We start from the raw sequence: 110,916 nt of genomic DNA, 5'->3' as shown, positions 1-110,916 counted from the left end.
GTTCCGGAGTCACAGTCAATGGGATTCGCCTGTGGATGGAATCGCCGCGCGACCGTTCCCCCGCCGCCGTCGCCCTGCCAGGATGCGCCGCCATGGACCGCCCCGACCTCTCCATCCTGATCGCGGCCCATCGCCTGCACGACCTCGCGCCGCGCGCCGTCGCCTCGGTGTTCGACCGCGCCGAAGGGGCCGCAGTCGAACTCGTGCTCGCCTCCGACGACGGGACCGACTACGCGCCCTTGCTGCCGCCCGACCCGCGCCTGCGCTTCGCGCCGGTGGGGCCGGTGCGCAGCGGCGCCCATGCCGCACGCAACCGCGCCCTGGCCATGGCGCGCGGCGCGCATGTGCTGATGCTCGACGCCGACGACGCGCTGGAAGGCCCGCCCGATTCGATCGCGCGCGCGCTGCACCGGGCGCGCGGCGGGGGCGCGGTCGTGGTACCGTCCATCGTGCGGGACCCGGATGGCGCGGCGCTGCGGCGCATCCCGGCCGATGGCCTGGCGCGCTTCGGCTTCATCGGCTGGGCGGAGGCCTTCGCCTCGCTGCATGTCATCGCACGGCGGGACCTGGTGCAGCCCTTCGCGCCGTTCCGCCTGATCGACGACGTTGTCTTCGACCTGCGCGCGCTGGCCGCGGCGGGCGGATGCGCGCCGGTCGCGGACGGCCTCGCGTACCGCTACCAACTGCGCCCGGGCCAGGCGACCGACGTGCCCTGGACGCGCTTCGATGCGGAATACGCGCAAGCGCTCGCCGCCATCGCGCGGGACGGCTTCGGCTTCGCCGACCACGCGCCGGCCGCCGCGCGCGTGCTGCGGCGGTGGCGTGCGATGAACCGGGCGGTCGGCAGCAGCCCGGCCCTTGGCGACTACCATCGCCGCGCGACAGCGCGCGATCGGCGCGCTACACGCCCAACTCCGCCAGGATGATCGCCTCGACCTCCGCCCCCGCCGGCAGGGCGGGTGCGAAGGGCGCGCGCATCACCAAGGCATCGGCGCGCGCGAGGGTCGCCAGCATCGACGAATCCTGCACCGGCGCCGGCGTCACCAGCATCCGCCCCTGCGCATCGACCGACAGCGCCGCGCGCAGGTGGTCGGCGCGACGGTCGTTCTGCGCCAGCGGCACCGCGGTCAGCACGCGCCGCGTCGGCGTCGGCGCCCCCTCGAGGCCCGATAGCCGGGCGATCGCCGGGATCAGGAACACCACGCCGCAGACCAGCGCGCTGACCGGATTGCCCGGCAGCCCCAGCACCGGCGTGCGCCCGAGCCGGCCCCAGATCAACGGCTTGCCCGGCCGCATCGCGATCTTCCAGAAGCCGAGTTCGAAGCCCTCGCCGCCCAGCGCCTGCTGGATCAGGTCGTGGTCGCCCACGCTGGCCCCGCCGGTGGTGACCAGCAGGTCGAAGGCATGCGCACCGGCGGCGACATCCGCGATCGCGGCCGTGTCGTCCGGCGCGATCGGCAGCACCACCGGTTCCCCGCCCGCGGCGCGCACCAGCGCCGCCAGCGCATGCGCGTTGGACGACACGATCCCGCCAGGCGGGATCGGGTCTCCGGGCAGCGCGATCTCGTCGCCCGTCGCCAGGATACCCACGCGCGGGCGCCGGTGCACCGCGAGCCACGGGTTGTTCGACGCCGCCGCCAGCCCGATGTCGCGCGCCGTGAGCTTCCGCCGCGCCGGCAACACCTGCGTGCCCTCCGCGAAGTCCAGCCCGCGCCGGCGGATCCAGCGCCCGGCCTGCACTGTCTCGTTCACCCGCACCGCGCCGTCGGACGGGCTGGCATCCTCCTGCAGCAGGATCGCATCGGCGCCGTCGGGCACGAAGCCGCCGGTGAAGATGCGCACCGCCTCGCCGGGACCGACGCGGCCCGCGAAGGGCCGCCCGGCCGGCGCCGCGCCGGCCATGCGCAGCACCGCGCCCTCCGGCGCATCCGCCGCGCGCACGGCATAGCCATCCATCGCCGAGACATCGGCCGGCGGCTGCGTCAGGCGCGCCACCACGCCCCGCGCCAACACGCGCCCCGCGCCATCGGCCAGCGCCACCGTCTCGGCGGCCGTCGGAGTCAGCGCGGCGATGATCCGCGCGCGGGCTTCCTCGACGGCGAGCAGGTCATTCGCCACGGAACTCGCCCGACTTGCCGCCGTCCTTGTGGACCAGGCGCACATCCTCGATGCGCATGCCGCGGTCAACCGCCTTCACCATGTCGTAGACCGTCAGCGCCGCGACCGTGACCGCGGTCAGCGCCTCCATCTCGACCCCCGTGCGCCCCGTGAGGCTGACGGTGGCCTCGATCGCCACCGCATCCTCACCCTCGGGCTGCAGATCCACCGCGACCTTGCTGATCATCAGCGGATGGCACAGCGGGATCAGCTCGTGCGTCTTCTTGGCCGCCATGATGCCGGCGATGCGCGCCACCCCTAGCACATCGCCCTTGCCAGCACGCCCCTCGCGGATCAGCGCGAGCGTGGCTGGCTGCATCACGATCCGCCCGCGCGCGGTGGCGGTGCGCGCCGTCTCGTCCTTGCCCGACACATCGACCATCGCCGCGCGCCCGGCGGCGTCGAAATGCGTCAGCGCCATCAGCGCGCGTCGACCAGTTCGCGCGCGGCGACGGTGACGTCCGCCTGGCGCATCAGGTGTTCGCCCACCAGGATGCAATGCGCGCCCGCCATCGCCATGCGCCGCACATCGGCCGGCGTGCGGATACCGCTTTCGGCCACTGGCAGCCGGTCGGCCGGCACCAGCGGCGCCAGGTCCTCGGTGGTGCCGATATCGGTCTGCAGCGTGCGCAGGTCGCGGTTGTTGATGCCGATCAGGCGCGTGTTCAGCCCCAGTGCGCGATCGAGCTCGGCGCGGTCATGCACCTCGGCCAGCACCGCCATGTCGAGTGAGCGTGCGAGTTCCAGCAATTCGGCCGCGCGCTCGTTCGACAGGCAGGCCATGATCAGCAGGATGCAGTCCGCCCCCATCGCGCGGGCCTCGAAGACCTGCCAGGGGTGGATCATGAAGTCCTTGCGCAGCACCGGCAGGGAACACGCCGCGCGCCCGGCCTCCAGATGCTCCCGCGCGCCCTGGAAATACGGCCCGTCGGTCAGGATCGACAGACACGCCGCCCCGCCTGCCTCGTAGGCGCGTGCCAGCGCGGCCGGGTCGAACGGGTCGCGGATCAGCCCGCCCGAGGGCGAGGCGCGCTTGATCTCGGCGATCAGCCCGGTGCGGCCTTCGCCGATGCGGTGGCACAGCGCGCCCACGAAGTCGCGCACTGGCGAGGCATGCGCGGCGGCGCGCTCGATCTCGGATTGCGAGGTCGCGGCCATGCGCTCGGCCACCTCGCGTTCCTTGTCGGCGATGATCCGAACCAGCACGTCGGGGACCGAGACGTCGCCGGCAGCGGTGGTGACAACGGTAGGCGCGTTCATGCAGCGGCGTCCTTGGGGGGGCAGAGGGCGCGGAGGCGCGTGAGTACGCCAAGGGCCGCACCGTCGTCTATGGCGCGGGCGGCGATGGCCGCCCCCTCGTGCAGGTCGTGTGCCCGGCCGGCCACGACAAGCGACGCCGCCGCATTCAGCAGCACCACGTCGCGATAGGGGCCCGGCGCGCCGCGCAGCAGGGCTTCCAGCGCGACGGCGTTCTGCGCCGGATCGCCGCCCTTCAGCGCCGAGGCCGGCGCGCGCGCCAGCCCGGCATCCTCGGGTGTGACCGTGAACTCGCGCAGCGTCCCGTCGGCCTCGAGCGAGACCACCTGGCTCTCGCCCGCGAGCGTCAGTTCATCGAGGCCCTGCCCATGCACCAGCCAGGCGCGGTCCGTGCCCAGCCGTGCCAGGGCCTCGGCCATAGGGCGCAGCCATTCCGGGGCGAAGGCGCCGGTCATTTGGCGCTTCACCCGCGCGGGGTTCGCGAGCGGACCGAGCAGGTTGAAGATGGTGCGCGTGCCCAGTTCCACCCGCGGCCCCGCGGCGTGGCGCATAGATGCGTGATGCCGCGGCGCCATCAGGAACACCATGCCGGCCTCGGCCAGCACGGCCGGCAGGCGGTCCATCGGCACGTCCAGAGAGATGCCCAGGGCCGAGATCGCATCCGCCGCGCCCGACTTTGACGACAGCGCGCGGTTGCCGTGCTTGGCCACCGGCACGCCCGCGCCCGCCACGACCATGGCGGTGGTGGTGGAAATATTCAGTGTGCCGGCCGAATCCCCGCCCGTGCCCACGATGTCCATCGCGTCCGGCGGCGCGTCGATCGCCACCATGCGCGCGCGCATCGCGCGCACCGCGCCGGTCATCTCGGCTACCGTCTCGCCGCGCACGCGCATCGCCATCAGCAGCCCGGCGATCTGCGCGGGCGTTGCCTCGCCGGCCATGATGATGCCGAAGGCTTCCTCGGCCTCGGCCTCGGTCAGCCTTTCGCCGGCGGCAAGCCGCGCCAGGATGGGCTTGAGCGACATCAGGCCGCGACGGGTGTCGGCAGCGTCGCACCCGCCAGCACGAGGAAGTTCCGCAGCAGGTCGTGCCCATGGGCGGAGGCGATGCTCTCCGGATGGAACTGCACGCCCGAAATCGGCAGGTCGCGATGCTTCAGCCCCATCGCGATGCCGTCCTCGGTCCAGGCCGTGACCTCGAGGCAATCGGGCATGGTGGCGCGCTCGACGATCAGCGAATGGTAGCGCGTGGCGGCAAACGGGGAGGGGATGCCGGCGAAGACATCCGCCCCAGCGTGATGCACCTGCCAAACCTTGCCGTGCACCGGTTCCGGCGCGCGGATCACGCGGCCGCCGAAGGCCTGCCCGATCGCCTGGTGACCGAGGCACACCCCCAGCACCGGCAGCCGCACCTCGGCCGCCAGGCTGATCAGCGGCAGGCAGATGCCGGCCTCGTTCGGCGTGCAGGGGCCGGGCGAGAGCACCACCGCCTCCGGCTGCATCGCGAGCACCCCCTGCGGGTCGATCGCGTCGTTGCGGCGCACCTCCACCTTCGCCCCCAGGTCACCCAGGAAGTGAAACAGGTTGAAGGTGAAACTGTCGTAGTTGTCGATCAGCAGGATCATGGGCGTGATGCTTGGACCGGGGCGCGGGGGGAATCAAGCGCGCAGGCGCAGCAGCCCGTGCCGGCGCGTCAGCGCGGGTCCTGGTCGTGCGCCGCGATGCCGGCTGCCAGGGCAGCGGGGTCGATCCCGGCGCGCAGCCGGAACACGCGCAGCGAGGCGGCCGCGCCCACCTCCTCCCAGGCCAGGCGCATCGGTTCGTAATGCGGCCGCTGGTCGTTGAAATCGTGCAGCATCAGGCGCGGCGGCGGGCGGTCCGGCCGTGCCAGGCATTCGCGCGCCATCGACAGGCAACAGGCGACGCGGAAGCGACCATCCACCAGCACCAGGTCGGGCCAGGCCCCGGCCGCGTCCAGCACCGGCCAGGGTGCCGCTGCATAGCCCGGCCAGCGTGCGCGCGTGCCGCGGTCGACCGGCATGCCCCATTTCCCCGTCGGCCCGATATCGGCATGCACCAGGCGCAGGCGGCCGGTTGCCTCGGCGGCGGCCACCGCCGCATCATCGCGCGCCGCCGCGATCCAGGCGCCGTCGCCCTCGACCGAGACGACCAGTCCCGCCCCCGCGCGCAGCGCCTCGGCGGTCGACCCGCCCAGCCCCCATTCCAGGTAGCAGCGGGGCGGCGGCACCAGTTGCGCGCGGTACAGACGGACCTCGACCGGGCGCATGGTCAACTGGCCGACGCCGGGCTTGGCCCGCTGGGCGGGGGCCACGGTGGGCGGGGTCTGTTCGTCGCCGGTCATGCTGCATCGCTACGCCGGCCCGGCCGCGCGCGAAAGCCCGGGCCGGCGTCCCCGGCGCCCGGACCGGTCCAGCGCGTCGTTCGACCTGACGGCATCGGCACCGGCGTGCTCGCGCACCCATGCATCCAGGTTGCTGCCGTTGGGCGGCCGGGCGCGGGCGCGGGCCGGTGCCGCCTCATCGGAAAACGCGCTAGCGTGGCGCCAAGATCAGGAGGAGGGACCACCATGCTGCGGATCATCGTTGCCGCGCTGCTGTTCGCGCTGCCGGGCGCGGCGCGCGCCGCCGACCTGCCGGACCGCCCGGTGCGGATCATCGTCCCCTTCACCCCGGGTGGCACCTCCGACATCGTCGCCCGCCTGCTGGCCGAGGCCGCAGCACCCCACCTGCCGCGCGGCGCGGTGGTGGAGAACCGCGGCGGTGCCGGCGGCAATATCGGCATGGCCGAGGCCGCGCGCGGGGCGGCCGATGGCTCCACGCTGGTCCAATGCGCGTTTGGCCCCTGCGGCGCCAACCCGGCGCTGTATGCGAACCCCGGCTACAACCTGCTGGCCGATTTCGCGCCCGTGATCCTGACCGGCGCGGTGCGCAACGTGATGACGGTGCGGCGCGAATTGCCGGCGGCGAACGTGCAGGAATTCATCGCGCTGGCGCGGCGGCAGCCGCTGTCCTTCGCGTCCTCGGGCGTCGGTGCGTCGAACCACCTCGGGCCTGAATTGCTGCGCTCGATCACGGGCATCGAGATGACGCACGTCCCCTATCGCGGATCAGGCCCGGCCATCACCGACCTCGTCGCCGGGCGCGTCGATGTGTTCTTCGACAACCTGCCCTCGATCCTGCCGCATACCCGCGCCGGGTCGGTGCGGGCGCTGGCCGCCGTTTCCGACAGCCGCATTCCGGAACTGCCGGACGTGCCGACCTTCGCCGAACAGGGCGTGCAGGGCATGGCGATCGACAGCTGGTTCGGCTTCATGACGCCGGCGCGCACGCCGCCGGCCGCCATCGCCGCGCTCAATGCCGCCTTCGCCCGCGCACTCGAGAACCCCGCCGTGCGCGCGCGCATGCTGGAACTGGGTGCCACGCCGCTGGGCGGGTCGCCCGAACAGATGGGCGCGCATGTCCGTGCCGAGGCCGCACGCTGGGCCGAGGTCGTCCGCCGCCAGGGAATCCGCGCCGAATGAGCCGCATCACGCATATCCGCACCATCCGCATCGGCGAACGCCCCAACCTGATCTGGGTCGAGGTCACCACGGATGAGGGCCTGACCGGCCTCGGCGAAGCCTTCCGCGGCGCCGCGGCGGTCGAGGCCGTCATCCACGAGAGCGTCGCCCCGCTGCTGATCGGCCGCGACGCGCGCGACATCGAGGCGGTGTCGCGCCTGCTGCTCACGCCCTATGTCGGCTTCGGCGGATCGAGCGCTGAGGTCCGCGCCGCCTCCGCCATCGATATCGCGTTGTGGGACCTGGCCGGGCAACGCCACGGCGTGCCGGTCCATGAGGCGCTCGGCGGCAAGTGCCGCGATCGGGTGCGCAGCTACAACACCTGCGCCGGCTACGACTACAACACGAAGTCCGCGCAGCGGCGCGACATCGGCGCGGCGGACGAGGCGCGCGGCCCCTATGACGACCAGGTGGCCTTCATGCGCGATGCCGGGACGCTGGCGGAAAGCCTGCTGTCCGAGGGCTTCAACGCCATGAAGATCTGGCCCTTCGACATCTACGCGCCGGCCACGCAGGGCGTGTCCATCACGCTGTCGGACCTGAAGAAGGGTATCGAGCCCTTCGCGAAGATCCGCCGCGCCGTGGGCGACCGCATGGAGATCATGGCGGAACTCCATTCCCTGTGGTCGATGCCCGCCGCCTTCCAGATCTGCAAGGCGCTGGAGGAATTCGACATCACCTGGGCGGAAGACCCGATCGGAAAGATGGACGACGTCGCCTCGCTGGCCGAACTGCGCCGCGCCGTGCGCACGCCGATCTGCGCGAGCGAGACGCTGGGCGGCAAGGTCGCCTTCCGCGACCTGCTGGTGGCGGGGGCGACGGATATCGTCATGCTCGACCTCGCCTGGTGCGGCGGCCTGACCGAGGCACGCAAGATCGCCGCGCTCGCCGAAGCCTGGTCGCGCCCCGTGGCCCCGCATGACTGCACCGGGCCGGTCACCCTGATCGCCTCGGTCCACCTGGCCATGCACGCCCCCACCGCGATGTTCCAGGAGGTGGTGCGCGCCACGCTCGCCACCTGGTATCGCGACCTGGTGACGGTGCTGCCGCGCGTCGAACAGGGCTGGGTGTTGCCGATGGAAAGCCCCGGGCTCGGGGCACGGCTGCTGCCGGAGGTGGCGGCGCGCGAGGACGCGATCGTGAGGAGCAGCGGGCGATGATGGTCGCACTGGATGTCATGCCCTGGGCGCTGCCGGCGATCCTGACGATCCTGGTCGGTGTCGGCGTGCTGCTGCGCCGCCACCATCATCCTGGCCCGGCGCGCGTCGTGCTGGGCGTCGCGCTGGTGCTGCTGGTCGCCTGGATCGGGCTGAGCCTGCTGTTGGCGGTGGGCGCCATCGCCTGACGCGGCGTCACGCCGCCGGCGGCAGGTTCCCCGTCCGCACCAGGAAGGCCGCGCGCGCCACCGCCCCGCGCCAATCCGCGCTGGCGTCCGGGCAGCGCACCAGCCGCACGGACGGGTACCAGATCGGCACGTCCTGCGCGTGCAGCCATCGCCAGTCGGCGTGCCGTCCGTGCATCAGCATCAGCGCCGGGCGCCCCAGCGCGCCGGCCAGGTGCAGCACGGCCGTGTCGACCGTCACCACCAGGTCGAGGGCTTCGATCGCCGCCGCGGTGTCGAGGAACCAGTCCCCCCCGCCATCCAATTCCGGCCCCAGCCGGTCGAGCGGGAAGGCGGCCTGCTGCTCCTCGCCCGGTCCCTTCTGCAGCGCGAACAGCTGCACGCCCGGCACCGCGGCGAGCGGCGCGAAGGCCGCCAGCGGCACCGATCGGTTCGCATCCACCGGCGCGGCCGGATTGCCCTGCCAGACAATGCCTACCCGCAAGCCGCCCGTGCCGATGCGCCCGCGTAGCCGCGCGACGCGCTCGCGCTCCGCCGCCAGGTACGGGATGCGCCCCTGATAGTGCTGCGGTGCCAGCCCCAGCGCGCGCGGCAGGTCCATCAGCGGCAGCCAGGCGCGCACACCGGGCACGGAGCCTGGCGCGCTGCTCGGGCGCAGGTCGATCCCGCCGGTCACCGGTGCCAGCAGCGCATGCAGCCGCGCATCCAGCACGGCATGCACGCGCAACCCGCGCGCCGCCAGGAGCGGCAGGTAGCGTGCGAACTGGATGGTATCCCCCAGCCCCTGTTCCCCCATCACCAGCACGGCGGCGGGCGACCCCTGGCCGCGCCAGGGGGGCAGCGGCATGGGCCCGTCCGGCCCAAGCCGCGTCACGCGGGGGAAGGCGGAGGGCAGCAAGTCGAAGCGGACTTCGTAGGCCGCCCAGGCCTCGTTCCAGAGCCCGGCCTGGAACAGCGCGCGGGCGAGGGCGGCGCGGATGCCGGGGTCCCCCGGCACCAGCGCCGCGAGCGCGCGCAGCCCGGCTGCGGCCTCCAGCGGCCGGCCGGCCTGGCGCGCGTCTTCGGCCAGGGCGAGCAGCGGGGCGATGTCGGGCGTCGCCGCGTGCGGCACGGGGCCGGGCGTTGCCGTGTGCGGCACGGGGCCGGGCGTTGCCGCGTGCGGCACGGGGTCAGGCGTTGCCGCGTGCGGCACGGGGTCAGGCGTTGCCGCGTGCGGCACAGAGGCAGGCGTTTCCGCGTGCGGCACAGAGGCAGGCGGTCCCGCGGGAGGCACAGGGTCTGGCGCTCCCGCGGGCGGCACCGCGTCAGACGTTCCCGCGCTCGCGCCGCCCGGCCGCGAAGCGCACCGCTTCCTCCGCCGCGCGGAACAGCGCCCGCGCCTTCTGGCGCGTCTCCTCGTATTCCGACTTCGGGTCGGAATCCGCGACCACGCCGGCGCCGGCCTGCACATGCATCACGCCGTCCTTCACCAGAGCGGTGCGCAGCGCGATGCAGGTGTCCATGCCGCCATCGGCACCGAAGTATCCGATGCCGCCGGCGTACAATCCGCGCCGCGAGGGCTCCAGCTCCTCGATGATCTCCATCGCGCGGATTTTCGGCGCGCCGGTCAGCGTGCCGGCCGGGAATCCCGCGCAATAGGCATCCAGCGCATCGAGCCCATCCCGCAGGCGCCCCTGCACTTCGCTCCCGATGTGCATCACCTGCGAATAGCGCTCGACCTGGAACTGCGCCGTCACCTTCACCGTGCCGATCGCCGCCACGCGCCCCACATCGTTGCGCCCGAGGTCGAGCAGCATCAGGTGCTCCGCGCGCTCCTTCGGGTCGGCCAGCAGTTCCACTTCCAGCGCGCGGTCTTCCTCGGGCGTGGCACCGCGGCGCCGCGTGCCGGCCAGCGGGCGGACGGTCACGGTGTTATCGCGGCAGCGCACCAGGATCTCCGGGCTCGCGGCCACCACCGAGAACCCGCCGAAATCCCCGAACACGAGGAAGGGCGCGGGATTGATCCGCCGCAGCGCGCGATACAGCGCAAACGGCGGCAGCGCGAAGGGCACCGAGAAGCGCTGGGACGGCACCACCTGGAAGGCGTCGCCGGCGCGGATGTATTCCTTCGCGCGCTCGACGGCGGCGATGTAGCCGGCCTCGGTGAAGTTGCTGTCGGGTTCCGACAGCCGCGGCAGGTTCGCCGGCGGTGCGGCCCGCGGCACGGGGCGATCGAGCGCCGCCTCGGCCTCGTCCAGCCGTGCCTCGGCGGCCTCGATCAGCGCGCCGGGTTCGCCGCCCGGCCAGACCGGGGCGCACAAAGTCAGCGTGTCCCGCACATGGTCGAAGACGGCCATCAGCGTCGGCCGCGTCAGCACCGCGTCGGGAATGCCCAGCACATCCGGGTTGGTCGATGGCAGCTTCTCGATCAGCCGCACCATGTCGTAGCCGAGGTACCCGAACAGCCCCGCGGCCATCGGCGGCAGGCCCGGCGGCACCGGCATGCGCGCCTCGGCGATCAGCCGCCGCAGGCTGTCCAGCGCGGGGCCGGGCTCCGGTTCGAAGGCATGCGGCGCGGTCAGCGCATGGCGGTTGACCTCGGCGCGGCCATCCTTGCAGCGCCACACCAGGTCCGGCGCCATCCCGATGCCCGAATACCGCCCGCGCGCCGCACCGCCCTCGATGCTCTCGAGCAGGAAGGCATTCGCCTGCGCGCCACCGGTCAGTTTCAGGAAGGCGCCGACCGGCGTGTCGAGGTCCGCGACGCGCTCGCGCACCAGGATCCCACCGCGCCCCGCCTCCAGCGCGGCGCGCACCGCCGCGGCATCGGTCCCGATCATCGCCCGGTCACCTGGTCCAGAAGGCTGCGGTTGATCCGCACATCGGCCCGCGCGCGCAGGGCCACCGCGAACTGCTCCTCGAGCTCGTCCTGCATCGACTGCTCGATCTCGGTGCGCACGCGCCCCAGCCCGAGCGGATCGCTGCCCGGGTTGAAGGGGATGATGTCGGTCAGCTGCGCCACCGCGAAGCCGGTGCGCGTCTCGGCCATGGTCACGTCGCCGCGCTTCGCCTCGAACAGCGGCGCCAGCAATTCGGGCGGCAGCGCACCGGCCTGCTGCGGGTTGCGCCCGAAGGCTGGGACGCGCTGCGCGGTCAGCCCGGCTTCCTCGGCCGCCTCGGCCAGCGACTTGCCGCCGCGCACGGCTGCCAGCAACGCGGCGGCCCGTTCCTCGGCGGCGCGGCGGCGTGCATCCGCCTCGAACGCGATGCGCAGCGCGGCTTCGACGCTGTCGAAGGGGCGCAGCGCCGGGGGTGTGATGGCGCGCAGCTCGACCGCCACGAAGGCGTCGCCCATCTCGGTCATGCGCGGCGCGTCGCCCTGGCGCGCGGCGAACACGGCGCGCAGCAGGTCCGGGCGCTGTGCCTCAGGCACCGGCAGCGCCACCACCGCGCCCTGCGGGTCGCGGCCCGAGGCATCGATCGTGGCCGTCACCACCTGCGCGCCGAAGCGCAGCGCCACCTCGGCCAGGCTCGCCCCGCCGGCCAGCGCATCCTCGATCCGGTTGGCGCGCTCATAGGCCATGTCGAGCGCGCGGTCGCGCGCCACCTCGGCGCGCAATTCGTCGCGCACCTCCGCCAGCGTGCGCACCGCCGCCGGCTCGATGCGGTCCACCTTCACCACGTGCCACCCGAAGGGCGACTGCACCGGGTCGGTAATGCCGCCGGCCGGCGCGGCGAAGGCGGCCTCGGCCACGTTCGGCAGCGGCAGCGTCGCGCGGTCCAGCACGCCAAGTTCTGCCGCGCTGCCATCCGCCGCGGCCGCGCGTGCCTCGATGGCGGGGAATTCGGCCCCGTCGCGCCAGGCCTGCGCGATCTCGCGCGCCGCCGCCTCGTTCGGCACCACCGCCTGCAGCAGGGCGCGGCGCTCGGGCGTGTCGTACTGCGCGCGGCGCTGCTCGTAGGCGGCGGCCAGGTCGGCATCCGGCACCTCGATCTCGGCCGCGACGGTCTCGGGCGACAGCACCGCGACAGACGCCTCCCGGAATTCCGGGGTGGAGAAGCGCGCCGCGTTGTTCTCCTGGTAGCGGCGCAGCTGCGCCTCGGTGGGCGCCTCGGGTTCCGGCATCGCGCCCGACTGCACCAGCACCACCTCGGCGGCGCGGCGTTCCATCGCCCAGGCCAGGATCGGCGCGCTCAGCGCATCCGGGCCGGAAGCGCCCGAACGCACCGCGCCGGCCAGTTGCTGGCGCAGCAGGTCGCCCGCCACCACCTGCAGGAACTGCTGCTCGGTCAGCTCGTTCTGCCGCAGGAAGCCGTCCAGCACCGGGCGGGAGAACGTGCCATCCGCCCCGCGCAGCCCGGGGATGGCGAAGACCGAATCGCGCACCGCATCGGTCGGCGCGCCGATGCCCAGGCGCCGCGCCTCGGCCCGCAGCGCGCGGTCAGAGATGAGTTGTTCCAGCGCCTGCGCGGCCACCGCGCGGCGGATATTGTCGTCCGGCTCGAACCGGTTGCCGAGCTGCCGGGCGATGCGCGCCATCTCGCGCCGTGCATTCGCCTGGGCTTCCGCCAGTTCGATCGGCTCCCCGCCCACCCGCGCGACGGCGGTATCGCGGCCGAGGTTGCGCACCACGTCCTCGATCCCCCAGACGGCGAAGGACAGGATGAGCAGGACGAAGAGGATCTTGGCGACCCAGGTGCCGGCGAGGCGGCGCAGCGCGGTAAGCATGGCGCGTGCTTACCCGCCGGGGCGGGGCGGCGGAAGGGGTGCGCTGCGGCCCTTTGCCCGATCGCGGCAAATGCGGAATGATCAGGCGTTGAACACGGGGCGTCGGACCATGTGGATGCGCGGCGCGATTGGGGCGGTGGCGATGGCCCTGCTGGGTGGCGCCCCCGCCGTCGGGCAGTCGCCCGCCACCCCCGGCCCGACCTGCGAAGTGCCGCCCTTCCGCGGCATGACGCAGCCAGGCGGGGCCGACGCGCGCATGAGCGTGTCGAATACCGGCGGGTCCTGCCGCATACGCCTATGGGCGGATGTCGAGGCGCGCCAGCCCTTCGCCAGCGTCACCCTGACGCGGCCGCCGACCCAGGGCAGCGTGACGATCCTGCCCGAGGGCGTCGCCTATCGGCCCAACCCCGGCTATCGCGGCCCCGACCTGTTCGAGGTGGCGGCCAGTGGCACGGTGCGGGGCAACCCCATCTCCGGCCGCATCCGGGTCGAGGTGACCGTGCTGCCGCCGCCCTGAGGCCAGCGCGGCTTGGAGCCGGCGCGCATTTCCGATACTCCGGCACGCCCCGATGGAGACGCGCCGATGACCCCCGGAATCCGCCCGCTGATCGCCGGCAATTGGAAGATGCACGGGCTGGCGGCCGATGGCCTGGCGCTCGCCCGGGCCGTGGCGGCCGGGGCGACGGCCGGGGCAGACCTGGTGGTCTGCCCGCCCGCCACGCTGGTCGCCGCGGTGGCCGCCGCCCTGGCCGGCACGCCGGTCGCGACCGGCGGGCAGGACTGCCACGCCGCGGCCAAGGGTGCCCATACCGGGGATATCGCGGCCGCCATGCTGGCCGATGCCGGGGCGCGCTTCGTGATCCTGGGCCATTCCGAACGCCGGGCCGCCTACCGCGAGACCGACCCCACCGTGCGCGCCAAGGCCGAGGCCGCCATCGCGGCCGGCCTCACCCCCATCGTCTGCGTGGGCGAACCCGAGGATGACCGCCTGCTCGGCCGGGCGGAGGAGGTGGTGGCCGACCAGATCGGCGGCAGCCTGCCGCCGGGCTTCGGCGCCGCCGGGGGCGTCGTGGCCTATGAACCCGTCTGGGCGATCGGCACCGGGCGCACGCCCACCGAGGCCGACATCGCTGCCATGCATGCCATGATCCGCGCCCGCCTGGTCGCCGCATTCCCGGCCGAGGGGGCGGGCCTTCGGATCCTGTATGGCGGGTCGGTGAAGCCCTCCAACGCGGCGGGCATCATGGCGCTGGCCAATGTGGACGGGGCGCTGGTGGGGGGCGCGTCCCTGGTCGCGGAGGATTTCCTGGCCATCGCCGCCGCGGCCGCCTGAGCATTCCGGCGCCGGGCGGACCGGCGTCACGCCCCGGCGACCACGGCGCTGGAGCCGCCCTGGCGCGATCATCGCGGCGAACGGGTCTAGCCCCGGGGCCCGCGCCTCGCTAGATACGGGCCGCCATGACCACCGTCCTGCTCGTCATCCACCTGTTCGTCACCCTGGCGCTGATCGGCCTCGTGCTGCTCCAGCGCAGCGAAGGTGGGGGCTTGGGCATCGGCTCCTCCGGGGGCATGGGGTCCTTCATGGGCGGGCGCGGCACGGCCAACCTGCTGACGCGCGGCACCGCCATCTTGGGGACGCTGTTCTTCGCCCTGGCGCTGACGCTGGCGCTGCTCAACCGCGGCGCGTCGCAGCAGAACCGCTCCATTCTCGATTCGCCGCCGGCGGCGACCGCGCCGGCCGCGCCGACCCTGCCTGCCGTCCCGACCAACTAGTCGCTTTTCAACCACTTGCCGCCGCACGGCCGCCCCGCCCACGGCGCGGGTGGCGCCATCGCGCGCGCGGGTCTAAGGAGAGCGCCCATGGCGCGGTTCGTCTTCATCACCGGCGGCGTGGTCTCCTCCCTCGGCAAGGGCATCGCTTCCGCCTCCCTCGGCGCGTTGCTCCAGGCACGCGGATACAAGGTCCGGCTGCGCAAGCTCGACCCCTACCTGAACTACGACCCCGGCACGATGTCGCCCTACCAGCACGGTGAGGTCTACGTGACCGACGACGGGGCCGAGACCGACCTCGACCTCGGTCATTACGAACGCTTCACCGGCGTCGCGGCCCGCAAGCCGGACAATTGGACCACCGGGCGCATCTATTCCGACGTGATCGCGGCCGAACGGCGCGGCGATTACCTCGGCGGGACCGTGCAGGTGATTCCGCACATCACCGACAAGATCAAGGAAGTCATCCAGGCCGAGACCGACCCCTACGACTTCGTCCTGGTTGAGATCGGCGGCACGGTCGGCGACATCGAATCGCTGCCCTTCCTGGAAGCCATCCGCCAATTGGCGAACGAACTGGGCCCGCAGCGCAGCCTGTTCATGCACCTGACGCTGGTGCCCTACATTCCGTCCGCCGGCGAACTCAAGACCAAGCCGACCCAGCACAGCGTCAAGGAACTGCTGGGCCTGGGCATCCAGCCGCAGATCCTGCTGTGCCGCTGCGACCGGCCGATCCCGGAGAACGAACGCCGCAAGATCGCGCTGTTCTGCAACGTGCGCCCGGAATCCGTGATCCCCGCGCTCGATGCCGGGACCATCTACGAGGTGCCGCTGAAGTACCACGAGGAAGGGCTCGACCAGGAAGTGCTGCGCCTGTTCGGCCTGTCCGCCTATGGCGAGCCCGACATGTCGCGCTGGGCGCGCATCGTGCAGTCGGTGAAGCAGCCCGAGGGCGAGGTCACCATCGCGGTGGTCGGCAAGTACACCAACCTGCTCGACGCCTATAAGTCGCTGTCCGAGGCGCTGGCCCATGGCGGCATGGCGCACAACGTGCGCGTGAACCTGGATTGGGTCGACAGCCAGATCTTCGAGAACGACGCGGAGGCGGTCGCGCGGCTCGAGAAGGTCAACGGCATCCTGGTGCCTGGCGGCTTCGGCGAGCGCGGCACCGAGGGCAAGATCGAAGCCGTGCGCTTCGCCCGCGAACGGCGCATCCCCTTCTTCGGCATCTGCTTCGGCATGCAGATGGCGGTGATCGAGGCGGCGCGGAACCTGCTCGGCATCAAGGGCGCGTCGAGCACCGAATTCGGCCCCTGCAGCGAGCCGGTGGTGGGCCTGCTGACGGAATGGCTGCGCGGCAACGAGGTCGAAAAGCGCGATGCCCGCGCCGACCTCGGCGGCACGATGCGTCTGGGCGCCTATCCCGCCGCGCTGGCCGAGGGCTCCCTGGTGCGCGAGGTCTATGCCGGTGCGCCGGTGATCGAGGAACGCCACCGCCACCGCTTCGAGGTGAACGTGGCCTACAAGGACCGGCTGGAAGGCGCGGGCCTGCGGTTCTCCGGCATGTCGCCCGACGGCGTGCTGCCCGAGATCGTGGAATACCCCGACCACCCGTGGTTCATCGGCGTGCAGTACCACCCGGAATTGAAGTCCAAGCCCTTCGAACCGCACCCGCTGTTCGCGGGCTTCGTGGGCGCGGCGGTGAAGCAGGCGCGGCTGGTGTGATGCACCGCGTCGGAGAGGGCCGCCCTCTCCGACGCGCTGCGCGGTCTACCGGACGGCCGGCGCGGACCCGTCCGCCACCGCGCGCTCGACCACCCGCGCCGCGACACGGGCCGCGATCTCCTGCCCGACGGTGACGTCGCTCGGATAGTGGATGCCGGCCCAGACGCGGGAATCGCCCGAGATCCTACCCAGACCGCGCAGCCGTTCCTCCTCGCGCGGATACAGGTGCGACAGCACCAGCGCCGAGGTCATCGAAAAGCACGAATGCGCCGCCGGGTAGGCGGGGTGGTTCGCCGTCGGGAAGACGGTGCGGAAGCTCGGATCGAGCTGGAACGGCCGGATCGTCCAGAAGGCGTACTTGGCATCCCAGCACGACACGCCGGCGTCGTAGAAGGCGACGTTCAGCAGGGCGAGCGCCCGTGCGGCGCGCGGGGCATTGCGCGCCTCGCCGTGTTCCATCAGCAGCCGGCCGGCCTCCAGGTTCCAGTATTCGTAGTTGCGCAGCCCGCCGACCGCGATGTCCCAGAACAGCGCCTGCGCATTCGTCCAGGGCGTGCGCTGGAAGTTGCGCACCACCGCCATCTCGGCCGCGCGCTCCGGCGAATCATGCGCCGGTGGGGGCGGCGGGCGGAACTCGTCGGGCGAGGCGAGCAGCCAGGGCACCCAGGTCGCCGCCTGGGGCATGATCGGGTTCGTGCCATTCCACAGCCCCGGCGTGGTCGGTACGCTGCCGGTCCAGGGCAGGTCGGATCGGTCGCGCGCGGCGCGTTCCAGCGCCGCGGCCGCAACGCGGTGGCCCAGGATCATCCCGCTCGCGACATCGCTCGGGAAGCTGACCCCGGCCACCAGCCGGCTGCGGCCTGCCTCCTCCGCCAGGCGGGCGAAGTGGTCGGCGCGCGCCGGGAACATCCGGCCGAGCAACGTGGCGGCGACGGCGCCGGCGACCGCATGTTCATCCGGGTAGGACGGGCTGGACGGCGTGGCCACCAGCGTCTCGACCGATGGGTCGACCGAGGCCGGCCGCGGCCGGTTGTAGGCGTACTTGCTGTCCCAGGCCGCCACCATCGCGTCGGCGAGCGCGGTATGCAGCACCGCCAGGTGGCGTGACGCCATGTTGGCATTGAGCCCTGCGGCGATCGCGGCCTCCACCGCGATCTGGTTCCACCGGTAGGACGGCGCGGCGGCATCCCACCAGCCGATGCGCTGCCGCATCGCGGCGTCGCGGAACGCGGCCTGGTCGCGGACCATGGCCAGTTCGGCCCGCGTGTCTGCGGTGCCGGGTGGCGGCGGCAGGCGGTAATCGCGGCCCGACCCGAGCACCCAGGTCCGCCAGGCGCCGGCATCGGGGTCCTGGCCGGGCGCGGTCTGCGCCGCGGATGGGCCCGCCGCCACCAACAGCACGCCGCCCAGCAGCATCGCGAGGGCCTTCCGGCGCACCTGGCCGCCTTTGCGCGCGGCGAGGGCCAAAGCAGTCGATGTCATCCTGTCCTCCTCGGGATCCATGAGCGCCGGCAGCGCGAACCGCGCGGAGGTCGTGCGGCAGCCATTCGGCCCTGCCAGCCGAGCAGCGCGGCCGCCGCTGGGTCACGAGCGAACGCCGAGAAATTGCCGAAAGGCGCCGCAATTCTGGCGATGCCGACGGCTGGGATGTTAGGTTCGCGCCTCCGGCAGCCGAGGGCGGCAGACATGGCCATGCGTGCGAGGGGTTCGGTCTCGGGCACGACGCCGGCGCGGGCGCGCGGCACCGTGGGTTCGCTGGCGCGGCGGCGCCTATGCCAGGGCGCCGTCGCCCTGATGTGCGGCCGGCCCGATCGCTTGCGCGCCCAGGCGATGCCGCTCGCCATCAGGGGCTACGATACCGTGGCCTATTTCACGCTCGCACGGCCGACGCCGGGGCTGCCGGCGCATGCCTTCGACTGGGACGAGCATCGCTACCAGTTCGCCACCGCCGCGCATCTCGACCTCTTTCGCGCCGAACCCGCGCGCTACGCGCCGTACTTCGCGAATTACTGCGCCATGGCGCTCACCCGCGGCGAGATCGACGAGCCGAACCCGGAATACTGGCTGGTCAGCGACGGCCGGCTCTATCTGTTCGGCAAGCCGATCGGACCCGCCCTGTTCCAGGCCGCGCTGACCGACAATGTGGAACGCGCCGAGCGCCATCGCGCCTCGCTGCGGCTGCGCTGAGACCCAGGAACCCGCCATCGGGCGCAGCCGGGCGTCCGGCCCGCGCATCGTCGGTGTCCGGCATGCTGGATGTGTCGCGGCGCCTGCGAGTATGCGGGCGCCATGCGCCGCGGGTCCTACCGGGCCGGGCGGCGCAGCCCGGCCTGGAGATGCTCGAGGTCCTCGGCACGACGCAGCTTGCTGCCGAAGACCTCGGCGTCGAAGGCCGGATAGACGCGCCGGATGGCGAGTTCGGCCTGCGCCGCGTCGGGCTCCCGCCCGGCCTGACGATAGGCCGCGGCGAGCAGGACGTGGTTGAACACGGAATCAGGCGATGAGCGGATATTCGCAACACCCTGGTCGATCGCCGCGTCGTAGCGGCGCACCAGGTAATAGGCGAGGCCCAGGGCGAAGCGGTCCATCGCGCTGAGATCGGGATCGATGCGCTGCGCGCGCTCCAGCGCCTCGATGGCGGCCTCGGGCTGGCCGAGCCACATCAACGCATTGCCGAGCCCGCCCAGGCCGTGGGCATCGCTGGGATTGCTCGCGACGGCCCGTTCCATTTCGGCGCGCGCCTGCTCGTAGCGGTCCTGCGCGAGGTGAATGCGCCCGAGCACGACACGTGCCCGCAACTCGGTGTCGTTGAGCCGCAAGGCCCGCGCGGCCAGCGCCTCCGCGCGGGCCAGTGCGGCCGCGGGCATCTCGGCCCATCCCCAGGAGACGGCGACGTAGTCGGCTTCGGCCAGCGCGGCATAGGCGGCCGGGTAGCCGGGGTCGGCCTCGGTCGCGCGCCGCAGCAGGGTGCGCGCCTCCGCCAGCCCGGCGCGCGATGGGTTCTGCAGGGCGGGCCGCGCGCGCAGGACATGGTCGTAGGCGTCGAGGCTCTCGGGTGGCTTGGCGTTCACCCTGCGCTGCTCGGCCTGGGTCACGCGGATCGCGAGCGCTCCGGCGATCTCCGTGGTGACGCGATCCTCCAGCGCGAACAATCCCGCCATGGCGTCATCGAACTGGCCCGCCCAGAGCACGCGGCCGCCCGCATTGACCAGGCGCGCGGCGATCCGTACGCGCCCGGCGGCGATCCGCACGCTGCCTTCCACCTGGTAGCGGACGCCAAGGCGCGTCGCGACGTCGGCCGGTGGGGCCGGCCGGCCGTGCCATGGCAGAACGGCGTTCCATGACATGACGGTCAGCGCCGAGAAGCGGCCCAGCGCCGCGATCAGGTCCTGGGTGATGCCGTCGCTCAGGTGGATCGGCGCGCCGTCCTCGCCCTGCCCGGTAAAGGGGAGGATCGCGACGACCGGCCGCGCCGCGTCGTGATGCGTGGTGCCGGGGGATCGGCCCGGGGACGGCGGCCATAGCGCCCAGGCCGCGGCGAAGGCGAGGCCCGCTGGAAGCGCGCCCGCCACCAGGGCGCGGCGCGACTGCCGGGGTGCTGCCTGGTCCGGAGCGGCCGCGGCGGCCTGCGAAGGCCGCGGAAAGGCCGGGGCCGCGGTGGGTGCCGGGGCCGGCCCCTCCGCGATGACATCAGCCTCGAGCCGATAGCCGCGGCGCGGAACGGTCCTGATGAGCCGCGGCCCGTCATCGCCCAGTGCGCGACGCAATTCACCCATGACCTGCACCAGCGCGTCGTCCGTGACCAGCACATCGGGCCAGGCCACGGCAAACAGTTCGTCCTTGGAGACGAGGCGGTGCGAGTGCGTGACGAGGTGACGCAGCACGGCGAAGGCCTTCGGCCGGAGCATGACCTCCGCGCTGTCGTCGACAAGGCTCCCGCGTTCCAGGTCGAGCACGAATCGGTCGAAGCGAAACCGCAGTGTGTTCCCGGGGGGAGCGAGGATGTCGTCGCTGCCCGTCATACTCTGCCTCGCGGCATGCTGGGCCGTAGTCTTGGGCCAGAACGCGCGGCCATGCGACAAGAAGTTCTCGGTGAGCGGTCCGCAAACCGGTCTGGTGCTGGCTGGTGCATGGGCCGGCCGCAGTGCCTGGCGGCACGCCCGGGCTTGCCAGCGGAGGCGCCGTAGTGATATAGGAAATATGTCTTAGATGTCGCTCCGGCCGCGCCGTTCCGCTAATCCCCGGCCCCACAGCCCTGACGTCTCAAAATCCTAAAGTCCTAAAGTGCCGAAGGTCCATCCTGCCATGCACCACGTCCCCGTCGGCCCCGTCACCTTCGGCAACGACCTGCCGCTGGTCTTCCTCTGCGGCCCCTGCCAGATCGAATCCCGCGCCCATGCGCTGGAAATGGCCGCCGCGCTGAAGGAGATCTCGACCGCCGCGGGCGTGCCGCTGGTCTACAAGTCGTCCTACGACAAGGCCAACCGCACCTCCGTCTCCGCCGCGCGCGGCATCGGCATGGCGGAAGGCCTCGACATCCTCGCGCAGGTCCGCGCCACCACCGGCCTGCCCACGCTGACCGACGTCCACGCCCCCGAGCAATGCGCCCCGGCGGCCGAGGCCGTGGACGTGCTGCAGATCCCGGCCTTCCTCTCCCGCCAGACCGACCTGCTGGTCGCGGCGGGGGAAACGGGGCGCGCAATCAACGTGAAGAAGGGCCAGTTCCTCGCGCCGTGGGACATGAAGAACGTCGCTGCCAAGATCGCCAGCACGGGCAACCGCAACATCCTGCTGTGCGAGCGTGGTGCCTCCTTCGGATACAATACGCTGGTCGCCGACATGCGCTCCCTGCCGATCATGGCGGCCACCGGCTACCCGGTCGTGATGGACGCGACCCACGCGGTGCAGCAGCCAGGCGGGCAGGGGACGTCCTCGGGTGGGCAGCGGGAATTCGCCCCGGTGCTGGCGCGCGCCGCCGTGGCCGTGGGCGTCGCCGCGGTCTTCATCGAGACCCACCCCGACCCCGACCACGCGCCGTCCGACGGGCCGAACATGATCCCGCTGCGCGACATGCCGGCGCTGATCGCGCGCCTCAAGGCCTTCGACGCGCTCGCCAAGGCCGGATAGTCACGCGGCGATTGCGCGCGCCACGGCCGCGCGAGATAGTGCGACCATGACGCTGGGCCCGACAGCCCTCCGACGACTCTGGCGGATCTGCGGTGCCGTCACTCTTGTTGGGGCTCTTTTGCTGGTGCTCGGTTTCCCGCTGCTGGTCGGCATTGGCGTGGTGACCTTGGGTGTCGTCGGCATGGTCATGGTCAAGCGGGTCGCGGTCAGCCTCGGTGTGACGCTTGCCGTCACGGATGCTGGCGATGGCGATGCCGGCGGCGGCGATGGCGGCGGTGGCAAATAGGGTGCGCGGCGCCATGTCGCTGTTCCGACGTCCGCCCGGCCTGCCGCCGGAACCGCGCCGCCCGGTCCCCGCCCTGCTGATCCTGGCGGCTCTGGCGGTCGTGCTCTGGTGGTCCATCCCCGCCGCGTTCACCGCCCTGCGCCTGTCCGACTGGCATGCCGAGACACTGGTCGTGGTGCTCGGCGCCCATGCCATGCTGCTGGGCGGCTTCGGCTGGATCGCGTGGCTGTTCTGGGCGGCGCGCCGCCCCGGCGATGGCGGCTGACGAACCCCGCGGCACCACCGCCGAGGCGCCTGCCGCAACGTGGTCCTGCCATCCATGCGCCATCACGGGCCGGGCATCGGCCATGCCAGCGCTGGGGCCGCGGCGCGTGAAGCCTTCCTTCACCCGGTCCCGGCACTCTGCGCGCCGCGCATGCGGGGGCGGGATGCGGATCACCTATTTGCAGGATGGAACGGCGGTTCCGGTCTACGAACCGGGCGACCTCGTGCGCCTGCTGCGCGACGAACCGGGTGAACTCGTCACCGCCCATGCCGGTGAATGGGGCATGGTGGTGCGCAACCGCGGCACCGGCGGGATCGACGTGCGCCTGGCCGGCCATTCCCGCCCGCGCACCGCCGAACTGCCGGTCGCCACGGGGCTGCCGCCCAGCATGCTCGCCCCCTGTGACCGGCAGGGCCTGCGTGTCGACCTGCAACGGGACCTGCGCCAGGCGCGCCGCCGGGGCTGAGTTTCGCTTGAGAATGCGCCCCGTGATGCAGTCTCGATGCCCGGCACCGGCCCGCACCCCACCCGGGCACCGTCGGGCCCTGGGCGCGTGCGTCGCGCGATACCGGTATCCTGGAGTGTGTGGATGGGTGGGGCGCGGGCCGGTGCCGGACTTGTCAAACGGGCGCTGACGCGCGCGGCTGTAGGGAAGCGCCTACCCTTGCTCGACCGAACCGGAGTCGCACGATGCGTCGAGGCTGCCTCGCCCTGCTTGCCCTGCTGCCCTTGCTTGGCTGCGCCGTGCCGCCGGGCGCCTCGTCCGGCCCCGCGGCGCAGCATGCCCGGCTGGTCGGGGCCGCCGACCTCGCCCTCGGCCAGATGATCGACCACCTCGCGGCGCGCGAGCGGATCGAACTGGATCAGGCCGCCTCCCTGCGTTTCGCCGCCGCCGCCAGCGTGACGCGCACCCTGCCTGCCCCTGCCACCCCGGCCGTTGGCGCGGTGCTCGACCCCGGCATGGACCTGGTGGTGATCGCGGCGCAGCGCCTGGCCGTGCTGGCTGGCGGCGCGCCGGCCGGCGGCGATGCCGAGGCCGCCGCCGCGCTGGCGCGGCTGGACGTGGCGCTGGGCGCCCTGCGTGGCGTGCCGGGGCGCTGGCCCTCCGATACGCTGCGCCGGCGCGGCCTCGACGGGTTCCGCACGCTCGCCGCGCCGGTGCCTGCCGGTGCCGATCCCGCCACGCTCGCCGCCGCGCGCCAGGGCGGGCTGGCCGCCGGCGTCGCCCTGCTGCAGGCCGTGATGGGCATCGATGCGCGGTCGGGCCTGCGCGGCGTGCTGGCACAGCGTCACGAGGCCTGGCGCGAGGCGCAGCGCGGCCTGCTCGCCACCGGCCAGCGCATGGACCCCGCCCAGCGCATGGCGCTGTGGAATCGCGTGCAGGCCGCACTCGCCGCCGATGGCTTCGACGTGCCGGCCGCCGAGGTGGTCAGCCTTCTGGGCGCGCTGGTGCCCGCCCAGGCCGCTGCTGGGGCGGGGGATGCCGCAGGCGTCGCGGCGTTCCAGGCGGCGGTGGACCGCTTCCAGGCGGTGCTCGGCCAGGCGCGCTGAGCGGCCCGCCGGCGCGGCGGCCGATGGCGCATGTGACGACAGGACGCGGCAGGCCTTCCGAAGTGCGTTCCGCAGGCCGCGCGCGCGGCGCGGCCCGCCAGCGCGCCACAGGTCGCGACGCGCCCACCCGTCGGACGCGGCCCGGGCGCCGCGCCCCGCGCGCGCATCGCGAAGGGGCAGCGCGCGGGCCGCACCCTCGGGGGCGAACCCGCAGTGCTGGCCCCGGCCTTCCCCCGTCGCGCCGGCTCGTGTAGCCACGCCCGCAGCATCCCCCCCTGGAGTTCCCGCATGTCCGCCATCGCCGACATCATCGCCCGCGAGGTCCTCGATTCCCGCGGCAACCCGACGGTCGAGGCCGAGGTGGTGCTCGAGACCGGCGCGCGCGGCCATGCCATCGTCCCCTCGGGTGCGTCGACCGGCGCGCATGAGGCGGTCGAACTCCGCGACGGCGACAAGAAGCGCTACGGCGGCAAGGGCGTGCTCAAGGCGGTCGCCAATGTCGAGGGCGAGATCTTCGACGCCATCTCCGGCATGGATGCGCAGGACCAGGTTCGCATCGACGAGGTGCTCATCGAACTGGACGGCACGCCCAACAAGGCGCGCCTCGGCGCGAACGCGATGCTGGCGGTGAGCCTCGCTGTGGCGAAGGCGGCGGCGGCGAACCTCGAGATCCCGCTCTACCGCCATGTCGGCGGCGTGTTTGCCCGTACGTTGCCGGTGCCGATGATGAACATCATCAATGGCGGCAAGCACGCCGACAATCCGATCGACATCCAGGAATTCATGATCATGCCGGTGGGTGCCGGCACCATCGCGGATGCGGTGCGCGTGGGCTCCGAGGTGTTCATGGCGCTGAAGAAGGCGCTGCACGACGCGGGGCATTCCACCAATGTCGGCGATGAAGGCGGCTTCGCCCCCAATATCGGCTCAGCGGACGAGGCACTCGGCTTCATTGCCAAGGCCTGCGAGGCAGCCGGTCATCGGGTGGGCGAGGACGTGGTCTTCGCGCTCGATTGCGCCGCGACCGAATTCTTCCACGACGGCGCCTACAAGCTGGAAGGCGAGGGCAAGACGCTCGACCAGGGCGGCATGGTGGATTACCTCGCCGCGCTATGTGCCAAGTGGCCGATCGTGTCGATCGAGGACGGCATGAGCGAGGATGACTGGGCCGGCTGGAAGGCGCTGACCGACCGCCTGGGTGCGAAGGTCCAGCTGGTCGGCGACGATTTGTTCGTGACCAACCCCGAACGCCTGCGCCTGGGCATCGAGCGCGCGACCGCCAATGCCATCCTGGTCAAGGTCAACCAGATCGGCACGCTCACCGAAACGCTGGAGGCGGTCGAGACCGCGCACCGCGCCGGCTATCGCGCCGTGATGTCGCACCGGTCGGGCGAGACCGAGGACGCGACCATCGCCGACCTGGCGGTCGCAACCAATTGCGGGCAGATCAAGACCGGGTCGCTGTCGCGATCGGATCGCCTGGCCAAGTACAACCAGCTGATCCGCATCGAGCAGGGGCTGGGGCCGGCGGCGCGCTATGCCGGACGCGGCGTGCTGCGGCGGTAGCTGCGGCGCCGCAGCGGATCGGCACCACGGGCGGTGCCGCGTGGCTCGAAGCTCCCTTACGCCGCGTTCACCTTTGCGCCGGTGCCGGGCATTTTGCCCGCTCCGGAGCCGGCGTGTGACCAGGGGTGAGTCTTTCTTGCCGCTGCGGGCGTGAAAAATCCCGTCGCCTGCGCGATTTCCTGGACGAAGCAGGTGACACCGAGTCGCGCGCGCGCTTAGATTCAGGCGTCGTCTCACCCCGGATCCCTCTGTTGCGGTTCATCAAGCGCGTCATCAACGCCCTGGCGCTGCCGGTCATCTTCCTGACCGTGTCGGGGTATTTCGTGTGGCACGCCATGCATGGCGAGCGTGGGCTGATCGCGCGTGAGCAGCGCATCGCCGACATCGCCGCCGCGCGCGCCGAACTCGCCCGTGCCGAGGCCGATCGCGACGCAATCGAACGCCGCGTTACCGGGCTGCGCAGCGATCGCATCGACCGCGACCAGCTCGACGAACGCGCCCGCGCGCTGCTGAACATGGCCGGGCGCGACGAGATCGTCGTGCCGTACCCGCAGGACCGTCGCCTCTACTGACGCCTGGCTCCGCCTGGCCAATCGGACACATTCTGGGACTGCCGGCGCCGGCCCGCCCCGTCACGCATGTCAGGATACGGACCGGCGGGACCGGATCGGGCGTCCCGGCCGGCGCGCGCCGCGGACAGCACCAAGGAGCACATTGCCGCATCGTCTCGTGGCGTCGTTCGGCGCTGCCGGAGCGAATGATCCGGAAAGTTCGGTGCCCCTTCCGCGCAGCATTGTGACCGTCGGTAGCGGCTTCGAAAGCGCCGACAAGCACTTAACGGAATTCAAGTTAATCGTCGTATTGCATTGCGATAAAACGCTTTTTCGTTGACCGGCTGCTTGCGTGACGACCCCGCAGCGCTTTATTTCCCGACAGCGACCCGGAGGAAACACGCCATGGCACAGGCCGCCGAGACCAGCACCAAGCGCCGCGGGCGCAGCAAGGAGCCGGCGATCAGCCGGCCCGACATGCTGCGCGCCTATCGCGACATGCTGCTGATCCGCCGCTTCGAGGAAAAGGCAGGTCAGCTTTATGGCATGGGCCTGATCGGCGGCTTCTGCCACCTGTACATCGGCCAGGAAGCGGTCGTGGTCGGCATCCAGATGTGCCTCAAGCCCGGCGACCAGGTCATCACGTCATACCGCGACCACGGGCACATGCTGGCGACCGGCATGGAGGCGCGCGGCGTCATGGCTGAACTGACCGGGCGCATCGGCGGCTATTCCAAGGGCAAGGGCGGGAGCATGCACATGTTCTCCCGCGAGAAGGGCTTCTACGGCGGGCATGGCATCGTCGGTGCGCAGGTGTCGCTTGGCGCGGGGCTCGCCTTCTCGAACTGGTATCGCGAGAGCGACAACGTCGCCGTGACCTATTTCGGCGAGGGCGCGTCGAACCAGGGCCAGGTCTTCGAGAGCCTGAACCTGGCGGCGCTGTTCAAGCTGCCCTGCATCTTCGTCATCGAGAACAACAAGTACGGCATGGGCACCAGCGTCGAGCGCGCATCCGCCTCGCGTGACCTGTCGCAGAACGGCGCGGCCTGGGGCATCCCGGGCGAGCAGGTGAACGGCATGGACGTGATCGCCGTGCGCGAGGCGGCCGAGCGTGCCGTGGCGCACTGCCGCGCCGGCAAGGGCCCCTACCTGCTGGAGATGAAGACCTACCGCTACCGCGGCCATTCCATGTCCGACCCCGCGAAGTACCGCACGCGCGAGGAAGTGCAGAAGATGCGCGAGACCTCGGACTGCATCGAGACCGCGCGCAAGCTGCTGGTCGACCAGTTCGCGGTGACCGAGGCCGAGCTGAAGGTCATCGACGACGAGGTGAAGGCGATCGTGCAGGACAGCGCCGATTTCGCGCAGCAATCGCCGGAACCGCCGGAGAGCGAGCTCTGGACCGACGTTCTCGTGGAGGCGAAGTGACATGGGCGCCGTGATCCTGATGCCGGCGCTGTCGCCCACCATGACCGAGGGCAAGCTCGCGCGCTGGCTCAAGAAGGAAGGCGACACGGTGAAGTCCGGCGACGTGATCGCCGAGATCGAGACCGACAAGGCCACGATGGAAGTCGAGGCGGTGGACGAGGGGACCATCACGTCGATCGTCGTGCCCGAGGGCACCGAGGGCGTTCAGGTCAACAGCCCGATCGCGGAGCTGGATGGCGGTGCGGGCGGCGCGGCGGCGCAGACCATGCACGGCATCACCAACAAGAACGAGCGCGAGAACGAGAAGATGATCGCCGATGCCGGCACCGCGCAGCGCGTGGACGCCTCCGTCCCCGCCGCGCCCCGCACCCCCGAAGTGCAGCCCGAGCGCGATTGGGGCCCGGTGAAGTCCATCACGGTGCGCGAGGCTTTGCGCGATGCCATGGCTGCCGAGATGCGCGCCGACAAGGATGTGTTCCTGATCGGCGAGGAGGTCGGCCAGTACCAGGGCGCCTACAAGATCAGCCAGGGCCTGCTGGACGAATTCGGCCCGAAGCGCGTGATGGACATGCCCATCACCGAGCACGGCTTCACCGGCATGGCGGTGGGCGCGGCCTTCACGGGCCTGAAGCCGATCGTCGAGTTCATGACCTTCAACTTCTCGATGCAGGCGATCGACCAGATCATCAATTCGGCCGCCAAGACGCTGTACATGTCGGGCGGGCAGCTGGGGTGCCCGATCGTGTTCCGCGGTGCCAATGGCGCGGCGTCGCGCGTGGCCGCGCAGCATTCGCAGTGCTACGCGTCCTGGTACGCGCATTGCCCGGGGTTGAAGGTTGTCGCGCCGTGGTCCGCGGCCGACGCGAAGGGGCTGCTGCGCGCAGCCATCCGCGATCCGAACCCGGTGATCTTCCTCGAGAACGAAATCCTCTACGGCCAGTCCTTCGACTGCCCGACGGACGAGAACTTCATCCTGCCGATCGGCAAGGCGAAGATCGAGCGGCCGGGCACCGACGTGACCATCGTGGCGTTCTCCATCATGGTCGGGATGGCGATGCAGGCGGCGGAGAAACTGGCCGAGCAGGGTATCAGCGCGGAGGTCATCAACCTGCGCTCGCTGCGCCCGCTGGACACCGAGACCATCGCGAATTCCGTCCGCAAGACCAACCGCCTGGTCACGCTGGAGGAAGGCTGGCCCTTCGCCGGCATCGGCGCCGAGGTCGCGATGCAGATGATGGAAGTCTGCTTCGACCACCTGGATGCGCCGCCGGTGCGCGTGCATGGGCTCGATATACCGATGCCCTATGCGGCGAACCTCGAGAAGCTCGCGCTGCCCCGCCTCGAACAGGTGGTCGATGCCGCGAAACGCGTGACCTACAAGTAAGGGGGACCAGCAGATGGCAACCAATATCCTGATGCCTGCGCTCTCCCCCACCATGACGGAGGGCAACCTCGCGCGCTGGCTGAAGAAGGAAGGCGACCGCGTGAAGGCTGGCGACGTGATCGCCGAGATCGAGACCGACAAGGCGACCATGGAAGTGGAGGCCGTGGATGAGGGAATCCTCGGTAAGATCGTCGTGCCGGATGGCACGCAGGGCGTGAAGGTGAACGACGTGATCGCGGTGCTGGTGGATGCCGGGGAGGCGGTGCCCTCGGGCGCGCCGGCTGCGGCACCCGCGCCAGCGGCTGCTGCACCCGCGGCGGCGCCTGCACCCGCCGCTGCGGCGCCGGCCGCGTTGAACCCGCAGCCGCTCCCGCCTTCGGGTGGCGATCGCGTGTTTGCCTCGCCGCTGGCGCGCCGCATGGCGCAGCAGGCCGGGGTGGACCTGGCTGGCGTGAAGGGCTCCGGCCCGAATGGCCGCATCGTGAAGGCGGATATCGAGGCGGCGCTGTCGCGTGGGCCTGCCGCCGCGCCGGCTGCCGCGGCACCCGCGCCCGCCGCCGCGCCCGCGCCGAAGCCGGCCGCGACGCCGTTCTCGACCACCGCGCCGCACACCGCCGTGCCGAACAGCACGATGCGCAAGGTGATCGCGCGCCGCCTGTCGGAATCCAAGGCGACCATCCCGCATTTCTACGTGACGATGGATATCGAGATCGACGCGCTGCTGAAGCTGCGCGGCGACCTCAATGCGCGGTCGCCCAAGGACGGGCCGGGGGCTTTCAAGCTGTCGGTCAACGACCTGGTGATCAAGGCGACGGCCGCGACGCTGCGCCGCTTTCCCGCCTGCAACGCGTCCTGGACCGAGGACGCGATCATCCAGTACCACGATGTCGATATCTCGGTGGCTGTCAGCATCCCCGAGGGGCTGATCACGCCGATCGTGCGCCACGCCGACACGAAGGGCCTGGCGGCGATCAGCGCGGAGATGAAGGACCTCGCGGCGCGGGCCAAGTCCGGCAAGCTGAAGCCGGAGGAATTCCAGGGCGGCGGCTTCTCCATCTCCAACATGGGGATGTATGGGGTCAGCGATTTCAGCGCGATCATCAACCCGCCGCAGGCCGGCATCCTGGCGGTCTCGGCCGGGCTGCAGAAGCCGGTGGTGAAGGATGGCGCGCTGGCGATCGCGACGGTGATGACCTGCACGCTGTCGGTCGACCACCGCGTGATCGATGGCGCGCTGGCGGCGGAATTCATGCAGGCGCTGAAGCGCACCATCGAGGATCCGCTGAGCCTGATGCTGTGACCTCGCTCGCGATCCGCGAGGCGGTGCCCGCCGACGTGCCGACCATCGCGCGCTTCGTGCGCGCGCTGGCCGAGTACGAGAAGCTCGCCCACGAAGCGAAGGGCACAGACGCCGACTTCCACGCCGCGATCTTCGGCACGCCGCAGCGCGCGGGGTGCCTGGTGGCGGAAGTGAACGGCGAAGCTGCCGGCATCGCGCTGTACCACTGGACCTTCTCCACCTTCCTGGCCCGCCATGGGCGTTGGCTGGAAGACCTTTGGGTGGAACCGGCCTTCCGCCGGCGCGGCATCGCCAAGGCGCTGTTTGCGCGGCTCGCGAAGGACACTCTGGCCGAGGGCGGCGGGCGCCTCGCCTGGAACGTGCTCGACTGGAACACGCCCGCCATCGCCACCTACGACGCGATGGGCGCCGAGGCGCTGAAGGAATGGATCACGCGGCGCCTGGCCGGCGACGCGCTTGCAACCCTGGCGCAGGAGGCCGCGTGATGGCCGAGACCTTTGACCTCATCGTCGTCGGCGGCGGCCCCGGCGGCTACGTCGCCGCCATCCGCGCCTCCCAGCTCAAGATGAAGGTCGCGCTGGTGGAGCGCGAGAACCTCGGCGGCATCTGCCTCAACTGGGGCTGCATCCCGACCAAGGCGCTGCTGCGCGCCAGCGAGATCAACCACCTGCTGCACAGCCTCGATGCCTATGGCTTCGCCGCCGACAATGTGCGCTTCGACTTCGCCAAGGTCGTGAAGCGAAGCCGCGGTGTCGCAAGCCAGCTCTCCGGCGGCGTGAAGCACCTGCTCAAGAAGAACAAGGTCACGGTCTTCGACGGGCACGCGAAGCTGGCGGGCCCCGGCAAGCTAAGCGTCACCAAGGACGGCAAGCCGGTCGCCGACCTGGCCGCGAAGCACATCATCCTCGCCACCGGCGCCCGCGCGCGCGTCCTGCCGGGCATGGAGCCAGACGGCAAGCTGATCTGGTCCTATCGCGAAGCCATGGTCGCGCCCGCGCTGCCCAAGCGGCTCATCGTCATCGGCTCGGGCGCGATCGGCAGCGAATTCGCGTCCTTCTACCTGAACATGGGCAGCGAGGTGACGCTGATCGAAGCCATGGACCGCATCCTCCCGGTCGAGGATGCCGAGGTCTCCGCCTTCGTCCACAAGGCCTTCGAGAAGCAGAAGATGAAGGTCATCACGGGGGCCAAGGTCCAGGGCGTGCGCAAGGAGGGCGACGGTGTCGCCGCCATCGTGGAAGTCGCCGGCAAGGTCAGCGAGATCAAGGCCGACCGCCTGATCAGCGCGGTCGGCATCGTCGGCAACGTGGAAGACCTTGGACTCGAAGGCACCAAGGTGCAGGTGGACCGCACCCATGTCGTGACCGACGCCATGGGTCGCACCGGCGAACCCGGCATCTACGCCATCGGCGACCTGACCGGCCCGCCCTGGCTCGCCCACAAGGCGTCCCACGAAGGCATCATCACGGTCGAGGCGATCGCCGGGATGCACCCGCACGCGATGGACGTGCTGAACATCCCTGGCTGCACCTATTGCCGCCCGCAGGTGGCCAGCGTCGGCCTCACCGAAGCCGCGGCCAAGGCGAAGGGCTTCGAGCTCAAGGTCGGCCGCTTCCCCTTCATCGGCAACGGCAAGGCCATCGCCATGGGCGAGCCCGAGGGCTTCGTGAAGACGGTCTTCGACGCCAAGACCGGAGCGCTGCTCGGCGCCCACATGGTCGGCCCGGAGGTCACCGAAATGATCCAGGGCTACACCATCGCCCGCACGCTCGAGACCACCGAGGCCGAGTTGATGCACACCGTCTTCCCGCACCCCACGGTGTCCGAGGCGATGCACGAATCCGTCCTCGATGCCTATGGTCGGGTGATCCACATCTGAATCACTCGCCGTAACCTCGCGGAAACGCGCGCAAGGCCCTATATGACGGGCCGGAACTTCAGCATGACCACCCGCATCGAGATCGACCACCGCGCCGTCCGCACGGGTGCCGAAAGGCACCCGGAAAAGGCGCATCGCCCGGACAACCCCATCCAGCGCAAGCCCGCCTGGATCCGGGTGAAGGCGCCCACGCACCCGGTGTATCACGAGACCCGCGCTTTGATGCGCGAGAAGAACCTGGTCACGGTCTGCGAGGAAGCGGCCTGCCCGAACATCGGCGAATGCTGGTCGCAGCGCCACGCCACCATGATGATCATGGGCGAGACCTGCACCCGCGCCTGTTCCTTCTGCAACGTCGCCACCGGCATCCCGAAGCCGCTCGACACCGACGAACCCCGCCGCGTGGGTGAGGCGGTGGCAACGCTGGGCCTGCGCCACGTGGTCATCACCAGCGTTGACCGCGACGACCTGGCCGATGGCGGCGCGGAACACTTCGCGCAGACCATCCGTGCCATCCGCGCCTGCGCGCCGGCCACCACCATCGAAATCCTGACGCCCGATTTCCTGCGCAAGGACGGCGCGCTGGAAGTCGTCGTTGCTGCGCGGCCCGACGTGTTCAACCACAACCTCGAAACCGTGCCCGGCCTGTACCCGACGATCCGGCCCGGCGCGCGCTACTACCATTCGCTACGCCTGCTCGACCGCGTGAAGCAGCTTGACCCCTCCATCTTCACCAAGTCCGGCATCATGGTCGGGCTGGGCGAGGAACGGATCGAGGTGCTGCAGGTGATGGACGATTTGCGCTCGGCGGATGTCGATTTCCTCACCATCGGGCAGTATCTGCAGCCGAGCGTGAAACACGCTGCTGTGGATCGATTCGTGACACCCGACGAATTCGACGACTACGCTAAGGCCGCGCGCGGCAAGGGCTTCCTGCTGGTCTCGGCCACGCCGCTGACGCGCAGTTCATATCACGCCGACCGCGACTTCGTTGCGCTGCGCAGCGCGCGGGAAGATGCCCTGCGCGACGCGCGCAGCGCACGGCTCGGGGTGCGCGCCTGACATGCCCACGCACGCCGAAACGCGCGTCCTGCGCTACACGCCTGAACAGATGTTCGACATGGTGGCCGATGTGCGCCGCTACCCGGAATTCCTGCCCTGGTGCGTGGGCGCGCGCATCCTCTCGCGCACGGATGGCGAACTGGTCGCCGACCTGACCATCGGCTTCAAGATGTTCCGCGAGACTTTCCGCTCCCGAGTCACGCTCGAACGCCCCGACCACATCCATGTGGCGTACGAGACCGGCCCCTTCCGCTACCTGAACAACCACTGGCGCTTCCGCCCGGTAGCCGATGGCACCGAGGTCGACTTCTTCGTCGATTTCGAATTCAGGTCGCGCATCCTGCAGATGGCGATCGGTGTGGTGTTCAACGAGGCGGTGCGCCTGATGGTGCGCGCCTTCGAACGCCGCGCCATGGTGCTGTACGGTCGCACCACGGCGCCTGTCGCGCCGGGCACGCCGGCCCCTTCCGCCAGCCGATAAGGCCGGCGCCTCAGTCGAGCGCCGCCAGCCCCTTGAGCACGCGCGCCGGCGGCAGCATCACGTGGTTGTCTTCCTGCAGAATGCCGTGCCAGCGCACCCCGATCTTGCTGCAGACACCGCGGAATATCGCCGCGTAGGCGACCTTGCCGATCGGGACGCCATTGGGGCTTGGGATCGCTTCGACCAGCGCGGCATCCTCGCGCGCCCAGATCATGTGGGCGAGGCCCGCGCCGTGCTGCCCCACCACGCGCCAGGCGCGCGAGAACAGGTACACTTGTTCGAAGAAGGGCAGCGTCTCCAGCCGCACGACCAGCACTTCGTAGCGCGCGGCGACCGCGGCGTGGATCTCGGCCATGTTGGGGATACTGCGAACCTGCGCGCCTGCGCCGCGCTTTTCCGACCGCGGCGAGGCATAGAATGGGTCCTGCGGCGCGCGGTCGACCATCAGCACCAGGCGATCCGACGCGGCCTGCGGGTGGCGCTCGGCCGCGGCCGCCAGGCGTGCGGCGAACAGTTCCGGCACCAGCGCGCGTATCCGGCGCAGCACCGCGGCATCGTAGGCCGCTGGCGCGTCGAAGCCCGGTGCGACCAGCTTCGGAAGCGCACCGAGCGACGGGTTGTTCGCCAGCACGCTGCCCAGGACCTGCCACGTCGGCAACAGGGCGATCTCAAAGCCGTCCAACTCCCGCAATAGCCTGTTCATCGGGCCGCAGTCGCGCAGCAGGAACCGCCGGTGCTCGCGCAGCGGGTGGCAGATATCGAGGAACGGCAACAGGTAGCCGAACAGGAAGTGGTAGAAGTGTTCGACCGATCCGCCGCGATTGGCGGGCACGATCATCAACGGCGCTCGCTCCACCCAGCCTTCCCCCATTCATGTCGCGCTCGCGCGTCGCCCCGCCGTCGCGGGCTGGCGCGTATCCGCGGCAGGACGATGCAGTGGGCATGCCCGGTCTGCACGGCCACGCCGCGCCGCGGCGGACGGTCAGGTCAAAACATGGGGCCGTCAACCTTCGCCGCCGCCCTGCGCGATGCCCCGGGCCTGTGCGCATCTTCCCACGCGGCGCCATGCTGCACGCTGGCGTGATCGCATCCCGACGCCGCCCCTGCACGCCACGCTTGCAACCCACGGGGCGCCCGGTCGAGACTTTCCCCGCCGCAGCGGCAGGGAGAAAGACGATGGGCGGTTTCCTCACCGACGACGACCTCGCGCAACTGCGCGCCGCGGATGAGGAGAACGCCATGTTCCCCTCGCCGATCCCGACCCAGGTCGCTTCCTCCGACGAATTCTGGCCGATGCCCCAGACCGACAAGCAGAAGCAGGTCGAGGCGCGCATCAAGCAGATGGCCGACGAGATCGGCGGCGCGCAGGGCCTGGGCCGCCGCCGCTTCCTCCAGACCGCCGCCGGCATGGCCGCCGCCTTCGTCGCCATGAACGAGGTGCACGGCCCGCTCTACGCCGTCTCCCGCGCGGAAGCCCAGACACCCGGTGCGGCGGATGCGCGCCTCGCAACCCTGCGCGACCAGTTCATCATGGACGTGCACACGCATTTCCTGCGCCCCGACACGCGCATCATGACCTTCGTGAACGCGCGCCGCGCCGTCGGCCAGGCCGGCTGGAACCCCGACCTGGTGGGCCGTGACCAGACCATCCAGGACCTGATGGAGGCCAATTGGTTCAAGGAGGTCTTCCTCGATTCCGACACCAAGGTCGCGCTGATCTCCGGCGCCCCGTCGGAGGAACCGATCGACTGGTTCCTCACCAACGACATGAAGTTCGATGCCCGCAAGCGCGTGAACGACGCCGCCGGGCGCCGCCGCGTGCTTTCCCACGCCATCTTTACCCCGGGCCAGCCCGGCTGGATGGACGAGGTCGAGCGCTGCATCGAACAACTCCGCCCGGACTCCTGGAAGGGCTACACGATCGGCGACAACACCAACAAGCACCTGGCCATCCATCCCTGGCGGATGGACGACGAACGCCTGATGTACCCTTTCTACGAACGCATCCTGCGCGCAGGCACCAACATCGTCTGCGTGCACAAGGGGCTGTTCCCGCAGCAGGTGACGCAGCAATTCCCCCACCTCCTGCCCTATGCCGGCGTGGACGATGTCGGCAAGGCCGCGAAGGACTGGCCGCAGATCAACTTCGTTATCTACCACTCCGCCTATCGCTGGACCGGCGGCGGCGGCGCCGGCATGGGCGTCGAGCAGTTCAACCGCACCGGCCGCGTCGACTGGACCACGGAACTGTCGGAGATCCCGGCGAAATACGGCGTCACCAACGTCTATGGCGACCTCGGCCAGATCTTCGCGCAGACCACGGTGATCGAACCAGGCCTCTGCGCCGCGCTGATGGGCACGCTGATCCGCGGGCTCGGTGCCGACCACGTGGTCTGGGGCACGGACGCGATCTGGACCGGCTCCCCGCAATGGCAGATCGAGGCGCTTCGGCGGCTGGAAATCCCGGAGGCGATGCAGCGCCAGCACGGCTTCGCACCGCTCGGGCCCGCGGACGGGCCGGTCAAGACAGCGATCTTCGGCGGCACCTCGGCGCGCATGTACAATTACGACTGGCGTCGCGCGGGGCTCGAGGATGACGGCGTCGCGCGCGTGAAGCGCGATTACGCCGCAACGGGCGGGGATCGCAGCAACAAGGTGTATGGGTACGTGCTGGCGGGGTAGCCAAAAGGGCAGGGGCGCTGCCCCTGCACCCCACCGGGGGGCATGCGTGCCCCCCGGACCCCGCGATCAGATTCGGGGCAGCAGGCGGCCGCCGTCACACAGCGCCATCGCCACCAGGATCTCGTCGGGGCGCGGTGCGTCGCCCAGGCTGACGGTCATCGCGTCGAAATGCCCGCGCGACCAGGCATCGTCCTTGTGGCCGAGCGGGAGATCCAGCGCCGATCCCACGGCGCCCACCTTCGCCGCAGAAGGGATCAGCGCGGCCCCACCGCCGATCGCAGCCCGCAGCGGCGCGCCCATCTTCGGATGCAGCAGCGCGTGGCCGTGCTCGATCTCCCCGGCCGCACCCACGATCGCGCCCTTGCCATAGGCCACCGCCGGCCCTGCCAGCATCCGTACCAGGTCGGATGCGACGCGCGCGGCCAGCACGCCGCCCGCCTCCACCAGTTCAGACAGGTCTGCGACGAACCGCCCGGCGAAGGGGTTCGCGATCACCACCATCGCCACCGCGCGCACCACCGGCCGCGCGCCGGCCTCGCCCATCTCGGAAAACGCTTCCTCGCGCAGCAGCGCGATCTTGCGGATTGCGACCATCACGGCACCCCCTGGCCCAATCCTCGCGCCGCGGGCATCCTGCGCGCAACTCCAGCCAGGACGACACGCCCATGGTCCATGCCCCGAACCGCCCGCCCGCCGGCGCGCCGCCGACCCGCATCAACCTGTATTCCGACACGCAGACGCGCCCCACACCCGCGATGAAGGACGCCATGATGCGCGCCGAGGTCGGCGACGAGCAGCACGGCGACGACCCCACCGTGCACGAACTGTGTGACCGCATGGCCGCGCTGATGGGCAAGGAGGCGGCGATGTACCTGCCGTCGGGCACCATGTGCAACGTCATCGCCATCCTCACCCATTGCGGCAAGGGCGACGAGGTCATCGCGCACGAGACGAGCCACATCCTGCATTCCGAGGGCGGTACCCACGCCGCGCTCACCGGCGTGCAGATCATGCCCATGAAGGGCCCGCGCGGCATGTTCACCGCCGACGACGTGCGCGCCGCGATCCGCCCCAAGACCCGCTACGCGCCCCCGCAGCGCCTGCTGGAAGTCGAGCAGACCGCCAACATCGGCGGCGGCGCCATCTGGCCGCTCGCGCAGCTGAATGCCGTGGCGGATGTCGCGCACGAACAGGGCTGGGCCACCCACATGGACGGCGCGCGGCTGATGAATGCCTGCGTCGGTGCGGGCATCGCGCCGAAGGACATGGTCGCCGGCTATGATTCCGTGTGGCTCGACTTCACCAAGGGCCTCGGCGCACCACTCGGCGCCGTGCTCTGCGGCGATTCCGAATTCATTGGTCGCGCCTGGCGTTGGAAGCAGCGCCTGGGTGGCTCCATGCGCCAGGCCGGCATCTGCGCGGCCGCCTGCATCTACGCGCTGGATCACCATGTCGATCGCCTCGCGGAGGACCACGCGAACGCCAAGGCACTCGCCCGCGGCCTGCGCCAAATCGAGGGCGTGGTGGTCGAGGAACCCGACACCAACCTGGTGTTCTTCGACATCAAGGGCACCGGCATGACGGTCGAGCAGCTGCAGGCGAAGCTGACCATGCGCGGCGTGGCGGTCAGCGGCCTCGGCGGCCGCGTGCGCGCCTGCACGCATCTCGATGTGACGGCGCCGATGATCGATGAGGCGGTGGCCGAGATCCGCCTCGCACTCGCCGCCTGAGTGCCGGTTTGACGACTCCGACCCCCAGCCGCCCCCCCAGCCCAGGATATCGATGCGGGTGGCCGGGTCGGGTGCGGGCCCGTGCCGGACCTTGAGACGGCGCCGAAGCGCGTCTTCTCAAGCGGCCCCTGATGGTGCCGGCGCGCGCCGCTATTTCTTCTTCTTCTTCTTTTCCGAGGCCTTCGCCGCCAAATCGGGGTTGGCTGCGACATAGGCCGCATGGTCCTGCTCGACCCGCTGCACCAGACGCATCGCCGCGTCTTCCAGCCAGGCCGGGTCGCCGCCCTTGCCGGCCAGCGCCGCCGCGATGGCCTCGGCGGCGCCCTCGGTGCCCGCATGGATCGCCGCAAGGTCGTGGCCCATCGCGTACAGCATGTCGGGGTGCAGCGGCCGCGGCGTCATGTGCCCGGATATCTTCTTCGGAAATTCGATCTTGCGGTTGTTCGGCGACAGGCGCCGCCGCGCAATTCCGTCCTGCACCGCGAACCAGGCATCGGGCGAACGATGTGCGCCGGCGGCCGCGGCGGCGGTGTGGTTCGCCTCCGCCGAGGCATCTGGCCGCAGCGTCCAAGCCGAGGGCACCAGCGCCTTCGCCTCGCGCAGCGCGCGCCCGCCATGGAACCGCGCCAGCGCGGCGAAGCGGGGCCGCCCCAGGCTGCCGAGCCCCGCCTCGCGCGCATAGAAGTCTTCGATCACCGCATCAGGCGGGAAAGCGCGTTCGAGTACAGTCCGAAACCGCGCTGGCGGATCCTCCGCGCGCTGCTTCGCCTCGTCCTCCTCCTCCTCCCAGAAACTCCGGTGGTCTTCCTCAGTGGTCGCGACCAGGCTGTCGGACAGGCCGCCCGTGCCGTCCAGGATCAGCGGCCGGGGAGCGGCGATCCCGTCCCGATAGCCCGCGAGCAGCAATGCGGCGAAGGATTGCCGCGGCGCCCAGGGCGCCTTCTCCCGCGCGCCCATCACGGCGCTGGCCAGCAGCCGCAGCGGGTCCTGCGGCCATGGCATCGGCGCCGCCTCATCGAAGTCGTTCACGCCGAAGACGAGGCGCCCCTCGACATCGCGCCAGGTGCCGAAATTCTCGACATGGATGTCGCCGACCGACAGCACCACCGGCGTGTCGGCCAGGCCGGGCGCGTGCTCGCACCAGCGCCAGTAGGTTGCGCGCAGGAAGTCGAAGGCGCTGCCGGCCATCTTGAGATGCTTGCGGTCGAGGTCGTCGCGCCGCGTCGCGCCGGCGAGCCGTTCATCGAGCCACGCCTCATGGGCCTGCACCGAGGCGACGATGTCATCCATGGCCGCACTCGCTCCCTGCCGCTTCCGCCGCCAATATAGCCCGTCGCCGCGTGCCAGGGCCGGCCACGACCGGATGCGTGCGAAGGCAAGGACCGGCGGCGTCGCAGCGAGGCAGGGCAGGGTAGCCCGAGCTACAGCATCCGGCTCCAGGATGCCTTGGGGCCGATATCCACATGCGTGAAGGACCCGTACCAGCCCACGCCCATGAATCCCAGGTGCTGCGAATACATCATCGCCAGGCTGCAGACATCCGCCTGCGACAAGCCCGGCACCACGATATCCGCCGCCATGCCGCGCATGTGCAGGCTGTTCGGCGCGGCGAAGGGCAATGACGCATTCGTCGCCGGCGTGCGGTAGCCCGAGATCAGCCGGATCGGCCGCGCATAGTTGAAGCGTTCCTGGATCAACGAGAGCATGTCGAGCAGCAGCGGCGGCAGCGGCCCCGCGATATTCGCCCGCAGGTCGCGGAACAGGTGCTGCAGCCGCGCCAATGCGCGGATGTCGTAGTCCTGCCCCGTGCGGTAGGCCACCGCCACTTCCTCGCGCGCCTCGTTCTGGATCCAGATCCAGCGGTGGCGGTCCTGCACCGGGGGCTGCTGTGCGAAGCTGCGCATGTCCAGCACTTGCGGGGCGACGGGTTCGGCCGCGGGGGCAGGGTCCGCGCGTGCGGCGCCCGCCGCGGCGACCGGCAGGGCCGTCAGCAGCAGGCGGCGGCGCAGGCGCGCAGGGCCGGGCGGTTCACGCATGGGCGCAACATGCGCCGCCGCCCGCGGCGCGAGCAACCCGGCGGGCGAGTCGCGCGCAGGCTGTGCGTCGGATGTGGCCTGCGCGCCTCAGTCCGCGCTGGCGCCGGTCAGGCGCACCAGTTCCTCCATCAGCGCCAGGTCGCGCCGCTGCAGGTCGGCCATGGCCTCGGCATCGCCGCCGACCGGCAGGTATCCGAGCTCCGTCATGCGCCGGTTCACATCGGGCTGGCGCACACCCTCGGCGATCGCCTGCGACATGGCATTGACGATGGGCGCGGGCAGCCGCGCGGGGCCGAAGATGCCGATCCAGGAATTGAAGGCGTAGCCCGGCACGGTGTCGGCAATCGCGGGGATGTCGGGCAGCGCCGGCATGCGTTCGGTCCGCGTCACCCCCAGTGCGCGGACCTGGCCGGACTGGATGAAGGACATGGTCTCCGCCAGAGGCGAGAACACCAGGTCGAGCCGACCGCCCACCAGGTCCTGCATGGCCGGCGCGCCGCCGCGATAGGGCACGTGGGTGAACTGCACGCCCGCGCGCTGCTCGAACAGCGCGGCCGCGAAATGCTGCGTGCCGCCCACGCCGCTGGTGCCGATGTTGAGCCGCCCCGGATTGGCGCGCGCATAGGCCACCAGCTCGGCCACGGAGTTCACCGGCAGGGATGGCTTCACCACGATCACCGCGGCACTCACAAGCACGAGCGAGACGGGGGAAAAATCCCGCGCCACATGGAAGGGCAGGGCGCGGTACAGGAACTGGTTGGTCGCATGCGTGCCGACCGACGCCACCACGAAGGTATGCCCATCCGGCGCGCTGCGCGCGACATGCTCGCTGCCGATGTTGCCCGCCGCGCCGACGCGGTTCTCGACCACCACCGGCTGGCCGAGCCGCGGGCTGATCGCGTTCGCGACGATCCGCGCCGAGGTGTCGGTGCTGCCGCCCGCGGCGAAGCCCACGACGAAGCGGATGGGGCGGTCGGGCCGCCAGGCGGGTGCCTGGGCGCGCGCCGGCAGGGCGGGGACAAGGGGCGCGGCGCCGAGTGCGCGCAGAAGGCTGCGGCGGTCCATGGAACGGCTTCCTTCCCAATGTGCCACGCCATGTGCCCGGCGCGATCCCTGCCACCGAACGCGCGCGGCGGCAGGGTGTCAAGCCGCGCGGCCGGACCTCTGGTCGGGTGTCGGTGCCGTCAGCGGGCGCGCCCGCGATTACGCCGCCGCGAGGCGCAGCGCCGCCGCCACGGTCAACGCGCGCACGCTGGTGCGGTCGCCCGGGAAAACGTGGCGTTCGACCACCGTCGTTTCGCCGCGCCGCGCGCAACCGATGAACACCAACCCGACCGGCTTGCCCGGCGTGGCCCCGCCCGGCCCGGCGATGCCGGTGCAGGACAGCGCGATGTCCACGCCCGCTTCGCGCAGTGCGCCCTCGGCCATCTCGCGCGCCACCGCTTCGCTCACCGCGCCATGGGCGGCGAGCGTCGCCTCGCCCACGCCGACCATGCGCATCTTGGCCGCGTTGGAATAGGTCACGAATCCCGCCATCACGACCGAGGACGACCCGGCGATGGCGGTCAGCGCGGCCGCGATCAGCCCGCCGGTGCAGGATTCCGCCGTGGCCAAGGTCAGCCCCCGTGCCTCGAGCGCCGCGAGCACCGCGCGCGCCTGGTCGAGTGTCGCCTCCGGCAGCATCACCACAACCCTCCCGCCAGCAGCAGCAGCGCGCCGGCCATGGCACCGGCGATCACGTCGTCCAGCATCACGCCGGTCGCGCCATGCAGCCCATCCGCCCAGGAGACCGGCCAGGGCTTCACGATGTCGAAGAAGCGGAACAGCGCGAAGGCCGCCGCCACGCCCAGCCAGCCCCAGCCTGCGGGCGTGGCGACGAGCGCCAGCAGCATCCCCGCCGCCTCGTCCACCACGATCCAGCCAGGATCCTGCTCGCCGCCCTCGGCCAGCACGCTGCGCACCGCGGCCCAGCCCGCCAGTGCGACCGCGACCGCCAGCACGACGCAGGCGAGCGGCCCGAGCAGCGCCGCGGGCAAGACCACCAGCGACCCCCAGGTGCCGGGTGCGGGCTTCAGCCGGCCGATCCCGCCCAGCGTCGCGACCGCGTGTGCGCCCGTCACGGCAGCCCGTCCAGGAAGGCCTCGATCGCCGTCGCTGCCGGCGCCTCGCCCAGCGTCGGCGCATGGCCGGTGCCCGGCAGCACCGCCAGCCGCATCGCCGGCGCCTCGCGCTGCATCTGCGCCACCGTCGCGCCGCTCAGCAGCCGGCTTTCCTCGCCCCACACCAGCAGCAGCGGACGTGTGGCCAGCGCGCCGAAGAAGGGCCAGAGATCAGGCGGCGGCCCCGCCGCATCGCCCACCGCCTGCTGCGCAATGCGGATATCCCAGCGCGGATGCCAGTGCGCGTCCTCGCCCTGCGCGTAGGTGCGCGCGGCGAAGTCGCGCCAGCCCGCGTCATCCAGCAACGGCATGGGCGGATGCCGCGCGCGGAACCAGGCCAGGGCTTCGTTGAAGGTGGCGCAGGCGGGGTCGGTGCCGATGAAATCGACCACCGCCTCGCGCCCCACGGGTTCGATGCGCGGGCCGATGTCGTTCAGCACCACCGCCGCGATCGCCGCCGGGCGCATGACGGATATCGCCATCGCCGCCAGCCCGCCGAAGGACGTACCGACCACCACCACGCCATGCAGGTGCAGTGCGGCCATGGCATCCATCACGTCGCGGATCAGGACCTCGGGCCGGTAGCGGGCGGGGTCGGTGGCGCGCGCGCTCTCGCCATGGCCGATGTAGTCGAGTGCCACCACGCGCCGCTTGCCCGCCTGGTGCGCCGCGATGGTCACCGCATCCAGCGCCGTGCGGCAGATGCCCGACAGCACCAGCACCGGCGCGCGATCCGCCGGCCCCGGCCATTCCAGGGCCGAGACCGCAAGCCCATCGCGGGCAGACAGCGTGACGCGCCGCGGCGTCACCGGGCGGCTCGCAGATAGGGTGCAAGCGGATGCTCGCGCGCCGCCGCCGAGGCATCCCGCGCGCGATAGACGATGACGTTCTCGATCACCCGCTGGACGTAGTTGCGCGTCTCGGTGAAGGGGATCTGTTCCATCCAGTCGATCATGTCGACATCGCCGCCGCGCGGATCGCCATAGGTGCCCAGCCACTGATCCACGCGCCCCGGCCCGGCATTGTAGGCCGCCGCCGCCAGCGGCAGCGTGCCGCCATAGCGGTTCAGCATTTCGTCGAGGAAGGCGGCCCCCAGGCGCATGTTCACCTCCGGGCTCGCGGTCAGCTGCGCGACGTTGAAGGGCTGGCCCAGCCGACGCGCCACCAGCGTGGCGGTCGAGGGCAGCAACTGCATCAGCCCGCGCGCATTGGCGCCGCTGACAGCCTCGGTGTCGAAGTTGCTCTCCTGCCGCGTGATGGCGTGGATGAAGGCGGGCTCGGGCTGGCTGACCGGCGGGGTGTAGGGCGTGGGCCAGCCGATCGGCAGCAGCATGTCCCCCGCCGCGCCGGCGCGACGCGCCACCCACACCGCATGGTCCTGGCGGCCGATATGCGCCGCCAGCCGCGCGGCCAGCATCCGGTCCGTGCCATCATTCGCCAGATCCTCGAGCCGCAGCAGGAACACGCGGGCTCGCCGCGTATCGCCCAGATCGGCCAGCGTCAGCACCGCGCGCGTGAGTTCCCGCGCGGTGAAGTCCGCCGCGCGCGGTGGCGTGACCGGCGGTGTCGCGGCACGCGCGACGCGCTGGGAGAGCTGCGCCTCGTTCTCCCCCATCGCGAGGGCCGCCAGCTGCCCATAGAAGGCCACCGGCAATTCGGCCGCCGCCGCGTAGCGCGCCCGTGCGCCCGCGGCATCGCCCCGCGCCGCCAGCGCGCGCCCCTGCCAATACCCCGCGCGCGCGCGGGTGATGACCGACCGGCTGTCCTGCGCGAGGGCCACGAAATGCCGTTCCGCCGCCGTCGCGTCGTTCAGCCGGCGCAGCGCGATGAAGCCGGCGAGGAACTCGCCCTCCTGCCGGGCCTCGCCGGGGGCCGCCTGGCCATGCGCGGCGGCGGTGCGATAGGCCTCGCGTTCCTGCCCCAGGCGCAGCAGCTTGCGCGCGAGCACCTGGCGCTCCGCCCAGACCGCGCGGGCGGCATCGCCGGCCAGGCCCGACTGCAGGCGTTCGGCGGCGGCCCAGGCGGCGGCGGCCTCGGCGTCGCGGTCGCGCCGGCGCAGCAGGCGGGCGTGCTCGTAGGCCCAGCCGATATCGGTGGGGCGGGCGGCCAGCGCGGCGTCGTCGTCGCGGGCCAGGGCCAGGCGGACATTCGCCGCTGCCGCGCGCGCGCCGGTCAGCCGCCCGGCCGCGCGCGACGCGCCGCCCAGGTCCCGCGCGAAGGCCAGCCGGTCGAAGCGCGTCCAGTGATCGTCCTCGGTCAGTGCCGCGGTGAAGCGCAGCAGCGCGTTTTCTTCCGCGAAGGCGTCGCCGGCGGTCTCCGCCCAGCCGCGGCGGATCACGGCGCGGGCATCCGCACCGCGCCCGGCGCGGTCCAGCGCCTCGGCATGGCGCAAGGCGCCGGCCAGGGTGCGCGCCGGGCTGCGGGCGAAGTGGCGCAGCGCCAGCGCATCGTCCGGGTCGGCCGACAGCGCGGCCTCGGCGCGGCGAGTCATGGCATCGGGCAGCGGCCAGTCGGGGTTCTCGGCCAGGAAGGCCACCAGCTCGGCGGCCGAGGCCGGCGCGGCGCGATTCGACAGGCGCATCCAGAGCACGATCTTCGCGGCGAGCGGATCGGCGGCGGCGGCGAAGCTCTCGGCCTCCGCATATCGCCCGACGCCTGCGGCGGCCAGCGCCTGGCGCCCGGCGGCACGCGCCCCGTCGGGCGCCCAGGGCTGCGAGAGGGCAGGGAGCGGCAGGGCCAGCAGGCCCAGGATCATCAGGCGGCGCATGCATCCTACCTACCCGATCCGCCCCAGCCTTGTCCCGGGGGTGCGACGCGCCTAGGTTCCGCCTCTCGCCACGGAGGAAACCGCCATGTTCAGGGGCTCGATGGTCGCGCTCATCACGCCGATGCGCCAGGACGGGTCCGTGGACGAGAAAGCCTTCCAGGAACTGGTGGAATGGCAGATCGCCGAGGGTACGGAAGGCCTGATCCCGGTCGGCACGACCGGCGAGAGCCCCACGCTCTCCCACGCCGAGCACAAGCGCGTGGTCGAGATGTGCGTGGACGCCACGCGCGGCCGCGTGCCGGTGATTGCCGGCGCGGGGAGCAATTCCACCGCCGAGGCGATCGACTTCGCGCACCACGCCAAGAAGGCCGGGGCGGATGCCACGCTGGTGGTCACGCCCTACTACAACAAGCCGACGCAGGAGGGGCTGTTCCTGCATTTCACCGCCATCGCGGATGCCGTCGACCTGCCGATGTTCGTCTACAACATCCCCGGGCGCAGCGTGGTCGACATCTCGGTCGAGACCATGGCGCGGCTGGCCAGGCACAAGAACATCGTGGGCGTGAAGGACGCGACCGCGAACCTGGCGCGCCCGCTGCACACCAAGCGCAGCTGCGGGCCCGACTTCATCCAGTTGAGCGGGGAGGACCATACGGCGCTGGCCTTCAACGCCTCGGGCGGGGTGGGCTGCATTTCCGTCACCGCCAATGTCGCCCCGCGGCTGTGCGCCGAGATGCACAAGGCCTGGCGCGCCGGCCGCACGGATGAGGCGATGGCGATCCAGGACCGCCTGGTCCCGCTGCATGACGCGCTGTTCTGCGAGACCTCACCCGGTCCGGTGAAGTACGCCGCGAGCCTGCTGGCCAAGAGCACAGAGCATTGCCGCCTGCCGATGGCGCCGATCGCCGACACCAGCAAGGCCCGCGTGCGCGAGGCGATGGTCTCGGTGGGGCTGCTGAACTGAACGCGGCAGCCCGACCGACCAACCCCCCGCTTATTGCGGAGGCCGCACATGCGGACTCCGGGAGCGCACAGCGCGACCGCGCCCAACCCGCCCGCCGCCCCCGACACGCCAGCTCATGGCGCAAAGGCAAGCCGGCGGATGCCGGCGCCCGCCGTCTGAGGGCATGAACCATGTCACCTGAGAAGAAGAAGTCGGGCCTGATCTCGCACGGCATTGCCGCGCAGAACCGCAAGGCGCGCTTCGATTACAAGATCAACGAGACGATCGAGGCCGGGCTCGCGCTGGTGGGCCCCGAGGTGAAGTCGCTGCGCGCCGGCCGCGCCACGCTGACCGAGGCCTGGGCCGGCGAGCGCGACGGCGAGATGTGGCTGTTCAACGCCTATATCCCCGAATGGCAGGCCGGGTCCTTCGTCTCGCGTTTCGAACCGCGCCGGCCGCGCAAGCTGCTGCTGCACCGCAAGCAGGTGGAAACCCTGACCGGCGCCATCACGCGCGAAGGCTCGACGCTGGTGCCGCTGGATATCCACTTCAACGACCGCGGGCGCGCCAAGGTTCTGCTCGGCGTGGCCGAGGGCAAGAAGCAGCACGACAAGCGTGCCGCCATCGCCGCGCGCGACTGGCAGCGCGACAAGGCCCGGCTGATGCGCAACAAGGGCCGCGAATAGCAACCCTTGCATCCATCGCCGCGCGCCGCACGTAAGCACCGGCAGGAGACCCCTGATGGCCGAGGACGACATCCCCACGACCGGCGCGATCAAGGACAAGCTGATCCGCACCAAGGAACGCTGGGCCGAGGAAGGCCGGCTGCTGACCGGCACGCATGGCGACCCCGAGCGCGACCGCCTGCCGCCCGGCCAGACCCTGGTGCGCGACTGGCCGGTGCTCGACCTCGGCGTGCAGCCGGATGTCGCGCGCGAAAAATTCCGCCTGCGCGTGGAAGGCCTGGTCGAGAACCGCATCGCGCTCGACTGGGATGGCTTCATGGCCCTGCCGCAGAGCGAGATGGTGGTCGACATCCACTGCGTGACCCAGTGGTCGCGCTACGACAACCGCTTCGCCGGCGTGAAGACCGCCGACCTGCTTGCCTTGGCGCAGCCGAAGCCCGAGGCGCGCTTCGTCTCCATGACCAGCTACGACGGCTACACCACCAATCTCACCCTGGCCGATTTCGCCGCCGATGACGTGATGCTGGTGCATGCCTTCGAGGGCAAGCCGCTCGAACGCCAGCACGGTGCCCCGGTGCGCCTGGTGCTGCCGCGGCTGTATTTCTGGAAAAGCCCGAAATGGATCACCCGGATCGAGCTGCTGGCCGAGGACCGACCTGGCTTCTGGGAAGTTCGCGGCTACCACAATCGCGGCGACCCCTGGATGGAGGAACGCTATGGCTGACATGCCGTACCCCGCGCTGCGCGCACCGCGCCGTGCGCTGCTGCTGGGCGCGCCGCTGATCATGGCGGCCGGCCCCGACACCAACGCCTTCACCTTCCGCATCCCCGCGATCGAGGGCGGCGAGCACGACTTCGCCGCCTGGCGTGGCCGCGTGCTGCTGGTGGTGAACACAGCGTCCTTCTGCGGCTTCACCCCGCAATACGCCGCCCTGCAGCGCCTGCATGAACGCTACGCCGCGCGCGGCCTGGTGGTGCTGGGCGTGCCGTCGAACGACTTCAACCAGGAAGCCGGCACCAACCAGCAGGTGCGCGAATTCTGCGACGCGCAGTTCGGCATCGACTTCCCGATGGCGGGGCTGACGCGCGTGCGCGGCGTGCAGGCGCACCCCTTCTTCCGCTGGGCGGCGCAGCGCGCGGGCGGCGAGCCGCGCTGGAACTTCCACAAATACCTGGTGGCGCGGGACGGGCGCAGCGTGCGCGGCTTCGCGACCTCGGTCGCGCCGGACAGCCCGGCCATGGTTCAGGCGATCGAGGCGGCGCTCGCCGCCCCTTCAGCCTGAGGCGAGCCGCGCCAGCAGCGCCTGCACCACGCCTTCGAACATCTCCGCCGTCAGCCGCTTGGTGGACGTGTTGTACCGGCTGACATGGTAGGAATCCGCCAGCCACAGCCCGTCCGGCAGGGTGTGCACCGCGCCATGCGCGAAGGCATAGCGGCTCGCCGGGATCCCCTTCGCGCGCAGCAGCGCGCCATGCGCCACCACGCCCAGCGCCAACACCGCGCGCAGCCGCGGCATCGCCGCGACTTCAGCCTGCACGAAGCCGTTGCAGGTCCTGATCTCGGCCGGGGTGGGCAGGTTCTCGGGCGGCACGCAGCGCACCGCGTTCGCAATGCGGCAGCCGAGCAATTCCATCCCGTCCGTCGGGTCCTCGAGGAATTCGCCCCGCGCCACGCCGAATTTCAACAGCGTTCCGTAGAGCAGCCGCCCGGCGTAATCCCCGGTGAAGGGCCGCCCGGTGCGGTTCGCCCCGCGCACGCCGGGTGCCAGGCCCAGCACCAGCAGCGGCGCGTCGTGCGGGCCCCAGGACGGCACCGGCCCGTTGTGCCAGCCAGGGTTCGCCGCGCGGTTGGCCGCGCGATAGGCCACCAGGCGCGGGCATAACGGGCAGTCATGGCCGGGCGCCGCGCCGGCCGGCAAGGCCGCCTGGCTCACACTTCGGGGTCCAGCGTGGTGTCGGCGAAGGGGTCGGCCGGCGTGGCGCGGGTGGGGCGTGCCGGCGCGGGTGCGGGTGTCGCGGCAGCGGCCGCCGGGGCAGGCCGCCCGCGCGGTTCCACCTGGCGGCGCGTGATGTCCGGCGCGATCTCCTCGAGGTCGATGAAGGCATCCGCCTGGCGGCGCAATTCGTCGGCGATCATCGGCGGCTGGGACCGCACGGTCGAGACCACGGTCACCCGCACGCCCATCCGCTGCACCGCCTCGACCAGCCGGCGGAAATCCCCATCGCCCGAGAACAGCACGACGTGGTCCAGCTGCGGCGCCATCTCGAGCATATCGACCGCGAGCTCGACATCCATGTTGCCCTTGATGCGCATGCGCCCGTTCGGATCGGCCTGCTGCTTGGCCGGCTTGGTCACCACCTGCCAGCCATTATAGGCCAGCCAGTCGGTCAGCGGCCTCAGCGGGGAATAGTCCTCGGTCTCGATCAGCGCGGTGTAGTAGAAGGCGCGCACCAGGTAGGTCCCGCCGCGGAAGAAGCCCAGCATCGCCGCGAAATCGATCTCGAAGCCCAGCGCGCGGGATGTGTGGTAGAGGTTCGCGCCATCCACGAACAACCCGACCCGCTCGGCGCCACCGCCCCGCCTCATGCCACTGCTCACCTTCAAATTCCTTCTGAAATGCACCGCGAGTCCCCCGCAAATCGGCGGGATACGGACCGCTACACGCTTCGGGCGGTGCTGTCATGGCCGTTGAGGCGGCGCTGGTGGCGATCGGCGCGAACCTTCCGCGCCCGGATGGAACCAGCGCGCGAGAGACCTGCGCCTGGGCTGTCGGCCGCCTCTGTGCCATCCCGGGGATGCGGGTCGTCGCGGTCTCCTCCTGGTGGGAGAGCGCGCCGATCCCGCCCGACCCGGCATCGCCCCCCTTCGTGAACGGGGTGGCGCTGCTGCACGGCGAGGCTGCGCCCGCCGCGCTGCTGGCCGCGCTGCATGCCATCGAGGACGCGGCCGGGCGCGCCCGGCCCTACCCCAACGCGCCGCGCGTGCTGGACCTGGACCTCATCGACCTGGGCGGGCGAGTTCAGGCCGGGCCGCCGGTGTTGCCGCATCCGCGGGCGCATCAACGCGCCTTCGTGCTGCGGCCTTTGGCGGAGGTGGCGCCAGGCTGGGTCCATCCGGTGCTGGGGCAGGGGGTGGCGGCGCTGCTTCCGGGCGTCGCGGACCAAGCGATCCGGCGCATCGGCCCCGCCTGACCCGCCATCCGCCTTGCACCGCAGCACGCCACTGTCTATGTGGATCGTTTACCGCATATCCCGGGTGCGCGCCCCCCGCCGCGCGCCCGCCGAACAGCCTGGAGCCACCTCATGGCGCGCGTCACCGTCGAAGACTGCATCGAGAAGATCCCGAACCGCTTTGAGCTGGTGCTGCTCGCCGCCCAGCGCGCGCGCAACATCGCCCGCGGCGAGGAGATCGAGGTCGACCGCGACAACGACAAGAACCCCGTCGTCGCCCTGCGCGAGATCGCCGAGGAACGCGTCGAGCTCGCCGCCCTGGAAGGCGACCTGATCAAGTCGCTGTCCCGCGCGCCGGAGCCCGAGCCCGCCGAGGAGGAGGTGATGGACATCATCGCCACCGACGAGAACATCTTCGGTATCATGGACGTGAACGAGGAGCCGCTGCCCGACGCCGGCGCCGAGGACCTCTCGCCCGACGACATCGAGGCCGCGATCGCCGCCGAGCTGGGCGGCAAGCGCTAGCCGGCCCCGCGCGCATGACGGCATCGGCCCGCCCTGCCGCCCGGCTGACCTGCCGGGATGCACGCGCGGGCCGAACCGCCCCCGTGCGCGGGCGCCGCTGATGGCCGGGGGCGCCGGCGGCACCCGACGAACCGGCCCGGCGCGCGCGCCCGAGGGCCTGCGCACCGACACCGCGGTCAATCCCGGCGCCGAACTCGCCCGCCAGGTCCTCGCCTACGACCCCCGCGCCGATGGCGCGCTGATCGAAGCCGCCTATGCGCTGGCCGCCGAGGCGCATGCGCCGCAGAAGCGCGAGGACGGCCAGCCCTATATCGTGCATCCGCTCGCCGTTGCCGGCATCCTGGCCGACTACCGGCTCGATGCGGCGACCGTCGCAACCGCCCTGCTGCACGACACGGTCGAGGATACCGGCGTCACCCTGGCGGAACTGGAAAAGCGCTTCGGCAAGGAAGTCGCGCGCCTCGTCGATGGCGTGACCAAGCTGACGCGCCTCGAACTGCAATCAGAACGCACCAAGCAGGCGGAGAATTTCCGCAAGCTGGTGCTGGCCATGAGCGAGGACATCCGCGTCCTCATCGTCAAGCTCGCCGACCGGCTCCACAACATGCGCAGGCTCGCCGCCGTCACCAAGGCCGAGAAGCGCGTGCGCACGGCGCGCGAGACGCTCGAGATCTACGCCCCGCTCGCCGAACGCATCGGCATGGACGCGCTCAAGACCGAGATCGAGACGCTGTCCTTCCGCGAGATGAACCCGGATGCCTGGCAGACCATCGCCGCGCGCCTGACCTACCTGCGCGGCCAGGGCGCCGACCTGATCGAGGAGATCGAGCAGGACATCCGCCGCGTGCTGCGCGAGGCCGGCGTCGAGGTGCTGGAAATCCTCGGCCGCGAGAAGTCGCCCTATTCCATCTGGCTCAAGATGCAGCGCAAGAACGTGGCGTTCGAGCAGCTGTCCGACATCATGGCCTTTCGCGTCATCGTGGCCGACAAGGGCGATTGCTACGCGGCGCTCGGCGCCATCCATTCGTCGTATCGCGTGGTGCCCGGCCGCTTCAAGGACTGGATCAGCACGCCCAAGACCAACGGCTACCAGTCGGTGCACACCGGCGTGACCGTGCCCGAACGGCGCAACGCCAAGATCGAGGTGCAGATCCGCACGCGCGAGATGCACGACATCGCCGAGTACGGCGTGGCCGCGCACTGGGTCTACAAGCAGGGCGAGGGGTCGGCCACGACGCGCAAGCGCTACCCCTGGGTGCGCGACCTGCTGGAGATTCTGGAATCCGCCGCGGATCCGCAGGATTTCCTCGACCACACGAAGCTCGAACTGCATCGCGACCAGGTCTTCTGCTTCACGCCCAAGGGCGACCTGATCGAATTGCCGCGCGGCGCCACGCCTGTCGACTTCGCCTACCAGGTGCACTCCCAGGTCGGCGACAACACGGTGGGTGCGAAAGTCAACGGCAAGATCGTGCCGCTGCGCCACACGCTCGAGAACGGCGACCAGGTCGAGATCATCACCGCCCGCGGCGGGTCGCCCAACCCGGCCTGGGAACGCTTCGTCGTCACCGGCAAGGCGCGTGCGCGCATCCGTCGCTTCGTGCATGCCCGCCAGCGTGCGACGCAGAAGGAGGAAGGGCGCGCGGCGATCGCCAAGGTGTTCCGCGCCGCCGGTCTCGACTTCTCGGAAAAGCAGGTCGAGCCCGCGCTGAAGGTGCTGAAGCTGCCGGATTTCGAGGCGCTGTGCATCGCCGTCGCCACCGGCAACCACTCCCCGCGCGATGTGCTGACCGCCGCCGTGCCGGAACTGCGCACGCCCGCGCGCAGCATCGACCAGATGCCGCTCGCGCGCCCGCGCGGGCGGCTCGGCGCCGGGCCGACGCTTGCCCCCGGCAAGGCGGACCGCCCGCCCTCGGCGCGGCGCGGCGACACCGCCATGGGCATCACCGGCCTGGTGTCCGGCATGGCGGTGCATTTCGCCGGCTGCTGCCATCCGCTGCCGGGCGACCGCATCGTTGGCATCGTCACCACCGGCCGCGGCGTGACCATCCACAAGCACGACTGCCACGGGCTGGAGGCCTTCGCCGCCACGCCCGAACGCTTCATCGACGTGGACTGGGAATATGATGGCGGTGCCAAGGGCGGCCATGTCGGGCGCATCGAACTGACCGCCGAGAACACATCGAACGCGCTGGCCGGCCTGACCACCGCCATCGCGCGCCAGGACGGCGCGGTGAACAACCTGCGCATCGTGAACCGGTCGGGCGAGTGGTGCGAGGTACTGGTCGACGTCGAAGTGCGCGACACCGGCCACCTGGCCGCCATCCTGGCCGCGCTGCGCGCCTGCCCCGGCGTGACGCAGGTCGACCGTGCGAAAGGCTGACCGCCGGCGCCCGGTCGCCGGCGGGCCCGGCGGCCCACCGGAGGCGTGAATCGGATGCGCAGACACTCCCCATGATCATCGGCATCGGCTCCGACATCCTCGATATCCGCCGCATCGAGAAGACCATCGAGAAGCACGGCGACCGCTTCCTCGATCGCATCTTCACGCCGGCCGAACGTGCCAAGGCGCAGAAGCGCACCGAACGAATCCGCACCGCGACCTACGCCAAGCGCTTCGCCGCCAAGGAAGCCGCTTCGAAAGCGCTCGGCACCGGCTTCCGCGCCGGGGTGTTCTGGCGCGACCTCGGCGTGGTCAACCTGCCCTCCGGCCAGCCCACGCTGCGCCTGACCGGCGGCGCGGCCGAACGCCTCGCCGCCATCACGCCACCCGGCCACCGGGCCGAGATCGCGCTGACCATGACCGACGAATTCCCCTACGCGCAGGCCATGGTCGTCATCACCGCCGTCCCCCTTTCCGTCCCGCTTCCTTGACAGGCGCCGCGCGCGCTGGCTTCCCTGCGCCGCCCGGCCGGACCGGTCGGCGCCTCCACCCCTGACCAGGCCGTCGAAACACACCCCCCATGGCGAAGAAGAAGTCCGGCGGCTGGCTCGAGAGCATCAAGACCATCGTCTATGCCGCGCTGATCGCGGTCGGCATCCGAACCGTGGCCTTCGAGCCCTTCAACATCCCCTCGGGGTCGATGATCCCGACGCTCCTGGTGGGCGACTACCTGTTCGTGTCGAAATTCTCCTACGGCTATTCGCGGCACTCGATGCCGTTCAGCCCGAACCTGTTCGACGGCCGCATCTTCGGTTCGCTGCCGCGGCGCGGCGATGTCGCGGTGTTCAAGCTGCCGCGCGACGGGTCCACCGACTACATCAAGCGCATCATCGGCCTGCCCGGGGACCGCATCCAGGTCCGCGCCGGCCTGCTGTACATCAACGGGGAGGCGGTGCGCCGCGAATTCGTCGGCCCCTATACGGTCGAGGGGGACGGCCCGCGCATCACCGTGCGCCTGTACCGCGAGACGCTGCCCGCCGCCGGCACCGCGGCCGGCGTCACGCACCAGATCCTGGAAGCCACCGACGACGGCCCCTTCGACAACACCACCGAATTCCGCGTGCCCGACGGCCATGTCTTCGCGATGGGCGACAACCGCGACAACAGCCTCGACAGCCGCGCGATGAACGCGGTCGGCTTCATCCCGATCGAGAACCTGGTGGGCCGCGCCGAATTCATCTTCTTCTCGGTCGACGGTTCCGCCGCCTGGTACGAGGTCTGGGCCTGGCCCTTCGCGATCCGCTGGACCCGCCTGTTCTCGGCGGTGCGATGAGAGACCGTTGGAGAATGCCGGCGCCGGCCCGCTCCTCCACCCGGCCACCCATGTCAGAATCCTTGATGGGTGGCCGGGTGGGGGAGCGGGCCAGCGCCGGACGTCAGAATGCGCCGAACGGCGCATTCACGAACGGTCTCTGATCCCCCGTGGCGCGCCGCGCGCGTGAGTCCGCCGCCCCGCCGCCGCGTGACGTGGCGGCGGTGGCGCAGCGCCTGGGCCTGTCCTTCCGCGACCCGGGCCTGCTGGCCGAGGCGCTGACCCATTCCTCCGCCACCGGGCTTGGCGCCGCGCTGCCATCGAACGAACGCCTGGAGTTCCTCGGCGACCGGGTGCTCGCGCTGCTGATGGCCGAATGGCTGATCGAACGCTTCCCTGCCGAACGCGAAGGCCTGCTGATGCGCCGCTTCGGTACGCTGGTGGCGGCCGATACGCTGGCCGGCCTCGCGCAGCGCCTGGGCCTGGGCGACGACCTGCTGGTTGCGGCCGACCCAGGCGGGCCCGGCATCCAGACGCGCCCCAACGTGTTGGCCGATGCCTTCGAGGCACTGCTGGGCGCACTGTACCGCGATGGCGGGCTGGATGCCGCGCGGCCCTTCCTGCGCCGCGTCTTCGCCCCGCTGGTCGAAGCCGAGCCCGCCCGCCCGCCGCTGCCCGCCAAGTCCCGCCTGCAGGAATGGCTGCAGGGGCGCGGGCATGCGCTGCCGGTCTATACGCTGGTCTCGTCCGAGGGACCGTCGCATGCGCCGGTCTTCGTGGTCGCGGTGCATGCCGCGGGGCGCGAGGCGCAGGGCAGGGGCGACACGAAGCGTGCGGCGGAACTCGCCGCCGCCGAGGCCTGGCTGGCAGGGGTAGGAACATGAGCGCCACGACGACACGCTGCGGCCTGGTCGCCATCGTCGGCGCGCCGAACGCCGGGAAATCCACGCTGGTGAACCGCATGGCGGGCACCAAGGTGACGATCGTCTCGCCCAAGCCGCAGACCACGCGCTTTCGCATCCGCGCCATCGTCATGCATGGCGGGGCGCAGATGATCCTGGTGGATACGCCGGGCATCTTCGCGCCGCGCCGGCGGCTGGACCGCGCCATGGTGGCGGCGGCCTGGGGTGGGGCGCAGGATGCCGACATCGCGTTGCTGGTGGTCGATGCGCGCGCCGGGCTGACCGATGCAGTGCGGAAGATCGCCGAGGGCCTGGCGAAGTCCCGCCGCCCGGTCTGGCTGGCGCTGAACAAGACCGACCTGATCCCCGGGCCACGGCTGCTGCCGCTGATCGCGGAGCTGAACGCCATCCTGCCCTTTGCCGAGACCTTCATGGTCTCGGCCGAGAAGGGCGACGGGGTGGACCGCCTGCAGGACTACCTGGCCAAGGCGATGCCGCCGGGCCCCTACCTGTTCCCCGAGGACGAACTCACCGACCTGCCCAACCGCATGCTGGCGGCCGAGATCGTGCGCGAGCAGATCCTGCGCCAGACTCACCAGGAAGTGCCGCACCATGCCTCGGTGGAAACCGAACAATGGACCGAGAACGAGGACGGCTCCGTGCGCGTGGACTGCACCATTTACGTCTCGCGCGCCACGCAGAAGGCCATCATCATCGGCGAGAAGGGCAGCCGCATCCGCACCATCGGGCAGTCGGCGCGGATCGAACTGACCAAGCTGCTGGACCGCCCGGTGCACCTGTTCCTCAACGTGAAGGAACGCACCGGCTGGGACGAGGAACGTGCGCGCATCCGCGCGATCGGGCTGGACGACGCGGGATGAGCGTGGAGTGGACCGCCCCGGCCGTGGTGCTGGAGGTCCGCCCGCATGGCGAAGGCGGCGCCGTCGTCTCGCTGCTCACCGAGGAACACGGCCGCCACGCCGGTCTCGCGAAGGGCGGGTCATCGCGCGCCCAAGCCGGTCTCTGGCTGCCCGGCAACCTGATCGAAGCCCGCTGGATCGCCCGCCTGCCGGACCAGCTCGGCGCCCTGACCGGCGAGATGGTCCACCCCGCCGCCGCGCTGGCCATGGACGACCCGCTGGCGCTGGCGCTGCTCTCCTCGGCCTGCGCCATCGCCGCCGATGCACTGCCCGAACGCGAGGCGCATCCGCGCGCCTTCCACGCGCTGGTCTCGCTCATCGCCCACCTCGCGGGTGGCGCCGAGACCGTGCTGGCCGACTACATCCGCTGGGAAGCCCTGGTGCTGACCGAACTCGGCTACGGGCTGAACCTCGACACCTGCGCGGTCACCGGCACCACCGAGGGCCTGACGCATGTCTCCCCGCGCACTGGCCGCGCGGTCAGCGCCGGCGCCGCCGCGCCCTACACCGGCCGGCTGCTGCCGCTGCCCGCCTTCCTGCGCGACGGCGACAGCCCCGGCGACGCGGCCGCATGGGATGCCGGGCTGCGCCTGACCGGGCATTTTCTGGAACGCGACGCCTTCGGCGCCCGCCATCGCCCGGTGCCCGAGGCGCGCCACCGTTTGGCCGACCGCGTGGCGGCGCTGGCCGGCGCCAGCTGATCCCCCGTGCCGGGCTGGCCCCGGCCGGGCTGGCGGTGTAAGCCCCCGCCGCACGAACAAAGCGCGAATCACCCATGCCCGATGACGTGAAATCCCCGCCGGACGAGGGCGGCGCCATGCGCGAGACGAAGCTCGCCGAGGCGCTGTCCGAGCGCTACCTCGCCTACGCGCTGTCCACGATCACCGCCCGGTCGCTGCCGGATGTGCGCGATGGCCTGAAGCCGGTCCATCGCCGGCTGCTGTGGGCGATGCACCAGCTGCGCCTGGATCCCGAGGCCGGGTTCAAGAAATGCGCGCGCATCGTCGGCGACGTGATGGGCAAGTATCACCCGCATGGCGACAGCAGCATCTACGAAGCGCTGGTGCGCCAGGCGCAGGATTTCGCCGCGCGTTATCCGCTGGTCGAGGGCCAGGGCAATTTCGGCAATATCGACGGCGATAACGCCGCGGCCATGCGCTACACCGAGGCGCGCCTCACCCAGGTCGCGCAATCGATGCTGGATGGCATCGAGGAAAACGCCGTCGATTTCCGCGCCACCTACGATGGCGAGGAACGCGAACCGATCGTCCTGCCCGCCGCCTTCCCGAACCTGCTGGCCAATGGCGCGGCGGGCATCGCGGTGGGCATGGCGACGTCGATCCCGCCGCACAATGCCGGTGAACTCTGCGACGCCGCCCTGGCGCTGATCCAGGACCCGAACGCCGACCTGCTCGCCCACATCAAGGGCCCGGATTTCCCCACCGGCGGCGTGCTGGTCGAACCCGCCGAAGCGGTGCGCGAGGCCTACGAGACCGGCCGCGGTGGCTTCCGCGTGCGCGCCCGCTGGGAGCGCGAGGCGCTCAAGAACGGCACCTGGCAGATCGTGGTCACGGAGATTCCGTACCAGGTGCAGAAGGCGAAGCTGATCGAGCAGATCGCTCAGCTGCTGGAAGAAAAGAAGCTCCCGCTGCTGGGTGACGTGCGGGACGAGAGCACCGACGTGGTGCGCCTGGTGCTGGAACCCAAGTCCCGCACGGTGGAACCCGCCGTGCTGATGGAGACCATGTTCCGCGCGACCAGCCTGGAATCGCGCTTCCCGCTCAACATGAACGTGCTGGATGCCGAGCGCACGCCGCGCGTGATGTCATTGCGCGAGGTACTGCGCGCCTGGCTCGACCACCGCCATGTCGTGCTGGTGCGCCGCACGGAACATCGCCTCGCGGCCATCGCGCGGCGGCTCGAAATCCTCGACGGCTACCTGATCGCCTATCTCAACCTCGATGAGGTGATCCGCATCATCCGCGCCGAGGACGAGCCCAGGCCGGTCCTGATGGCGACCTTCTCGCTGAGCGAACTCCAGGCCGATTCCATCCTCAACATGCGCCTGCGCTCCCTGCGCAAGCTCGAGGAAATGGAGATCAGGAAGGAGCACAAGAAGCTCAGCGCCGAACAGAAGAAGCTGCAGGGGCTGATGGGCTCGGACGCCAAGCGCTGGGCCGCGATCGCCGAGGAAATCGCCGCGACGCGCGCGGCCTTCGGCGACGGTCCGCTCGGCAAGCGGCGTACCGAAACCGGCCGTATCCTGCCCGCCGTGCTGGTCGACGAGGCCGCCTTCGTCGAACGCGAACCCATCACCGTTATCCTGTCCGAGAAAGGCTGGATCCGGGCCCAGAAGGGCCACATCCCGCTGGACGGCGAGATCCGCTTCAAGGAAGGCGACAGCCTGCTGGTCGCCCTGCACACAGAAACGACCGACCGCATCGTGGTCTTCGCCACCAACGGCAAGGCCTACACCATCAAGGCCGACAGCCTGCCGCGCGGGCGCGGGGACGGCCAGCCGGTGCGCCTGATCGTGGACCTCACGAACGAGGACGCGGTCGTCGCCATGTTCGTCCATCGTGACGGCCAGCGTTTCCTGGTCGCCGCCTCCGACGGCAAGGGCTTCATCGTGAAGGGCGAGGACCTGCTGGCCGAAAAGCGCACCGGCAAGCAGGTGATGAACATCGACCCGCCGACCGAAGCCGCGCTCTGCGTGCCTGCCGATGGCGACACCGTCGCCGTGATCGGCGAGAACCGGAAGCTGCTGGTCTTCCCGATCGACCAGGTGCCCGAGATGTCGCGCGGCCGCGGCGTGCAGCTGCAGGCCTATCGCGATGGCGGGCTGTCGGATGCGAAGGTGTTCAACCGCGCCGATGGCCTGTCCTGGACGCTCGGCGAACGCACCCGAACCGAAGCCGACCTGCGGCCCTGGCTCGGCAACCGCGCCGGCGCGGGCAAGGCGCCGCCGAACGGCTTCCCCCGCGGCAACCGGTTCGAATAGCGCGCGCTATCCGCGCAGCGGCCCCATCGCCCCGGCAAGGAATCCGATGAAGGCACGCACCTTGGGACTGGCGGCAAGGTGCGCCGGGAACAGCGCGTGCAGGTCGATCGGCCCGCGCGCGTCACCGGGTGCGAGGTCGACCAGCCGCCCCTGTGCCACCGCGTCGCGGCACAGGAAGGCGGGCAGCCAGGCGGCACCGGCGCCCGCCAGCACCAGCGCCATCCGCGCGAGCGGTTCCTGGACCTGCACGCGGCGCGACGCGCGTCCCCCGGCGAAGCCTACGACGCTGCGGTACTGCCCGAGCGCCACCGCCTCCACCAGCCCGGCCTCGGCCAGCAGCGCGCCGGCGCGGCGCGGCGAGAGCCTCCCCAGCGCCTGCGGCGCCGCATAGAGCCGCAACTCGCTCACCCCCAGCTTGCGCGCAATCAGCGCGCTGTCCTCGAGCGGCCCGACGCGGACCACCACATCCGTCTCCGGCGCCATGGCCCCGGCCGGCGCGTGGGACACGTCGATCACCAGCTCGACCTCCGGGCAGTCGCGCAGGAAGTCAGGCAGGCGTGGTGCGAGGAACTGCGTGGCGAAAAGGTGCGGCACGTTCACCCGCAGCACGCCGCGCGGTGCTGCCAGCGCCGCCTGCACGGAAGCCGCCGCGCCCTCGATCAACTGCCCCACGCGCACAGCCTGGTCGAACAGCGCATGTCCGGCATCGGTCAGCCGCACGCCGCCGCGGCCGCGTTCGAACAGGATCGCGCCGGCCTCCGCCTCCAGCCGCGTCACCTGCCGGCTGACGGAGGATTTCGGCAGGCCGAGCCGTGCCGCTGCGCGTGAGACGCCCTTCGCCTCCGCGACCGCGACGAAGATGCGCAGGTCGTCGCTGTTCAAGCGCGCGCCCCGTTCCCGGACCGGAACGCGCCGTCCCGCTTTCGCGCCTGCCGCATCGGACCGGGGCAACCCATGTCGCGGCATGGAAGGCGCCCGCGCCCGACACTCGCAACATTCAACGACATCGAGGCACCCCCAATGACGACAGCAGCCCTGCGGCGCATGACACCCGACAGCGCGGTGATCGCCTATGTCGACTACGTCACCGGCCTCGACAACCTGATCACCACCATCCCCGGCAAGGTGTTCCGCAACAACATCCAGGCCTTCGCGAAGATGTCGCCGCTCTTTGCCCTGCCGACCGCGGTGTTCGGCGAGGAGAACCAGTACTACGGCACCTTCCTCCCCGAGATCCGCACGCTCATCGACGCGGGGGCCTCGACCTTCCCGCGCACGACCCCGAGCGGCTGCACCAGCGCCTTCATGACCTGGCTGGCCTCCACCGGTCGTCGCGACGTCATCATCGGCGGCATCTCGATCGACAACTGCACGCTGCATACCGCGCTCGACCTGCTGCGCGCGGGCTACAACGTGCAGGTCGTCGCGGATGTCTCGGGCAGCAACAGCGCGCTGGCCGAAGCGACCGCGATCGACCGGCTGCGCGATGCCGGCGCGGTGGTCAGCGGGTGGCTCAACACGCTGACCGAACTGGGCACCGACTTTGCCGGCCCCTACGGCCAGGGGATGATGGGCATCATCCAGCAGCACTGGCCGGCCTCGACCATCGGCCAGGTACGGGACACCACGCCTGACGGGCACGGGATGCAGTTGCCGACGCAAGGCTGACGGTGCGCGCGGCGGGCGCGGCGACCGCCGCCGCGTGAGCCTGGTCACGAGCCGCGCCACGCCGCGCGGAACGCGCTTGCGCCGGCGCATCCGGCGCCCGCATCCTTCCGGAAAGGGAAGGAGGCGACCATGTCCGCATCCCATCCAGCCGCCAGCCGCACCGTCCACTTCGCCACCAACCGCGCGCGGCTGTCGGTCGGCTTCGACGCCTTCAGCCCGGCGCCGCCGGATGGCCGGCAACTCTGGCTCGGCCAGATCGCGATGCAGTCGCTCGCCGCGCCGGGGGATACCGAGACGACGCGCCATCCGCTCGCCCCGCCCGACATCATCGGCGAGGATGATTTCGCCGATCCCGCCAAGGGCTCCGCCGCGCGTGCGCTCGACGCCTGGCTGCGCGACGCGCATGCGCAGGATGCCATCGCGCTGTTCTTCATCCATGGCTTCTCGAACAGCTTCAACTCGGCGGTTGGCCGCGCGGCGCAGATCGCCGAATTCTACGACGGCGCCGGCGTGCGGCTGGTCCCGCTCGCCTTCTCCTGGCCGTCGGACGGGCGCGTCATCGACCCGCAATTGCTGGTGCTCGGCCTGGGCGGCGTGGTGCGGCAGTACCAGGCGGACCAGCGGGATGCCGAACTCTCCGGCCCGGCGCTGGCGCGCCTGATCGTCGAGATCCGCCGTGCGGCCGACCGGGCGCGCAAGGCCAGGCGACCGGTGCGCGTGGTGCTGCTGGCGCACAGCATGGGCAACCTGGCACTCGCCTGCGCGCTGGAGGCGATGCAGAACGGCATGCTCACCCAGGCGCTCGATGCCACCTTCGACCACGCGCTGCTGGTCGCCTCCGACGTTCCCGACACCGCGCTCGATCACCGCCAGCCGTTGCGCGGGATCGCACTGCTGGCCGCCGGCGTCACGGTCGTCATCGCGAAGGACGGCATGCTGGCCTTCGCCAGCCCCGCGGCGAACGAGCACAAGCGCCGCCTCGGCCATTTTGGGCCGAACGACCTGGCGGGACTGCCGGGCCGCATCCGCGTGGTGGATTTCGTGGCGGGCCTGCAGACCGAAGCCGAGAAGCCCCACCTGCAGGTCGGCAGCGCAACCACCTGGGACACGGTGTACCACCAATACTACCGCAACGACCTGAGTGCCCGCGCCGACCTGGCGGAGGTGCTGCGCGGCGACCCGCCCACGCGGCGCGACGACCCCGCGCTCGGCGGCCCGGTCCAGGAAGGACGATCGCGCCACACCAGCCTGCGGCCGCTGCCCCCCGGCGCGATCGCCTGAACCTGCGGGCGCCGCGGACCGCGGGCGCTGGGTCGCACGCGGGCCGTCAGTCCGTCGCGCGCAGCCCCAGCCGGGCGATCACCGCAGTCCAGCGCGCCGCCTCGCGCGCCTGGAAGGCGGCGAAGACCGCCGGCGAGGTGCCAAGGAACTCGGTGCCGGTCCGGTCCAGGCCGGCGCGCGCGGCCGGGTCGGTGTCGTAGGCCGCGCGGATCACGCGGGACAGCCGATCGGCGACATCGCGTGGAAAGCCGGCCGGCGCCACCACCCCCGTCCAGCCGAAGAAGGACGTGTCGGACAGGCCCGCCTCCTCGAAGGTCGGGACATCAGGCAGGGTGAACAGGCGCGCATCGCCGGTCTGCACCACCGCGCGCAGGCTGCCATCCGACAGATGCGCCAGGGTCGCCGAGGGCACGTTGAACATCGCCTGCACCCGCCCCGCCACCAGGTCCAGCGTCGCCTGCGGAAAGCCGCGATAGGGCACGTGCGCGATATCGAGACCGAGGCGCGCCTTCAATTCCTCCATCGCCAGATGCGTCAGCGTGCCCGCGCCGATCGACGCATAGGACACGGCACCGGGATTCGCCCGCACATGCGCGACGAACCCCGCCCAGTCGTGCACCGGCAGCGACGGGTGTACCGCCAGTACGAAGGGCACGCGCACCAGCAGCGAGACCGGCGTGAAGTCCCGCGCCGGATCGTAGGACAGCGCCGGGTTCAGCGCCCGCGCCGTGGTCGTCGGCCCGCCGAGCACGAAGCCCAGCGCATGCAGGTCGCGCGCCTGCGCCACAGCCGCGGCGGCGAGCGTGCCGCCGGCGCCAGGCCGATTCTCGACCACGAAGGTCTGGCCGAAGGCGCTGGCCAGGTGCGGCACCAGCGCGCGGGCGATCAGGTCCGCCTGGCCGCCCGGCGGCAGCCCGACGACCAGTCGCACCGGGCGTTCGGGCCAGGGCGTCTGCGCCACGGCGCGGTGTGCCGCCGCCATGGCAAGCGAGGCACCGACCACCCTGCGGCGGCGCAGATACCCCAGCGCGAGCCGGGGCGAGAGACGATGCGGGCGAAGCAAAGCGGACATGGGGCACTCCTGCCTGGAAAGGGATTCCGGGGTTGGGTGCTCCGCGCCTTGATGGTTGTTGCGCTTGCGGGGCGTGGCGATGGTGCACCAACGGGCGCGCGGCTGTCCATCGCCGTCGCCCGCCGCCGCGGGTCAGGTGCCCCGACCCGCCGCCGCGCGCCCAACCGCTGCCGGCCGACTGTTTTGTTTGCGCGAGGATCTCCGCCGGATCCGATGCGTCGACCGGGTCGGGGTCCGCTCTAGTCCTCCAACCCGTGGTACTCCACGCTCGGCCCCTGCGCCACATAATGGGGGTGGTTCCCGACGATGGTCTGGAACGCCTCGGCATCCGCATCCGACACCTTCATCTGGTGCAGCCCGGTCGGGTCCCAGATGGCGTTGGCCACGCGCATCGCTTCGGCGCGGATCGGGTCGACCGCGCCCTTCTTGTCCGTGAGCGCCCCTTTCTTCTGCACCTTGCGCGCGATCGCCTCCGCCAGGTAGCCGATCGCCTCGGCGACCGGCCGCGCGATGATGCCCGGCCTGAGCATGTCGTGGACCGCGTGCGTCGCCTCATGCGCCGTGAAGGCGCGCCACGCGTCGTTGTTGGGGATGTCGGCGTCGGATGGGAACCAGAACTCGTTCAGGCCGTATTTCCAGGATGCCGCCGCGCCACTCGACATCGGCAGCAGCGTCGTGTCCGGCACCGCGATCCGCCCCTTCTCGACCTCCGTGGCAATGATGGCGTATTGCCCGGGGCTGAAGCGGTAGCCGAAGGCCTCGAAGTTGAGGTAGCGGATCTCGCGCCCGTTGCGCAGGAAGTCGACCAGGTCGTCCTTGATGCTCATGTCGAGGGTCTCCCCGGCCATGATGGCCGCGGAGCAATGATAACGAGGGCGAAATTGCGTGTTCAAGCGTCCGTGAAGACGCCTGATCCTAGTCTGTGATCGGTTTCACAGTGCCCGTACGAGCACATGGCGCTTGCGCCCGGCGGAGAGCTTCGCCGCGCCGTCGCGCAGGTCGGCCGCGGTCACGCTCAGCGTGGCATCGCCTACCACCGCGTCGTTCAGGCGCAGCCCGGCCTGGGCGATCAGGCGCCGCGCCTCGCCCTTGCTCGCGGCGAGCCCGGCCGCCACTGCCAGGTCGACGAAGGGCGCGGGCAGCGTGGCCGTGATGGCGGGCAGCGTGTCCGCCGCCGCGCCTTCCTCGAAGGCGCGCCGCGCCGTCTCGGCCGCGGCCTCGGCCGCCGCGCGGCCGTGCAGCAGCGCGGTCGCCTCGGTCGCCAGCACCTTCTTGGCCTCGTTGACCTCCGCACCCGCCAGCGCGCCCAGCCGCCGTACCTCGTCCATCGGCAATTCGGTGAACAGCGCGAGGAAGCGGCCGACATCGGCGTCCTCGGTGTTGCGCCAGAACTGCCAGTAGTCATACGGGCCGAGGCGGTCCGGGTTCAGCCACACCGCCCCCGCCGCGGTCTTGCCCATCTTCGCACCCGACGCGGTGGTCAGCAGCGGCGTGGTGAGCACATGCGCATGCCCGCCGGCCATGCGGCGGATCAGTTCCGCGCCCATGACGATGTTGCCCCACTGGTCCGACCCGCCCATCTGCAGCACCGCGCCGTGGCGGCGGTGCAGTTCCAGGAAGTCGTAGGACTGCAGCAGCATGTAGTTGAATTCGAGGAAGCTCAGCGAATGCTCGCGCTCCAGCCGCAGCTTCACGCTGTCCATGGTCAGCATGCGGTTCACGCTGAAGTGCCGGCCGACGTCCCGCAGGAACGGGATGTAGCGCAGCTCATCCAGCCAGGCGGCGTTGTCGAGCATCATCGCGCCGGCGTCGAAATCGAGCAGCGCATCGAAGGTGCGGCGGATGCCGACCTTGTTCGCCTCGATGATCTCCTCGGTCAGCAGCTGGCGTGCCTCGTCCTTGCCGGAGGGGTCGCCCACCTTGGTGGTGCCGCCGCCGATCAGCGCGATCGGCCGCCCGCCGGTCTTCTGCAGCAGGCGCAGCAGCATGGTCGGCAGCAGGTGGCCGACGTGCAGGCTGTCGGCCGTGCAGTCGTAGCCGATATAGGCGACCAGCCCGCCCTTGTTCAGCGCGGCGTCCAGCTCCGCTTCGTCCGAGGTCTGGTGGATGTAGCCGCGTTCGCGGGCAATGCGCAGGAAGTCGCTGGTCGGGCCGCTCATCGTGGTGTCCTGGATGCTCCGGGGGCTTTCGCCGGACGGGCAGGGGGGCTAGAGCAGATCCCGGTCAGATGGGATCATCTGATCGGGTGAAGATGCTCGCGAAAACAACAGGCTAGAGGCGTTGCAGCGAGCCGATGCGAGCGGAGGCGGCTCTAGCACGGCACAGGCATCACGGCAAAAGGCATGCTGAGAACCATCGGGCTCATGAGCGGCACCTCGCTGGACGGGGTGGACGCCGCCTACCTCGAGACGGATGGCGAGACGATCCAGCGGATCGGCCCGCGCCTCACGCTGCCCTACGACCCGAAGCTGCGCCGCGCCCTGCGCGGGCTGCTCGACCGTGCCGAGACACTGAGCGAGACCGACCCCGAATTGCTCGACGCCATCCGCCGCATCACCGACCGCCATGCCGAGGCGGTCGAGGCGATCGGCCTCGAGGCCGACCTGGTCGGCTTCCATGGCCAGACCATCCTGCACCGCCCGCCGGTGGCCGGGCGCAACATCACGCCCTTCACCTGGCAGGTCGGCGATGCCGCGGCGCTGGCGAAGCGCACCGGCATGACGGTGGCCTACGATTTCCGCAGCGCGGACGTGGCGGCCGGCGGGCAGGGGGCGCCGCTGGTGCCGGTGTTCCATCGCGCGCTGTCGGCCCCACTGCCCAAGCCGCTCGCGATCCTGAACCTGGGCGGCGTGGCGAACGTCACCTGGCTCGGCCCGGATGGCGAGATGCTGGCCTTCGACACCGGTCCCGCGAACGGCCCGCTCGATGACTGGGCGCGCCAGCACACCGGCAAGGACTACGACGCGGCGGGGCGGCTCGCGCTGGCCGGCCAGGCGGATGGCGCGGTGCTGGGGCGGCTGATGGCGCATCCGTATCTGTCCGCACCGCCACCGAAATCGCTCGACCGGCTGGATTTCGACCGCGCATTGAAGGACGCGGGTGCGGCGGAACTGTCGGCCGCCGATGGGGCGGCGACGCTCTGCGCCTTCTGTGCGGTCTGCGTGGCGGCCGCGGCGCGGCTGTTTCCGGAACCGCCGCTGCAATGGCTGGTGGCCGGCGGCGGGCGGCGCAACCCGGCGATCATGAAGGCGCTGGCAGGGGCGCTCGAGGAACCGGTGCGCCCGGTGGAAGTGGCCGGCTGGGACGGCGATGCGCTGGAGGCGCAGGCCTTCGGGCTGCTGGCGGCGCGCGTGGCGCGCGGGCTGCCGATCACCTTCCCCGGCACGACCGGGGTGCGGCGGCCGCTCACGGGTGGGCGGATCGTGGGGTCGTTGCTGTAGGCCTCAGGCCGGCGGCGGATGCGCGTGACTCGGGTCGCGCGCGGCCCTCGCCGACATGCGTTTGGCCTGCCGCGCCCAAGTCCTGCGCGCGGCTAGGTCCAGCGCGGGCGCCCGCCCGTCACTCACGCCACGGATGCTGCGCCCACAGCGCCTCGTAGCGCGCCTTCAGCGCCTGCAGTTCGGCCAGGTACTCCGGCGGGGCCAGGAAGCGCAGCGGCAGGTTCTGTTGCACCGCCAGCGCCTTGAATTCCTCGTTCTCCACCGTGCGCCGGACCGACAGCGCCAGGCGCTCCAGGACCTCGGGCGGCATCCCCGCGGGCGCCGCCATGCCGCGCATGGACCCCTCGACGATGTCGAGTCCGAGTTCCTTGAGCGTCGGCACGCTGGCGGCCGGTTCCCAGCGCGTGGCGCCCATCTGCACGATCGGGCGCAGCACGCCCTGGCGCCATTCGTTCATGCCCTCGGCCATGTTCATCACGGCCAGAGGAATCGCGCGCGACATCAGGTTCTGCTTCACCTGCGACGACCCCGCGAAGGGGATGTGCAGGAAGCGCGTATTCGTCGCGCGCTGGATCGCGAGGATCGCCAGGTGGTCGTCCGACCCGATTCCGGTGGTGCCGTAGCCGATCGCCTCCGGCTGCGCCCGCGCCGCCGCCAGCAGCCCCGCGAAGTCACGGATCGGGTTGTCGTTGAGCACCCAGATGCCGCCCGGATCGTCCACGATATTCGCGATCAGCGCGAAATCCGCCAGGCTGAACCGCGCGCGCCGCTCGATCGGGATGGTCACGATGGTGGGCGTGTTGATGAAGCCGATCGTGTAGCCATCGGGCCGCGCGCGGGCCAGTTCGCTGAAGCCGATCTCGCCGCCCGCGCCGGGGCGGTTCAGCACCACCACGGGCTGGCCCAGGTCGCGCTCCATGAAGCGGGCGATGGTGCGCGCCGCGGCGTCGGTCCCGCCGCCGGGCGCAAAGGCAACGATCATGGTGATCTGCCGGTCCGGCCGCCAGCCGCTCCCCTGCGCGCGCGCGACGGCAGGCGTGGCGAGCGTCGCGGCGATCAGGCCGCGGCGGGTTGGGCTGTGCACCATGATTCGTTTCCTCCGGCTGGTCGGCGGCAGGATGCCTGCTCGCGCGGCGCCCCGGAAGCCCGCTCGCGCAGGCGCCTGCGCGGCGCCAGGCCGGCGATCGCCGTGTGATCCCGGTCACCGACACGCCGCGCTGCGCCGCGCAGCCTCCACACCACCCGCGGCGTTGTCCCCGCGCCCAGGGCAAGGTTGAGGTCAGCGATGCGCTGCCTCGAAAAAGAAAAGGGCCGCCGGTCTGCCCGGCGGCCCTCGAAACCCGGCGCGCGGCGCGCGGCTCAGTCGGCGGCGAGCGCCATCCGGCTGCGGTTCAGCACGCCCATCACGTGGTCCTCGGCCGCGTCCACCACCTTCTCGGTCTGCTCGGGCGTATAGACGTGCCCGGCACCGGGCATCACGCGGTAGTCGATGGTGATGCCCTTCTGGGTGTTCAGCTTGTCGACCAGCTTGCGCACCGAGGGTTCGGGCACGAGTTCGTCGTCCGCGCCATGGAAGATCAGCCCGTTGCAGGGGCACGGCGCGAGGAAGCCGAAATCGTAGTGCGAGGCCGGCGCGCTGATGGAGATGAAGCCGCCCATCTCCGGGCGGCGCATCAGCACCTGCATGCCGACATAGGACCCGAAGGAATAGCCCGCGACCCACAGCATCGACGCGTTGGGGTTCACCGCCTGCAGGAAATCCAGGCCCGAACAGGCGTCCGAGACCTCGCCGATGCCGCCATCGTAGCGGCCCTGGCTGCGGCCCACGCCGCGATAGTTGAAGCGCAGCACCGAGAAGCCCATCGCCTGGAAACGCTGGTACAGGCTGTAGGTGACCCGGTTGTTCATGGTCCCGCCATGCAGCGGGTGGGGGTGCAGGATGAGAGCCACCGGGGCATTGGGGCGCTTCGAATGGTGGTAGCGTCCTTCGAGCCGGCCATCCGGCCCGGCGAACATGACCTCGGGCATCGTGCGTACAGTCCAATGCGCTCTGCCGCGGGTGTCGCGACACGGCTGGGCCCGGGGGGTGGGCCAGCGGTCGCGGCAACCTGCCGCAAGTTTCGGGAACCTCTCTCGATCCGGTGCCAGGGCACCGGTCACGGGATGTGCCGCATATCGTCGAATTCTTGACTAAGGCGGTCGGACAATCACATCATTCATCTCGAAGCGCGGCTGCGCAGGACAAATGATGCTCTTTCATCAAGGTTTCAAAGCATCCCATGGCGCGCCGGGGGAGGTCCCCGTCTCCCGGTGCGCCGGCACCATACATGAGACCCCCCGGATTTTCATAACAGAATCACGACAGGCACCCCATGTCTTGCGGCAGGGCAGGGTTGCGAGGGGAGCGGAGTAGCCGATGCGCTTGTCCACCAGGGGCCGATACGCGGTCATGGCCATGGTCGACATGGCTGCCCGCACCCAGGCCGGTACCGCCTGCGCCGAGGGCCGCCCCGTGACCCTTGCCGAAATCGCCGCCGCGCAGCATCTGTCCGTCGCGTATCTCGAACAATTGTTCGCCCGACTGCGCCGCGCCGGCCTGGTCGCCTCCGCCCGCGGCCCCGGCGGCGGATACCGCCTGGCCCGCGCGCCCCACGACATCCCGATTGCCGATGTGGTCGAGGCCGCCGACGAACCCATCATCGCCACCCGCTGCGAGGACGGATCACCGGGCTGCCTGGCCGGCGAGCGCTGCCTGACCCACGACCTCTGGGCCGAGCTCGGCGACCAGATCCGCCTGTTCCTCGGCGGCATGACCCTGGCCGACGTGGTCGAGGGCCGCGTCACCGGCCGCGCCCGCCCGCCCCAGCCGGTGCAGCGCGCGGCCGAATGATGGCCCGTCCCGCCGCCCGCGCCCGCGCACCATGACAGCCGGCCCGGTGATGCACCCCGCGCCGGTCTACCTCGATGCCAACGCCACCGAGCCGTTGCGGCCGGAAGCGCGCGCGGCGGTGCTGGCCGCGCTCGACCTGGTCGGCAACCCGTCCTCCGTCCATGCCGAAGGCCGCGCCGCGCGGCGCGTGCTGGAGCAGGCGCGCGCCACCCTCGCGCAGGCCTGCGGCGCCCGGCCGCAGGACGTGGTCTTCACCGCCGGTGGCACCGAGGCCAATGCGCTGGCGATCCGCGGCCTGGCGCCCGGCCGCCGCGTGCTGGCCGGGGCCACCGAACACCCCGCCGTGCTCCGCGCCGCCCCGGACGCGACGCTGCTGCCCGTGCTGGCCGACGGCACGCTCGACCTCGCGGCGCTCGAGTCGGCGCTGGCCACCGGCGGCCCCGCACTGGTCTGCCTGATGGCGGCGAACAACGAGACCGGCGTGCTGCACCCGATCGCGCCAGCCGCCGCGATCTGCCACGCCCATGGCGCGCTACTGCATGTCGACGCCGTGCAGGCCGCGGGGCGCGTGCCGGTCGCGCTCGACGGTGCCGACAGCCTGGCGATCTCCGGCCACAAGATCGGCGGGCCCAAGGGCGCCGGGGCGCTGGTGCTCCGCGCGGGGGTCGATGTCACCCCGCTGGTCGCCGGCGGCGGGCAGGAACGCGGGCGGCGCGGCGGCACCGAGCCGCTGCCCGCCATCGCCGGCCTGGCCGCCGCGCTCGCCGCGGCCCATGCCGATATCGGAACGCCCGCGCGACTCGCCGCCCTGCGCGACACCATCGAGGCCTCGGTGACGGCCCTGGCGCCCGAGGCCCGTTTCCCTGGCCGCGCCGCGCCGCGCCTGCCGAACACCACCTCGATCCTGCTGCCCGGCGTGCCAGCCGAAACCCAGGTGATCGCGCTGGACCTCGCGGGGGTGCGGGTGTCGGCTGGCGCGGCCTGTTCCTCGGGGAAGGTCGGCGCGAGCCACGTCCTGGCGGCGATGGGGCTGGGGGCGGACGCCGCCTGCGCGGTCCGTGTCTCGTTGCCCTGGAACGCGGGCGCGGACACCGCCGAGCGCTTCACCCAGGCCTGGGCTGCCATGCACGCCCGCCTCGCGCGGCGCGCGGCCTGATCGGCGACGGCCCCGCGCGTGACGCGCGCGCTACTGCAGTTCGGGGATGATCCACAGCGGCCGCTCGCCGCGCGCCACGCGCTGGCAATTGTCGAAGGCATTGCGGAAGCGCGCGGGCTGGTTGTCCCAGGTTGGGCCGGCATAGTGCGGCGTCAGGATCACGTTCTTCATCCTGAACAGCGGATTGTCGGCCGGCGGCGGTTCCTGGTCGAAGACATCGAGGCCCGCACCGGCGATCACGCCGCCATCGAGGGCCGCGATCAGCGCGGCTTCGTCGATGACCGGGCCGCGGCAGGTGTTCACCAGGTAGGCGCTGGGCTTCATCATCGCGAGCGCCTCCGCGCCGATCATGTGCTTCGACGCCGGCGTGAGTGGCACATGCAGCGAGACGATGTCCGACGTGCGCAGGATCTCGTTCAGCAGCCGGAAGCGGACGCTCAGCGCATCCTCCTCGGCCTCCGACACACGCTTGATGTCGTAGTACTGCACCCGCATGCCGAAGGCGTTGGCAAGGCGCGCGACCTTCTTGCCGATCGCGCCCAGGCCCACCAGGCCGAGCACCTTGTCGCGCAATTCGAACAGTTTCACCGAGCCGGGGTCGTTGCCCCGCCAGCGGCCAGTCACCACGCTCTCATGCTGCCAGACCAGGCGGCGGCAGACGGCCATCATGAGCATCATGGCGTGCTCCGACACGGCCGTGGAATTGGCCCCGCCATTGTTGCAGACCGGGATGCCCGCACCGCGCGCGGCCTCGATATCCACGGTGTCGTAGCCGGCGGACAGCAGCTGGAACAGCTTGAGCTTCGGCGCGGTCGCGTAGAAGCCGGCATCGATCGCCTTGTTGCCGAAGCCGACCAGGAAATCGGCCCCGGGCAGCGCGGCCTTGAAGGCGTCGGAGCCGAAGGGGGCGACGATCAGCTCCATGCCGGGGGGCGCGATCTCGCGCGCGGTCGGGATGTCGGAGAGGGGGCTCTCCATCATGAGGATGCGGGGCATGGGGCGTCCTGGGTGGTGCGGGACGGCACGTTACGCGGATGCGGGACGCCCGCAAGCGAGCCGGGCAAGCACGGCTCCGCGCTACTTCCCCCAGGTCAGCTTCACCTTGAACTCGGCCGAGGCATCGCCCGACACCACCCACAGATTCGCCTTGCCTGTCAGCTTGGCGGCGAACTCGACCTCGACTTTCTCGGGCTTCTTCACCAACCCAGCGACGGAGCGGTCTAGCATCGCGACCACGTCCCTCAGCCCTGCGAGGCCACGCTCCAGCGCCGCCGCGCTGGCTTCGGCCACGGACTCGCCGACGCTGACCTCCCTCAGGCCGGCGGCGTCCTTCCCGGTACCGCCGAAATACACCGTGCGGCCATCGGCCAATTCCACTTGCAGGGTTGCGGGCATGCCTGTCTCCTCGCGCAATGATCGAGGGTGCCCTGGTTCACATCCTGTCCGCAACGGCGCCGCACGCCTTCATCGGCTGCGGCGCGGTGATCGAGGGTGGGTTGATAGCCACCTGCCGGCATGTGTGGCGGGATGCCGTGCTAGGCGCGGACAAGGGCGCCCTGCCTTTCGCCGACTTCCCGCGCGCCGACGCGGATAGGCGCCAGACGCTGACCCTGGCGGATGCCTGCGACCAGGAGACCCGGCCGCCCGACCTGGTGCTGCTGCGCCCCAGGGAACTGCCTTCGGGGACGCCGGTCCTGCAGCTGGCGATGCACGATCTGCTGGAGACCGGGTCGGCGGCCTGCCGGGCGCGACTGCGGCGAAGCGGCCCGCAATGGGCCGAAGTGACCATCCGCGGCACGCTGGACCCCGCGCTCGACCCCGAGGGGCGCCGCCAGTTCAGCGGACAGGCGCCGAACGGCTACTGGTTTGCGCGCGGCTCCAGCGGTTCGCCGCTGTTCAAGGACGGAGGCCAGCAACTCGCCGCGATCCTGTCCCTGTCGGAACTGGGGGCTGACGAGGACGGCAGCGGCCGGCACGAAGCCTTCGTCATTCCGGGAACCTTGATCCGCCGCTACGCGATCCGCCTCGCTGCAGCGCCCGTGGCGCAGGCCGAGGGGATCGACCCGGCCGACCTCGCGAACATCCTGCGCGACCTCGGCACCGCCGATGCGCCGGTGCGCGAAATCCCTGCTCGCCTGCGCGACTACATCGCCGTCGCGCGGGCTCAGGGCGCAGCGCCCGTTGTGCCGAGCAACGAGGGCGCCGACATCGACGCCGCCATCGGCGCCGCGCGCGACAAGGTCCAGCGCCTCGACGCCGCCGGAGCCCGGGCGGTGCTGGAAGCGAAACTTGCTCAGGAGGAGGAGGCACAGCGTCGGCGCGTCGTGCCGCTCCTGCGGGAGAAACTGTCGATCGAGCGCCTCGCCTGCGACCACGGCGCAGCGAAGGCCACCTTGCGCAGCATCATCGCCCTCGATGGCGGGCAGGTCTGGGATTGGATCGCGCTAGGCGATCTACACCGCGACACGGGCGCGGCCATGCTGGCGCGTGAGGCCTTCGCACATGCACTCGATGCCGCGCGGCGTATCGATCCCGTTGGGCGCGACGTGCTCGTGGCGTCCAATCGCCTTGGCGATGTGCTCCTGAGGCAGGGGCAAGCGACGGCGGCGCTTGACGAGTATCGCAAGGCCATGGCGATCGCCGAGCGGTTGGTCGCCAGAGACGCAGGGGAGGCCAAATGGCAGTGGGATCTATGGGCGAGCCACAACAAGGTAGCTGACGTGCTAGAAGACCAAGGCGATACCACGGCGGCACTGGCCGAATACGGCAAGGCGTTAATCATCGCCGCGCGGCTTGCAGCCAGTGACCCCGGGCAGGCGGACTGGCAGCGAGACCTCTCAGTAAGCCATTTGAGGATCGGAAGTGTGCTGCATCGCCGGGGCGAGGCGCTTGGGGCGCAGCTCCACTACCGCAAGGGCATGGTGATCCGCGAGCATCTCGCGGCGATCAACCCCGGGCGAGTGGAATGGCAATATGACCTCTCGCTAAACTACACTAGGTTGGGTGACGTGCTGGTCATCCGGGGCGAGACTGCGGCCGCACTGGCCGAGTATAGTAAGGCGATAGCGATCGCTGCGCGCCTAGTAACGACCGACAGCGAGCACACTGAATGGCAGCGGCATCTTGGATACAACTACATAAGAGTCGGAGATGTGCTACGAACCCAGAGCGATGCGTCGGCGGCGCTGGCCGAATACCGAAAGGCCATGGCAATCGCGGAGTGGCTGGTGGCGATCGACCCCTCGACGTCGCTATGGCAAGACGATCTATCAATCGCGCACAACAAGGTCGGCCTCGTGCTGACGGACACGGGTCATCCGCGCGCAGCGTTGGCTGAATACCGCAAGGGCATGGCCATCGCCAAGCGCCTTGCGGCGACTGACCCTTTGCAGCCGGAGTGGCAGCGAAGCCTCATGGTCAGCCACCAGAGGATCGGCGACGCGCTGCAGGAACAGCGCGATACAGCTGCGGCACTGGCGGAGTATCGCAAGTCCATGGCGATCGCCGAGCGTTTGGTCGCCACTGACCCCAGTAACGCCGAATGGCAACGGGATCTCGCGATTAGCTACCAAAGGATCGGCGCGACCCTCTGGCGCCAGGGCAATGCTGTTGCGGCTCTGGCCGAATGTCGCAAGGGCATGGAAATCACTGAGCGCTTGGCGGCGAGCGATCCCGGGCATGCGGAGTGGCAGCGCGACCTGATCGTCGGCCTCGACCGGCTGGCCCGGACCGACCCGCCCGCCGCCCGCGCGCATCTGACGCGCGCCCTCGCCATCGCCCGCGCCCTGGCCGATACAGGTCGCCTCGCCCCCGTCGATGCCTGGCTGATCCCCGAGTTTGAACGCCGCCTCGCCGCCTTGCCGTGATGGCGTCGACTGTCGGAGCCGCGACGTGCTTGCATGAGGGAAATTTTCCTAGTAAAGTTCGTGCCCGTGGCGGACACCGCCACGCCGCTCTTTCACAGCCGCATCCGCCCCCTCCGCCCAGCCGCACTGCTGCGTGGGACCGTGCCCGCCGCCGCCGCCGCCACCGTCCGGCCGCCCGCCTACGCCGCCCGGAGCCGCTAAAGCCCTAAAGTCCGAAAGTGCCCCCGCTGCCCCGGAAGCTTGGTCCAAGCCCCGCACCCCCGCCACCCTCGATTTGTCCGAAATCGACACCTTTTCGCGCACCCCACCCATTTGTCCGAAACCCGCAATTCCGCCATCCACCGCCCCCGCCTCGCACCCGCCCCACCCGCACCCCAAGTGCCGAAAATGCCCGCCCCCAACCGCCCCCTCTACCTCGACCACCACGCCACCACCCCGCCGGACCCGCGCGTCCTCGCCGCCATGCGCCCCTGGTGGGAGGAGAACTTCGCCAACCCTGCCAGCATCGAACACACCCTCGGCCGCGCTGCCGAGGAAGCCGTCGAACAGGCCCGCGCCCACATCGCCGAGCTGATCGGCGCCGAGGCCCGCGAGATCGTGCTGACCTCCGGCGCCACCGAGGCGAACAACCTCGCCATCAAGGGCGTCGCGCGCTTCGCGCGCGCCAATCCCGATCTACGCTTCGCCGCCAGCCAGGGCACCGACCGCCGCCGCATCATCACGGCCGCCACCGAGCACAAATGCGTCCTCGAATCCGTCCGCGACCTGGCCGCCGAGGGGTTCGAACCCGTCATCCTCCCCGTCGATGCCAACGGCCTGCTGCGCCCCGACGCCCTGCGCGAGGCAGTCGACGACCGCACCCTGCTGGTCAGCATCATGGCCGTGAACAACGAGATCGGCGTGATCCAGGACCTGGCCGCCCTCGGCGCGGTGGCCAAGCAGCACGGCGCCCTGTTCCACACCGATGCCGCGCAGGCCGCCGGGCGCATCCCGCTCGATGTGCAGGCGATCCAGGCCGACCTGCTCTCCCTCTCCGCCCACAAGATGTACGGCCCCAAGGGCATCGGTGCCCTGTATGTCCGCCGCCGCCCGCGCGTGCGCCTGGCACCCCTGTTCTCCGGCGGCGGCCAGGAACGCGGCCTGCGTTCGGGCACACTGCCCGCGCCGCTGGTCGTCGGCTTTGGCGAGGCCGCCCGCATCGCCGCCATCGAGGGCATGCTCGACACGGGCCGCATTGCCGGCCAGCGCGACCGGTTCCTCAATGCTCTGCGCGCCGCCATCCCCGGCATCGAACTGAACGCACCGGACGCCCCGCGCGTCGCCGGCAATGCCTCCGTCGTCTTCCCCGGTGGCGCCACCGCCCAGGCCATCATGGAGGCCGCGCCCGGCCTTTGCGTCTCGACCGGTTCCGCCTGTTCCTCGGCCGAGGTCGAACCCTCCTACGTGCTGCGCGCCATCGGCCTGGACGAAGCCCGCGCCCGCGCCACCTTGCGGATCGGCATCGGACGCTTTACCTCGCCCGCCGATGTGGACCGCGCCGCCGCCATGCTGGGGCAGGCGTGGGCGCAAGCGACATCCGGAACAAGCAGGGCGGCGGAGTAGCAATGCCGAAGATGGTCTTCGTTCAGCGCGATGGCACGCGCAAGGAAGTGGATGCGCCGCTCGGGCTCTCGGTGCTCGAGATCGCGCACCGCCACGGCGTGGACATCGAAGGGGCCTGCGAAGGCTCGCTCGCCTGCTCCACCTGCCATGTCATCGTGGACCCGTCCTGGTACGGCAAGCTCGCCAAGGCGACGGAGGACGAGGAAGACATGCTCGACCTCGCCTTCGACCTGCAGGAGACCTCGCGCCTGGGCTGCCAGCTCATCATGACCGATGCGCTGGACGGCCTGACCGTCAAGCTGCCGGCCGGCAGCCGCAACGCCGGCGGCTGAACGCCATGGCCGCGCCGCGCTGGGAGACCGACTTCGGCGCCGAGGGCGGCCTGTTCCGTCGCCTGCGCGCCGCGGCCGCCAACGACTGGGCCGGCTACACCTGGCATCCCTTCGTGCAGCGCCTGTCGGACGGCACGCTGCCCCTGCCGGCCTTCCGGCACTACCTGATCCAGGACTACCTGTTCCTGATCCATTTCGCCCGCGCCAAGGCGCTGGCCGTGGTGAAGGGCGAGAGCCTGGCGGCCATGCGCGACAAGGCCGCCGCGGTGCTCGCGATCCTGGACGAGACGAAGCTGCACCTGAAGTACTGCGCCGGCTGGGGCCTCAGCGAGTCCGACGTGGTCGCGACGCCCGAGACCGCCGAGACCGTCTCCTACACCCGCTGGGTGCTCGACCGCGGGCTTGCGGGCGACATCCTGGACCTGGAAGTCGCGCTGGTGCCCTGCACGGTCGGCTATGGCGAGGTCGCGCTGCGCATCCTGGCCGACCCGGCGCGCCGCGTGCAGGACAACCCCTACCAGTCCTGGATCGACACCTACGCCGCCGAGGACTACCAGGCCATGGCCCGCGCCGCCGCCGCGCGCATCGATGCGCTGGGCGTGAGCCATGGCGGGGAAGCCCGCTTCGCCCGCCTGGCGGCCGACTTCGCCGAGGCCGCGCGGCTCGAGCAGCGCTTCTGGCAGCAGGGCCTCGCCGCATGAACGCTTTCCTCCGTCCGGGCCGCACCACCCTGCGCTCCCACGGCCACGCCTGATGCGCGTGCTGGTCGCCATGTCCGGCGGCGTCGACAGTTCCGTTGTCGCCGCGCTGCTGGTCGAACAGGGGCACGAGGTGGTGGGCGCCACCCTGCAACTCTATGACCACGGCGCCGCCATCCGGAAGAAGGGCGCGTGCTGCGCCGGACAGGACATCCATGACGCCCGCGACGTGGCCGATCGCCTCGGCATCGCGCACTACGTGCTGGACCGCGAGCAGGTGTTCCGGCGCGAGGTGATCGGCGACTTCGCCGACACCTACGCCCGCGGCGAGACGCCCATCCCCTGCATCCGCTGCAACCAGACCGTCAAGTTCCGCGACCTGGCCGCGCTCGCCGCCGACCTGGGCTGCGAGGCGCTGGCCACCGGCCATTACGCGCGGCGCGTGGATGGCGTGCACGGCGCCGAACTGCACCGCGCGGCGGATGCGGCGCGCGACCAGTCCTACTTCCTCGCCGCCACCACGCGCACACAACTCACCCTCGCGCGGTTCCCACTGGGCGACATGCCGGACAAGGCATCGGTGCGCGCGCTCGCCGCGCGCTTCGGCCTGGCGGTTGCCGACAAGCCCGACAGCCAGGACATCTGCTTCGTGCCCGAGGGCCGCTACGACACGCTGGTGGGCCGGCTGCGCCCCGAGGCGCTGGCGGCCGGGGAGATCGCCACCAGCGATGGCCGCGTGCTCGGCACGCATGAGGGGATCGCGCGCTACACGGTCGGGCAGGGCAGGGGCCTTGGCACCGCGTCGTGGGATGGGGCGGACAAGCTGTTCGTCGCGGGGGTGGATGCACCGGCCCGGCGCGTCATCGTCGCGCCGCGCGGCGCGATCGAGTCCACCCAGGCCATCGCGGCCGAGGTGAACTGGCTGGTTGACGCGCCGGACGCACCGCTGCGCTGCCAGGTGAAGCTGCGCGCGCGCGAGGCCCCGCGCGATGCGACGGTGGCCTGGGATGCCGCCACCGGACTGCTGCGCATCACGCTCGATGCACCGGGAATCGTCGCCCCCGGCCAGGCCTGCGTGATGTATGATGGGGACCGCGTGCTGGGCGGGGGCTTCCTGCGCGCACGCGGATCGGTTGACAGCGCACGGGCCGCGGCCTAACTCGCGGCCCTCGCGTGGATGGCGGCGTAGCTCAGCTGGTTAGAGCACGGCACTCATAATGCCGGGGTCAGCGGTTCAAGTCCGCTCGCCGCTACCATCCTCCCGTCCGGCCTGCCCCCGGGGACACGCGTGATCTTCCGCCGCCGCCGACTGCCGCCCGACCTGCATGATGCCCTCCGCGCGGCGGACCGCCGCGACGCCTGGCAGCGCCTGCGCGATCGGCTGCGGCCGCCATGGTGGTTGCGCTGGGGCGCGGCCCTGGGCCTCGCGGGCCTGGCTGTCGCGATCGGCTGGCAGGCCGGGCTGATCCGCCCCGTCGCGCCGATCCCGCGCGTGGTCCATGGCATCCCGGAGGGCACGCCGGCTCCTTTGGCCCGCTTCACCGCCCGCGTTGGCGTGGTGGATGGCGATACGCTGTCCGTGGGCCACGAGCGCCTGCGCATCCATGGCATCGACGCGCCTGAGATGGCGCAGCCCTGCGAACGCGCCGGCCGGCCCTATGCCTGCGGGGATGCCGCGCGCGACGCTATGGCCGGCATCCTCGGCCGCGGCGTGGTCACCTGTGCGCAGCTCGACACCGACCAGTATCGCCGGCGCATCGTGCGCTGCCACGACGAGGCCGGTCGCGATATCGGCGCGGAGCTGGTGCGCCAAGGCTGGGCGCTCGCCTTCACGCGCTTCTCGACCGACTACCTCCGCCAGGAGGCCGAGGCACGCGCAGCCCGTCGTGGCCTGTGGGAGGGCCGCTTCGACCCGCCCTGGGACTGGCGCGCGCGATCGCGCAACTGACACGCGGTGCGCGGAGACGTAACCCCGCGCGCATGTGATGGCCGCGGTCAGGATGCCTTAACCCCGGGGTGGCAGTCTGGCTGCATGAGCATGGACCGGAGCGAGCCCGGCGGTCTTTCGCCCGCGGTCCTGTCGGATGCACCGGCCAACGCCGCCGGTCGCAGGATGCTGGCCGACATCAGCGGGGCGCTCGATGCGCTGGCGCAGCGCCTGGTGCAGCAGCAGCAGGCCGCGGCTGGTGTCGCGAGCCTTGCGGTGCGGGCCGAGGCGATCGCGGCGAATGCCCGCCGGCTCGCCTACGGCACCGGCGGCGACGACGCGGAGGCGGCCTTCGCGTCGGAACTCGACGCCTTTTCGGTAGATCTTCGCAAGTCGATCGAACTCGCCGCCAAGGATGCGCTGACCGGCAAGGCGGTGGCCGCGGCGCTGCTGCAGCATGCCGCGACGGTCGACGACCTGGCGCGCATGGTGGACACGCTCGATGTCTCCGCGATCAAGCAGCGCCTGCGCCCGCTTGCGGTCACTTTGGCCGAACTGCCGGCGACCCAGCGGGCGGGGGAGGCCCGCAAGGCCGAACTGCTCGGCCTGGCGGAGCGTGCGGACCTCGCCTCCGCCACCGCGGCGGCGCTCGCGACCGCGCGGCCGTCCCAACGGCGCGAGATCATGCTCGAGGTGGCGCACCAGGCGGCGATCCTGGCCGCCGATGTCGCCGGCGCCGCCGTGGCCTTCGGCCAGGATGCCGACATGGCCGCCCGCGCGGCCGAGGCCATGACGGGGCGCGCGCGGCTCGGCGCCGCCGGACAGACCGACATGATCGGCGCTGTGGTGCGATCGGTGGGTGCCGACGCGCCGGTCCCGGCCCGCGGCATGGCCTGGACACTGGGGGCCGGCTGACCGCGCACCCTGGGGTCCGAAAATAACGCATAGGTTGTAATTATAGATTGTTCATCAACCTTGTGCGGGTTGACGCATGCCGGCGTGATGGCCATTGCACCACGGGTGATGCGCGCGGTCCGAGAGGTCCGGGCTTCGCGCAGCTTCAGGGCTTCACGAACGAACGGAGACATCCCGCATGCGCCAGACGCGCCCGACGACGCGCCTGACCTCCATGCCCACCGTGGCCGGCCTGGTGCTTGCTGCCGCGCTGCTGCCCGGCGCGGTGCAGGCTGCGCCCTGCCCGATCGCGCTGCCGGTGGCGGGGGAGTATTCCTCGGGCTTTGGGCCGCGGGGGCGCGGCTTCCACCCTGGGGTGGACCTGCGCGCGCCGCATGGTTCGCCGGTGCGTGCTGCGGTCGGCGGCACGGTGGTGTTCACGGGACGCTGGTACGCCTACGGCACCATCATCGACATCGAACACCGCGACGGGACGGTGGCGCGCTATGCACACCTGTCGCGCATCGCGGCCGAGGTGCGCCCCGGTGCGCAGGTGCTGCCTGGGCAGTTGATCGGCGCGGTCGGGCGCACCGGGCGCACCACCGGGGCGCATCTGCATGTCGAACTGCGCCGCTTCGGCCGCCCGGTCGACCCCTGGCCGTGGCTGACCCGCACCGCTTGCAACAGTGATGGAACACAGGTTGCCGAAGGCGCGGAAGCGCCGCGACGATAGGGCCGCGGAAGCGCCGCGACGATAGGGCCGCTGAAGCGCCGCGATGGGAGGCGTCCCGAGGACTCTACGCTGGCGCGCTGGGGCGCACCGCTGTTCGATACCCAACTGGTATATGGGCCGCCGCTATGTCTTCGCTGTTGGACCGACCGCAACTGGCGCGTCGCAGTGGCGTGCTGCGTCGCGCGAGCATTCACTCCCCCGCAGGTGAGCACAACCTTGATGTCCAGCCCGCAATCGAGTTGACGCTGGTGCACCGCCACAGTCAGATGCATGGCACAATAAGTACGAAAAATGACAATTCTATAAGTTATATTAAGGTGCATCTTGCGAATCAGGTCGCCTGTTCGCTGCAGTGCGTCTATCCATAAAATCTGAAGGAATTTTTATGTTGACGGTAATTACCGCAAACAAACAGTTCGAGCACCCTCTCACGGTCAAGGGCCATAGGAGGGATTCCGTGGCGACCATCAGTCTAGGCGAAGCGCAGACCGTCGCCAGTGTGCTCCAGTTCTGACGCTTTCGTCGGCTCTGTCCGTGCCGTTACCATCAGCTTTGGTGGCATCCTAACGGGGGCATTCGTCAACCTGGCGGCTGGACCGACCGCGTGGTCCTGGGCGCGGCACCGAACAGCGTGAAAACCGGCGGTTCCGGCGCCGATACATTGACGATCATCGGCTCGGTCACCAACGCGACCGGCGGCGGCGACCGCCTGACCCTTTTTGTCGGCGCCAACAACGTGACCGTCACGGGCGCCGACACCATCGTGGGTGGCGGTGGCGGCGACCAGATCCGAGGCGGCGTGGGGCGATGACGTCATGACCGGCGGTGCCGGTGCTGACCTCTTCATCTTCACCGGTCTCGACGGCAACGACGTGATCGCCGACTTCAGCGTGGCGCAGGGCGACCGCTTCCTGTTCACCGGACTGAACGGCGAGTTCGGCTACCTGGGCGGCGATGCCTTCGTGGCCGGCGCCGGCAGCCAGGCGCGCATGGTGGGCAACATCCTGCAGGTCGACATCGACGGAAACGGCGCGTCGAACATGACGGTCACGCTGACCGGCGTCGGTGCCGGGGAGCTGTCGCAGACCGACTTCATCTTCATCTGACGCGCACGCGGCCCCGGGGCGAAAGCCCGGTGGCCGCGCCGGAACGCCACCGGGCCGCACCTGTGTGCGACCCGGCTCGACCGGCAAGGCCGGGGGTCGCGAGGCTCCCGGCCGCGCTGTTTTTGAGCGCCACGGCGTGCGGGCCGGGCGCGACCGTCTCTACCCGCGCGCTCCGGCGCGCCGCAGCGCCGCCTGGCACATCGCATCGAGCGCATTCAGGAAGCGCGACCGGTCCTGTGCGCCCATCGGCGCCTGGCCGCCGCCCGCAACACCGCTTTCGCGCAGGTGCCGCGCCAATTCGCGCCCCGCCAGCGCCGCGCCGATATTGTCCGGCGTCCAGGCATGCCCCTTGAACGACAGTGCGAAGGCGCCGGCCGCGAGGCAGCGCGCCGCCAGCGGGATGTCGGCCGTCAGGCAGATGTCCAGCGGTCCCGCCGCGTGTGCGATCCAGTCATCGGCCTTGTCGGCACCCTCGCTGACCACCACCAGGCGCGCCAGCGGCGTGCCGGGCGGGCGCACCGGGCGCGAGCCGTTGGTCACCAGAATCAGTTCGAGCCCCAGCCGTGCGGCGACGCGCGCGGCTTCGTCGCGGACGGGGCAGGCATCGGCATCGACCAGCAGGCGCGGCCGGGCGGGAAGGTCCATGCCCCGCTTTGGCGCCGCCGGCGGGTGGGCGCAAGGGGGCCGCCGCACCCGCTTGGCGCGCGCGGCGCCCGATGCGATACCGCCCACGGAATCCGGAGAACGCCCGAGCATGACGAGCGCCGCCGAAGCGCCCCCCACCTGGCACGACATCCTGCGCCAGGTCTTCAAGGACCAGGGCATCAGCCTGGTCCCCTACGTGCCCGACAACGTGCTGCGGCCGCTGCTCGATGGCATCCACGCCGACCCCTTCTTCACCGCCTTCCCCTGCGCGCGTGAGGAGGAGGCGATCGGCATCGCCACCGGCGCTATCATGGCCGGCCGTCGGGCCGCGGTGCTGATGCAGACCTCCGGCTTCGCGACGCTGCCAAATGTGCTGGCATCGCTGCCCGTGGCGTTCCAGGTGCCGGTGGTGATGGTGGTGAGCGAACGCGGCACGATGGGCGAATTCAACCCCGGCCAGGCGATCGTCTGCCGCACCATGCGCCCGATCCTCGACAGCATGGGGATCGAGCACCACACCATGACGCGGCTCGACGAGGCCGCGTTCATGGCCGACCGCACCATCCGGCAGGCCTTCGCCACGCGCTGGCCGGCCTGCCTCATTCTCTCGCCGCTGCTGACGGGGAAGCGGTCATGACTGACACCACCGACAACCTGCATGTGATGAACCGGGCGGCGCTCACGAAGCGCCTGGTGGCAGGGCTGACGAAGCGCGAAGCCGTGGTCGGCGGCATCGGCAATTCGAACTGGGACCTCTGGGGCGCGGACCGCACGCGGGCCGAGAATTTCTACATGCTGGGTAGCATGGGCCTGGCCGCGCCGATCGCGATGGGCGTGGCGCTGGCGCAGCCGGCGCGGCGCGTGATCGCGCTGGAGGGCGACGGGTCGCTGCTGATGCAGTTGGGCTGCCTGTCCACCATCGCCGCGCAGGCGGTGAAGAACCTCACGGTCGTGATCTGGGACAACGGCATCTACCAGATCACGGGCGGGCAGGGCACGCCGGCGGCGGCCGCGCGCACCGACATGGTCGCGATCGCGCGCGCGAGTGGCATCGCCAGTGCCGCCTGGGCCGCGGACGAGGCGGAATTCGACGTGCTGGTCGCGCGCGCGCTGTCCACCGACGGCCCGCACGTGATCGGCGTGAAGATCGACAACGAACCAGGCCGCAACCAGACCGACCGCGACCCGATCCGCTTCCGCGAGAGCTTCATGCGCGCGATGGCGCAGCCGGTCTGATGCCAGCGGCCGCATTCGTCGACTGCTGGTCTGAGCATGTTGCGACCCTCAGACGCCGGGCGCAAACCTCCGGCTCGCTTGGCTTTCGCCGGATTTGCCGGTGAGCCGCATGCGCGGCCTCGGCACGCGTCAGAACCTCGTGCCGCTGGACCTGTACCGACGCCTGCCGAGTCAGATCCCCGGTTCGAAGCCCTGGCCGGCGGCGGCGCGCGACAGGTCGCCGACCGTCTCGCGGAAATTGTCGCGGCGGACCACGTTGCTCGCGGCCAGCACGCGTAGCGGCGCGCCTGGTGGCGGCGGCGCGGCGGTGCGCGCCACCGGCGCGGACGGGAAGCTCGCCGCCGGCACGTAGCCGAGCCGCTGCCCGGCCGGCGTCTCGACCGCGACGAAATCCGGCTCGCGCGTCGGGCGCAGCAGAACGGCGCCGCCCGCCGGCACGGTCGCGACTGTCACCGCCGTTGCCTCGGGCCGCGCGCGCAGCGGCAGCGCGAGCGGCGCGGTGGCCGCGACGCCCGCGCCGGCGGCGGGCGATTCGGCAGCGCCCTCGGCCCGCGCACCGGGGGCCAGGGCGTCCATCGCCGGGGCCAGCTCGCCGTCGCGCGCGGCGATGCGCGCCTCGACCTCGCGCGCCAGGGCCAGGTCGCGCGCCGACTGGGCGCGCAAGGTGTCGAGCTGTGCCTGCGCCTGGGCGGCGGGTAGCCGGCCCTCGCGCACGGCCTCGCGGATGTCGGCGGCGCGGCGCAGCCGACAATCCAGCAGGAACTCCGCGGCATTGCGCGCGAGGTCGAGGTTGTCGTTCTCGCGCGCGACGTCGCCGGCCACCGCGGCGGCGAGCGCGGCCTCGTCGCCCGCCTCGCGCCGCCGCTGGTCGAGATACGACCCGACCGCGGCCCCCGCCAGCGCCCCGGCCGCGAGCCCGCCCAGCGCCATGGCCGAACCCGGTACCACGCCGACGCCGCCAATGCGCAGGCGCACGGCGCTGCCCGCCACCGCGCCCACTGCCGCGCCCGTGATGACAGAGGCCGCGAACAGGGAGCGCGCATTCGCCAAGTTCTGCTGCTGCGCCGCGCAGGCATCGTTCGGGTCGGCCGTGATGGCGGCGTGGCCGGGCGGTGCCGGCGCCGGCGCGCAGCCCGCCGCCAGCAGCATGGCGGCGAGTGCCGCATGCGGGGCTAGGCGGACAGGGTTGGCAGGCGGCAAGGCCGGGATCCTTCGCGCGAGGGCGTGGGGCACGCTGGGCCGCTTCGCGCAGCGGCGCAATCGGGCGTGGCCGACGCGGCGCGGAACCGTTCACGACGCCACGTCTGCCCCGCGGCGCGATCACGCATGGGTGGGTCGCAGATCGCTTGGGCATGCGCCGTTCGGCGCGTTCCCGGGCGGGGGGTGGGGGCCGCTGCCGGCTTGGGCGAACGGCCTCTCAGGTCCCCAGTTCGAAGCCGCCCGAGGCCACGGCGCGCTGCAGGTCGCCCACCGCCTCGCGGAAATTGTCGCGTCGGACGATGTTGGTGGAGGCCAGGGTTCGCAGCCGCCCGGCCGGCGCTGCATCGGCCCCGGTCGCGACCGCGGGCATGGCGATGGCGCGCGTCTGCGCCGCCGGGATCGCAAACACCGCGACAGGTGCATAGCCGAGCGGCTGGCCGGCTGGGGTCTCGACCGCGACGAAATCGGGGTTGCGGGCGGGCCGGATGCGCACCTCCTGCCGCGCCGCGACGGCGGGGGCCGCGGCGGCCGGCGGGGCAGCGGCGACGGGTGCGGTCTGCAGCGGCACCGGGCGCGTCGGGCGGACCGTGACGGCCGGGCGCGGCGGCGGCGCCGGGCGCGCCTCGGCCACCACGGCCTGGACCCCGGCATCGAGGTCCGCCGCGCGCGCCTGCACACGTTGTTCGATGGTGCGGCTCAGTGCCAGGTCGCGTTCCGCCTGGGCCCGGATCGCGGCGAGTTGCGCCTGCGCCTGCTGGCGCTGGATCTCGCCGGCGCGCGCGGCCGCACGCACGCGGGCGGCCTCCTGCAGGCGGCAATCGAGAACCCTGTCGACGGCGGTCTGGGACTGCGCCAGGCCGGCATTCTCGCGGTCGATATCGTTGCCCACGGCGGTGGCCAGGGCGGCTTCGTTGCCGGCGGCCTCACGCCGGCGCTGATCGACATAAGCGACCGCAGTGACCGCCGCGGCGGCGGAGGTGGCGCCCCAGACCAGCGCGCCGATCACGCCGGGGCGGGTGCCGAGCACGCCGCCGGCGCCGATCACGGCCACGCCGCCGGCCACGATGGGTGCTGCGAAGAAGGCGCCGGAGCGGTCGAGTTCGGCCGTTTGGGCGCTGCACGCATCGGGCCCATCGGCGGCGCCGCCCGCGCCCTCGGCACAGGCGCTGAGCAACAGCACAGCGGCCAGGGCGGGCGCTAGCCGTGCATGGCGACGCGCTGCGGTGCTGCGCTGTCCATTCATCGAGCGATTCCTCCGACGACCGGCGTCTGGCGTGACTAAACCCCGCATCGGCGCCACCGGCAACCTTGCCCATTGACGACGCGCGCCTCGCGAAAAGGTTGCATGCGGGCGGCGGCGGGCCGCGCGGTCAGATCATCTGGCCCCGCAGGAAGCCGAGGGCGGGCAGCGGCGTCCATTTGCGTGGCAGGTCGGACCGGCGGATCGGCGCCACGGAATAATGCGGCACGGGCTGCTTCGCGCGCACCAGCCAGTCGGCATAGGCCTTGACCTGCTGGTCGCGCCAGGCGCGGTCATCGAGCGCCTGGGCGCGGGAGCGAAACACCTCCGCCACGCGGCTTTTCCGCCCGACCGTGGCAACCACGGCCCAGAGCGTGTCGTCATCGCCGGCGCGGACGCTGACCAGGATCCCCACGAAGGGAAGCGTGGCAAATCCGTCGCTTGGCGGTCAAGGGGCCTGTGCGCGCCCGGCGCGTGCGCGCCTGCGCTGAAACTTTGGTTGCCGAGGCGTAACCGCCGGGCGGGCGGCTCCGAACTCGCTGTTGGGAATCAACCCATCGGGAGAGATCGCATGTCCAACTTCGCTTCGCGCCGCGCCCTGGCCAAGGGCACGCTCGGCGCCGGCCTGATCGGCGCAGCCGCGCTTGTCGCCGCGCGCCCCGCGGCGGCGGGCAACCAGCTTGCCGTGGCGATCAGCGGCTACGATGCGACCAGCTTCTTCACCGGCACGCCGCGTCCGGGCGTTCCGCGCTTCAACGCCACCCACAACGGCGCGATCTGGTACTTCACCACCGAGGCCGCGCGCGACCAGTTCCGCGCAAGCCCCGCGCGCTTCGCACCGCAATACGACGGCTACTGCGCCTGGGCGGCGTCCCAGGGCTACAAGGCTCCGGGCAACCCGGACTTCTGGCGCGTCGTCGACGACCGCCTGTATCTCAAGGTCCACGAGCAGGCGCAGGCGATGTGGGTGCGCGACATTCCCGGCAACATCACCAAGGCCAACATGAACTGGCCCCGGATCCACCCGTTCTGATCCGCTGACGCGGTCCGCCGCCGCGTCTCACGCGGCGGCGGATGTCGTATGGCCGATGCGCTCGAGCGGGCCGAATTCGCGTTCGAGCAGTGGGCGCACCTGGCGCTGCCAGGCGGCGATCGAGCGCTGTGCGACGCCGGGGTCCATGTCCCCCACCTGCATCTGGAGCAGGTAGTGGCAGGGCGATGCGGCGCGGATCTCGGCGGCCATGCGCGCGGCCACGGTCGCTGCATCGCCCACCATCATGTGCGCGCCCATCTCGTCGAGGCTCGGTTCGCCCTCCCAAGGCTTCTCGACCAGCATGCCGCCGTCCATTTCCTGTTCGCGTCGGCGCAGCGATTGCGACAGGCGGATCTGCCAGCGGGTGTTCTCGAGGAAGCGGGCCGCCTCGTTCGCGTCGTCGGTCACGCAGAACGGGCGCATGGCGCCGAAGCGCAGGGAATCGCCGGGTTTGCCGGCGGCGCGGCGGATGCCCTCGAAGCGTGCCCGCGCCGCCGCCAGCATCGCGGGGGTGAAGTGGCGCGGCGTGACCATGACCACGCAGTCACGCTCGGCGGCGTAGCGGTGCAGGTCGGGGTTGTCGCCGGCCACCCAGACCTCGGGCATGCCACGCACCGGGCGCGGGGCGATGTGCGCCTGCGGCATGCGGTAATGGGCGCCCTCATGCGCGAAGGTCTCGGCGGCGAAGGCCTGTTCCATCATGGACATGGCTTCCAACAGCCGCGGCGTCGATTCCGCCAGGTCCTGGCCGAAGCGTTCGAATTCGTAGGGCTGGTAGCCGCTGCCGATGCCGAGCACGAGCCGCCCATGCGTCATCGCATCGACCATACCGACCTCCGCGATCAGCCGGGCGGGGTGGTACAGCGGCACGATCACCACGCCCGAGGCGAGGCGGATGCGACTGGTCTCGCCGGCCATCCGCGCCACCATCATGAGCGGGGAGGGGCAGACGCAGTAGTTGGAGAAGTGATGTTCAGCAAACCAGGCGATCGCGAAGCCCGCCTGCTCCGCCGCTTTCACCTGGGCCACCGCATCGTCATAGATCGCCGCGGTCGAGGTGCCGGGCGTGCGATAGCCCATCAGGCAGAACAGGCCGACATCCATGGTGCGTTTCCCCCTGTGTTGCTCGGATGGTCCCGCAGGACGGCGCCGGGCTCAAGCCCGGCCGTCTGCGCGCTGCGCCGTCGGGCCCGGCGAAGCCTTCAAGCTGCTCGGCCAGCGGGGTAGGATCGTCGCGACAGCGCTGCACCGGCGGCGTCGCCGCGACCAGGCCGCGCGCTTGCCGACGCCCGATCGAGCGGCGACCCTGGCGATGCCGCCGCGTCCGGAACAGAGGAACCGCCGCCCATGACAGCATCCCCCGTCGGGCAGCCCGCCGACGTCACCGGCATGTTCGACGCCATCGTCATCGGCGCCGGCATGTCCGGGCTGTACCAGCTGATCCGCTTGCGCGAGTTGGGGATGCGGGCGCTGGTGCTGGAGGCGGGCACCGGGGTGGGCGGGACCTGGTACTGGAACCGCTATCCCGGCTGCCGCTTCGATTCCGAGAGCTATTCCTACGGCTATTCCTTCGACAAGGAGCTGCTGGCGGAGTGGGACTGGACGGAGCATTTCGCGCCGCAGCCCGAGACCGAACGCTACCTGAACCGCGTGGCGGACAAGTACGACCTGCGGCGCGACATCCGCTTCAGCTCGCGCGTGACGGCGGCGCGCTGGGATGAGGCGTCGCGCAGCTGGAGCGTGGCGCTGGAGGACGGCACCCGCTTCGCCAGCCGCTTCCTCATCACCGCGATCGGCGCGCTGTCATCGCCCACCATGCCGGCCTTTCCCGGCATGGACGAATTCGAGGGGCAGTCCTTCCATACGGGCCTCTGGCCCAAGGAGCCGGTGGATTTCGCTGGCAAGCGCGTGGCGGTGATCGGCACCGGTGCGTCTGGCGTGCAGACCATCCAGGAAGTGGCGAAGACCGCCGCGCAGCTCACGGTCTTCCAGCGCACGCCGAACTGGTGCGCGCCGCTGCACAACGGGACGATCTCGCCGGAGGACATGGCCGAGATCCGCAACCGCTACGACGAGATCTTCGCGCGCTGCCGGGAGACCTTCGCCTGCTTCCTGCACACCGCCGACCCGCGCAACACCTTCGACGTGACGCCTGAGGAGCGAGAGGCCTTCCTGGAGAAGCTGTACTCCGAACGCGGCTTCGGCATCTGGGTCGGCAACTTCAAGGATCTGCTGACCAACCGCGCGGCGAATGAGGTCGTCTCGGAATTCATCGCGAACAAGATCCGCGGCCGCGTGAAGGACCAGCGCGTGGCGGAGATGCTGATCCCGAAGACCCACGGTTTCGGCACGCGCCGCGTCCCGCTCGAGACGCGCTACTACGAGGTCTACAACCAGCCCAACGTCCTGCTGGTGGACAGCCGCGCGACGCCGATCGAACGCATCACCCCGACCGGGATCAAGACATCCGACGCGGAATACGACGTCGACATCATCGTCTACGCCACCGGCTTCGACGCGCTGCGCGGCGCCTTCGACCGCATCGACTTCCTCGGCGCGGGCGGTATCAGCCTGAAAGAGAAGTGGGAACACGGCGCGACGTCGCTTGTCGGCATGCTGCAGGAGGGGTTCCCGAACCTGTTCACGCTGCTCGGCCCGCACACAGCGCTGGGCAATATCCCGCGCTCCATCGAGTTCAACGTGGATTGGGTGACGGCGATGCTGCGCCATCTTCAGGCCAACGGCATCACCCGCGCCGAACCCAAGCCAGAGGCCGTCGCGGCCTGGATGGACCACGTCGCCGAGGTGGCGCGCGGCCTGCTGTCCATGGAGGTCGATTCCTGGATGACCGGCGTGAACAGCAATGTCGCCGGCAAGCAGGTGCGGCACGTGGCGCGCTACACCGGCAGCGCGCCGACCTATCGCGCCTGGGCGGATGACATCGCGCGGCAGGGCTATGCGGGGGTTGCGCTGGACTGAAGCGGCGCCCCCTTTCCAGCATCGCGCCGCCGCTCCACCCTGGCGCACCGGGCAGGAGCATGGCGTTGATCATCATCGGACGCGGCAGCGTGCAGCAGGAGGAATGCGACGTGATGGGGCACATGAATGTGCGCCACTACGTCGCCCGCGCGGCGGATGCGCTCGATTGGCTGATGCTGGAGGCCGGGCTGCCGCCGTCGCGCCAGCGCCTGGCGGTGATGGACCAGCATCTGCGCTTCCTGCGCGAGATGTCGCCCGGCACACCCTTCACCATCCTGGGCGGCGTCATCGCCACCGGCGCCGAGCGGCTGCGGACGGTGATCGAGATCCGCAACAGCGCGACCGATGCGCCGGCGGCGACGCTGGTGACCGACCTCGGCTTGTGGGGCGCACCACTGCCGGAATTGCCCGGCGCCGAGGCCCTGGTCGTCGCGATGCCGCCGCATGCCGGTCCGCGCGGCCTCGGCTTCGACCCGCCGCCGGCGCTGCCCGACCGCGACGCCGCCCGCGCCATGGGGCTGAACGAGGGCTATCGCGGCGCCATCCGCCCGCATGAATGCGACACCGACGGCGTGATGCGCCCCGACGTCATCATCGCGCGCATCTGGGATGGCGTGCCGAACCTGCGCAACCGCGGCACCGGGCTTGGCATCAAGGAGGAAGGGATGGGCTCGGCCGCGCTGGAATACCGCGTGGCGCAGCTCCGCCCGCTGCGCGCCGGGCAGTTGCTGACCGTGTGCAGCGGCCTGAAGGCGCTGGGCGAGAAAACCACCACCTGGACCCACCTGGTGCATGACGGCGAGACCGGCGCGGTTGTCGCGGCGGCCGAGGCGGTCGGCATCGCCTTCGACCTCAAGGCGCGCAAGGCGGTGGCGATCCCGGCGGAACGCCGCACGGCGCTGGAGGCGCTGCTGGTGCCGGGCCTCGGGCTTTCGCGGGCGGGGCGTTCCGGCAGGGTGGGGCCGGGCATTTCGCTGCATTCCGCGAGGCCGTTCGGGATCTCGATGCAGCGAATGAGCGGCGCGGGCGGCGGCGGTTCGGGCGTCGCGCCGCATCCGGCAAGGCCCGAGAGGGCCGTCGCGGCAAGCAGGCCGTGCATTCTTCGCATGCGGGGTTCCTCCGGCGCGGCGCGATCATCCTGCGGGCGCGGGCCGCTGCGCAGTCCCCGCACGGCAGGCTGGCGAAGCCCGTGCCCACCCCCTACAAAAGCGCCCGCAGGCCCCGCAGCGGGCCAGGGAGGAGACACGCCATGACCTTCACCATCGCCCGCCGCGCCGCGCTCGCGCTGGCCGGCACCGCTATCGCCGCCGGGACCGCGCGCGCCCAGACCGTCAGCCGCACCGCGCGCCTGGTCATCGGCTTCCCGCCGGGCGGCTCCTCGGACGTGGTGGCGCGGCTGTACGCCGAGAAGCTGCGCGGGCGCTACGCGCCGCAGGTGATCGTCGATGGCCGCCCCGGTGCCGCCGGGCGCATCGCGGTGGAGGCGGTGAAGGCGGCCGAGGCCGACGGCACCACCTTCCTGCAGACCCCGGCCTCGATGATGACGGTGCAGCCGCATGTCTTCCCGCGCGAGGTGCGCTACGACGCGCTGACCGACTTCGTCCCGGTCAGCACGGTATGCTCCTTCCCCTTCGGCCTGGGCGTGCCGATGAACCACCCGGCACGCACGCTGGAGGAATGGGTCGCCTGGTCGCGCGCGCAGCCCAACGAGACGCCCTGGGCCTCTCCGGCTGCTGGGTCGGTGCCGCATTTCACCGGCATCATGCTGGGGCGGAAGCTGAACCTGCGCCTGACGCATGTGCCCTATCGCGGCGGCGCGCCGGCGGTGGCCGACGTGATTGCCGGCCGCCTGCCGCTGTTCATCGGCGTGCTGAGCGAGATGCTGCCGCATGAAGGCACGGGGGTGCGCATCCTCGCGGTGACCTCCGCCGCGCGCTTCGCCAAGCTGCCGACCGTGCCGACGCTGGCGGAACTGGGCCACCCGGAACGCACCGCGGAGGAATGGTTCGGTGCCTTCGTGCCGGCAGCGACGCCCGCACCGGTGGTGACGGGGCTGCACGCGGCGATCGTCAGTGCCTCGCGCGAGCCGGACATGATCGCGGCGCTGGAGCGGCTGGAATTCACCAACGCGACCTCCGCCACGCCGCAGGCCTTCGCCGACCAGATCCGGCGCGAGCGCGACATGTGGCGCGACGTGGTGCGCGAGAGCGGCTTCACGCCTGAATGACCGTACTTGCATGAGCGCGTTCAAATGAACGCGACGCCGCGCGAGATCCGCCTCAACGCCTTCGACATGGCGTGCCTGGGCCACATCCAGCAGGGGATGTGGACCCATCCGCGGGACCGCGCGACGGATTACCTCTCGCTGCCGTACTGGACCGGGCTGGCGCGGACGCTCGAACGCGGCTTGTTCGACGGGCTGTTCCTGGCGGATGTGCTCGGCGTCTATGACGTGCATGGCGGCAGCCAGGATGCGGCGGTGCGACACGGCGTGCAGATCCCGCTGCTGGACCCGATGCTGCTGGTCCCGGCGATGGCTGCGGCGACGCAGAACCTGGGCTTCGGCGTGACCGTGAACCTGGCCTGGGAACCGCCGGCGCTGCTGGCGCGGCGCTTCTCGACGCTGGACCACCTGACCGAGGGCCGGATCGGGTGGAACATCGTCACCGGCTACCTCGACAGCGCGGCGCGCGCGATGGGGCTCGATCGCCAGATGGCGCATGACGACCGCTACGACATGGCGGATGAGTTCATGGCCGTGGTGTATCGCCTGTGGGAGGAATCCTGGGCGGTGGATGCGGTGAAGCGCGACCGTGCATCGGGCGTCTATGCCGACCCGTCGCGCGTTTCACGCATCCGGCACGAAGGCCGGCAATACCGGCTGGATGCACCGCACCTTGTGGAGCCATCGCCGCAGCGCACGCCGGTGCTGTACCAGGCGGGTGCCTCGGATCGCGGGCGCGCCTTTGCGGCGCTGCATGCGGAATGCGTTTTCCTGAACGGTGGCCCGAAGCCGCATGTCGCCGCGCTGGTGGCGGATCTGCGCGCGCGCGCCGCGCCCCGGCCGATCAAGGCATTCCTCGGGGCCACGCTGGTGATCGGGCGCACCGCGGCCGAGGCGCGCGACAAGCTCGAGGATTACCGCCGCTGCGCCAGCGTGGAGGCGGCGCTCGTGCACGCCTCCGCCTCGCTCGGCATCGACCTGGCGGCACTCGACCTGGATGACGAATTGCCGGCTGCGCCGGGCAACGCCATCCAATCCAACGTGACGGCGTTACGCGCCGCCGCCCCGCGCGCCACCAAGCGTGCGCTGGTGGACCGCATGATCCTGGGCAGCCGCCAGCCGCCCATTGTCGGCAGCGCGGAGGAGGTGGCCGACGCGCTGCTGGCCTGGGTCGATGACGCGGATGTGGACGGTTTCAACCTCTCGCGCACCGTGATGCCGGAGTGCATCGAGGACGTGGTGGACCTGCTGGTGCCCGTGCTGCAGGAACGCGGGCGCTACAAGCGCGGCTACGCGCCCGGCACCTACAGGGAAAAGCTGTTCGGTGCCGGCCCGCGCCTGGCCGCCCCGCACCCGGCGGCGGCCGTCGCGCGCTGACTTGGCGGCGCGCGCTGGGGTATCGGCGCGCGCTGGCTTGCCGCGCGGCGCAACCGCGCTACGTTCCGGCACAACACCGGAAGGACCCGATCGACATGGACGGAACCCAGATGCCGGCGGCGATGGCCGCCCTCACGGCGCGCTACGGCGCCGGCGCCGAGCCCAAGGCCGGGCCGTGGAACGACACCATCTCGCTGCTGCTCTCGCACCGCTCGGTGCGCGGCTTCAGCACCGACCCGCTGCCTCCCGGCACCCTCGAGACGCTGGTCGCCGCCGCGCAATCCGCTGCGACATCGTCGAACCTGCAGACCTGGTCGGTGGTGGCGGTGGACGACCCGGCGGTGCGTGCCGAACTCGCCACCATTGCCGGTGGGCAGAAGCACATCGAGCAATGCCCGATCTTCCTGGTGTTCCTGGCGGACGTGTCGCGCAACCAGCGCCTGTCGGCAGAAGCCGGGACTGAACTCGCGGGCATGCCCTTCCTCGAATCCTTCCTGGTGGCGGCGATCGACGCCGCGCTCGCGGCGCAGAACGCGGTGGTGGCGGCCGAGAGCCTCGGCCTGTCCAACGTGTATATCGGCGCCCTGCGCAACGACGTGCAGCGCGTGGCGGCACTGCTCGGCCTGCCGGCCGGCGCGACGCCCGTGTTCGGCCTGTGCGTCGGCCATGCGCTGCCAGGCCGGGAGGGCGCGGTGAAGCCCCGCCTGCCGCAGGAGGCCGTGCTGCATCGCGGCCGCTACGACGTGAACGATGCCGCCCACCGCGCCGCCTACGACCCGCGGATGGCCGATTTCTCGGCCCGGCACGAAATGGGCGCGACCACCTGGACGCAGCGGGTGATCGCGCGGCTTGGCACCATGAAGGCGCTGAGCGGACGCGACCGACTGAAAGATGCGCTGATCGCGCTGGGTTTCCCGCTGCGCTGACCGCGCGCGGTGTGATCCGCGCCCTTTTCCGGCGCGGCGCACCCATGCTGCGCTGGGCCCATGACAGGCCAGGGCAGCGCCGTGCCGGGGAGCGGGCCCGGGCGCCAGGGATGGTGGCTCGCGGCGCTCGTCGTCCCGGCCTTCGTCATCCGCTTGCCGGACCTGTTCTGGCCGGCGGCCTGAATCGACGAATCCGCGAGCATCGGCGTCGGGCGCTTGCCGTGGTCCGTCGTGCTGGGCGAGATGGCGCGCATCGAGGCAAGCCCGCCCGGCTACCACGCCATAGCGAAGATCCTCGGCGACATCGCGGGCCCGGGGCCAGTGCCGCTGTGGCTGGTCTCGACGCTGGCGGCGTCGGTCGCGGTCGTGCCGGTCTGGTTGTTCTGCCGTTCGGCCTTCGGGCTGCGCGCGGCTTGGCTCGCCGCAGTGCTGGTCACGCTGAACGCCGCCCTGCTGCGCCTGTCGCAGGACGGGCGCGCCTATGCGGTGCTGTTCCTGCTGTTCTGCTGCGCGCTGCTGGCCGCCTGGCGGCTGGTCGAAGCGGCGCGGGACGGGCGCACGGGGCCGGTCGCGGTCATGGGCCTGGGCGTGGCCCAGGGTGCCATGCTGTGGCTTCACCGCACGGCGGCGATCGGCAATCTCGGCCTGAATGCCTTCGTGCTGGCGGCGTTGCTGGCGGGGCGCGCGGGGGGCGCGCGCGGCGTGGTGCTGCTGGCGGGCGCCGACGTGCTGGGCGTGCTGGTGGGCGGCGCGGCGATCCTCTCGGCGCTGCGCCACGCGGCGGGCGGCGAGTTCGTGATGGGCTGGCTGCAACCGCCGAGCCTCGCCGGCGCGGCGTTGATCTACGTCCATGGCGTCGTGACGCCGTTCCACGCGCCGGTTTCGCTGCTGACGATCCTCGCGAGCGCGGCGGCGCTGCTGGCCGGCGTGCTGGCCTGGCGGCGCCCTGGCTGGCCTGGGCGGGCGGCGCTGTGCGTGCTGCTCGGCGTCTGCGGCGTGCTGTTCCCGCTGCTCAGCCAAGCCTGGCCGATGATGATGGAGCGCACCGTGCTGTTCCTGGTGGCTCCGCTCGCGGCCGGCATTGCGGCGCGTATCGCGCTGTTGCCGCGCGCGGGCTTCGCCGCAGCGGCGTTGCTGCTGGCGGGGTTGCATGCGCGTGGCGCCCTGGCGCTGCGCCACTGGCGGGCGGAGAAGGAACCCTGGCGCGAGATGGTCGCCGAACTGCGGGCGCGCGCCGCACCCGGCGACCGCGTGGTGGTGACCGACAGCGTCTTTGCGCTGGTCTCGCTGCGCCTCGCGGGCGGGGAGGGGCTTGAGGCGCTGGTGCTGCCGGCCACCTCGCGGCTCGAAGCGCGCGCGGCGCTGCTGGTGGCGCCCGCGGCGACGACCGACGCGGCGGGGCTATGCGCCCGCCTGCGCGGTGCGGGCACGGCCTGGATCGTGACGCGCCCACCACCGGATGTGGTGGCGGACCACCCGCATTATTCGTCATTGCCGATGCTGCGCGATACGCTGCGCGCGACGGGCCGCGCGCTGGTGGCGCAACTGCCGGTCGGCGCGCTCAGGATCGAGGCCTGGCGCGTGCCGGCCTGCTGACGGGCGGTCGGCGGCCGTTCAGGACTGCCGGCACCGGACGATGGAATGCACCAACCGGTGCCTTCGTCAGTGTTTTCTCAGGCCGCGGGCATGTTGGTGCGCAGCCGCGCCTCGAAATAGGCGACCGTCCGCGCCAGGCCCGCTTCGAGCGGCACCGTGGGTTCCCAGGACAGCAGCCGGCGCGCCAGGCCGATATCCGGGCACCGCCGCGTCGGGTCGTCCTGCGGCAGCGGGCGCTTCTCGAGCGTGGCGCCGGCACCGCACAGCGCGATGACGCGGTCGGCCAGTTCGCGCACGGTGATCTCGTGCGGGTTGCCCAGGTTGACCGGACCGGTCACCTCATCGGGCGTGTCCATCAGGCGCATCAGGCCCTCGACCAGGTCGTCCACGAAGCAGAAGGACCGCGTCTGTGTGCCCTCGCCATAGATCGTCACCGGCTGGCCCTGCAGCGCCTGCACGATGAAGTTCGACACCACGCGCCCGTCCTGGGGGTGCATGCGCGGGCCGTAGGTGTTGAAGATGCGCGCCACCTTGATGCGCACGCCATGCTGGCGCTTGTAGTCGAAGAACAGCGTCTCGGCGCAGCGCTTGCCCTCGTCGTAGCAGGCGCGCGGACCGAGCGGGTTCACGCTGCCGCGGTAGTCCTCGGTCTGCGGATGCACCTCGGGGTCGCCATAGACCTCGCTGGTCGAGGCCTGCAGCACCTTGGCCTTCAGCCGCTTCGCCAGGCCCAGCATGTTGAGCGCGCCCGAGATCGAGGTCTTGGTCGTCTGCACCGGGTCGAACTGGTAATGCACCGGGGATGCCGGGCAGGCCAAGTTGTAGATCTCGTCCACCTCCACATACAGCGGGAAGGTGACGTCGTGGCGCATCGCCTCGAATTGCGGGTGCGTGAGCAGGTGCGCGATATTGTCCCGTGTCCCGGTGAAGTAGTTGTCAACGCAGAGCACCTGGTGGCCCTGGGCCAGCAGCCGCTCGCACAAATGGGATCCGATGAAGCCAGCCCCTCCGGTCACCAGCACGCGCTTGCGCGACATCATCTCGTCATCGTCTCCCTGTTGCCGCCCTGGCGGCGTTCGACCATGCGCTCGACGGCACCGTCGAGGTTTTCCACGAATGCATCCCAGGTGAAAAGCCGCGCCCGTTCGGCGCCGGCCGCGCCCATGCGCGCCACCAGGTCCGGGTCCTGCGCCAGCTTCACCATGCGCCGGGCGAAGGCGGCGGGGTCGTCGGGGGCGAGGAAGCCGGTCACGCCGTCCTGCACGCTCTCGCGGGGGCCGCCGCGGTCCACGGCCACGACGGGGCGCCCGGCGGCCATCGCCTCGAATGGCGTCAGGCCCCAGTCCTCGTTGAAGGCGGTGAACAGCAGCGCCGTGCAGCCGTCCTGCAGCGCGCGCATCTGCGCGTCCGTGTTCTGCGTGCGGAACTCGACATCCCCGATCTCGCGGCCCCGTGCCATCAGCTCCTCGGCGTAGATGCGGCTCTTGTCGTCCACCATGCCGGCGACGACAAGCCTCCAGCCTGGCAGGTCGCGCCGGGCCAGGGCGAAGGCCTCGATGCCGAGGTGGATGTTCGTGGTCCACCTGATCCGCCAGGGCTGCTGGTGTGCAGCGGGCAGGTCTCCTTCGCGCAAGGGCGCCGTTCTGCTGGCCCGGGCCTACGCGATCGCGCGCGCACGGCTCGGCGCCCATGCGCGGCTCGGCTATGTCGGGCGAATGTCGGCGCATGCGCGCGACTGCGTGCTGGCGGAACTGCCCACACCGCTGCACGCGGAGGTCGAACTGCACGGCGTCCGGGGTCTGGACGAACTGCCCGGCGTCCTCGCGTCGGCCTGCATGGTCGTGAACCCCGCCATATGGGAGGCGCTGGGCGTGGTGCTGGTGGAGGCACTCGCCACCGGGACCCCCGTCATCGGCTGCGACCACGCCGGCATTCCCGACATCATCAGCGATGACGCCATCGGCGTCCTCTGCGCGCCCGGGAGTGTCCGCGGCGCGGCGACCAATGCTGGCGGCCTGGCCGAGGCACTGCTGCAGGGCGCATCACTGGCGGCGGACCCGGCGACGCCGGCGAAGTGCCGCGCGCGGGCGATGGCGTTCTCGGCTGCGGTCATCGAGCCTGGATGCGACGCGCTGATCCGAAACAACTGCGGTCTGGGTGGCGCATGGTGATCAGCCGAATCGGCAGTTGCGCGCTTCGGTCGATGCGCTGCCTGTTGCCTGGCCTACTGGCGGTCGGCCTGGCGGCCTGCGAGAGCCCGCGTGGCTTCGACCGCGGCCTGGGCGAGGAGCCGGTCTATTTCGACGATGCCACGCCCGAACAGCGCGACGCCGCCGCGCGCCTGGCGGGCGAGGGGCTGGTGCGTGGCACCGGCACCTACCGCCTGCAGCCGGGCGACCGGGTCGAGGTCTTCTACCACGCCGACAACCAGCGGCTGCGGCCGTACCGGCTTGGCATCGGCGACGCGCTGGACCTCGATTTCGACTTCAACCGCGACCTCCATGGCCAGATGGTCGTGCGCCCGGACGGCATGATCCCGCTGCCCTGCAAGGGCGAGGTGCGCGCGATCAGCCTGACGCCGGCCGAACTCTCGGCTGGGGTCGCGCGGCGCTATACCGACGTGGCGCGCACGCCGGTCGTGACCGTCATCATGCGCCGCTTCACCATGCCCACCGAGGACCTGGCCGACGTGGTGCGCAGCGGGGCGGAGGGCCGTGCCCGCACCGCGCTGGCGCGCCCCGACGGCGTGCTCGACCTGCCGCGGGCGCAGGGCGTGCCGGCCGCCGGAATGACGCTGACCGAGCTGACCGGCGCGCTGAATGCCCGCTACGCGCGCGAGGTCGGCGGCGTGAGCGTGACCGCGCGGCTCACCCAGATCGGCGCCAACCAGATCTTCGTCTTCGGGGAGGTGCGCCAGGCCCGCGCCATCCCCGCGCCCACGCCACGTACGCTGCTGCAACTGGTCGCGGCGGCCGGCGGGCCGATGCCGACGGGCGCGATGGACCAGGTGCGCATGCTGTACTTCGACCCGGCAGGACGGCCGCGCGTGCGGCTGGTCAACCTCGACCGCGTTATGCGGGACCTGGCGGTCGAGAAGGACATGGTGGTGCCGCCCTATGCCACGGTCTGGGTGCCACCGACGCAGGTCGCGCGCGTCGGCCGCTTCGTCGACCAGGTGATCCGGCAGATCTTCCTGTTCAACGGGACGTCGATCTCGTTCAACGACGGCAACAGCTTCCGCTTCCCGAACTGATACGTCTGCCCGCTGCGCCGGGCGCATCCGCGCCGGGTTGGCGCGCGCGCATCGAAGCCTGCTGCAACGCGACGCGGCGTGGCGGCCGCGCGCCCAACACGGGCCAGGCCGGCGGCCGAGCTCAGGCGTTGGCGCGCCAGCGCTTCAGATCGGCCTCGACCATCTCGGCGATCATGTCCTCGAGGCTGGTCTGCGGCACCCACCCGAGCCGCGTGCGTGCGCGCGTCGCGTCGCCCACCGTCACATCCACGTCGGCCGGGCGCAGGAAGGCCGCATCCACCTTCACGAAGGCTTCCCAGTCCAGCTTCACATGCGCGAAGGCGATCCGGCACAGGTCGCGGATCGACGCGGCACGCCCGGTCGCGACCACGTAGTCGTCCGCCTTGTCCTGCTGCAGCATCAGCCACATGGCGCGCACGTAGTCGCGCGCATGGCCGAAGTCGCGCCGCGCATCGAGATTGCCCATCGGGAGTTCGCTCGCGAGGCCGAGGCTGATGCGCGCCGCGCCGTCGGTGATCTTGCGCAGCACGAACTCGATCCCGCGCAGCGGGCTGTCGTGGTTGAACATGATGCCGTTGCAGCCGAACAGGCCGAAGGCGTCGCGGTAGTTCTGCACCAGGCAATGCGCGAAGACCTTGGCCGAGGCATAGGGACTGCGCGGGTGGAACAGCGTGTCCTCGTTCTGCGCCTGGGTCTCGGCGCGACCGAACATCTCGGACGAACTCGCCTGGAAATAGCGCGCGGTGGGGGAGGCGATGCGCACCGCCTCCAGCATGTTGGCGGTGCCGATCGCGGTGACCTGCGTGGTCAGCAGAGGCTGGTCCCACGACATGCGCACGAAGGACTGCGCCGCGAGGTTGTAGATCTCGTCCGGCTGGACCTTCTGCAGCAGGCGGATCAACGAAGACAGGTCGATCAGGTTACCGTCCACCATGCGCACCGACCCGGTGCAGTTCAGCCGCCGCAGCCTGTCCTGCACGGCCTCGGACCCGCCATGGCGGTGCAGCAGCCCGTAGACCTCGTAGCCCTTCTCGATCAGCAGGGCGGCCAGGTAGGCGCCGTCCTGGCCGGTCACACCGGTTATCAATGCACGCGCCATGTCCTGAGCCTGTCCCACCCGTGTCTGCCAGCGGGCAGGAACCTACCCGGACATGGCCATTCCCGCCAGGAAGCACCGGCGGCAGCCGCCGTGCTGTGTTGCGTGGGTCACGCGCCGCCGCCGCGACGCTGCGGGTCAGTCGGCAGCCGCGCGGGTCAGGCTGGGCAGGCCCACGCGGAACTGCAGCGTGGCGCGCAGCCCGTCCTCGGCGAAGCGCAGGTCCACCTCGGTCCCGGGGCCAAGGTCGTGGACCAGGCCGCGTTCCAGCAGGCGCACGCCGAAGCCGCGCTTATCGGCGGTCGGCGGCGTGACGGGCGGGCCGCCGCTTTCGCGCCAGCCGAAGCGTGCGATGCCGTCCTCGCCGAGCGACCAGGTCGCGTCCACCTCGCCGCCCGGGCGCGACAGCGCGCCGTGCCGCACGGCATTGGTGGCGAGTTCGTGCAGCGCCAGCACCAGCGCCTGCGCCTGTGGCGCCTCCACCTGGATGCGCCCCGACCCTGAGATGCGGATGGCGCGCCCGCTGCCGAGCCACGGCGCCAGCGCCGCCTGCACCACGCGCGCCAAGTCCACCGGCTCCCAGCCGCCCTCCGCCAGCAGGTCGTGGCTGCGCGTGAGCGCCTGTAGCCGGCCCACGAAGTCGCGCCCGAAGCCGGTCGAATCGCCGCCCGCCCGGCGCAGCGACTGCGCTGCGAGCGACTGCACGGTCGAGAGCGTGTTCTTCACCCGGTGGTTCAGTTCGGTCACCAGCAATTCGCGCGACCGCTCGGCGCGCACGCGCTCGGTCACGTCCTGCAGCACGGCCGAGACACCGGTCACGACGCCGGCAGGGTCCTTCACCGGATGGCACGAGGCCAGCCAGTGGCGCAGGTGCTGCACCGCGCCCGGAGCCTGGCCGGTGCAGGTCACGTCCAGCACCGGGCGGCCGGTGCGCAGCACCTCCTGCTGGGCGGCCTCGAGCGGGGCGGCGAGGCCCTCGGGCATCACCTCGTGCGGCACGCGTGCGACATGCGCCTCGGGTGGCAGGCCGCTGATCGCGGCGAAGCGGGCATTGACGTTGACGAAGCGCAGCGTCGCGTCGACCAGTGCAAGGCCGACCGGCACGTTGTCATAGACGGCGCGCAGTTCCGCCACGGTCTGGCGCACCTGCGCCTCGTTGAAGCGGTGTGCGGTGCCGGCCCCGCGCGCATCGGCCACGTCATGGATGGCGCCGACCCATTCGATGAGCTGCCCATCCTCGGTCGCCACGGGAACACCCGTGGCGCGCACCCAGCGCCAGGCGGCGGCGTCGCCCGCCGTGCGCAGGCGGAACTCCACACCGATGGTCTGGCGCGCCACCAGGCAGCGGCCCCATTCGGCCAGTGTCGGCGCGCGGTCGTCGGGGTGCAGCATTTCCACCCAACCATCCTTGCGGAAGGCAGGGGCGGTCTGCCCGGTCAGGCCGGCCCAGCCGGCAGCCTCGATCCATCCGCCGGCAGCATCGGCGCGCCAGAGCACCAGCGCGCCGGCTTCGGCCAGCGCGCGCAGGCGGCGCGTCTGGTCGCGCGCGGCGGCCTCGGCCTCGGCCAGTGCGGCGCCGAGGCTGGCGATCTCGGCCGGGCCGGACGGCGCGGGCGGTTCGGGCGCGGGGCTGTCGCTGCGCAGGGCCTCGGCCGAGGCGGCGGCATGCCGCGCCAGGCCCGAAAGCGGCGCGCGCAGGCCTCGCAGCGTGACGCGCATCGTCACGATCGCGGCGAGCACCGCCAGCGCGACCAGCCCGGCGGCCCAGGGCAGCAGCCCCGACCCGGCAGGCGTCGGCACGGCCCAGGCGACCAGCCGCCAGTCCGGGGCTTCCTGGAGCGGCGCGACCGCAACGGCGATCGGCCCGCCCGCGGGTGTCGCGACGGTGGTCGCGACACCGCGCGGCAGGGTCATGAGCCTTGGCCAGTCCGGCAGGTCCGCCGGCGGCGCGCCGACCGACGCCAGGGCGCGCCCGCGGCTGTCGAGCAGCACTGCGGGGCCGGGGCCCAGCGCGGCAGCGAGGCGGTCGGCCCGCAGCGGCAGGCTCAGCACCGCCTCGGTGCGGCCTTCGCGCATCAGCGGCACCATCAGCATGGGGGGCAGCGCGGCGGCGCCCGGACCGCCGAGCAGGTCGCTGACGCGCGGGCGGCCCGTCTCGACCGCCCAGAGGCCGGCCGAGATGGCAGGCGTTGAGGCGAGCGGCGTGCCGAAGGGCTTGCTGGTGTCCACCAGCATGCCGAGGCCGCGGTCGAGCAGGCCGACCGGCGTGCCCAGCGCCTCCGCGAGGCGCCGGGCGGCTGCATCGGCGGCGGAAAGGTCCGAGGCGACGCGCGCCGCGTCGATGCTGCTGCCGAAGGCGAGCAAAGCGAGGCGCCGCGCCTCGATCTCGCTGTCGATGCTGCGGGCGGCGGCCTGCGCGGCGGCGACCAGCCGCGCGTCGGCGGCGGCGGCGTCGGTCCGGGCATTCAGGATGGCAAGGATAAAGCCGCCAGCGAGCAAAGGCACCATGGCCGCGGCCACGAGCAGCAGCAGGCGCGCGCCCAGCGCTGCGCCGCGGGTCCCAACCTGGCCCGAGCTCTGCCCCATCCGCTACCCAATCTGCTCCTGGCGCGGCCCCAGATCCGCCCCTGGCGCCAAGGTTCAACTGAAGGTTGTTGGATTGCAAGCATTTAACGGTCGACTGACAGAAATCTTCGTTCACGATGCTGCCAGCGCCGCGGGCAGGTGTTAGCGTCACAGGATGGTTCGGATGCGAAGCCAAGGCAGGGGAAGGCGCGGCGCGCGCGCCGTATGCGCAATCGTGGCCGTACTCCTGCTGGCGGGATGCGCGGCCGAGGAGCCGCCGCCCGACGATCTTCCGTTGCCGCCGGAGCCGCCAACCCGCATCCAGTCGGGCCGCCAGCCGGCCACGCCAGCCAGGCCGCGCGGCAGCGATGCCGAGGCACCGCCCGCCGCACCCGCCGAAGCCACGGCGCCGGAGCCCGCACCCGCGCCATTGGCGCCAGCCCCGGCGCCGGCGTGGCGGGTTGCGCGCGATGGCACGCTCGGCTGCGCCGACCCGGCGCCGCTGCGCTTGCTGCGCCAAGGCGCCGACACGCCGCCACGTCTGCTCGCGGAAGCGCGGGCATCCGGCGGCTGTCGGACCACCTTCCGCGTCAATGCCTGGGCCCAGGAAGCCTCCGAGGGTGACATGGTGCGCCTGCGCCTGCTGAACGGCGACGCGCTGACGCTGTGGTTCCTGCGCGTGGACCTGGTCGCGCCCTGACCCCGGCTGGACGACCGGCCTGCACGGCGTGAGGATGCCGGACGGGCAGGAAAGCGATCCACGCATGAGTTGGCAGCCGGAACTCGACGAATTGCACCGGCGCGAGGCGCTGGCCCGTGAGATGGGCGGCCCCGACAAGGTGAAGCGCCAGCACGATGGCGGCCGCCTGACCGTGCGCGAACGCGTCGAGGCGATGGCCGATCGCGGGAGTTTCCACGAGGTCGGCGCCATCGCCGGGCGCGCGGAATATGATGCGCAGGGGGACCTTGCCGCCTTCACCCCGTCCAACTGCGTGATGGGCCGTGCGCTGGTCGATGGCCGCCCGGTGGTGGTGGTGGGCGACGACTTCACCGTGCGCGGCGGCAGCGCGGACGCCACCATCCGCGACAAGCCGATCATGGCCGAGCGCATGGCCGCCGACCTGCGCCTGCCGATCATCCGCATGATCGAAGGCTCGGGCGGCGGCGGGTCGGTCAAGACCATCGAGACGACGGGCCGCGCCAACCTGCCCGGCGGCGTGGGCGGGACGCAGTTGTATTACCAGACCACGGCCAACATGGGGCTGGTGCCGGTGGTGACGCTGGGGCTCGGGTCGGTCGCGGGCCTGGGCGCGGCGCGACTGGCGGCTGCGCATTACTCGGTGATGACGAAGACGTCGGCGATGTTCGTGGCGGGGCCACCGGTGGTCGCACGGCTGGGCGAGGCGCTGGACAAGCGCGAGCTCGGCGGCTGGGAGATCCAGACCCGCGCCGGCGGAGTGGATGACGCGGTGGAGACCGAGGCCGAGGCCTTCGAGCGCGCGCGGCGCTTCCTTTCGTACTTGCCGTCATCGGTGTTCGAACTGCCGCCGGCTGTGCGATCGCGCGACGATGCGGGCCGGCGCGACGAGGCGTTGCTGAGCGCGATCCCGCGCGATCCGCGCCAGGCCTACAAGGTGCGTCCGATCATCGAGACGCTGGTCGACAAGGGGTCGTTCTTCGAGATGGGGCGCTGGTTCGGCCGGCCGGTGATCACAGGCTTCGCGCGGCTGGATGGGCGGGCAGTCGCGGTGCTGGCGAGCGATCCGGTCTTTCAGGGCGGGTCCTGGACGGCGGATGCCTGCCAGAAGGTCATCCGCTTCGTGGACCTGGCCGAGACCTTCCATCTGCCAGTGGTCTACCTGATGGATTGCCCGGGTTTCGCGGTGGGGCTGGATGCCGAGCAGCGGGCGACGATCCGCTGGGGTGTGCGGGCGATGGCGGCGGTGAACCAGTGCCGCCAGCCGTGGTGCACCGTCATCATGCGCAATGCGTTTGGCGTGGCCGGCGTGGTGCACCAGCCGGCGGGGCGGTATTCGATGCGCTATGCGTGGCCGTCCGCGCGGTGGGGGTCACTGCCGCTCGAGGGTGGCGTGGAGGCGGCCTATGCCGCGGAGGTCGCGGCCGCCGAGGATCGCGATGCGAAGGTGGCGGAGATCGAGGCGCGCTTGCAGAAGTTGCGCTCGCCCTTCCGCACCGCGGAGGCGTTCTGGGTCGAGGAAATCATCGACCCGCGTTCGACGCGTGGCTTGTTGTGCGAATTCGCGCGGCTGGCCGACCCACTGCGCGCCCCCGGCGTGGCGGGTTTCACGATGCGCCCCTGACGGCGGGGTCCGGGGTGACACTGTCACCCCGGCGGGGGTCTCGGGGGCGGAGCCCCCGGCTTTACTCGGGCGTGATCCCGGCCGCCGCGACCACCTGCCGCCACTGTGGCACTTCGCCACGCAGCCGTGCTGCCAGCGGCGCCGGCCCGTCCAGCAGCAGCTTCGACCCCCGATCCGCCATGCGGCGCGAGAGTTCGCTGTCCGCTGCCGCGAGCGGCGCGAGTTCCGTGTTCATGCGTGCGATCGCTTCCGGCGCCGTCTGCTTCGCTGCAAACAGCCCGAACCAGAAGGGCACCGCGTAGCCGGCGATGCTTTCGCCGATGGCGGGGGTTTGCGGCAGCAGTGGCGCGCGGGTCGCCGTGGTCACGCCGATCGGGCGGATGGTGCCGGCGCGGATGTGTTCCAGCGCCAGCGAGAGGTCGCCCACGAAGGTGTCGATCTCGCCGCCCAGCAGCGCGGTCATGATGAGCCCCGCACCGCGGTAGGGCACGTGCAGCAATTCGATGCCGGCCTTCTGCATCAGGAAGGCCGAGGCCAGGTGGGTGGCGGACCCCACGCCCGAACTGCCGACCGACACGCGCCCCGGCGCTTCCTTGGCGCGCGCGATGTAGGCCGCGAGGTCGGTCGGGCCATTGGCGCGCACGCAGTAGACCAGCGGCGCCTCGGTCACCATCGTCACCGGCAGCAGGTCGGTGAAGGGGTCGAAGCCGAGTTCGCGCCGTAGCGCGGGCAGCGTGGCGACGGAGTTCGACGTGATCAGGAAGGTGTGGCCATCGGTCGCGGTGGCGACATGCTGCATGCCCACCTGGCCGCCCGCGCCCGCGCGGCTGTCGTAGATCACCGGTTGGCCAAGCCTCGGCGTCAGGTAGTCGACAAAGTAGCGCGCCGGCACGTCCTGCGGCCCGCCCGGGGCGAAGGGGCTGATCAGGCGCACCGGGCGTGTTGGCCAGGCAGGCTGCGCCAGCGCGGGCGTGGCGAGCGTGCCGGTGATCGCGGCGGCGAAGACGCGGCGGGTAAGGGGCATGGGTGTCACTCCCGGACGATGTCAGCCCAGCGGGGCAGGGGACGGTCCTCGATCGGCACCAGCCAGGCGGCGTGGTTGGCACGCGTGATCGGAATGGCGGGCAGCAGGATCTCGCGCGGGACGGGTTCGCCGCGCAGGTGGCGCAGAGCGGCCATGGCGGCGGCGGCACCCATGCGCTGCCCGTCGTAGTCCATGCTCGCGAGCAGGCGGCCGGCGGCGATCTGCTCCGCCGCCTCGATGGTGCCGTTGTTGCCGACCACCAGGGCGGTGCGGCCCGCGGCCTGCAGCGCATCCAGCGCCCCCAGCGCCATCAGGTCGTTGGTGCAGACCACGCCGTCGATGCGCGGGTGGCGCGCCAGCAGCGTCTCCATCGCGGCGCGCCCGGGTTCGCGCAGGTAGCGCCCGGGCGCGCTGCCCAGCACGCGGATGCTGGGATGGCGCGCGAATGTCTCGCGGAAGCCGCGGCCGCGGTCGCGGCTGGTGGGTGCGCTGTCCGGGCCTTCGACCAGCACGATATCGCCGCCACCGCCCAGGGCGTCCACCATCACGGCCGCGATGGTGCGGCCCATCGCCACGTCGTCGGCGCCGATGAAGGTGACGAAGTCGCCCGCCATGCGGTTGACGAAGCCGATGAAGGGGATGCCCTGCGCGATGGCGCGCGCCACCGGCGCTTCCAGCAGAGCATCATCGGCGGGGGCGAAGATGATGGCGTCGGGGCGTTGCGCGACAACGGCCTCCAGCAGCGCAACCTGCTGCGCGGGGTCGTCGGGCGTTGCCGGGAAGTGCCGCGTGGCGGTGGCGCCGTCCTGCGCGGCTGCGCGCTCCACGCCGCGCAGGAAGGCCTGGTAGTTGGGATTGACCCCGTTCTTGGTGAAGGCGGCCAGGCGCATCAGTCACCGCGCACGCCGGCGGCGCGGATCACCTCGCCCCAGGATTGCAGATCGCGCGCGATGCGGGCGTTGAAGGGGGCGGTGGCTTCGAATTGCGCGGTCAGGCCATTGGCGAGCAGGCGTTCGCGGAGTTGCGGATTCTCGAGCGCACGGCGCGTGCCATCGGACCATTGCGCCAGGCTTTCCGCCGACATCGCGCGCGGCCCGCAGATGCCGAACCAGCCGGCCATCTGCAGTCCCGGCACGAAGGCCGAGATCGGCCGCGCATTCGGAAACAGCGGCGACCCCGCATCGTCGCCCAGCGCCAGCAGGCGCAACTCGCCGCCGGTGATCTGGCGCATCACGTCACCAAGGTTGGTGATCATGAAGTCGATGCGCCCGCCCAGGATATCGACGACAGCCGGCGTCGCGCCCCGATAGGGGACGTGCACGATGTCGACCCCCGCGCGCGCCTTCAGCAACTCGGCCGAGAGATGCTGCGCCGAACCGACGCCGGCCGAGGCATAGGACAGCCCGCCCGGACGCGCGCGGGCGGCGGCCAGCAGCCCCGGAACGTCCTGGTGCGGGCCGCGCGCGGCGACGATCAGCGCGTAGGTGGATAGCGCGACATTCGCCACGCCGGTCAGCTCGGTACGGGGGTCGATCGGCATCGCCGCGCCGGGGAGGTTCGGCGTGATGGTCATGCTGCCCATCGGGCATTGCAGCACGGTGTTGCCGTCGGGCGCCGAGCGCGCGACGACCTCGGCGCCGATCAGGCCATTGGCGCCGGTGCGGTTCTCGACCACGCCGCGCGCGCCCATCAGGGGCGGGACGTATTCGGCGATCAGGCGCGCCATCAGGTCCCCCGCGCCGCCGGCGGCGAAGCCGGAGATGACGCGCACGGTGCGATCCTGCGCCATGGCCGGGAACGCGATGAACGCCGCGACGGCGGCGAGCAGGATGCGTCGCATGAACCTTCCTCCCTTGTCGTTGGGGAAAGGCTAGGCTGGAACTGCCACGAAAGGCGAGTCAGCCCGCGTCGAGCGCGGCGATCACCGCATCGGCCATGGCGCGGGTGGACAGCACGGCTTCCCCCGGCATCGCGATGTCCGCCGTGCGCGCGCCGGCATCGAGCGCGCTGGCGACGGCGGCTTCCAGCCGATCCGCTTCCGCCGGCAGCCGTGCCGTCCAGCGCAGCAGCATCGCCGCCGACAGGATCGCACCCAGCGGGTTCGCGATGCCCTTGCCCGCGATGTCGGGCGCCGACCCATGGATCGGTTCGTACAGTGCGCGGCGCCTGCCATCGGCGTCCGGCGCGGACAGCGCGGCCGAGGGCAGCATCCCGAGGCTGCCATTGATCGCGCCCGCGCAATCCGACAGCAGGTCGCCGAACAGGTTGTCGGTGACGATCACGTCGAAGCGCGTCGGCGCGCGACCGAGTTGCAGCGCGCAATTGTCGGCCAGCATGTGTTCGAGCGTGACGTCGGGGAATTCGGCGGCGTGCACCTGGCTGACCACGTCGCGCCACAGCCGCCCGGCCTCCATGACATTGGCCTTGTCGACAGAGGTCACGTGGTTGCGGCGCGTGCGCGCCAGTTGGAAGGCGAAGCGCGCGGCGCGGGCGATCTCGGCGTCCGTGTAGGCGTGGGTGTTGACGCCGCGGCGGGTGCCGTCGGGCAGCGTTTCGATGCCGCGCGGCGTGCCGAAATACACGCCGGCGGTGAGTTCGCGCACGAACACCAGGTCGGCGCCCGCCACCGTGCGCGCCTTGAAGGGGGAGGCTTCCGCCAGCGCCGGCTGCGCCTTCACCGGCCGCAGGTTGGCAAACACATCGAGCGCGCGGCGCATGGTGAGCAGCGCGCCCTTGCGGCGTTCCTCGGGCGGAATATGCGTCTGGTCGAGGCTGCCGGTCGCGCCGAACAGGATCGCATCGCCGGCCATGATCGCGGCCCAGGTGCGGTCGGGCATCGCGGTGCGCTCGGCGGCCCAGGCGGCGGAGCCGAACAGATGGCGCGTCATGCGCAGCGGCACGGCGCGGTGCGTGACGAACCAGTCGAGCACGCGCACCGCCTCGTCGGTCACTTCCGGACCGATGCCGTCGCCGGGCAGAACGACGATGTCGAGCGTCGGCCGCGGTGCGGCGGCGGACTCAGGTGTCATCGCTCGACGCTGTCCCAGGCCCAGGCGCGCTTCGCGCGGTCGGCCGTCTGCCAGGCCAGGATCGCGTCCTTCTGCTTGAGCGTGAGCGCGATGTCGTCCAGGCCCTCCAGCAGCGCGTCACGCTTGCGCGCATCGACCGTGAAGGGAATCTCCGCGCCGTCGGGGGTCACCACCACCTGGCGCGCGAGGTCCACCACCGTGTGACGCGCGCCCTGCGCGGCCTCCGTCTCGTCCGCGATCCGGCGGATCACGTCCTCCGGCAGGCGCACCGGCAGCAAGCCGTTCTGGAAGCAGTTGTTGAAGAAGATGTCGCCGAAGGACGGCGCAATGACGGCGCGGAAACCCATGCCCATCAAGGCCCAGACCGCACCCTCGCGCGAGGAGCCGCAGCCGAAGTTCGGCCCCGCCAGCAGGATGGGGCTGTCGCGGTATTGCGGACGGTTCAGCACGAAGTCGGGGTTGTCGGAGCCGTCCTTGGCGTAGCGCATGCGTTCGAAGGCATAGGGGCCGAGGCCGGTGCGGCCCGTACCCACCAGGCGCTGGATCGGGATGATGACGTCGGTGTCGATATTGGCGCCGAGCATCGGTGCGGCGGGGCCGCTGACGGTGATGAACTTGTCCATCGATTCTGCCCCTTACGCTGCGAAGGACCGGACATCGGCGATGGTGCCGGCCACTGCCGCCGCCGCCGCCATGGCCGGCGAGGCGAGGTGCGTGCGCGCCCCCGTGCCCTGCCGCCCCACGAAGTTGCGGTTGGATGTGGACACGCAGCGCGCGCCCGCCGGCACGGACTCGCCATTCGCCGCGACGCACAGCGCGCAGCCCGGTTCGCGCCATTCGAAGCCAGCCGCGCGGAACGCGTCGTGCAGCCCTTCGGCTTCCGCGGCGTGCTTCACGCGCTCGCTGCCCGGCACCACCCAGGCAGTGACGTGCGGCGCCACCTTCCGGCCGCGCAGCACGGCGGCGGCGGCGCGCAGATCCTCGATGCGCGAATTGGTGCAGGACCCGATGAAGACCCAGTCGACCTTGGTGCCCGCGATCGGCGCGCCGGCGGTCAGGCCCATATAGGCGAGGGCCTTTTCCCAGTCGGCGCGCTTCTCGGCATCGGGCGCATCGGCCGGGTCGGGGATGCGGCCGGTGACGGGCAGTACCTGCTCGGGGCTCGTGCCCCAGGTGATCTGCGGGGCGATGTCGCGCATGTCGATCACCAGGTCGCGGTCGAACACCGCGTCGTCATCCGAGGGCAGGGCGCGCCAATCGGCCAACGCGGACTCCCACGACGCGCCCTTGGGTGCGAAGTCGCGGCCCTTCAGCCAGGCGAAGGTGGTCTCGTCGGGGGCCACCATGCCGATCTTCGCGCCCATCTCGATCGACAGGTTGCACAGCGTCAGCCGCCCTTCGACCGACAGCGCGCGCACCGCGGAGCCGGCGTATTCGACCGCGTAGCCGGTGCCGGCCGCGGCGCCGAAGCGGCCGATCGCCGCCAGAATCATGTCCTTCGGCGTGACGCCGGGCGGCGCCTCGCCCTCGAAGCGGATGCGCATCGTGCGCGGCTTCTTCTGCGGCAGGCATTGCGTCGCCAGCACATGCCGCAACTCAGACGCGCCTATGCCAAAGGCGAGGGATCCCACGCCACCATTCGTGCAAGTGTGGCTGTCACCGCAGACCAACACGGTGCCGGGCAGCACGATGCCCAGTTCCGGCCCCATCACATGCACGATGCCGTTGCCATCCTGGCCGAGGTCGAACAGCCGTACGCCGGTCTCGGCGGCGCGCTTCCGCAGACCCGCCAGCAACCGTGCGCCGGTTGGGAAGGTCTCGGACGTTCGGCCTGGTGCGGAGGACACCGCGTGGTCGGGCGTGGCAAAGACC

General features: G+C 71.4%; 112 protein-coding genes and 1 tRNA gene (1 of these 113 only partly in view). 68 read left to right on the top strand and 45 right to left on the bottom strand.

Translation table 11 applies throughout. From position 1 onward, the window contains the following. The first annotated feature begins 92 nt into the window (after window positions 1–92). Window positions 93–926 carry a glycosyltransferase family 2 protein gene (locus MWM08_RS16250; protein WP_244407545.1) on the top strand — a complete coding sequence of 278 codons (834 nt, stop codon included), beginning with the start codon at window positions 93–95 and terminating at the stop codon, window positions 924–926. On the opposite strand, the gene MWM08_RS16245 is transcribed toward MWM08_RS16250, so the two are convergent. The 6 genes from MWM08_RS16245 to MWM08_RS16220 all read right to left on the bottom strand — a co-directional run bounded on the left by MWM08_RS16245 (window position 901) and on the right by MWM08_RS16220 (window position 5,775). Then, complete coding sequence (locus MWM08_RS16245; RefSeq protein WP_244459979.1) at window positions 901–2,106, bottom strand: molybdopterin molybdotransferase MoeA; 1,206 nt, start codon at window positions 2,104–2,106, stop codon at window positions 901–903. The genes MWM08_RS16250 and MWM08_RS16245 overlap by 26 nt on opposite strands. 1 nt (window position 2,107) lies before the next feature. Then, window positions 2,108–2,581 (bottom strand): cyclic pyranopterin monophosphate synthase MoaC, encoded by a 474-nt coding sequence (moaC, locus tag MWM08_RS16240; protein WP_244459978.1) that lies wholly within the window; start codon window positions 2,579–2,581, stop codon window positions 2,108–2,110. Then, window positions 2,578–3,417 (bottom strand): indole-3-glycerol phosphate synthase TrpC, encoded by an 840-nt coding sequence (gene trpC / locus MWM08_RS16235; protein ID WP_244407544.1) that lies wholly within the window; start codon window positions 3,415–3,417, stop codon window positions 2,578–2,580. The genes moaC and trpC overlap by 4 nt, the downstream gene beginning before the upstream one ends. Then, complete coding sequence (gene trpD, locus MWM08_RS16230; protein WP_244407543.1) at window positions 3,414–4,439, bottom strand: anthranilate phosphoribosyltransferase; 1,026 nt, start codon at window positions 4,437–4,439, stop codon at window positions 3,414–3,416. The genes trpC and trpD overlap by 4 nt, the downstream gene beginning before the upstream one ends. Continuing rightward, window positions 4,439–5,038, bottom strand: a complete 600-nt coding sequence (locus MWM08_RS16225) for an anthranilate synthase component II (RefSeq protein ID WP_244407542.1) — start codon at window positions 5,036–5,038, stop codon at window positions 4,439–4,441. Before MWM08_RS16225 ends, trpD begins: the two co-directional genes overlap by 1 nt. A 68-nt stretch (window positions 5,039–5,106) precedes the next feature. Then, window positions 5,107–5,775, bottom strand: coding sequence for a hypothetical protein (locus MWM08_RS16220; RefSeq protein ID WP_244407541.1), 669 nt, complete (start codon window positions 5,773–5,775; stop codon window positions 5,107–5,109). Window positions 5,776–6,000: 225 nt separating this feature from the next. Between MWM08_RS16220 and MWM08_RS16215 the strand changes: the two genes are divergently transcribed. From MWM08_RS16215 to MWM08_RS16205, 3 genes are read left to right on the top strand one after another with little or no spacing between them, the layout of a single operon-like run. Further along, window positions 6,001–6,954 carry a Bug family tripartite tricarboxylate transporter substrate binding protein gene (locus MWM08_RS16215; RefSeq protein ID WP_244407540.1) on the top strand — a complete coding sequence of 318 codons (954 nt, stop codon included), beginning with the start codon at window positions 6,001–6,003 and terminating at the stop codon, window positions 6,952–6,954. Continuing rightward, on the top strand, window positions 6,951–8,153 hold the full coding sequence (locus MWM08_RS16210) for a mandelate racemase/muconate lactonizing enzyme family protein (RefSeq protein WP_244407539.1): 1,203 nt from the start codon (window positions 6,951–6,953) through the stop codon (window positions 8,151–8,153). The genes MWM08_RS16215 and MWM08_RS16210 overlap by 4 nt, the downstream gene beginning before the upstream one ends. After that, entirely contained in the window at window positions 8,150–8,338 is a 189-nt protein-coding gene (locus tag MWM08_RS16205) for a hypothetical protein (protein ID WP_244407538.1), read from the top strand. The genes MWM08_RS16210 and MWM08_RS16205 overlap by 4 nt, the downstream gene beginning before the upstream one ends. 7 nt (window positions 8,339–8,345) lie before the next feature. Here MWM08_RS16205 and MWM08_RS16200 read toward each other — a convergent pair whose 3' ends face one another. From MWM08_RS16200 to MWM08_RS16190, 3 genes are all read right to left on the bottom strand, one after another. Then, on the bottom strand, window positions 8,346–9,473 hold the full coding sequence (locus MWM08_RS16200; RefSeq protein ID WP_244407537.1) for a glycosyltransferase family 9 protein: 1,128 nt from the start codon (window positions 9,471–9,473) through the stop codon (window positions 8,346–8,348). Between the two features lie 166 nt (window positions 9,474–9,639). Then, window positions 9,640–11,154, bottom strand: a complete 1,515-nt coding sequence (gene trpE / locus MWM08_RS16195; RefSeq protein WP_244407536.1) for an anthranilate synthase component I — start codon at window positions 11,152–11,154, stop codon at window positions 9,640–9,642. After that, window positions 11,151–13,043, bottom strand: a complete 1,893-nt coding sequence (locus MWM08_RS16190) for a peptidylprolyl isomerase (protein WP_244407535.1) — start codon at window positions 13,041–13,043, stop codon at window positions 11,151–11,153. Before MWM08_RS16190 ends, trpE begins: the two co-directional genes overlap by 4 nt. A 115-nt stretch (window positions 13,044–13,158) precedes the next feature. Between MWM08_RS16190 and MWM08_RS16185 the strand changes: the two genes are divergently transcribed. The 4 genes from MWM08_RS16185 (at window position 13,159) to MWM08_RS16170 (ending at window position 16,538) form a co-directional block, all read left to right on the top strand. Then, window positions 13,159–13,560 (top strand): cadherin-like domain-containing protein, encoded by a 402-nt coding sequence (locus MWM08_RS16185; protein ID WP_244407534.1) that lies wholly within the window; start codon window positions 13,159–13,161, stop codon window positions 13,558–13,560. 78 nt (window positions 13,561–13,638) lie between these two features. Further along, complete coding sequence (tpiA, locus tag MWM08_RS16180; protein ID WP_244459977.1) at window positions 13,639–14,376, top strand: triose-phosphate isomerase; 738 nt, start codon at window positions 13,639–13,641, stop codon at window positions 14,374–14,376. Window positions 14,377–14,501: 125 nt separating this feature from the next. After that, a complete protein-coding gene (gene secG, locus MWM08_RS16175) occupies window positions 14,502–14,816 on the top strand; it encodes a preprotein translocase subunit SecG (RefSeq protein ID WP_244407533.1) in 315 nt (104 codons plus the stop codon). An 87-nt stretch (window positions 14,817–14,903) separates the two neighbouring features. Further along, window positions 14,904–16,538 (top strand): CTP synthase, encoded by a 1,635-nt coding sequence (locus MWM08_RS16170; protein WP_244407532.1) that lies wholly within the window; start codon window positions 14,904–14,906, stop codon window positions 16,536–16,538. A 45-nt stretch (window positions 16,539–16,583) separates the two neighbouring features. Here MWM08_RS16170 and MWM08_RS16165 read toward each other — a convergent pair whose 3' ends face one another. Continuing rightward, entirely contained in the window at window positions 16,584–18,020 is a 1,437-nt protein-coding gene (locus MWM08_RS16165; RefSeq protein WP_244407531.1) for a phosphatase PAP2 family protein, read from the bottom strand. Window positions 18,021–18,230: 210 nt separating this feature from the next. On the opposite strand from MWM08_RS16165, the gene MWM08_RS16160 reads away from it, so the two are divergent. Beyond that, entirely contained in the window at window positions 18,231–18,725 is a 495-nt protein-coding gene (locus tag MWM08_RS16160; RefSeq protein WP_244407530.1) for a YHS domain-containing (seleno)protein, read from the top strand. Window positions 18,726–18,841: 116 nt separating this feature from the next. Here the strand turns inward: MWM08_RS16160 and MWM08_RS16155 are convergent, their stop codons facing one another. Next, window positions 18,842–20,560 carry a winged helix-turn-helix domain-containing tetratricopeptide repeat protein gene (locus tag MWM08_RS16155; protein WP_244407529.1) on the bottom strand — a complete coding sequence of 573 codons (1,719 nt, stop codon included), beginning with the start codon at window positions 20,558–20,560 and terminating at the stop codon, window positions 18,842–18,844. A gap of 283 nt (window positions 20,561–20,843) precedes the next feature. Between MWM08_RS16155 and kdsA the strand changes: the two genes are divergently transcribed. The 14 genes from kdsA to MWM08_RS16085 all read left to right on the top strand — a co-directional run bounded on the left by kdsA (window position 20,844) and on the right by MWM08_RS16085 (window position 33,418). Further along, entirely contained in the window at window positions 20,844–21,665 is an 822-nt protein-coding gene (gene kdsA / locus MWM08_RS16150; RefSeq protein ID WP_244407528.1) for a 3-deoxy-8-phosphooctulonate synthase, read from the top strand. Window positions 21,666–21,711: 46 nt separating this feature from the next. After that, a complete protein-coding gene (locus tag MWM08_RS16145) occupies window positions 21,712–21,951 on the top strand; it encodes a hypothetical protein (RefSeq protein WP_244407527.1) in 240 nt (79 codons plus the stop codon). Beyond that, complete coding sequence (locus MWM08_RS16140) at window positions 21,911–22,216, top strand: hypothetical protein (protein ID WP_244407526.1); 306 nt, start codon at window positions 21,911–21,913, stop codon at window positions 22,214–22,216. The genes MWM08_RS16145 and MWM08_RS16140 overlap by 41 nt, the downstream gene beginning before the upstream one ends. A gap of 163 nt (window positions 22,217–22,379) precedes the next feature. Further along, a complete protein-coding gene (locus MWM08_RS16135; RefSeq protein ID WP_244407525.1) occupies window positions 22,380–22,682 on the top strand; it encodes a hypothetical protein in 303 nt (100 codons plus the stop codon). 224 nt (window positions 22,683–22,906) lie between these two features. Beyond that, window positions 22,907–23,767, top strand: a complete 861-nt coding sequence (locus MWM08_RS16130; protein WP_244407524.1) for a hypothetical protein — start codon at window positions 22,907–22,909, stop codon at window positions 23,765–23,767. Between the two features lie 288 nt (window positions 23,768–24,055). Next, window positions 24,056–25,333, top strand: a complete 1,278-nt coding sequence (gene eno / locus MWM08_RS16125; RefSeq protein WP_244407523.1) for a phosphopyruvate hydratase — start codon at window positions 24,056–24,058, stop codon at window positions 25,331–25,333. Between the two features lie 251 nt (window positions 25,334–25,584). Further along, on the top strand, window positions 25,585–25,905 hold the full coding sequence (locus MWM08_RS16120) for an FtsB family cell division protein (protein ID WP_244407522.1): 321 nt from the start codon (window positions 25,585–25,587) through the stop codon (window positions 25,903–25,905). Window positions 25,906–26,361: 456 nt separating this feature from the next. Beyond that, entirely contained in the window at window positions 26,362–27,312 is a 951-nt protein-coding gene (gene pdhA, locus MWM08_RS16115; protein WP_423816050.1) for a pyruvate dehydrogenase (acetyl-transferring) E1 component subunit alpha, read from the top strand. Between the two features lies 1 nt (window position 27,313). Next, a complete protein-coding gene (locus MWM08_RS16110; RefSeq protein WP_244407520.1) occupies window positions 27,314–28,696 on the top strand; it encodes a pyruvate dehydrogenase complex E1 component subunit beta in 1,383 nt (460 codons plus the stop codon). Window positions 28,697–28,709: 13 nt separating this feature from the next. After that, window positions 28,710–29,996, top strand: coding sequence for a pyruvate dehydrogenase complex dihydrolipoamide acetyltransferase (locus MWM08_RS16105; RefSeq protein WP_244407519.1), 1,287 nt, complete (start codon window positions 28,710–28,712; stop codon window positions 29,994–29,996). Beyond that, window positions 29,993–30,481: a GNAT family N-acetyltransferase gene (locus MWM08_RS16100; protein ID WP_244407518.1), complete on the top strand. Its 489-nt coding sequence runs from the start codon at window positions 29,993–29,995 to the stop codon at window positions 30,479–30,481. Before MWM08_RS16105 ends, MWM08_RS16100 begins: the two co-directional genes overlap by 4 nt. Then, a complete protein-coding gene (lpdA, locus tag MWM08_RS16095) occupies window positions 30,481–31,875 on the top strand; it encodes a dihydrolipoyl dehydrogenase (RefSeq protein ID WP_244407517.1) in 1,395 nt (464 codons plus the stop codon). The genes MWM08_RS16100 and lpdA overlap by 1 nt, the downstream gene beginning before the upstream one ends. 63 nt (window positions 31,876–31,938) lie before the next feature. Next, entirely contained in the window at window positions 31,939–32,937 is a 999-nt protein-coding gene (gene lipA / locus MWM08_RS16090; protein ID WP_244407516.1) for a lipoyl synthase, read from the top strand. Between the two features lies 1 nt (window position 32,938). Beyond that, complete coding sequence (locus MWM08_RS16085) at window positions 32,939–33,418, top strand: type II toxin-antitoxin system RatA family toxin (RefSeq protein ID WP_244407515.1); 480 nt, start codon at window positions 32,939–32,941, stop codon at window positions 33,416–33,418. Between the two features lie 10 nt (window positions 33,419–33,428). On the opposite strand, the gene MWM08_RS16080 is transcribed toward MWM08_RS16085, so the two are convergent. Next, on the bottom strand, window positions 33,429–34,256 hold the full coding sequence (locus tag MWM08_RS16080; protein ID WP_244459976.1) for a glycosyltransferase family 61 protein: 828 nt from the start codon (window positions 34,254–34,256) through the stop codon (window positions 33,429–33,431). Window positions 34,257–34,594: 338 nt separating this feature from the next. On the opposite strand from MWM08_RS16080, the gene MWM08_RS16075 reads away from it, so the two are divergent. Further along, window positions 34,595–36,100 (top strand): amidohydrolase family protein, encoded by a 1,506-nt coding sequence (locus MWM08_RS16075; RefSeq protein WP_244407514.1) that lies wholly within the window; start codon window positions 34,595–34,597, stop codon window positions 36,098–36,100. A gap of 66 nt (window positions 36,101–36,166) precedes the next feature. Here the strand turns inward: MWM08_RS16075 and MWM08_RS16070 are convergent, their stop codons facing one another. Further along, complete coding sequence (locus MWM08_RS16070; protein WP_244407513.1) at window positions 36,167–36,694, bottom strand: amino acid synthesis family protein; 528 nt, start codon at window positions 36,692–36,694, stop codon at window positions 36,167–36,169. A 71-nt stretch (window positions 36,695–36,765) separates the two neighbouring features. Here MWM08_RS16070 and MWM08_RS16065 point away from each other — a divergent pair, with 71 nt between their 5' ends. Further along, window positions 36,766–37,830, top strand: coding sequence for a threonine aldolase family protein (locus MWM08_RS16065; RefSeq protein ID WP_244407512.1), 1,065 nt, complete (start codon window positions 36,766–36,768; stop codon window positions 37,828–37,830). A 150-nt stretch (window positions 37,831–37,980) separates the two neighbouring features. On the opposite strand, the gene MWM08_RS16060 is transcribed toward MWM08_RS16065, so the two are convergent. The 7 genes from MWM08_RS16060 to MWM08_RS16030 all read right to left on the bottom strand — a co-directional run bounded on the left by MWM08_RS16060 (window position 37,981) and on the right by MWM08_RS16030 (window position 44,792). Then, the gene (locus MWM08_RS16060) at window positions 37,981–39,120 is read right to left on the bottom strand and encodes a DUF2252 family protein (RefSeq protein ID WP_244407511.1); all 1,140 of its coding nucleotides are present in this window, start codon (window positions 39,118–39,120) and stop codon (window positions 37,981–37,983) included. Between the two features lie 131 nt (window positions 39,121–39,251). Then, window positions 39,252–39,866 (bottom strand): YcbK family protein, encoded by a 615-nt coding sequence (locus MWM08_RS16055; RefSeq protein WP_244407510.1) that lies wholly within the window; start codon window positions 39,864–39,866, stop codon window positions 39,252–39,254. 87 nt (window positions 39,867–39,953) lie between these two features. Beyond that, window positions 39,954–40,931: a Bug family tripartite tricarboxylate transporter substrate binding protein gene (locus MWM08_RS16050; protein ID WP_244407509.1), complete on the bottom strand. Its 978-nt coding sequence runs from the start codon at window positions 40,929–40,931 to the stop codon at window positions 39,954–39,956. Window positions 40,932–41,069: 138 nt separating this feature from the next. Continuing rightward, window positions 41,070–41,549 carry a CinA family protein gene (locus tag MWM08_RS16045; protein WP_244459975.1) on the bottom strand — a complete coding sequence of 160 codons (480 nt, stop codon included), beginning with the start codon at window positions 41,547–41,549 and terminating at the stop codon, window positions 41,070–41,072. Then, on the bottom strand, window positions 41,549–41,986 hold the full coding sequence (locus tag MWM08_RS16040; protein ID WP_244407508.1) for a phosphatidylglycerophosphatase A family protein: 438 nt from the start codon (window positions 41,984–41,986) through the stop codon (window positions 41,549–41,551). Before MWM08_RS16040 ends, MWM08_RS16045 begins: the two co-directional genes overlap by 1 nt. Further along, the gene (locus MWM08_RS16035; RefSeq protein WP_244407507.1) at window positions 41,983–42,834 is read right to left on the bottom strand and encodes an alpha/beta fold hydrolase; all 852 of its coding nucleotides are present in this window, start codon (window positions 42,832–42,834) and stop codon (window positions 41,983–41,985) included. Before MWM08_RS16035 ends, MWM08_RS16040 begins: the two co-directional genes overlap by 4 nt. Next, window positions 42,831–44,792, bottom strand: coding sequence for a lytic transglycosylase domain-containing protein (locus MWM08_RS16030; protein ID WP_244407506.1), 1,962 nt, complete (start codon window positions 44,790–44,792; stop codon window positions 42,831–42,833). Before MWM08_RS16030 ends, MWM08_RS16035 begins: the two co-directional genes overlap by 4 nt. 85 nt (window positions 44,793–44,877) lie before the next feature. On the opposite strand from MWM08_RS16030, the gene dapA reads away from it, so the two are divergent. From dapA to MWM08_RS16010, 4 genes are all read left to right on the top strand, one after another. Further along, window positions 44,878–45,756, top strand: a complete 879-nt coding sequence (dapA, locus tag MWM08_RS16025) for a 4-hydroxy-tetrahydrodipicolinate synthase (protein WP_244407505.1) — start codon at window positions 44,878–44,880, stop codon at window positions 45,754–45,756. A 170-nt stretch (window positions 45,757–45,926) separates the two neighbouring features. Then, window positions 45,927–46,421, top strand: a complete 495-nt coding sequence (gene smpB, locus MWM08_RS16020; RefSeq protein ID WP_244407504.1) for an SsrA-binding protein SmpB — start codon at window positions 45,927–45,929, stop codon at window positions 46,419–46,421. A gap of 55 nt (window positions 46,422–46,476) precedes the next feature. Further along, a complete protein-coding gene (locus MWM08_RS16015; protein ID WP_244407503.1) occupies window positions 46,477–47,145 on the top strand; it encodes a sulfite oxidase-like oxidoreductase in 669 nt (222 codons plus the stop codon). Further along, entirely contained in the window at window positions 47,138–47,704 is a 567-nt protein-coding gene (locus MWM08_RS16010) for a glutathione peroxidase (protein ID WP_244407502.1), read from the top strand. The genes MWM08_RS16015 and MWM08_RS16010 overlap by 8 nt, the downstream gene beginning before the upstream one ends. Here MWM08_RS16010 and MWM08_RS16005 read toward each other — a convergent pair. Beyond that, a complete protein-coding gene (locus MWM08_RS16005; RefSeq protein ID WP_244407501.1) occupies window positions 47,696–48,355 on the bottom strand; it encodes a uracil-DNA glycosylase in 660 nt (219 codons plus the stop codon). The genes MWM08_RS16010 and MWM08_RS16005 overlap by 9 nt on opposite strands. Next, complete coding sequence (locus MWM08_RS16000; RefSeq protein ID WP_244407500.1) at window positions 48,352–49,008, bottom strand: LabA-like NYN domain-containing protein; 657 nt, start codon at window positions 49,006–49,008, stop codon at window positions 48,352–48,354. Before MWM08_RS16000 ends, MWM08_RS16005 begins: the two co-directional genes overlap by 4 nt. A gap of 95 nt (window positions 49,009–49,103) precedes the next feature. Here MWM08_RS16000 and folK point away from each other — a divergent pair, with 95 nt between their 5' ends. The 9 genes from folK (at window position 49,104) to parC (ending at window position 58,635) form a co-directional block, all read left to right on the top strand. Continuing rightward, window positions 49,104–49,613: a 2-amino-4-hydroxy-6-hydroxymethyldihydropteridine diphosphokinase gene (folK, locus tag MWM08_RS15995; protein ID WP_244407499.1), complete on the top strand. Its 510-nt coding sequence runs from the start codon at window positions 49,104–49,106 to the stop codon at window positions 49,611–49,613. Between the two features lie 111 nt (window positions 49,614–49,724). Further along, window positions 49,725–50,117 (top strand): DNA-directed RNA polymerase subunit omega, encoded by a 393-nt coding sequence (gene rpoZ / locus MWM08_RS15990; protein WP_244407498.1) that lies wholly within the window; start codon window positions 49,725–49,727, stop codon window positions 50,115–50,117. Between the two features lie 100 nt (window positions 50,118–50,217). Further along, window positions 50,218–52,500, top strand: a complete 2,283-nt coding sequence (locus tag MWM08_RS15985) for a RelA/SpoT family protein (RefSeq protein ID WP_244407497.1) — start codon at window positions 50,218–50,220, stop codon at window positions 52,498–52,500. Window positions 52,501–52,571: 71 nt separating this feature from the next. Then, window positions 52,572–52,991 carry a holo-ACP synthase gene (gene acpS, locus MWM08_RS15980; protein ID WP_244407496.1) on the top strand — a complete coding sequence of 140 codons (420 nt, stop codon included), beginning with the start codon at window positions 52,572–52,574 and terminating at the stop codon, window positions 52,989–52,991. An 89-nt stretch (window positions 52,992–53,080) separates the two neighbouring features. After that, window positions 53,081–53,833 (top strand): signal peptidase I, encoded by a 753-nt coding sequence (lepB, locus tag MWM08_RS15975; RefSeq protein ID WP_244407495.1) that lies wholly within the window; start codon window positions 53,081–53,083, stop codon window positions 53,831–53,833. A gap of 194 nt (window positions 53,834–54,027) precedes the next feature. Beyond that, a complete protein-coding gene (rnc, locus tag MWM08_RS15970) occupies window positions 54,028–54,696 on the top strand; it encodes a ribonuclease III (protein WP_244459974.1) in 669 nt (222 codons plus the stop codon). Further along, on the top strand, window positions 54,693–55,595 hold the full coding sequence (gene era / locus MWM08_RS15965) for a GTPase Era (protein ID WP_244407494.1): 903 nt from the start codon (window positions 54,693–54,695) through the stop codon (window positions 55,593–55,595). Before rnc ends, era begins: the two co-directional genes overlap by 4 nt. A 2-nt stretch (window positions 55,596–55,597) precedes the next feature. After that, window positions 55,598–56,335: a DNA repair protein RecO gene (recO, locus tag MWM08_RS15960; RefSeq protein WP_244459973.1), complete on the top strand. Its 738-nt coding sequence runs from the start codon at window positions 55,598–55,600 to the stop codon at window positions 56,333–56,335. Window positions 56,336–56,409: 74 nt separating this feature from the next. Then, entirely contained in the window at window positions 56,410–58,635 is a 2,226-nt protein-coding gene (gene parC, locus MWM08_RS15955) for a DNA topoisomerase IV subunit A (RefSeq protein WP_244407493.1), read from the top strand. A gap of 6 nt (window positions 58,636–58,641) precedes the next feature. Here the strand turns inward: parC and MWM08_RS15950 are convergent, their stop codons facing one another. Beyond that, window positions 58,642–59,517, bottom strand: a complete 876-nt coding sequence (locus MWM08_RS15950; RefSeq protein WP_244407492.1) for a LysR family transcriptional regulator — start codon at window positions 59,515–59,517, stop codon at window positions 58,642–58,644. 138 nt (window positions 59,518–59,655) lie between these two features. On the opposite strand from MWM08_RS15950, the gene MWM08_RS15945 reads away from it, so the two are divergent. Together MWM08_RS15945 and MWM08_RS15940 are read left to right on the top strand one after the other, a co-directional pair. After that, window positions 59,656–60,303 carry an isochorismatase family protein gene (locus MWM08_RS15945; protein ID WP_244407491.1) on the top strand — a complete coding sequence of 216 codons (648 nt, stop codon included), beginning with the start codon at window positions 59,656–59,658 and terminating at the stop codon, window positions 60,301–60,303. Between the two features lie 129 nt (window positions 60,304–60,432). Then, window positions 60,433–61,584, top strand: coding sequence for an alpha/beta hydrolase (locus tag MWM08_RS15940; RefSeq protein WP_244407490.1), 1,152 nt, complete (start codon window positions 60,433–60,435; stop codon window positions 61,582–61,584). A gap of 46 nt (window positions 61,585–61,630) precedes the next feature. Here the strand turns inward: MWM08_RS15940 and MWM08_RS15935 are convergent, their stop codons facing one another. The 3 genes from MWM08_RS15935 to tyrS all read right to left on the bottom strand — a co-directional run bounded on the left by MWM08_RS15935 (window position 61,631) and on the right by tyrS (window position 64,815). Further along, the gene (locus tag MWM08_RS15935) at window positions 61,631–62,656 is read right to left on the bottom strand and encodes a Bug family tripartite tricarboxylate transporter substrate binding protein (RefSeq protein ID WP_244407489.1); all 1,026 of its coding nucleotides are present in this window, start codon (window positions 62,654–62,656) and stop codon (window positions 61,631–61,633) included. 239 nt (window positions 62,657–62,895) lie between these two features. Beyond that, a complete protein-coding gene (locus MWM08_RS15930) occupies window positions 62,896–63,483 on the bottom strand; it encodes a hypothetical protein (protein ID WP_244407488.1) in 588 nt (195 codons plus the stop codon). Window positions 63,484–63,588: 105 nt separating this feature from the next. Further along, on the bottom strand, window positions 63,589–64,815 hold the full coding sequence (tyrS, locus tag MWM08_RS15925) for a tyrosine--tRNA ligase (RefSeq protein ID WP_244407487.1): 1,227 nt from the start codon (window positions 64,813–64,815) through the stop codon (window positions 63,589–63,591). A gap of 186 nt (window positions 64,816–65,001) precedes the next feature. Here tyrS and MWM08_RS15920 point away from each other — a divergent pair, with 186 nt between their 5' ends. Next, the gene (locus tag MWM08_RS15920; protein WP_244459972.1) at window positions 65,002–66,096 is read left to right on the top strand and encodes an anhydro-N-acetylmuramic acid kinase; all 1,095 of its coding nucleotides are present in this window, start codon (window positions 65,002–65,004) and stop codon (window positions 66,094–66,096) included. A 118-nt stretch (window positions 66,097–66,214) separates the two neighbouring features. On the opposite strand, the gene MWM08_RS15915 is transcribed toward MWM08_RS15920, so the two are convergent. After that, window positions 66,215–67,183 carry a tripartite tricarboxylate transporter substrate binding protein gene (locus MWM08_RS15915; protein WP_244407486.1) on the bottom strand — a complete coding sequence of 323 codons (969 nt, stop codon included), beginning with the start codon at window positions 67,181–67,183 and terminating at the stop codon, window positions 66,215–66,217. A gap of 272 nt (window positions 67,184–67,455) precedes the next feature. Then, the gene (locus tag MWM08_RS15910) at window positions 67,456–68,124 is read right to left on the bottom strand and encodes an alpha/beta hydrolase (protein WP_244407485.1); all 669 of its coding nucleotides are present in this window, start codon (window positions 68,122–68,124) and stop codon (window positions 67,456–67,458) included. A gap of 388 nt (window positions 68,125–68,512) precedes the next feature. On the opposite strand from MWM08_RS15910, the gene MWM08_RS15905 reads away from it, so the two are divergent. After that, window positions 68,513–68,986 (top strand): Rrf2 family transcriptional regulator, encoded by a 474-nt coding sequence (locus MWM08_RS15905; protein WP_244407484.1) that lies wholly within the window; start codon window positions 68,513–68,515, stop codon window positions 68,984–68,986. A gap of 31 nt (window positions 68,987–69,017) precedes the next feature. Next, complete coding sequence (locus MWM08_RS15900) at window positions 69,018–70,142, top strand: cysteine desulfurase family protein (RefSeq protein ID WP_244407483.1); 1,125 nt, start codon at window positions 69,018–69,020, stop codon at window positions 70,140–70,142. 30 nt (window positions 70,143–70,172) lie between these two features. Here the strand turns inward: MWM08_RS15900 and MWM08_RS15895 are convergent, their stop codons facing one another. Both MWM08_RS15895 and MWM08_RS15890 read right to left on the bottom strand, forming a co-directional pair. Next, window positions 70,173–71,138, bottom strand: a complete 966-nt coding sequence (locus MWM08_RS15895) for an NAD(P)-dependent oxidoreductase (protein WP_244407482.1) — start codon at window positions 71,136–71,138, stop codon at window positions 70,173–70,175. 81 nt (window positions 71,139–71,219) lie between these two features. Beyond that, window positions 71,220–71,537: a CU044_2847 family protein gene (locus MWM08_RS15890; RefSeq protein WP_244407481.1), complete on the bottom strand. Its 318-nt coding sequence runs from the start codon at window positions 71,535–71,537 to the stop codon at window positions 71,220–71,222. 17 nt (window positions 71,538–71,554) lie between these two features. On the opposite strand from MWM08_RS15890, the gene MWM08_RS15885 reads away from it, so the two are divergent. The 11 genes from MWM08_RS15885 (at window position 71,555) to MWM08_RS15835 (ending at window position 81,300) form a co-directional block, all read left to right on the top strand. Then, window positions 71,555–74,008 (top strand): tetratricopeptide repeat protein, encoded by a 2,454-nt coding sequence (locus MWM08_RS15885; RefSeq protein ID WP_244407480.1) that lies wholly within the window; start codon window positions 71,555–71,557, stop codon window positions 74,006–74,008. Between the two features lie 387 nt (window positions 74,009–74,395). Further along, window positions 74,396–75,610 (top strand): cysteine desulfurase family protein, encoded by a 1,215-nt coding sequence (locus MWM08_RS15880; RefSeq protein WP_244407479.1) that lies wholly within the window; start codon window positions 74,396–74,398, stop codon window positions 75,608–75,610. A 2-nt stretch (window positions 75,611–75,612) separates the two neighbouring features. Next, the gene (locus tag MWM08_RS15875) at window positions 75,613–75,942 is read left to right on the top strand and encodes a ferredoxin family 2Fe-2S iron-sulfur cluster binding protein (RefSeq protein ID WP_244407478.1); all 330 of its coding nucleotides are present in this window, start codon (window positions 75,613–75,615) and stop codon (window positions 75,940–75,942) included. A 5-nt stretch (window positions 75,943–75,947) separates the two neighbouring features. After that, on the top strand, window positions 75,948–76,643 hold the full coding sequence (locus tag MWM08_RS15870; RefSeq protein ID WP_244407477.1) for a TenA family protein: 696 nt from the start codon (window positions 75,948–75,950) through the stop codon (window positions 76,641–76,643). A gap of 52 nt (window positions 76,644–76,695) precedes the next feature. Next, window positions 76,696–77,799: a tRNA 2-thiouridine(34) synthase MnmA gene (gene mnmA, locus MWM08_RS15865; RefSeq protein ID WP_244407476.1), complete on the top strand. Its 1,104-nt coding sequence runs from the start codon at window positions 76,696–76,698 to the stop codon at window positions 77,797–77,799. A gap of 20 nt (window positions 77,800–77,819) precedes the next feature. Beyond that, window positions 77,820–77,896: transfer RNA gene (locus MWM08_RS15860), tRNA-Met, on the top strand. Between the two features lie 32 nt (window positions 77,897–77,928). Then, window positions 77,929–78,588 carry a thermonuclease family protein gene (locus MWM08_RS15855; RefSeq protein WP_244407475.1) on the top strand — a complete coding sequence of 220 codons (660 nt, stop codon included), beginning with the start codon at window positions 77,929–77,931 and terminating at the stop codon, window positions 78,586–78,588. An 84-nt stretch (window positions 78,589–78,672) separates the two neighbouring features. Continuing rightward, on the top strand, window positions 78,673–79,482 hold the full coding sequence (locus tag MWM08_RS15850) for a hypothetical protein (RefSeq protein ID WP_244407474.1): 810 nt from the start codon (window positions 78,673–78,675) through the stop codon (window positions 79,480–79,482). 178 nt (window positions 79,483–79,660) lie between these two features. Continuing rightward, a complete protein-coding gene (locus MWM08_RS15845; protein WP_244407473.1) occupies window positions 79,661–80,194 on the top strand; it encodes a M23 family metallopeptidase in 534 nt (177 codons plus the stop codon). A 604-nt stretch (window positions 80,195–80,798) separates the two neighbouring features. Next, window positions 80,799–81,005, top strand: a complete 207-nt coding sequence (locus MWM08_RS15840; RefSeq protein WP_244407472.1) for a hypothetical protein — start codon at window positions 80,799–80,801, stop codon at window positions 81,003–81,005. 4 nt (window positions 81,006–81,009) lie between these two features. After that, window positions 81,010–81,300 (top strand): hypothetical protein, encoded by a 291-nt coding sequence (locus MWM08_RS15835; RefSeq protein ID WP_244407471.1) that lies wholly within the window; start codon window positions 81,010–81,012, stop codon window positions 81,298–81,300. A 159-nt stretch (window positions 81,301–81,459) separates the two neighbouring features. Here MWM08_RS15835 and MWM08_RS15830 read toward each other — a convergent pair whose 3' ends face one another. Continuing rightward, a complete protein-coding gene (locus MWM08_RS15830) occupies window positions 81,460–81,945 on the bottom strand; it encodes a YaiI/YqxD family protein (protein WP_244407470.1) in 486 nt (161 codons plus the stop codon). Window positions 81,946–82,054: 109 nt separating this feature from the next. Between MWM08_RS15830 and MWM08_RS15825 the strand changes: the two genes are divergently transcribed. Together MWM08_RS15825 and MWM08_RS15820 are read left to right on the top strand one after the other, a co-directional pair. Next, window positions 82,055–82,582 carry a thiamine pyrophosphate-binding protein gene (locus MWM08_RS15825; protein ID WP_244407469.1) on the top strand — a complete coding sequence of 176 codons (528 nt, stop codon included), beginning with the start codon at window positions 82,055–82,057 and terminating at the stop codon, window positions 82,580–82,582. Then, window positions 82,579–83,181: a thiamine pyrophosphate-dependent enzyme gene (locus MWM08_RS15820; protein WP_244407468.1), complete on the top strand. Its 603-nt coding sequence runs from the start codon at window positions 82,579–82,581 to the stop codon at window positions 83,179–83,181. Before MWM08_RS15825 ends, MWM08_RS15820 begins: the two co-directional genes overlap by 4 nt. A 171-nt stretch (window positions 83,182–83,352) precedes the next feature. Here MWM08_RS15820 and MWM08_RS15815 read toward each other — a convergent pair whose 3' ends face one another. The 3 genes from MWM08_RS15815 to MWM08_RS15805 form a co-directional block, all read right to left on the bottom strand. Next, window positions 83,353–84,381 (bottom strand): hypothetical protein, encoded by a 1,029-nt coding sequence (locus tag MWM08_RS15815; RefSeq protein WP_244407467.1) that lies wholly within the window; start codon window positions 84,379–84,381, stop codon window positions 83,353–83,355. A 217-nt stretch (window positions 84,382–84,598) separates the two neighbouring features. Further along, a complete protein-coding gene (locus tag MWM08_RS15810; RefSeq protein WP_244407466.1) occupies window positions 84,599–85,624 on the bottom strand; it encodes a hypothetical protein in 1,026 nt (341 codons plus the stop codon). Between the two features lie 127 nt (window positions 85,625–85,751). Further along, window positions 85,752–86,036, bottom strand: coding sequence for a hypothetical protein (locus MWM08_RS15805; RefSeq protein WP_244407465.1), 285 nt, complete (start codon window positions 86,034–86,036; stop codon window positions 85,752–85,754). Window positions 86,037–86,192: 156 nt separating this feature from the next. Here MWM08_RS15805 and MWM08_RS15800 point away from each other — a divergent pair, with 156 nt between their 5' ends. Continuing rightward, entirely contained in the window at window positions 86,193–86,654 is a 462-nt protein-coding gene (locus tag MWM08_RS15800) for a YHS domain-containing (seleno)protein (RefSeq protein WP_244407464.1), read from the top strand. 27 nt (window positions 86,655–86,681) lie between these two features. On the opposite strand, the gene MWM08_RS15795 is transcribed toward MWM08_RS15800, so the two are convergent. Then, window positions 86,682–87,758, bottom strand: a complete 1,077-nt coding sequence (locus MWM08_RS15795; protein ID WP_244407463.1) for an LLM class flavin-dependent oxidoreductase — start codon at window positions 87,756–87,758, stop codon at window positions 86,682–86,684. Between the two features lie 243 nt (window positions 87,759–88,001). Here MWM08_RS15795 and MWM08_RS15790 point away from each other — a divergent pair, with 243 nt between their 5' ends. The 7 genes from MWM08_RS15790 (at window position 88,002) to MWM08_RS15765 (ending at window position 95,756) form a co-directional block, all read left to right on the top strand. Further along, window positions 88,002–89,633 (top strand): flavin-containing monooxygenase, encoded by a 1,632-nt coding sequence (locus tag MWM08_RS15790; RefSeq protein ID WP_244407462.1) that lies wholly within the window; start codon window positions 88,002–88,004, stop codon window positions 89,631–89,633. Between the two features lie 65 nt (window positions 89,634–89,698). Beyond that, entirely contained in the window at window positions 89,699–90,886 is a 1,188-nt protein-coding gene (locus MWM08_RS15785; RefSeq protein ID WP_244407461.1) for a thioesterase family protein, read from the top strand. Next, window positions 90,883–91,860: a tripartite tricarboxylate transporter substrate-binding protein gene (locus MWM08_RS15780; protein WP_244407460.1), complete on the top strand. Its 978-nt coding sequence runs from the start codon at window positions 90,883–90,885 to the stop codon at window positions 91,858–91,860. The genes MWM08_RS15785 and MWM08_RS15780 overlap by 4 nt, the downstream gene beginning before the upstream one ends. Before the next feature lie 24 nt (window positions 91,861–91,884). Further along, complete coding sequence (locus MWM08_RS15775) at window positions 91,885–93,234, top strand: LLM class flavin-dependent oxidoreductase (RefSeq protein WP_244407459.1); 1,350 nt, start codon at window positions 91,885–91,887, stop codon at window positions 93,232–93,234. A 95-nt stretch (window positions 93,235–93,329) separates the two neighbouring features. Then, window positions 93,330–94,160 carry an NADPH-dependent oxidoreductase gene (locus tag MWM08_RS15770; protein ID WP_244407458.1) on the top strand — a complete coding sequence of 277 codons (831 nt, stop codon included), beginning with the start codon at window positions 93,330–93,332 and terminating at the stop codon, window positions 94,158–94,160. Between the two features lie 60 nt (window positions 94,161–94,220). Continuing rightward, the gene (locus MWM08_RS26330) at window positions 94,221–94,343 is read left to right on the top strand and encodes a hypothetical protein (protein WP_255751346.1); all 123 of its coding nucleotides are present in this window, start codon (window positions 94,221–94,223) and stop codon (window positions 94,341–94,343) included. 33 nt (window positions 94,344–94,376) lie between these two features. Beyond that, window positions 94,377–95,756 (top strand): glycosyltransferase family 39 protein, encoded by a 1,380-nt coding sequence (locus MWM08_RS15765; RefSeq protein ID WP_244407457.1) that lies wholly within the window; start codon window positions 94,377–94,379, stop codon window positions 95,754–95,756. A gap of 77 nt (window positions 95,757–95,833) precedes the next feature. On the opposite strand, the gene MWM08_RS15760 is transcribed toward MWM08_RS15765, so the two are convergent. After that, window positions 95,834–96,796: a UDP-glucuronic acid decarboxylase family protein gene (locus tag MWM08_RS15760; protein WP_244407456.1), complete on the bottom strand. Its 963-nt coding sequence runs from the start codon at window positions 96,794–96,796 to the stop codon at window positions 95,834–95,836. Then, window positions 96,793–97,389: a glycosyltransferase gene (locus MWM08_RS15755; RefSeq protein WP_244407455.1), complete on the bottom strand. Its 597-nt coding sequence runs from the start codon at window positions 97,387–97,389 to the stop codon at window positions 96,793–96,795. The genes MWM08_RS15760 and MWM08_RS15755 overlap by 4 nt, the downstream gene beginning before the upstream one ends. Between MWM08_RS15755 and MWM08_RS15750 the strand changes: the two genes are divergently transcribed. Further along, entirely contained in the window at window positions 97,325–97,927 is a 603-nt protein-coding gene (locus MWM08_RS15750) for a glycosyltransferase (RefSeq protein WP_244407454.1), read from the top strand. The genes MWM08_RS15755 and MWM08_RS15750 overlap by 65 nt on opposite strands. A gap of 44 nt (window positions 97,928–97,971) precedes the next feature. Continuing rightward, window positions 97,972–99,009 carry a polysaccharide biosynthesis/export family protein gene (locus MWM08_RS15745; RefSeq protein WP_244407453.1) on the top strand — a complete coding sequence of 346 codons (1,038 nt, stop codon included), beginning with the start codon at window positions 97,972–97,974 and terminating at the stop codon, window positions 99,007–99,009. A 121-nt stretch (window positions 99,010–99,130) separates the two neighbouring features. On the opposite strand, the gene MWM08_RS15740 is transcribed toward MWM08_RS15745, so the two are convergent. After that, a complete protein-coding gene (locus MWM08_RS15740) occupies window positions 99,131–100,108 on the bottom strand; it encodes a GDP-mannose 4,6-dehydratase (RefSeq protein ID WP_244407452.1) in 978 nt (325 codons plus the stop codon). Between the two features lie 135 nt (window positions 100,109–100,243). Continuing rightward, window positions 100,244–102,691 carry a sensor histidine kinase gene (locus MWM08_RS15735; protein ID WP_244407451.1) on the bottom strand — a complete coding sequence of 816 codons (2,448 nt, stop codon included), beginning with the start codon at window positions 102,689–102,691 and terminating at the stop codon, window positions 100,244–100,246. A gap of 214 nt (window positions 102,692–102,905) precedes the next feature. Here MWM08_RS15735 and MWM08_RS15730 point away from each other — a divergent pair, with 214 nt between their 5' ends. Next, window positions 102,906–103,370 (top strand): hypothetical protein, encoded by a 465-nt coding sequence (locus tag MWM08_RS15730; protein ID WP_244407450.1) that lies wholly within the window; start codon window positions 102,906–102,908, stop codon window positions 103,368–103,370. Between the two features lie 64 nt (window positions 103,371–103,434). Then, the gene (locus tag MWM08_RS15725; RefSeq protein WP_244407449.1) at window positions 103,435–104,991 is read left to right on the top strand and encodes an acyl-CoA carboxylase subunit beta; all 1,557 of its coding nucleotides are present in this window, start codon (window positions 103,435–103,437) and stop codon (window positions 104,989–104,991) included. A gap of 61 nt (window positions 104,992–105,052) precedes the next feature. Here MWM08_RS15725 and MWM08_RS15720 read toward each other — a convergent pair whose 3' ends face one another. The 6 genes in view from MWM08_RS15720 to leuC are tightly spaced (at most 58 nt apart) and all read right to left on the bottom strand, a layout consistent with a single transcriptional unit that may run on beyond the window. Beyond that, window positions 105,053–106,015 carry a Bug family tripartite tricarboxylate transporter substrate binding protein gene (locus tag MWM08_RS15720; protein ID WP_244407448.1) on the bottom strand — a complete coding sequence of 321 codons (963 nt, stop codon included), beginning with the start codon at window positions 106,013–106,015 and terminating at the stop codon, window positions 105,053–105,055. A gap of 5 nt (window positions 106,016–106,020) precedes the next feature. Then, on the bottom strand, window positions 106,021–106,905 hold the full coding sequence (locus MWM08_RS15715) for a sugar ABC transporter substrate-binding protein (RefSeq protein WP_244407447.1): 885 nt from the start codon (window positions 106,903–106,905) through the stop codon (window positions 106,021–106,023). Next, window positions 106,905–107,855, bottom strand: a complete 951-nt coding sequence (locus MWM08_RS15710) for a Bug family tripartite tricarboxylate transporter substrate binding protein (RefSeq protein ID WP_244407446.1) — start codon at window positions 107,853–107,855, stop codon at window positions 106,905–106,907. Before MWM08_RS15710 ends, MWM08_RS15715 begins: the two co-directional genes overlap by 1 nt. Before the next feature lie 58 nt (window positions 107,856–107,913). Next, entirely contained in the window at window positions 107,914–109,044 is a 1,131-nt protein-coding gene (leuB, locus tag MWM08_RS15705; protein WP_244407445.1) for a 3-isopropylmalate dehydrogenase, read from the bottom strand. Continuing rightward, a complete protein-coding gene (gene leuD, locus MWM08_RS15700; RefSeq protein WP_244407444.1) occupies window positions 109,041–109,667 on the bottom strand; it encodes a 3-isopropylmalate dehydratase small subunit in 627 nt (208 codons plus the stop codon). The genes leuB and leuD overlap by 4 nt, the downstream gene beginning before the upstream one ends. Window positions 109,668–109,679: 12 nt before the next feature. Then, window positions 109,680–110,916: the 3' portion of a 3-isopropylmalate dehydratase large subunit gene (gene leuC, locus MWM08_RS15695; protein WP_244407443.1), read on the bottom strand. It continues 167 nt past the right edge of the window; only the last 1,237 of its 1,404 coding nucleotides appear in the window; its start codon lies beyond the right edge, outside the window — the gene reads right to left on this strand; the stop codon is at window positions 109,680–109,682.

The sequence above is a fragment of the Roseomonas fluvialis genome, assembly GCF_022846615.1.
GTDB lineage: Bacteria > Pseudomonadota > Alphaproteobacteria > Acetobacterales > Acetobacteraceae > Neoroseomonas > Neoroseomonas fluvialis.
Note: the sequence above shows the minus strand (reverse complement) of the source record. Positions and strands in the feature narration are given on the sequence as shown.

Bases quoted from the DNA above. Each gene is read 5' to 3' on its own strand.
- MWM08_RS16250 (WP_244407545.1), top strand. From the start codon at position 93: ATGGACCGCCCCGACCTCTCCATCCTGATCGCGGCCCATCGCCTGCAC.
- trpC (WP_244407544.1), bottom strand. From the start codon at position 3,417: ATGAACGCGCCTACCGTTGTCACCACCGCTGCCGGCGACGTCTCGGTC.
- trpD (WP_244407543.1), bottom strand. From the start codon at position 4,439: ATGTCGCTCAAGCCCATCCTGGCGCGGCTTGCCGCCGGCGAAAGGCTG.
- MWM08_RS16225 (WP_244407542.1), bottom strand. From the start codon at position 5,038: ATGATCCTGCTGATCGACAACTACGACAGTTTCACCTTCAACCTGTTT.
- MWM08_RS16220 (WP_244407541.1), bottom strand. From the start codon at position 5,775: ATGACCGGCGACGAACAGACCCCGCCCACCGTGGCCCCCGCCCAGCGG.
- MWM08_RS16215 (WP_244407540.1), top strand. From the start codon at position 6,001: ATGCTGCGGATCATCGTTGCCGCGCTGCTGTTCGCGCTGCCGGGCGCG.
- MWM08_RS16210 (WP_244407539.1), top strand. From the start codon at position 6,951: ATGAGCCGCATCACGCATATCCGCACCATCCGCATCGGCGAACGCCCC.
- MWM08_RS16205 (WP_244407538.1), top strand. From the start codon at position 8,150: ATGATGGTCGCACTGGATGTCATGCCCTGGGCGCTGCCGGCGATCCTG.
- trpE (WP_244407536.1), bottom strand. From the start codon at position 11,154: ATGATCGGGACCGATGCCGCGGCGGTGCGCGCCGCGCTGGAGGCGGGG.
- MWM08_RS16190 (WP_244407535.1), bottom strand. From the start codon at position 13,043: ATGCTTACCGCGCTGCGCCGCCTCGCCGGCACCTGGGTCGCCAAGATC.
- MWM08_RS16185 (WP_244407534.1), top strand. From the start codon at position 13,159: ATGCGCGGCGCGATTGGGGCGGTGGCGATGGCCCTGCTGGGTGGCGCC.
- secG (WP_244407533.1), top strand. From the start codon at position 14,502: ATGACCACCGTCCTGCTCGTCATCCACCTGTTCGTCACCCTGGCGCTG.
- MWM08_RS16170 (WP_244407532.1), top strand. From the start codon at position 14,904: ATGGCGCGGTTCGTCTTCATCACCGGCGGCGTGGTCTCCTCCCTCGGC.
- MWM08_RS16165 (WP_244407531.1), bottom strand. From the start codon at position 18,020: ATGACATCGACTGCTTTGGCCCTCGCCGCGCGCAAAGGCGGCCAGGTG.
- MWM08_RS16160 (WP_244407530.1), top strand. From the start codon at position 18,231: ATGCGTGCGAGGGGTTCGGTCTCGGGCACGACGCCGGCGCGGGCGCGC.
- MWM08_RS16155 (WP_244407529.1), bottom strand. From the start codon at position 20,560: ATGACGGGCAGCGACGACATCCTCGCTCCCCCCGGGAACACACTGCGG.
- kdsA (WP_244407528.1), top strand. From the start codon at position 20,844: ATGCACCACGTCCCCGTCGGCCCCGTCACCTTCGGCAACGACCTGCCG.
- MWM08_RS16145 (WP_244407527.1), top strand. From the start codon at position 21,712: ATGACGCTGGGCCCGACAGCCCTCCGACGACTCTGGCGGATCTGCGGT.
- MWM08_RS16140 (WP_244407526.1), top strand. From the start codon at position 21,911: ATGGCGATGCCGGCGGCGGCGATGGCGGCGGTGGCAAATAGGGTGCGC.
- MWM08_RS16135 (WP_244407525.1), top strand. From the start codon at position 22,380: ATGCGGATCACCTATTTGCAGGATGGAACGGCGGTTCCGGTCTACGAA.
- MWM08_RS16130 (WP_244407524.1), top strand. From the start codon at position 22,907: ATGCGTCGAGGCTGCCTCGCCCTGCTTGCCCTGCTGCCCTTGCTTGGC.
- eno (WP_244407523.1), top strand. From the start codon at position 24,056: ATGTCCGCCATCGCCGACATCATCGCCCGCGAGGTCCTCGATTCCCGC.
- pdhA (WP_423816050.1), top strand. From the start codon at position 26,362: ATGCTGCGCGCCTATCGCGACATGCTGCTGATCCGCCGCTTCGAGGAA.
- MWM08_RS16110 (WP_244407520.1), top strand. From the start codon at position 27,314: ATGGGCGCCGTGATCCTGATGCCGGCGCTGTCGCCCACCATGACCGAG.
- MWM08_RS16105 (WP_244407519.1), top strand. From the start codon at position 28,710: ATGGCAACCAATATCCTGATGCCTGCGCTCTCCCCCACCATGACGGAG.
- lpdA (WP_244407517.1), top strand. From the start codon at position 30,481: ATGGCCGAGACCTTTGACCTCATCGTCGTCGGCGGCGGCCCCGGCGGC.
- lipA (WP_244407516.1), top strand. From the start codon at position 31,939: ATGACCACCCGCATCGAGATCGACCACCGCGCCGTCCGCACGGGTGCC.
- MWM08_RS16085 (WP_244407515.1), top strand. From the start codon at position 32,939: ATGCCCACGCACGCCGAAACGCGCGTCCTGCGCTACACGCCTGAACAG.
- MWM08_RS16080 (WP_244459976.1), bottom strand. From the start codon at position 34,256: ATGATCGTGCCCGCCAATCGCGGCGGATCGGTCGAACACTTCTACCAC.
- MWM08_RS16075 (WP_244407514.1), top strand. From the start codon at position 34,595: ATGGGCGGTTTCCTCACCGACGACGACCTCGCGCAACTGCGCGCCGCG.
- MWM08_RS16070 (WP_244407513.1), bottom strand. From the start codon at position 36,694: ATGGTCGCAATCCGCAAGATCGCGCTGCTGCGCGAGGAAGCGTTTTCC.
- MWM08_RS16065 (WP_244407512.1), top strand. From the start codon at position 36,766: ATGGTCCATGCCCCGAACCGCCCGCCCGCCGGCGCGCCGCCGACCCGC.
- MWM08_RS16060 (WP_244407511.1), bottom strand. From the start codon at position 39,120: ATGGATGACATCGTCGCCTCGGTGCAGGCCCATGAGGCGTGGCTCGAT.
- MWM08_RS16055 (WP_244407510.1), bottom strand. From the start codon at position 39,866: ATGCGTGAACCGCCCGGCCCTGCGCGCCTGCGCCGCCGCCTGCTGCTG.
- MWM08_RS16050 (WP_244407509.1), bottom strand. From the start codon at position 40,931: ATGGACCGCCGCAGCCTTCTGCGCGCACTCGGCGCCGCGCCCCTTGTC.
- MWM08_RS16045 (WP_244459975.1), bottom strand. From the start codon at position 41,549: ATGCTGCCGGAGGCGACACTCGACCAGGCGCGCGCGGTGCTCGCGGCG.
- MWM08_RS16030 (WP_244407506.1), bottom strand. From the start codon at position 44,792: ATGCGCCGCCTGATGATCCTGGGCCTGCTGGCCCTGCCGCTCCCTGCC.
- dapA (WP_244407505.1), top strand. From the start codon at position 44,878: ATGTTCAGGGGCTCGATGGTCGCGCTCATCACGCCGATGCGCCAGGAC.
- smpB (WP_244407504.1), top strand. From the start codon at position 45,927: ATGTCACCTGAGAAGAAGAAGTCGGGCCTGATCTCGCACGGCATTGCC.
- MWM08_RS16015 (WP_244407503.1), top strand. From the start codon at position 46,477: ATGGCCGAGGACGACATCCCCACGACCGGCGCGATCAAGGACAAGCTG.
- MWM08_RS16010 (WP_244407502.1), top strand. From the start codon at position 47,138: ATGGCTGACATGCCGTACCCCGCGCTGCGCGCACCGCGCCGTGCGCTG.
- MWM08_RS16000 (WP_244407500.1), bottom strand. From the start codon at position 49,008: ATGAGGCGGGGCGGTGGCGCCGAGCGGGTCGGGTTGTTCGTGGATGGC.
- folK (WP_244407499.1), top strand. From the start codon at position 49,104: ATGGCCGTTGAGGCGGCGCTGGTGGCGATCGGCGCGAACCTTCCGCGC.
- rpoZ (WP_244407498.1), top strand. From the start codon at position 49,725: ATGGCGCGCGTCACCGTCGAAGACTGCATCGAGAAGATCCCGAACCGC.
- MWM08_RS15985 (WP_244407497.1), top strand. From the start codon at position 50,218: ATGGCCGGGGGCGCCGGCGGCACCCGACGAACCGGCCCGGCGCGCGCG.
- acpS (WP_244407496.1), top strand. From the start codon at position 52,572: ATGATCATCGGCATCGGCTCCGACATCCTCGATATCCGCCGCATCGAG.
- lepB (WP_244407495.1), top strand. From the start codon at position 53,081: ATGGCGAAGAAGAAGTCCGGCGGCTGGCTCGAGAGCATCAAGACCATC.
- era (WP_244407494.1), top strand. From the start codon at position 54,693: ATGAGCGCCACGACGACACGCTGCGGCCTGGTCGCCATCGTCGGCGCG.
- parC (WP_244407493.1), top strand. From the start codon at position 56,410: ATGCCCGATGACGTGAAATCCCCGCCGGACGAGGGCGGCGCCATGCGC.
- MWM08_RS15945 (WP_244407491.1), top strand. From the start codon at position 59,656: ATGACGACAGCAGCCCTGCGGCGCATGACACCCGACAGCGCGGTGATC.
- MWM08_RS15940 (WP_244407490.1), top strand. From the start codon at position 60,433: ATGTCCGCATCCCATCCAGCCGCCAGCCGCACCGTCCACTTCGCCACC.
- MWM08_RS15935 (WP_244407489.1), bottom strand. From the start codon at position 62,656: ATGTCCGCTTTGCTTCGCCCGCATCGTCTCTCGCCCCGGCTCGCGCTG.
- MWM08_RS15930 (WP_244407488.1), bottom strand. From the start codon at position 63,483: ATGAGCATCAAGGACGACCTGGTCGACTTCCTGCGCAACGGGCGCGAG.
- tyrS (WP_244407487.1), bottom strand. From the start codon at position 64,815: ATGAGCGGCCCGACCAGCGACTTCCTGCGCATTGCCCGCGAACGCGGC.
- MWM08_RS15915 (WP_244407486.1), bottom strand. From the start codon at position 67,183: ATGGTGCACAGCCCAACCCGCCGCGGCCTGATCGCCGCGACGCTCGCC.
- MWM08_RS15910 (WP_244407485.1), bottom strand. From the start codon at position 68,124: ATGCCCGAGGTCATGTTCGCCGGGCCGGATGGCCGGCTCGAAGGACGC.
- MWM08_RS15905 (WP_244407484.1), top strand. From the start codon at position 68,513: ATGCGCTTGTCCACCAGGGGCCGATACGCGGTCATGGCCATGGTCGAC.
- MWM08_RS15900 (WP_244407483.1), top strand. From the start codon at position 69,018: ATGACAGCCGGCCCGGTGATGCACCCCGCGCCGGTCTACCTCGATGCC.
- MWM08_RS15895 (WP_244407482.1), bottom strand. From the start codon at position 71,138: ATGCCCCGCATCCTCATGATGGAGAGCCCCCTCTCCGACATCCCGACC.
- MWM08_RS15890 (WP_244407481.1), bottom strand. From the start codon at position 71,537: ATGCCCGCAACCCTGCAAGTGGAATTGGCCGATGGCCGCACGGTGTAT.
- MWM08_RS15885 (WP_244407480.1), top strand. From the start codon at position 71,555: ATGATCGAGGGTGCCCTGGTTCACATCCTGTCCGCAACGGCGCCGCAC.
- MWM08_RS15880 (WP_244407479.1), top strand. From the start codon at position 74,396: ATGCCCGCCCCCAACCGCCCCCTCTACCTCGACCACCACGCCACCACC.
- MWM08_RS15875 (WP_244407478.1), top strand. From the start codon at position 75,613: ATGCCGAAGATGGTCTTCGTTCAGCGCGATGGCACGCGCAAGGAAGTG.
- MWM08_RS15870 (WP_244407477.1), top strand. From the start codon at position 75,948: ATGGCCGCGCCGCGCTGGGAGACCGACTTCGGCGCCGAGGGCGGCCTG.
- mnmA (WP_244407476.1), top strand. From the start codon at position 76,696: ATGCGCGTGCTGGTCGCCATGTCCGGCGGCGTCGACAGTTCCGTTGTC.
- MWM08_RS15850 (WP_244407474.1), top strand. From the start codon at position 78,673: ATGAGCATGGACCGGAGCGAGCCCGGCGGTCTTTCGCCCGCGGTCCTG.
- MWM08_RS15845 (WP_244407473.1), top strand. From the start codon at position 79,661: ATGCGCCAGACGCGCCCGACGACGCGCCTGACCTCCATGCCCACCGTG.
- MWM08_RS15835 (WP_244407471.1), top strand. From the start codon at position 81,010: ATGACCGGCGGTGCCGGTGCTGACCTCTTCATCTTCACCGGTCTCGAC.
- MWM08_RS15830 (WP_244407470.1), bottom strand. From the start codon at position 81,945: ATGGACCTTCCCGCCCGGCCGCGCCTGCTGGTCGATGCCGATGCCTGC.
- MWM08_RS15825 (WP_244407469.1), top strand. From the start codon at position 82,055: ATGACGAGCGCCGCCGAAGCGCCCCCCACCTGGCACGACATCCTGCGC.
- MWM08_RS15820 (WP_244407468.1), top strand. From the start codon at position 82,579: ATGACTGACACCACCGACAACCTGCATGTGATGAACCGGGCGGCGCTC.
- MWM08_RS15810 (WP_244407466.1), bottom strand. From the start codon at position 85,624: ATGAATGGACAGCGCAGCACCGCAGCGCGTCGCCATGCACGGCTAGCG.
- MWM08_RS15800 (WP_244407464.1), top strand. From the start codon at position 86,193: ATGTCCAACTTCGCTTCGCGCCGCGCCCTGGCCAAGGGCACGCTCGGC.
- MWM08_RS15795 (WP_244407463.1), bottom strand. From the start codon at position 87,758: ATGGATGTCGGCCTGTTCTGCCTGATGGGCTATCGCACGCCCGGCACC.
- MWM08_RS15790 (WP_244407462.1), top strand. From the start codon at position 88,002: ATGACAGCATCCCCCGTCGGGCAGCCCGCCGACGTCACCGGCATGTTC.
- MWM08_RS15780 (WP_244407460.1), top strand. From the start codon at position 90,883: ATGACCTTCACCATCGCCCGCCGCGCCGCGCTCGCGCTGGCCGGCACC.
- MWM08_RS15775 (WP_244407459.1), top strand. From the start codon at position 91,885: ATGAACGCGACGCCGCGCGAGATCCGCCTCAACGCCTTCGACATGGCG.
- MWM08_RS15770 (WP_244407458.1), top strand. From the start codon at position 93,330: ATGGACGGAACCCAGATGCCGGCGGCGATGGCCGCCCTCACGGCGCGC.
- MWM08_RS26330 (WP_255751346.1), top strand. From the start codon at position 94,221: ATGACAGGCCAGGGCAGCGCCGTGCCGGGGAGCGGGCCCGGGCGCCAG.
- MWM08_RS15760 (WP_244407456.1), bottom strand. From the start codon at position 96,796: ATGATGTCGCGCAAGCGCGTGCTGGTGACCGGAGGGGCTGGCTTCATC.
- MWM08_RS15750 (WP_244407454.1), top strand. From the start codon at position 97,325: ATGTTCGTGGTCCACCTGATCCGCCAGGGCTGCTGGTGTGCAGCGGGC.
- MWM08_RS15740 (WP_244407452.1), bottom strand. From the start codon at position 100,108: ATGGCGCGTGCATTGATAACCGGTGTGACCGGCCAGGACGGCGCCTAC.
- MWM08_RS15735 (WP_244407451.1), bottom strand. From the start codon at position 102,691: ATGGGGCAGAGCTCGGGCCAGGTTGGGACCCGCGGCGCAGCGCTGGGC.
- MWM08_RS15725 (WP_244407449.1), top strand. From the start codon at position 103,435: ATGAGTTGGCAGCCGGAACTCGACGAATTGCACCGGCGCGAGGCGCTG.
- MWM08_RS15720 (WP_244407448.1), bottom strand. From the start codon at position 106,015: ATGCCCCTTACCCGCCGCGTCTTCGCCGCCGCGATCACCGGCACGCTC.
- MWM08_RS15715 (WP_244407447.1), bottom strand. From the start codon at position 106,905: ATGCGCCTGGCCGCCTTCACCAAGAACGGGGTCAATCCCAACTACCAG.
- MWM08_RS15710 (WP_244407446.1), bottom strand. From the start codon at position 107,855: ATGCGACGCATCCTGCTCGCCGCCGTCGCGGCGTTCATCGCGTTCCCG.
- leuB (WP_244407445.1), bottom strand. From the start codon at position 109,044: ATGACACCTGAGTCCGCCGCCGCACCGCGGCCGACGCTCGACATCGTC.
- leuD (WP_244407444.1), bottom strand. From the start codon at position 109,667: ATGGACAAGTTCATCACCGTCAGCGGCCCCGCCGCACCGATGCTCGGC.